At 43.6% G+C, this 115343-nt stretch carries 104 protein-coding genes (1 of these 104 running past the window's edge); 54 read left to right on the plus strand and 50 right to left on the minus strand.

Annotated elements, in window-relative coordinates; genetic code table 11:
• Window positions 1-198: 198 nt before the first annotated feature.
• From ACYPWY_RS05365 to ACYPWY_RS05380, 4 genes are read right to left on the minus strand one after another with little or no spacing between them, the layout of a single operon-like run.
• On the minus strand, window positions 199-942 hold the full coding sequence (locus ACYPWY_RS05365) for a shikimate dehydrogenase family protein (protein ID WP_459684405.1): 744 nt from the start codon (window positions 940-942) through the stop codon (window positions 199-201).
• Window positions 932-1603 (minus strand): DNA alkylation repair protein, encoded by a 672-nt coding sequence (locus tag ACYPWY_RS05370; protein WP_459684406.1) that lies wholly within the window; start codon window positions 1601-1603, stop codon window positions 932-934. The genes ACYPWY_RS05365 and ACYPWY_RS05370 overlap by 11 nt, the downstream gene beginning before the upstream one ends.
• Window positions 1600-4812, minus strand: a complete 3213-nt coding sequence (gene gcvP, locus ACYPWY_RS05375) for an aminomethyl-transferring glycine dehydrogenase (RefSeq protein ID WP_459684407.1) — start codon at window positions 4810-4812, stop codon at window positions 1600-1602. Before gcvP ends, ACYPWY_RS05370 begins: the two co-directional genes overlap by 4 nt.
• Before the next feature lie 25 nt (window positions 4813-4837).
• Window positions 4838-5473, minus strand: coding sequence for an MBL fold metallo-hydrolase (locus ACYPWY_RS05380; protein WP_459684408.1), 636 nt, complete (start codon window positions 5471-5473; stop codon window positions 4838-4840).
• 356 nt (window positions 5474-5829) lie between these two features.
• On the opposite strand from ACYPWY_RS05380, the gene ACYPWY_RS05385 reads away from it, so the two are divergent.
• Genes ACYPWY_RS05385 through ACYPWY_RS05405 form a run of 5 tightly spaced genes read left to right on the plus strand, consistent with a single transcriptional unit; the run spans window position 5830 to window position 9282 of the window.
• A complete protein-coding gene (locus ACYPWY_RS05385; RefSeq protein ID WP_459684409.1) occupies window positions 5830-6570 on the plus strand; it encodes a hypothetical protein in 741 nt (246 codons plus the stop codon).
• A 2-nt stretch (window positions 6571-6572) separates the two neighbouring features.
• Entirely contained in the window at window positions 6573-7040 is a 468-nt protein-coding gene (locus tag ACYPWY_RS05390) for a hypothetical protein (RefSeq protein ID WP_459684410.1), read from the plus strand.
• Window positions 7021-7878 (plus strand): polyphosphate polymerase domain-containing protein, encoded by an 858-nt coding sequence (locus tag ACYPWY_RS05395; protein ID WP_459684411.1) that lies wholly within the window; start codon window positions 7021-7023, stop codon window positions 7876-7878. Before ACYPWY_RS05390 ends, ACYPWY_RS05395 begins: the two co-directional genes overlap by 20 nt.
• A gap of 14 nt (window positions 7879-7892) precedes the next feature.
• On the plus strand, window positions 7893-8594 hold the full coding sequence (locus ACYPWY_RS05400) for a DUF4956 domain-containing protein (RefSeq protein WP_459684412.1): 702 nt from the start codon (window positions 7893-7895) through the stop codon (window positions 8592-8594).
• Window positions 8554-9282: a DUF2490 domain-containing protein gene (locus ACYPWY_RS05405; protein ID WP_459684413.1), complete on the plus strand. Its 729-nt coding sequence runs from the start codon at window positions 8554-8556 to the stop codon at window positions 9280-9282. Before ACYPWY_RS05400 ends, ACYPWY_RS05405 begins: the two co-directional genes overlap by 41 nt.
• A gap of 9 nt (window positions 9283-9291) precedes the next feature.
• On the opposite strand, the gene rsmG is transcribed toward ACYPWY_RS05405, so the two are convergent.
• The 5 genes from rsmG to purU form a co-directional block, all read right to left on the minus strand.
• Window positions 9292-9912 carry a 16S rRNA (guanine(527)-N(7))-methyltransferase RsmG gene (gene rsmG / locus ACYPWY_RS05410; protein ID WP_459684414.1) on the minus strand — a complete coding sequence of 207 codons (621 nt, stop codon included), beginning with the start codon at window positions 9910-9912 and terminating at the stop codon, window positions 9292-9294.
• Window positions 9913-9914: 2 nt separating this feature from the next.
• Window positions 9915-10772, minus strand: coding sequence for a DUF3298 domain-containing protein (locus ACYPWY_RS05415; protein WP_459684415.1), 858 nt, complete (start codon window positions 10770-10772; stop codon window positions 9915-9917).
• A gap of 153 nt (window positions 10773-10925) precedes the next feature.
• On the minus strand, window positions 10926-12194 hold the full coding sequence (locus tag ACYPWY_RS05420) for a replication-associated recombination protein A (RefSeq protein WP_459684416.1): 1269 nt from the start codon (window positions 12192-12194) through the stop codon (window positions 10926-10928).
• A gap of 53 nt (window positions 12195-12247) precedes the next feature.
• Window positions 12248-13183, minus strand: coding sequence for a putative 2-dehydropantoate 2-reductase (locus tag ACYPWY_RS05425; RefSeq protein ID WP_459684417.1), 936 nt, complete (start codon window positions 13181-13183; stop codon window positions 12248-12250).
• Window positions 13184-13191: 8 nt separating this feature from the next.
• Entirely contained in the window at window positions 13192-14052 is an 861-nt protein-coding gene (purU, locus tag ACYPWY_RS05430; protein WP_459684418.1) for a formyltetrahydrofolate deformylase, read from the minus strand.
• Window positions 14053-14475: 423 nt separating this feature from the next.
• On the opposite strand from purU, the gene ACYPWY_RS05435 reads away from it, so the two are divergent.
• Both ACYPWY_RS05435 and ACYPWY_RS05440 read left to right on the plus strand, forming a co-directional pair.
• Window positions 14476-14796 carry a type II toxin-antitoxin system RelE/ParE family toxin gene (locus ACYPWY_RS05435; protein ID WP_459684419.1) on the plus strand — a complete coding sequence of 107 codons (321 nt, stop codon included), beginning with the start codon at window positions 14476-14478 and terminating at the stop codon, window positions 14794-14796.
• 7 nt (window positions 14797-14803) lie between these two features.
• Window positions 14804-15124: a HigA family addiction module antitoxin gene (locus ACYPWY_RS05440; RefSeq protein ID WP_459684420.1), complete on the plus strand. Its 321-nt coding sequence runs from the start codon at window positions 14804-14806 to the stop codon at window positions 15122-15124.
• 26 nt (window positions 15125-15150) lie between these two features.
• Here the strand turns inward: ACYPWY_RS05440 and ACYPWY_RS05445 are convergent, their stop codons facing one another.
• Window positions 15151-16368 carry a DUF6051 family protein gene (locus ACYPWY_RS05445; RefSeq protein WP_459684421.1) on the minus strand — a complete coding sequence of 406 codons (1218 nt, stop codon included), beginning with the start codon at window positions 16366-16368 and terminating at the stop codon, window positions 15151-15153.
• 242 nt (window positions 16369-16610) lie between these two features.
• On the opposite strand from ACYPWY_RS05445, the gene ACYPWY_RS05450 reads away from it, so the two are divergent.
• Both ACYPWY_RS05450 and ACYPWY_RS05455 read left to right on the plus strand, forming a co-directional pair.
• A complete protein-coding gene (locus tag ACYPWY_RS05450; RefSeq protein WP_459684422.1) occupies window positions 16611-17318 on the plus strand; it encodes a Crp/Fnr family transcriptional regulator in 708 nt (235 codons plus the stop codon).
• Window positions 17315-18823 (plus strand): GH3 auxin-responsive promoter family protein, encoded by a 1509-nt coding sequence (locus ACYPWY_RS05455; protein WP_459684423.1) that lies wholly within the window; start codon window positions 17315-17317, stop codon window positions 18821-18823. Before ACYPWY_RS05450 ends, ACYPWY_RS05455 begins: the two co-directional genes overlap by 4 nt.
• A gap of 52 nt (window positions 18824-18875) precedes the next feature.
• Here ACYPWY_RS05455 and ACYPWY_RS05460 read toward each other — a convergent pair whose 3' ends face one another.
• Window positions 18876-19202: a DUF2752 domain-containing protein gene (locus tag ACYPWY_RS05460; RefSeq protein WP_459684424.1), complete on the minus strand. Its 327-nt coding sequence runs from the start codon at window positions 19200-19202 to the stop codon at window positions 18876-18878.
• Window positions 19171-19485, minus strand: coding sequence for a zinc-ribbon domain and TM2 domain-containing protein (locus tag ACYPWY_RS05465; protein WP_459684425.1), 315 nt, complete (start codon window positions 19483-19485; stop codon window positions 19171-19173). Before ACYPWY_RS05465 ends, ACYPWY_RS05460 begins: the two co-directional genes overlap by 32 nt.
• A gap of 289 nt (window positions 19486-19774) precedes the next feature.
• Here ACYPWY_RS05465 and ACYPWY_RS05470 point away from each other — a divergent pair, with 289 nt between their 5' ends.
• Complete coding sequence (locus ACYPWY_RS05470; RefSeq protein ID WP_459684426.1) at window positions 19775-19981, plus strand: hypothetical protein; 207 nt, start codon at window positions 19775-19777, stop codon at window positions 19979-19981.
• 71 nt (window positions 19982-20052) lie between these two features.
• Here ACYPWY_RS05470 and ACYPWY_RS05475 read toward each other — a convergent pair whose 3' ends face one another.
• The 3 genes from ACYPWY_RS05475 to ACYPWY_RS05485 all read right to left on the minus strand — a co-directional run bounded on the left by ACYPWY_RS05475 (window position 20053) and on the right by ACYPWY_RS05485 (window position 24566).
• Window positions 20053-21996, minus strand: coding sequence for a TonB-dependent receptor plug domain-containing protein (locus ACYPWY_RS05475; protein WP_459684510.1), 1944 nt, complete (start codon window positions 21994-21996; stop codon window positions 20053-20055).
• 49 nt (window positions 21997-22045) lie between these two features.
• Complete coding sequence (locus ACYPWY_RS05480; RefSeq protein ID WP_459684511.1) at window positions 22046-23452, minus strand: MATE family efflux transporter; 1407 nt, start codon at window positions 23450-23452, stop codon at window positions 22046-22048.
• Window positions 23453-23579: 127 nt separating this feature from the next.
• Complete coding sequence (locus tag ACYPWY_RS05485) at window positions 23580-24566, minus strand: polysaccharide deacetylase family protein (protein WP_459684427.1); 987 nt, start codon at window positions 24564-24566, stop codon at window positions 23580-23582.
• A 345-nt stretch (window positions 24567-24911) separates the two neighbouring features.
• Between ACYPWY_RS05485 and ACYPWY_RS05490 the strand changes: the two genes are divergently transcribed.
• Window positions 24912-25196, plus strand: coding sequence for a type II toxin-antitoxin system HigB family toxin (locus ACYPWY_RS05490; RefSeq protein ID WP_459684512.1), 285 nt, complete (start codon window positions 24912-24914; stop codon window positions 25194-25196).
• Between the two features lie 11 nt (window positions 25197-25207).
• Window positions 25208-25603 carry a helix-turn-helix domain-containing protein gene (locus ACYPWY_RS05495; protein ID WP_459684428.1) on the plus strand — a complete coding sequence of 132 codons (396 nt, stop codon included), beginning with the start codon at window positions 25208-25210 and terminating at the stop codon, window positions 25601-25603.
• A 12-nt stretch (window positions 25604-25615) separates the two neighbouring features.
• Here ACYPWY_RS05495 and uvrB read toward each other — a convergent pair whose 3' ends face one another.
• The gene (gene uvrB / locus ACYPWY_RS05500) at window positions 25616-27634 is read right to left on the minus strand and encodes an excinuclease ABC subunit UvrB (RefSeq protein WP_459684429.1); all 2019 of its coding nucleotides are present in this window, start codon (window positions 27632-27634) and stop codon (window positions 25616-25618) included.
• A 279-nt stretch (window positions 27635-27913) separates the two neighbouring features.
• Between uvrB and ACYPWY_RS05505 the strand changes: the two genes are divergently transcribed.
• The 3 genes from ACYPWY_RS05505 (at window position 27914) to ACYPWY_RS05515 (ending at window position 31060) form a co-directional block, all read left to right on the plus strand.
• Window positions 27914-28501, plus strand: a complete 588-nt coding sequence (locus ACYPWY_RS05505; protein WP_459684430.1) for a TetR/AcrR family transcriptional regulator — start codon at window positions 27914-27916, stop codon at window positions 28499-28501.
• Between the two features lie 42 nt (window positions 28502-28543).
• Entirely contained in the window at window positions 28544-29290 is a 747-nt protein-coding gene (fabG, locus tag ACYPWY_RS05510) for a 3-oxoacyl-[acyl-carrier-protein] reductase (protein ID WP_459684431.1), read from the plus strand.
• Window positions 29291-29620: 330 nt separating this feature from the next.
• Window positions 29621-31060, plus strand: coding sequence for a carbon starvation CstA family protein (locus ACYPWY_RS05515; protein WP_459684432.1), 1440 nt, complete (start codon window positions 29621-29623; stop codon window positions 31058-31060).
• A 430-nt stretch (window positions 31061-31490) separates the two neighbouring features.
• Here ACYPWY_RS05515 and ACYPWY_RS05520 read toward each other — a convergent pair whose 3' ends face one another.
• From ACYPWY_RS05520 to atpD, 9 genes are all read right to left on the minus strand, one after another.
• The gene (locus ACYPWY_RS05520) at window positions 31491-32378 is read right to left on the minus strand and encodes a F0F1 ATP synthase subunit gamma (RefSeq protein ID WP_459684433.1); all 888 of its coding nucleotides are present in this window, start codon (window positions 32376-32378) and stop codon (window positions 31491-31493) included.
• Window positions 32379-32393: 15 nt separating this feature from the next.
• Window positions 32394-33971, minus strand: a complete 1578-nt coding sequence (atpA, locus tag ACYPWY_RS05525) for a F0F1 ATP synthase subunit alpha (RefSeq protein ID WP_459684434.1) — start codon at window positions 33969-33971, stop codon at window positions 32394-32396.
• A 133-nt stretch (window positions 33972-34104) separates the two neighbouring features.
• Window positions 34105-34647: a F0F1 ATP synthase subunit delta gene (locus ACYPWY_RS05530; protein WP_459684435.1), complete on the minus strand. Its 543-nt coding sequence runs from the start codon at window positions 34645-34647 to the stop codon at window positions 34105-34107.
• Window positions 34648-34653: 6 nt separating this feature from the next.
• Complete coding sequence (gene atpF / locus ACYPWY_RS05535; protein WP_459684436.1) at window positions 34654-35154, minus strand: F0F1 ATP synthase subunit B; 501 nt, start codon at window positions 35152-35154, stop codon at window positions 34654-34656.
• A gap of 12 nt (window positions 35155-35166) precedes the next feature.
• Window positions 35167-35415, minus strand: a complete 249-nt coding sequence (atpE, locus tag ACYPWY_RS05540; RefSeq protein ID WP_459684437.1) for an ATP synthase F0 subunit C — start codon at window positions 35413-35415, stop codon at window positions 35167-35169.
• 54 nt (window positions 35416-35469) lie between these two features.
• The gene (gene atpB, locus ACYPWY_RS05545) at window positions 35470-36558 is read right to left on the minus strand and encodes a F0F1 ATP synthase subunit A (protein ID WP_459684438.1); all 1089 of its coding nucleotides are present in this window, start codon (window positions 36556-36558) and stop codon (window positions 35470-35472) included.
• A 1-nt stretch (window position 36559) separates the two neighbouring features.
• On the minus strand, window positions 36560-36967 hold the full coding sequence (locus ACYPWY_RS05550; protein ID WP_459684439.1) for a hypothetical protein: 408 nt from the start codon (window positions 36965-36967) through the stop codon (window positions 36560-36562).
• Window positions 36968-36976: 9 nt separating this feature from the next.
• Window positions 36977-37225 (minus strand): ATP synthase F1 subunit epsilon, encoded by a 249-nt coding sequence (gene atpC / locus ACYPWY_RS05555; protein WP_459684440.1) that lies wholly within the window; start codon window positions 37223-37225, stop codon window positions 36977-36979.
• 10 nt (window positions 37226-37235) lie between these two features.
• Complete coding sequence (gene atpD / locus ACYPWY_RS05560) at window positions 37236-38750, minus strand: F0F1 ATP synthase subunit beta (protein WP_459684441.1); 1515 nt, start codon at window positions 38748-38750, stop codon at window positions 37236-37238.
• A 483-nt stretch (window positions 38751-39233) separates the two neighbouring features.
• Between atpD and ACYPWY_RS05565 the strand changes: the two genes are divergently transcribed.
• The 4 genes from ACYPWY_RS05565 to ACYPWY_RS05580 all read left to right on the plus strand — a co-directional run bounded on the left by ACYPWY_RS05565 (window position 39234) and on the right by ACYPWY_RS05580 (window position 43568).
• On the plus strand, window positions 39234-40427 hold the full coding sequence (locus tag ACYPWY_RS05565) for a saccharopine dehydrogenase family protein (RefSeq protein ID WP_459684442.1): 1194 nt from the start codon (window positions 39234-39236) through the stop codon (window positions 40425-40427).
• A gap of 30 nt (window positions 40428-40457) precedes the next feature.
• Window positions 40458-41360, plus strand: a complete 903-nt coding sequence (locus ACYPWY_RS05570; RefSeq protein WP_459684443.1) for a DNA adenine methylase — start codon at window positions 40458-40460, stop codon at window positions 41358-41360.
• Between the two features lies 1 nt (window position 41361).
• Complete coding sequence (locus tag ACYPWY_RS05575) at window positions 41362-41691, plus strand: PDDEXK family nuclease (RefSeq protein ID WP_459684444.1); 330 nt, start codon at window positions 41362-41364, stop codon at window positions 41689-41691.
• 125 nt (window positions 41692-41816) lie between these two features.
• Window positions 41817-43568, plus strand: coding sequence for a phospho-sugar mutase (locus tag ACYPWY_RS05580; protein ID WP_459684445.1), 1752 nt, complete (start codon window positions 41817-41819; stop codon window positions 43566-43568).
• A gap of 178 nt (window positions 43569-43746) precedes the next feature.
• On the opposite strand, the gene ACYPWY_RS05585 is transcribed toward ACYPWY_RS05580, so the two are convergent.
• Window positions 43747-45024, minus strand: a complete 1278-nt coding sequence (locus ACYPWY_RS05585; protein WP_459684446.1) for a pectate lyase — start codon at window positions 45022-45024, stop codon at window positions 43747-43749.
• 176 nt (window positions 45025-45200) lie between these two features.
• On the opposite strand from ACYPWY_RS05585, the gene ACYPWY_RS05590 reads away from it, so the two are divergent.
• Window positions 45201-47426, plus strand: a complete 2226-nt coding sequence (locus ACYPWY_RS05590; protein ID WP_459684447.1) for a rhamnogalacturonan lyase — start codon at window positions 45201-45203, stop codon at window positions 47424-47426.
• Between the two features lie 153 nt (window positions 47427-47579).
• On the opposite strand, the gene ACYPWY_RS05595 is transcribed toward ACYPWY_RS05590, so the two are convergent.
• From ACYPWY_RS05595 to ACYPWY_RS05605, 3 genes are all read right to left on the minus strand, one after another.
• Window positions 47580-47840 (minus strand): type II toxin-antitoxin system HicB family antitoxin, encoded by a 261-nt coding sequence (locus ACYPWY_RS05595; RefSeq protein ID WP_459684448.1) that lies wholly within the window; start codon window positions 47838-47840, stop codon window positions 47580-47582.
• Between the two features lie 158 nt (window positions 47841-47998).
• A complete protein-coding gene (locus ACYPWY_RS05600) occupies window positions 47999-48370 on the minus strand; it encodes a hypothetical protein (RefSeq protein ID WP_459684449.1) in 372 nt (123 codons plus the stop codon).
• On the minus strand, window positions 48367-48921 hold the full coding sequence (locus tag ACYPWY_RS05605) for an RNA polymerase sigma factor (protein ID WP_459684450.1): 555 nt from the start codon (window positions 48919-48921) through the stop codon (window positions 48367-48369). Before ACYPWY_RS05605 ends, ACYPWY_RS05600 begins: the two co-directional genes overlap by 4 nt.
• Before the next feature lie 19 nt (window positions 48922-48940).
• On the opposite strand from ACYPWY_RS05605, the gene ACYPWY_RS05610 reads away from it, so the two are divergent.
• Window positions 48941-49522 carry a DUF6249 domain-containing protein gene (locus tag ACYPWY_RS05610; protein WP_459684451.1) on the plus strand — a complete coding sequence of 194 codons (582 nt, stop codon included), beginning with the start codon at window positions 48941-48943 and terminating at the stop codon, window positions 49520-49522.
• A 213-nt stretch (window positions 49523-49735) separates the two neighbouring features.
• On the opposite strand, the gene ACYPWY_RS05615 is transcribed toward ACYPWY_RS05610, so the two are convergent.
• Entirely contained in the window at window positions 49736-50743 is a 1008-nt protein-coding gene (locus ACYPWY_RS05615; RefSeq protein ID WP_459684452.1) for an aspartate-semialdehyde dehydrogenase, read from the minus strand.
• Between the two features lie 74 nt (window positions 50744-50817).
• Complete coding sequence (gene rlmD, locus ACYPWY_RS05620) at window positions 50818-52227, minus strand: 23S rRNA (uracil(1939)-C(5))-methyltransferase RlmD (RefSeq protein WP_459684453.1); 1410 nt, start codon at window positions 52225-52227, stop codon at window positions 50818-50820.
• 292 nt (window positions 52228-52519) lie between these two features.
• Here rlmD and ACYPWY_RS05625 point away from each other — a divergent pair, with 292 nt between their 5' ends.
• Genes ACYPWY_RS05625 through ACYPWY_RS05635 form a run of 3 tightly spaced genes read left to right on the plus strand, consistent with a single transcriptional unit; the run spans window position 52520 to window position 54539 of the window.
• Window positions 52520-52948, plus strand: coding sequence for an Ig-like domain-containing protein (locus tag ACYPWY_RS05625; RefSeq protein WP_459684454.1), 429 nt, complete (start codon window positions 52520-52522; stop codon window positions 52946-52948).
• A 30-nt stretch (window positions 52949-52978) separates the two neighbouring features.
• Complete coding sequence (locus tag ACYPWY_RS05630) at window positions 52979-53419, plus strand: hypothetical protein (RefSeq protein WP_459684455.1); 441 nt, start codon at window positions 52979-52981, stop codon at window positions 53417-53419.
• Window positions 53364-54539: a hypothetical protein gene (locus ACYPWY_RS05635; RefSeq protein WP_459684456.1), complete on the plus strand. Its 1176-nt coding sequence runs from the start codon at window positions 53364-53366 to the stop codon at window positions 54537-54539. Before ACYPWY_RS05630 ends, ACYPWY_RS05635 begins: the two co-directional genes overlap by 56 nt.
• Before the next feature lie 69 nt (window positions 54540-54608).
• Here ACYPWY_RS05635 and ACYPWY_RS05640 read toward each other — a convergent pair whose 3' ends face one another.
• The 6 genes from ACYPWY_RS05640 to ACYPWY_RS05665 form a co-directional block, all read right to left on the minus strand.
• The gene (locus ACYPWY_RS05640; RefSeq protein WP_459684457.1) at window positions 54609-56192 is read right to left on the minus strand and encodes an MFS transporter; all 1584 of its coding nucleotides are present in this window, start codon (window positions 56190-56192) and stop codon (window positions 54609-54611) included.
• A 1-nt stretch (window position 56193) separates the two neighbouring features.
• The gene (locus ACYPWY_RS05645; protein WP_459684458.1) at window positions 56194-57231 is read right to left on the minus strand and encodes an HlyD family secretion protein; all 1038 of its coding nucleotides are present in this window, start codon (window positions 57229-57231) and stop codon (window positions 56194-56196) included.
• 7 nt (window positions 57232-57238) lie between these two features.
• Entirely contained in the window at window positions 57239-58552 is a 1314-nt protein-coding gene (locus tag ACYPWY_RS05650) for a TolC family protein (RefSeq protein ID WP_459684459.1), read from the minus strand.
• Window positions 58553-58947: 395 nt separating this feature from the next.
• Window positions 58948-59466: a ribosome maturation factor RimM gene (gene rimM, locus ACYPWY_RS05655; RefSeq protein WP_459684460.1), complete on the minus strand. Its 519-nt coding sequence runs from the start codon at window positions 59464-59466 to the stop codon at window positions 58948-58950.
• A gap of 131 nt (window positions 59467-59597) precedes the next feature.
• Entirely contained in the window at window positions 59598-60197 is a 600-nt protein-coding gene (locus ACYPWY_RS05660) for a DUF4290 domain-containing protein (protein ID WP_459684461.1), read from the minus strand.
• A 34-nt stretch (window positions 60198-60231) separates the two neighbouring features.
• Window positions 60232-61962 (minus strand): S41 family peptidase, encoded by a 1731-nt coding sequence (locus ACYPWY_RS05665; protein ID WP_459684462.1) that lies wholly within the window; start codon window positions 61960-61962, stop codon window positions 60232-60234.
• Between the two features lie 480 nt (window positions 61963-62442).
• Here ACYPWY_RS05665 and ACYPWY_RS05670 point away from each other — a divergent pair, with 480 nt between their 5' ends.
• Window positions 62443-64467 (plus strand): transketolase family protein, encoded by a 2025-nt coding sequence (locus ACYPWY_RS05670; RefSeq protein ID WP_459684463.1) that lies wholly within the window; start codon window positions 62443-62445, stop codon window positions 64465-64467.
• 946 nt (window positions 64468-65413) lie between these two features.
• Here the strand turns inward: ACYPWY_RS05670 and ACYPWY_RS05675 are convergent.
• Window positions 65414-67639 carry a TlpA family protein disulfide reductase gene (locus tag ACYPWY_RS05675; RefSeq protein ID WP_459684464.1) on the minus strand — a complete coding sequence of 742 codons (2226 nt, stop codon included), beginning with the start codon at window positions 67637-67639 and terminating at the stop codon, window positions 65414-65416.
• A gap of 136 nt (window positions 67640-67775) precedes the next feature.
• Here ACYPWY_RS05675 and ACYPWY_RS05680 point away from each other — a divergent pair, with 136 nt between their 5' ends.
• Both ACYPWY_RS05680 and ACYPWY_RS05685 read left to right on the plus strand, forming a co-directional pair.
• Complete coding sequence (locus tag ACYPWY_RS05680) at window positions 67776-69614, plus strand: LTA synthase family protein (protein WP_459684465.1); 1839 nt, start codon at window positions 67776-67778, stop codon at window positions 69612-69614.
• A 180-nt stretch (window positions 69615-69794) separates the two neighbouring features.
• On the plus strand, window positions 69795-70262 hold the full coding sequence (locus ACYPWY_RS05685) for a copper resistance protein NlpE (protein WP_459684466.1): 468 nt from the start codon (window positions 69795-69797) through the stop codon (window positions 70260-70262).
• Between the two features lie 54 nt (window positions 70263-70316).
• Here ACYPWY_RS05685 and ACYPWY_RS05690 read toward each other — a convergent pair whose 3' ends face one another.
• The 7 genes from ACYPWY_RS05690 to ACYPWY_RS05720 form a co-directional block, all read right to left on the minus strand.
• Window positions 70317-71075 carry an MBL fold metallo-hydrolase gene (locus tag ACYPWY_RS05690; protein ID WP_459684467.1) on the minus strand — a complete coding sequence of 253 codons (759 nt, stop codon included), beginning with the start codon at window positions 71073-71075 and terminating at the stop codon, window positions 70317-70319.
• A 92-nt stretch (window positions 71076-71167) separates the two neighbouring features.
• Entirely contained in the window at window positions 71168-71695 is a 528-nt protein-coding gene (locus ACYPWY_RS05695) for an SPOR domain-containing protein (protein WP_459684468.1), read from the minus strand.
• A gap of 351 nt (window positions 71696-72046) precedes the next feature.
• Complete coding sequence (locus ACYPWY_RS05700) at window positions 72047-73279, minus strand: nucleoside recognition domain-containing protein (protein ID WP_459684469.1); 1233 nt, start codon at window positions 73277-73279, stop codon at window positions 72047-72049.
• Window positions 73280-73380: 101 nt separating this feature from the next.
• Window positions 73381-74613, minus strand: coding sequence for an exodeoxyribonuclease VII large subunit (xseA, locus tag ACYPWY_RS05705; RefSeq protein WP_459684470.1), 1233 nt, complete (start codon window positions 74611-74613; stop codon window positions 73381-73383).
• Between the two features lie 248 nt (window positions 74614-74861).
• Window positions 74862-75113 carry a hypothetical protein gene (locus ACYPWY_RS05710; RefSeq protein WP_459684471.1) on the minus strand — a complete coding sequence of 84 codons (252 nt, stop codon included), beginning with the start codon at window positions 75111-75113 and terminating at the stop codon, window positions 74862-74864.
• Window positions 75110-76294 carry an RHS repeat domain-containing protein gene (locus tag ACYPWY_RS05715; protein ID WP_459684472.1) on the minus strand — a complete coding sequence of 395 codons (1185 nt, stop codon included), beginning with the start codon at window positions 76292-76294 and terminating at the stop codon, window positions 75110-75112. Before ACYPWY_RS05715 ends, ACYPWY_RS05710 begins: the two co-directional genes overlap by 4 nt.
• Before the next feature lie 101 nt (window positions 76295-76395).
• The gene (locus ACYPWY_RS05720) at window positions 76396-76755 is read right to left on the minus strand and encodes a hypothetical protein (RefSeq protein ID WP_459684473.1); all 360 of its coding nucleotides are present in this window, start codon (window positions 76753-76755) and stop codon (window positions 76396-76398) included.
• A gap of 19 nt (window positions 76756-76774) precedes the next feature.
• Here ACYPWY_RS05720 and ACYPWY_RS05725 point away from each other — a divergent pair, with 19 nt between their 5' ends.
• From ACYPWY_RS05725 to ACYPWY_RS05775, 11 genes are all read left to right on the plus strand, one after another.
• Window positions 76775-77314: a hypothetical protein gene (locus ACYPWY_RS05725; RefSeq protein WP_459684474.1), complete on the plus strand. Its 540-nt coding sequence runs from the start codon at window positions 76775-76777 to the stop codon at window positions 77312-77314.
• 6 nt (window positions 77315-77320) lie between these two features.
• Window positions 77321-77896: a thioredoxin domain-containing protein gene (locus ACYPWY_RS05730; RefSeq protein WP_459684475.1), complete on the plus strand. Its 576-nt coding sequence runs from the start codon at window positions 77321-77323 to the stop codon at window positions 77894-77896.
• A gap of 59 nt (window positions 77897-77955) precedes the next feature.
• Entirely contained in the window at window positions 77956-78108 is a 153-nt protein-coding gene (locus ACYPWY_RS05735) for a DUF1573 domain-containing protein (protein WP_459684513.1), read from the plus strand.
• 121 nt (window positions 78109-78229) lie between these two features.
• Complete coding sequence (locus ACYPWY_RS05740; protein WP_459684476.1) at window positions 78230-78517, plus strand: NVEALA domain-containing protein; 288 nt, start codon at window positions 78230-78232, stop codon at window positions 78515-78517.
• Between the two features lie 74 nt (window positions 78518-78591).
• Window positions 78592-79731 (plus strand): 6-bladed beta-propeller, encoded by a 1140-nt coding sequence (locus ACYPWY_RS05745; RefSeq protein ID WP_459684477.1) that lies wholly within the window; start codon window positions 78592-78594, stop codon window positions 79729-79731.
• Between the two features lie 278 nt (window positions 79732-80009).
• Complete coding sequence (locus tag ACYPWY_RS05750) at window positions 80010-80318, plus strand: hypothetical protein (protein ID WP_459684478.1); 309 nt, start codon at window positions 80010-80012, stop codon at window positions 80316-80318.
• A gap of 415 nt (window positions 80319-80733) precedes the next feature.
• Window positions 80734-81006 carry an NVEALA domain-containing protein gene (locus tag ACYPWY_RS05755; RefSeq protein ID WP_459684479.1) on the plus strand — a complete coding sequence of 91 codons (273 nt, stop codon included), beginning with the start codon at window positions 80734-80736 and terminating at the stop codon, window positions 81004-81006.
• A 96-nt stretch (window positions 81007-81102) separates the two neighbouring features.
• Entirely contained in the window at window positions 81103-82266 is a 1164-nt protein-coding gene (locus tag ACYPWY_RS05760) for a 6-bladed beta-propeller (RefSeq protein ID WP_459684480.1), read from the plus strand.
• Window positions 82267-82276: 10 nt separating this feature from the next.
• Complete coding sequence (locus tag ACYPWY_RS05765; protein WP_459684481.1) at window positions 82277-82858, plus strand: hypothetical protein; 582 nt, start codon at window positions 82277-82279, stop codon at window positions 82856-82858.
• A gap of 528 nt (window positions 82859-83386) precedes the next feature.
• On the plus strand, window positions 83387-84604 hold the full coding sequence (locus tag ACYPWY_RS05770; protein ID WP_459684482.1) for a 6-bladed beta-propeller: 1218 nt from the start codon (window positions 83387-83389) through the stop codon (window positions 84602-84604).
• 15 nt (window positions 84605-84619) lie between these two features.
• Window positions 84620-84877 carry a hypothetical protein gene (locus tag ACYPWY_RS05775; RefSeq protein WP_459684483.1) on the plus strand — a complete coding sequence of 86 codons (258 nt, stop codon included), beginning with the start codon at window positions 84620-84622 and terminating at the stop codon, window positions 84875-84877.
• Window positions 84878-85009: 132 nt separating this feature from the next.
• Here ACYPWY_RS05775 and ACYPWY_RS05780 read toward each other — a convergent pair whose 3' ends face one another.
• On the minus strand, window positions 85010-85987 hold the full coding sequence (locus ACYPWY_RS05780) for a glycosyltransferase family 2 protein (RefSeq protein WP_459684484.1): 978 nt from the start codon (window positions 85985-85987) through the stop codon (window positions 85010-85012).
• A gap of 147 nt (window positions 85988-86134) precedes the next feature.
• Here ACYPWY_RS05780 and ACYPWY_RS05785 point away from each other — a divergent pair, with 147 nt between their 5' ends.
• On the plus strand, window positions 86135-91693 hold the full coding sequence (locus ACYPWY_RS05785; RefSeq protein WP_459684485.1) for an alpha-2-macroglobulin family protein: 5559 nt from the start codon (window positions 86135-86137) through the stop codon (window positions 91691-91693).
• 84 nt (window positions 91694-91777) lie between these two features.
• Window positions 91778-92599: an alpha/beta hydrolase gene (locus ACYPWY_RS05790; RefSeq protein ID WP_459684486.1), complete on the plus strand. Its 822-nt coding sequence runs from the start codon at window positions 91778-91780 to the stop codon at window positions 92597-92599.
• Window positions 92600-92921: 322 nt separating this feature from the next.
• Here ACYPWY_RS05790 and ribF read toward each other — a convergent pair whose 3' ends face one another.
• Window positions 92922-93854 carry a riboflavin biosynthesis protein RibF gene (gene ribF / locus ACYPWY_RS05795; protein WP_459684487.1) on the minus strand — a complete coding sequence of 311 codons (933 nt, stop codon included), beginning with the start codon at window positions 93852-93854 and terminating at the stop codon, window positions 92922-92924.
• Window positions 93855-94469, minus strand: coding sequence for an HAD family hydrolase (locus ACYPWY_RS05800; RefSeq protein WP_459684488.1), 615 nt, complete (start codon window positions 94467-94469; stop codon window positions 93855-93857).
• 248 nt (window positions 94470-94717) lie between these two features.
• Here ACYPWY_RS05800 and ACYPWY_RS05805 point away from each other — a divergent pair, with 248 nt between their 5' ends.
• From ACYPWY_RS05805 to ACYPWY_RS05835, 7 genes are all read left to right on the plus strand, one after another.
• Complete coding sequence (locus tag ACYPWY_RS05805) at window positions 94718-95482, plus strand: NigD-like protein (RefSeq protein WP_459684489.1); 765 nt, start codon at window positions 94718-94720, stop codon at window positions 95480-95482.
• A gap of 204 nt (window positions 95483-95686) precedes the next feature.
• Window positions 95687-97633, plus strand: coding sequence for an Ig-like domain-containing domain (locus ACYPWY_RS05810; RefSeq protein WP_459684490.1), 1947 nt, complete (start codon window positions 95687-95689; stop codon window positions 97631-97633).
• Window positions 97634-97670: 37 nt separating this feature from the next.
• On the plus strand, window positions 97671-98495 hold the full coding sequence (locus ACYPWY_RS05815; protein ID WP_459684491.1) for a DUF3108 domain-containing protein: 825 nt from the start codon (window positions 97671-97673) through the stop codon (window positions 98493-98495).
• A gap of 70 nt (window positions 98496-98565) precedes the next feature.
• The gene (gene ahcY / locus ACYPWY_RS05820; RefSeq protein WP_459684492.1) at window positions 98566-99984 is read left to right on the plus strand and encodes an adenosylhomocysteinase; all 1419 of its coding nucleotides are present in this window, start codon (window positions 98566-98568) and stop codon (window positions 99982-99984) included.
• A 225-nt stretch (window positions 99985-100209) separates the two neighbouring features.
• Complete coding sequence (locus tag ACYPWY_RS05825) at window positions 100210-103026, plus strand: putative LPS assembly protein LptD (RefSeq protein ID WP_459684493.1); 2817 nt, start codon at window positions 100210-100212, stop codon at window positions 103024-103026.
• A gap of 152 nt (window positions 103027-103178) precedes the next feature.
• Window positions 103179-105068 (plus strand): molecular chaperone HtpG, encoded by a 1890-nt coding sequence (gene htpG / locus ACYPWY_RS05830; RefSeq protein ID WP_459684494.1) that lies wholly within the window; start codon window positions 103179-103181, stop codon window positions 105066-105068.
• A 166-nt stretch (window positions 105069-105234) separates the two neighbouring features.
• A complete protein-coding gene (locus ACYPWY_RS05835) occupies window positions 105235-106023 on the plus strand; it encodes a glycerophosphodiester phosphodiesterase family protein (protein ID WP_459684495.1) in 789 nt (262 codons plus the stop codon).
• A gap of 9 nt (window positions 106024-106032) precedes the next feature.
• Here ACYPWY_RS05835 and ACYPWY_RS05840 read toward each other — a convergent pair whose 3' ends face one another.
• Complete coding sequence (locus ACYPWY_RS05840) at window positions 106033-108399, minus strand: transglycosylase domain-containing protein (RefSeq protein WP_459684496.1); 2367 nt, start codon at window positions 108397-108399, stop codon at window positions 106033-106035.
• Between the two features lie 309 nt (window positions 108400-108708).
• Between ACYPWY_RS05840 and ACYPWY_RS05845 the strand changes: the two genes are divergently transcribed.
• From ACYPWY_RS05845 to dnaA, 5 genes are all read left to right on the plus strand, one after another.
• Entirely contained in the window at window positions 108709-108852 is a 144-nt protein-coding gene (locus ACYPWY_RS05845) for a hypothetical protein (protein WP_459684497.1), read from the plus strand.
• 498 nt (window positions 108853-109350) lie between these two features.
• Window positions 109351-109563, plus strand: a complete 213-nt coding sequence (locus tag ACYPWY_RS05850; protein ID WP_459684498.1) for a hypothetical protein — start codon at window positions 109351-109353, stop codon at window positions 109561-109563.
• 121 nt (window positions 109564-109684) lie between these two features.
• Window positions 109685-111079, plus strand: a complete 1395-nt coding sequence (locus ACYPWY_RS05855; RefSeq protein ID WP_459684499.1) for an N-acetylmuramoyl-L-alanine amidase family protein — start codon at window positions 109685-109687, stop codon at window positions 111077-111079.
• 6 nt (window positions 111080-111085) lie between these two features.
• Window positions 111086-111979 (plus strand): MlaD family protein, encoded by an 894-nt coding sequence (locus ACYPWY_RS05860; RefSeq protein WP_459684500.1) that lies wholly within the window; start codon window positions 111086-111088, stop codon window positions 111977-111979.
• Window positions 111980-112304: 325 nt separating this feature from the next.
• Complete coding sequence (gene dnaA / locus ACYPWY_RS05865; RefSeq protein ID WP_459684501.1) at window positions 112305-113717, plus strand: chromosomal replication initiator protein DnaA; 1413 nt, start codon at window positions 112305-112307, stop codon at window positions 113715-113717.
• Window positions 113718-114025: 308 nt separating this feature from the next.
• Here dnaA and purN read toward each other — a convergent pair whose 3' ends face one another.
• The gene (purN, locus tag ACYPWY_RS05870) at window positions 114026-114592 is read right to left on the minus strand and encodes a phosphoribosylglycinamide formyltransferase (RefSeq protein WP_459684502.1); all 567 of its coding nucleotides are present in this window, start codon (window positions 114590-114592) and stop codon (window positions 114026-114028) included.
• Between the two features lie 158 nt (window positions 114593-114750).
• Between purN and ACYPWY_RS05875 the strand changes: the two genes are divergently transcribed.
• On the plus strand, window positions 114751-114987 hold the full coding sequence (locus tag ACYPWY_RS05875; protein ID WP_459684503.1) for an acyl carrier protein: 237 nt from the start codon (window positions 114751-114753) through the stop codon (window positions 114985-114987).
• Window positions 114988-115011: 24 nt separating this feature from the next.
• Window positions 115012-115343, plus strand: partial view of a beta-ketoacyl-ACP synthase II gene (gene fabF, locus ACYPWY_RS05880; RefSeq protein ID WP_459684504.1) — the start only. The gene runs 931 nt beyond the window's last position; the window shows 332 of its 1263 coding nt (coding positions 1-332); its start codon is at window positions 115012-115014; its stop codon lies off the right edge, out of view.

A 115343-nucleotide genomic window follows, 5' to 3' on the forward strand; every position in this document is an offset into this window, starting at 1 on the left:
TCCTGGCATGCAAGCGCCAAGAGAAAATCAGCCTAATTTAATTGTTTATTATATTAAATTGGATATTAAAATATGGAATATGTCAAGGGATTGCCTGGGAAGGTGGTCCCTTGATTGCGTTAAGCCCTACAGCCCCCCCGCCCCCCGTAGGGGGGATCAAAAGTCCCCCTACGGGGGATTTAGGGGGCTGGAGGGCTGTTACGAATTCCAGATTTCCCAGGCTTTTATGGCTTGGAGGGTTAGCATTTCTGCTCCGTTTTTTGTTTGGGCATTGTATTGTTTGCCTTTTTTCAGGAAAGTGGTTTCTGCCGGATTATAGACCAAATCGTACAGCAAATGTTTGCTTGTGAGGTAGTGGTAAGGGATTTGCGGGAATTGCTCAACATGGGGGAAAGTCCCTACCGGAGAGGCGTTTACGATGATTGTATATTCTTCCAAAGTCTTTTTATCCAAATCATTGTATGAAATAAAATTATCGCGCTTGCTCCGCGACACCAGTTGGGTTTCTATCCCCAGATTTTTCAGGCCTTGCACAACGGCTTTGGAGGCTCCGCCTGTTCCCAATACCAAGGCTTTTTTGTGGCGCTCCTGCAACAGGGGGGCTATCGAATTTTGAAATCCGTACATGTCGGAGTTGTAGCCTTTCAGCCTCGTTTTTCCACTCTCTTTCAGCACTTTGACAACATTCACCGCTCCTATTTCTTTTGTGTTCTCGTCCAGTTCGTCCAAAAAAGGGATGATTTGTTCCTTGTAGGGGATGGTAACGTTCAGGCCTTTCAGCTCGGGATTGGAGGCTATTATGGGGGGGAAATCCGAGATAGCGGGCAATTCGTATTTCAAATATTCGGCATCAATACCTTCACGCTCAAACTTTTCGGTGAAAAATCCTTGCGAAAACGAGTGTCCCAACGGGTTTCCTATTAATCCGTATTTATCTTTCATAATAATATTCAAATTCAAAATTAAGATTATCGTATAGTTCTTTTTTCAGCGAATCGGGCGAATTTTTGTATGCCTCTACTTTGCTCAAAATGGCTGTTGCGTTCTCTTTCGATGCTCTACCAATATGTTTTAAGGCAAGCTGAGCCGAATTTCGTAAAGAAAGGTTTTCCTGCCCCGCGTCATCAAACAGACAGGCAAATTGACCGGTATTTATCTCATTATCAAGATTTTTTGCTATCAACAGCCTGACCAGTAACCAATAGCCGGTTATTCTGACAGTTTCCTCCGCATTATTGCACCATTCGTATGCCAGCTCTTCGGCGAATGGCAGGTGTTGAAACAAATTGATACAAACCTGCTCCCGTATCTCCTGATTAGTAACACCTGACAACCAAGTATTTGCCTCATCTTTACTAAATTCGCTTACCGGAAAAAGCAAGCTTGCAAAAATCTTCAATTCGCGTACATCTTCTTTCCAAAGGGCTTCGGCAAGTTCCTTACCGGGCGTGTAACGACGGGCGATTTCCTTTATTTTTTGCAAGGATACGCCAAAATTAAGTTTGTAATTCAGCCCATGACTGCGCATATTTGCTGCCGTAGCGCCATCCATCGACAGGCGACAGCGTTTGCGCAGGTCTCTTATTGCATCTTCGGTGGTCATGCTTCGTAATCAACAGCCTTACGGTCCTCAACGGCTTCCCTGACAAAGGGCAGAATAGCCTGATGCAACGGGTGGTTTTGGTAAGTATCCAAGGCCTCTTTGCTAACCAGTTCGGCATAAAGAGCAATATCGTAATTTGCTCCGCCCAAAACATCGCGACCGACTTCTATCTTCAGCAAGCCATCTATTTTTCCGCTCAAAGCTTCCAGCTTTTCTTTAATTAATGCAGCATTTGTCGCTTTACTGTTGCCCTGAGCTTCTTCTTTCAGTTTCCAGAATACAATGTGTTTGAAGCCCCCCCACTCCCTGATGGGGGATTCAATGATCCCCCCTACGGGGGGCGGGGGGGCTCCTGCGGGGAGGTTGGAGGGACTGGTAGCCACCAGATTTCTGTCGCCATAAGCATTATCAATGCGGGCAACATTTATCCAAAACTTGTTATCTTTTACAAAATCAATGGGGTAAGCGGCCTTGGAGCGGGGATAGCTATGTTTCCATTCATCGCCGCAGACCTCATACTCGGGATGAGGGGCATTGACCAGCACATTGTCTTCTGCCGGATAAGCGCCGGTTTCCACTTCTTTTATTTCATCCCAAATCAGGTTCATTACGGCTACAAACCGGTTCAATTCGGTCAGGCTTTCGCTTTCGGTCGGTTCTACCATCAAGGTTCCATGCACGGGAAACGAAAGCGTTGGCGCATGATAGCCATAATCCATCAAGCGTTTGGCGATGTCGGTTTCGGTAATGCCCGACGATTTGGCAATATGGCGGCATTCGAGTATGAGCTCGTGCCCCACACGTCCCTGTTCGCCCGTATAAACAACGCCATAGGTATCTTTAAAGCAACTGGCCAGATAGTTGGCGTTCAGTATGGCGATTTTGGTTGCATCCGTTAGACCTTCTGCCCCCATCATGCGGATGTATCCGTAGGTTATGGGCAAAATCCCTGCGCTGCCGTAGGGAGCAGCTGCAACGGTATTTAATGTACTGCCGTCGTGTTGCGGATGATGTGGCAAAAACGGCGTCAGGTGTTTGGCTGTGCAGATAGGGCCTTCGCCCGGGCCGCCGCCGCCGTGAGGAATGGCAAATGTCTTGTGCAGGTTCAGATGGCATATATCCGCGCCGATAGTCCCCGGATTGGTGATGCCAACCTGCGCATTCATGTTGGCGCCATCCATATATACCTGTCCGCCTCTTTCGTGGATTATTTCGCACATGGCTTTTATTCCCTGCTCAAATATTCCATGGGTGGAGGGGTAGGTAATCATATAAGCGGCCAGAGAATCTTTGTGTTCATCGGCTTTTGCGATGAGGTCGTCCATGATGACATTTCCTTTGTCGTCGCAATCTATTGTTAGGGTTTTGTATCCTGCCTGAATGGCCGATGCCGGATTGGTACCGTGTGCCGATGCCGGAATAAGAACGATATTCCGGTGTCCTTCGCCAATACTTTTTTGGTACTCGCGGATGGTCATAAGCCCTGCGTATTCGCCTGCAGCGCCCGAATTGGGTTGAAAACTAATGCCGTCGAAACCTGTAATTTCGGTCAGGAAGGCGCTAAGTTCCTCAATCATTTCGGCATACCCTTGCGTTTGCGATTGGGGTGCAAAAGGATGGATATTCTGAAAGCCTGCCAATGAAAGCGGCAGCAATTCCGAAGCAGCATTCAACTTCATGGTACAGGAGCCCAAGGAAATCATGGAATGCGCCAGCGAAATATCCTTTCGTTCCAACCGCTTGATATAACGCATCAATTCGGTTTCGGTATGATAAGTATTGAAAACTTCGTGCTCCAAAAAGCTGGTTTTCCGCCGGAATTTGGGATGGAGAATGCTTTTTTCGGGCAGTTCGTCTATCAGATACACTTTTGTGGCGCCGACAGCCAGAGAAAATACGGCCAAGAGTTCGTGCGCCTTGTATGGCGTAATTGTTTCGTCGATGCTAATGCCTATTTCTCCCGTTTCAAAATAGCGGAAATTGATGTCCCGCATTTCGGCAAAATCACGAATAACATCGGAGCTTATACCGGCAGGCAAGCCTATTTTTAGCGTGTCGAAATACTGGCTGTACAGCGCTTTGTAGCCTAAAGCGGTTATTTCATCGGCAATTAGGGCGGTGGCGGAATGAATGCGCCTGGCAATGTTTTTCAAGCCTTCCGGCCCATGATAAACGGCATAAAATCCCGACATGGTAGCCAGCAAAGCCTGTGCCGTACAGATGTTCGATGTCGCTTTTTCGCGTTTGATGTGCTGCTCCCGTGTCTGAAGCGCCATGCGGTAAGCCGGTTTTCCGTATCTATCTTTGGATAGGCCGATTATACGCCCCGGCATGTTTCGTTTATAGTCGTCCTTCGTGGCAAAAAATCCGGCAGATGGGCCTCCGTAAAACAGGGGAATGCCGAAACGCTGACTGCTTCCAAAAGCAACATCTGCGCCCCATTCTCCCGGCGGAATTAGTAAAGTTAAGGCCATTAAATCGGTGGCCACGGCAACTTTGCAACCGACAGCCTTTGCCTTTTCGCCGAAATCTTTATAATCCTCAATGCTTCCATCGGCATTGGGGTACTGGATAATCGTCCCGAAAAAAGAACCGTCCAGCGAGATGCTTTTATAATCGCCAACAACCACCTCAATGCCTTGTGGAAGCGCCCGTGTTTTTATCACCGCCAAGGTTTGCGGGAATATATACCTATCGACAAACAGCTTATTCGCGCCATTCTTTATTTGCTCCCTTGAACGCAGGCCGAAGAACATGGAAGCGGCTTCGGCAGCGGCAGTAGCCTCGTCCAGTAGCGAACAGTTGGAAAGCGCTAAGCCTGTCAGGTCGCTCACCACTGTCTGAAAATTCATCAACGCCTCCAGGCGGCCTTGCGATATTTCGGCCTGATAGGGTGTGTAGGAGGTGTACCATACGGGATTCTCGAAAACGTTTCGATAGACGGCAGCAGGCGCCACCGTGTCGTACCATCCCATACCTATATAAGAAGACGTAATTCTGTTTTTGGAAGCTATCAAGGCTATTTCTTCGGCATATTCGCGTTCGCTCAATGCTTCGGGAAGTCGCAGGGCGGTTTTTAGCCGAATATCTTGAGGAATCGTTTGGTCTATTAGTTCATCCAAAGACCTTGTCCCGATTTTCTTCAGCATGATTTGCCGGTCGTTTTCGCTAATGCCAATATGACGGTATTGAAATTTTTCGGGTTCCATAAATGTATAATTTAAAGGTTGAGATTTAAAGATAGGGGTTGTTTCTGGCTTCTTCGCCGATGCTTGTCGCCGGTCCGTGTCCGGTATATATGATAGTCCCGGGTGGCAGCGTCAATAGTTTTTGGCGGATACCGGTAATCAGTTCCTGGTAATTTCCGCCTGCCAAATCGGTTCGCCCGATACTGGAACGGAACAGTACGTCGCCCACAAAGGCACATCCGGCATCTTTGCTGTAAAACACAATACTTCCGGGGGAATGACCCGGTATGTGGAGAACCGACAATTCCTGATTGCCGAAACGGAGTGTGTCGCCCTCGTTCAGGTAAGCGCCTATTTCGGGGATTTCTTCCGATGCCTTGAATCCAAACAGACGCATTTGCCCCGCCATGTTGTCGAGCAAAAACTGATCGGCTTTATGTGCACAGGCTTTTAAGTCGAATTGTTCTTGCACAAACACATTGCCGAATACATGGTCGAAATGAAGGTGCGTATTCAGCAAGCGCTTTACAACAAGATCGTTATCGAGAATAAAATTCAATAAATCACTCTTCTCATCGGGGTAAAAACATCCGGCGTCAATAATAACGCACTCGTTAGTTTCGTCATACACAACGTAGGTATTGACGGATACAGGATTGAATTCAAAAGTTTTTATTTTCATACCTCACTTTAATGTTACAAAGATAGATTTTTAAGTTTTAAGTTCAAAGTAGAGACGCCCAAATTGGGTGTCCGTACACAAAAAGTAGGGTCGTGGCGTACCGCGACCATTGGGGACACATTGGACGCCCCATCTGTCATTGCGGGTCAAGCCCGCAATGACAGGTATATTATCGGCGAAAAAACACTCCTACCAATCAAAAAAACTCAGTTCAGGTAATTAATTGTTTATTTTTTAAAAGTAATTATGTATATTTGCCTCGCGCATTTATGTGCGCTGCATAGCTAATACAATCGGGGCTCCGGTAGGGAATAGTTATTAAACTATTTTTGTTTATATTTTAAGTTAATATCAGTGTGAAAATACATTATCCAGTTTTCTCTCTATTTGTTTTGCTGTCCTTTTCGTGCAATAACGACGAAGGACCTGGCGGTTCCGCTTCCATCGAAGGGTATGTTTATAATGTTGTACATCAGGACGATAATTTTTCGTTCCGTACCGATACATTTCCGGCAGGCGGCAAAAAAGTTTACATCAAGTTCGGTAACGAAGATTATGTAGGCGACGATGTGGATGCGAATGAAAAAGGGCTTTACCGCTTCGACTATCTGCGCGAAGGCAGCTACACGGTTTACGCTTTTTCGGAAGCGAAGAATGGGCGGAAGAATGCCGAAATGCAATCGGTCAGCGTAAAATCGCATACTGTTGCTCCGGCTATTTATATCCATAGCGGAGATGTTTACAACACAGTTATGATTAAAGGCAAGGTGTGGGTGAAGTACTACAATAAGGGATCCCTTGTTCGGATAAATGGTCAAGACTCAATTCCGGCGGTCGAAACGCGGGTTTTCATTAAAAATACCGGCGAAGAAATGTTTTTCGACGATGTGCGCGTGGGCGATGCCGGTCTGTTCGTTTTCAAAGAACTGCAACCTCAAAAGCAATACGAAGTGTATGTGAGTACGGAGAGAATTGGAGACAGTTACAAAAATATCTTATTTCCCCTGACTGCCACCGTTCGCGTTGGAGAGCCTTACAAGGTGTATCCGTTGGATGATGAGACAAAACTTGAATTTACTATCATACTCAATAATTAAAGATGAAAGCAAAATACATTGTAGCAAGTCTCGTAATTGTGATAGGTAGCGTCTCCGTTTTCAGCGCCTTAGCGCAAACGCCCGCTGCTCCGCCCGCTGCCACGCAAGGACAAACGCCCTACCTGACGCCCGAAGAGAAACGCGCGCTACGCAAAAACTTGGTTGTGAGGGAAATGAATGCCGATGCCAAAGGCAAACGCCAATGGGTGGATCATTACACCGTGTGGGACGAAAATGGCTACAAGCTGGAAGAAATTGAATACGCCGTTTACGGGCAACGCGAACGGGTTACCTACGAATACGATGCCAATGGCGTATGCATCCGCGAAAACGTGTATAACGACAAAAACAAATTGTACCGCATTCGCAAATATGACTACCTGCCCAACGGACGCAAGAAAACACAATACAATTACAACCCCGACGGGAAATTGTATTCAACCAAAGTGTATGAATACTCGTATAAATAAACCGGCGGATGACAAATCCGGGATATTTTCGATAGTGGATGGCGATAGTTTTGGTCATTCTCCATTTTCCATTCTCCATTCTCAATTGAGTGAGATGCCTGCTATTACATTGGACGAAATGAAAGACATTCGCCTGATGGACAGGGTCGATTCCAAGTTTGTGGCGCCGGTAAGTTTTCTGCCCCGCTTGTTGGAGGAGATGAAGCCCTATTTCATGGTGCAAACAATTGCCGGAAAAACAATTGCCTCCTACACTACGCAATACCTGGACACGCCCGATTTGGATATGTTCACCATGCACCAGAACGGCAAACTCAACCGGCAGAAAATCAGGATTCGCTCCTACATTGATTCGCATCTTTCGTTTCTTGAGATTAAAAATAAAAACAACAAGGGACGGACAAAAAAAATACGCACCCCGATGGGCTTGACGCATGTCAGAACAGTTGACGAACTGGCCGGGGACAAAGCTTTTTTGGAAAGTCATTCCCTGTTTGGCTGTCATCTGCTGTCGCCTGCGCTTGATAATAGCTTCAGCCGCATCACGTTTGTGAACAACCGGAAAACCGAACGTGTTACCATTGACCTGGGTCTGTCGTTTCGGAATTATAAAACCGGCGAAGAAAAGGCGCTGGATAATTTAGCCGTCTTGGAATTGAAGCAAGACGGGAGGCTCTATTCCGACTTTCGGGCTATTTTGGCCAGGTCGGGTATCAAACAAATGTCGTTTAGCAAATATTGCATGGGGACGGTACTGACCAACTCCGATGTCAAATACAATCGTTTCAAAAAGAAATGGAATTTAATAATTAACAAAATTACAGACCACCTGTATTAATAACTATAAAAAATATGATTCAACCGGATTATGACCCTCAAATTGTGCAAGAACATGTAGAGGCTTTGGCCGAAAACGGACTTTCATTTATGGGTGTTGATGTGTTCGACTCCACAATGTTGCTTACACTACTGCTGCGTTTCGGCGCCAATCTTTTGGTTTGCTGGATTATCACCCGCTTTTTCTACTATAAAAAAAGTGTGCGGAAAGATTATTATTTCACTTTCATGTTGTTCAGCGTATCCATCTTCCTGATGCTCTACGTTTTGCAAAACATTTCGATGAGCGCCGGTTTTGCCTTGGGGCTGTTTTGTATTTTCGGCATGATACGCTACCGGACAGAAAGCATACAAATACGCGAAATGACCTATTTGTTTGTAATAATCAGCGTTTCGGCGGTCAACGGCTTGTCGATTGATGTGGACTACACCACGCTCCTGGTCGCTAACCTGCTGTTTATCGCTGTTATCTGGATATTGGAAAGCAGTATCAAGCACAATCCGACCAAGATAATATTGTACGAAAAAATAGCGCTTATCACACCGGATAAATACGACGAAATGCTGGAAGACCTGAGAACGCGCACCGGCCTGAATATCATCAAGGCAGAAGTAGGACATATTGATTTCTTGCGCGATGTGGTTTACCTGAAAGTCTATTACAAATCAAGTTCGGATGAAATTAATACCATTGACAACATTACCAAGTTTGGTTAAAGCCCGAAAGTTGAGCCGTTTTCAACTCCTCGCTATCCTGCTGCTTAGCTTTTGTTGGCCATTGTCGGCACAGCAACAAGAAACCAGCTATGGCTTGTCGCTGTCCGTTGCATTGGAAAAAAAGTTGAGCCGTGTCTTCGATTTGAAGGTGGAGGAAGAGCTTCGCTTGCTCAACAATGAGGTCAACTTCGACCGCAACATGGCAACGGTTGGGCTTGATTATGCCCTTTTTGAGCGGAAACTGAAATTGGGAGCATACTATTCATTCATTTATCTATACAACGACGACCACTATTACGAACCGCGGCGCCGTTATTATTTCAATGTTTCGTACAAAGAATCGCTGAGCCAGTTTACGCTTTCGTGGCGGGGAAGAGCGCAGGGAACCTATCGGGACGAGTCAACCGGCGAGTATAAAATCAATCCGAAGTATGTGATGAAGAACAAGTTTCAGGTGGACTATGCCATCTGGGGAAAGCCTTGGGATCCTTACCTATCCTGCGATTTATACAACGATTTGAACAATCCCAAGGGCAACAAACTGACCCGCTTCCGTTACCAGCTGGGCGCTTCGTGGCGACTGAATCGCACCGACTACCTTGATTTCTTTACCCGCTACGACCACTACCTCGACCACCGCGACCCACTGGTGTTTTCGCTTGGCGTAGGGTATAAGATGAAGTACTAAGAAACGGGATTATATGGGCAGATAGACCACTTTTTTTGTCTCGAAAAAATCTTCTTCAAAAAAGCTCACCAGCTCATCAATGACCACCAGCTTTCTGAAAGGCTGGGTTTCGTCTTGCAAGTCTCCACCTTTCAGGCAGATAATTCCGTTTGGAAGAGAGTTCTTTTGTTCGGACGAAATGTTTTTCCTGACGATTCTCACCAAATCATCCAATGGCATAACTGCCCGGCTGACAACAAAATCGAATTTTCCTTTTTCTTCTTCGGCGCGGCAATGCCTGAACGCTACGTTTTCCAAGCCAATGGACTTGGCGACTTCGGTGGCTACGGTGATTTTTTTGCCGATACTGTCGATTAAAAGAAATTGGCTGTCGGGGAAAAATATGGCCAGCGGTATGCCGGGGAATCCGCCGCCGGTTCCTACATCCAGCACAGATGTGCCTTTGGTGAAACGGATGATTTTGGCAATGCTCAGCGAATGCAGCACGTGGTGCACATAAAGATTCTGAATATCCTTGCGGGATATAACGTTTATTTTATTGTTCCAATCTTCATAAAGATTATACAGAGCAGCGAATTGTTCTTTCTGCCTGGCGCTGAGATCGGGGAAATATTTTAACAGGATGTCCATAGTTATAAATCGGGGGAAAGGGATATGGCGGAGTCTTCTTTCAGTATTAAACTTACTTCCTCGTACGATAAGAAAATATTTATCTCATCCCGTTGAAGAGCCGAATATTCTCCTTTGTTGAAGGTATAGGTAATACCTTTTTCATCAATCAAAAAGTTGTTGTTGGGCATAATTTCTTCGATGCCGAAGTAGCCGATATTTTCCAGTTGAGCTACCTTTTCGGCCTTGTTTGCTTCCAACAATTTATCTTTGAAAAGAATATTCAAAACCTTTTCATAGCCTTCGTTGAAAAGGCTCTCCTCCGTCAGTATGTTATTGTTATTCAAGTCATATACATAATTTGTGTATTGCAGAAACGAACTGCTTCCACCCTTGTAGTTTGTCCGGGTAATGCGACAAGAGACCAAGCCCGCCTTGTTGAAAGTGATGTCGTTTGAAAGTGTTTCGTAGTACGAAAAATAATTGTCAGCCGGGCTGTCTTCCGAAGTATCATCCTCTTTTTGCTTGAAAAAAATCCTGACGTCTTCCTTGTAATTGTTGATATAATTTTCGGCGTATTTTTCCACTACCTCTTGCGGTTGCATTCCCACATACGATTCATCAAAGAAGTTTTGTACAAAACTATTCGTGATTGATTCCAGCACTTGGCTATCGCTGTAAGAAGACGGGTAAACAAACTTGATTCGCAGGTTGCACGACGGCTGGGTGGAGTCGTTCTCCAGATGATATATCTTTGTTATGCTGATAGTATCAAACTGCATCTTGTTCTCCCCTATTTCCTCCTGCTTGGGACTGCACGAAAACATAAACAGAAAAACGGATAGTATAGTCAATCCTGAAACAAAAAATTTACTACTCATAATAGTCGTTCTCTTTTTATCTTGCTACAAAGATATTAAAATTTAGCCAATGAAGCATTTTAATTCTAAAAACAAAACGCAAAGACAGAAAAGCCCCTCCGACCTCCCCACGGGGAGGCTTTTGAACTCCCCCCACGGGGGATTTAGGGGGCTTCAAAACCTCTTCCCCCACAACCGGCGGAGGTGTTCCACAATCTTAGCCTCAGCTGGATTGGGTTGTGGTTCCCAGAAGCGGTGGTTCAGGACTTCTTTGGGGAGGTATTCCTGCTCTACGAAATTATTTTCAAAGTCGTGGGCGTATTTGTAGTTTTTGCCATAGTCCAGTTCTTTCATCAGGGAGGTGGGGGCATTGCGCAAATGCAGGGGCACAGGCAGGTTGCCCGTCTCTGCAACCAGGGACAAGGCTTTTTCTATCGACAAATAGGCCGAGTTGCTTTTGGGCGATGTGGCGAGGTAAACCGTTGTTTCGGCCAACAGAATCCGTCCTTCGGGCCAACCTATTTTCTGCAAGGCATCGAAGCAGGCATTGGCCAGCAAAAGCGCATTGGGATTGGCCAAACCAATGTCTTCTGAGGCGGAAATAACCAACCGGCGGGCAATGAATTTGGGGTCTTCGCCACCGGCCACCATGCGCGCCAACCAATAAACCGCCGCGTCGGGGTCGCTTCCCCGGATGGATTTGATAAATGCCGAGATAATATCGTAGTGCATTTCGCCGCCTTTGTCGTAGGCCGCCGGATTTTCCTGCAAGCGCTCGGTAACCAATTGATCGGTAATCACTATTTTATCGCTCAAATCGGACGAAACCACCAAGTCGATAATGTTGAGCAATTTGCGGGCATCTCCTCCCGAAAAGCGGAGCAGTGCATCGGTTTCTTGCAAATCTATATTTTTCTCTTTCAGCACGGTATCTTCCCTCAACACACGGTTGGCCAGTTCGAGCAAATCGGCTTTGTCGAGCGGATTCAGCACATATACCTGACAGCGCGAGAGCAAGGGGCGAATAACTTCAAAAGACGGGTTTTCGGTGGTGGCGCCAATCAGCGTGATAACGCCGGTTTCGACAGCCCCCAACAACGAATCCTGCTGCGATTTGCTGAAACGGTGTATTTCGTCGATAAACAGAATCGGACTTTTTGCGGCAAAGAAGTTATTCTTTTTGGCGGTTTCAATCACTTCACGCACCTCCTTCACCCCCGAATTAATGGCGCTCAGAGTATAAAAAGTAGTATCGAGCGTATTGGCGACAATGGAGGCCAGCGTTGTTTTTCCCACCCCCGGAGGTCCCCACAACAAAAACGAAGGGACACGTCCCGACTCAATCATTTTACGCAAAATGGCTCCCTCTCCAACAAGGTGCTTTTGTCCGATATATTCGTCCAGTGTACGTGGGCGCATCCGTTCTGCAAGGGGTTGATTCATTTTTATTAAAAAAGTTGTAGGGGCGCGATTAATCGCGCCCGTACGGAGGTTATTTAAAGTTCAAAGTTTCTCCAACTCTGAATAAACTGCAACTGCTTTTCAAGCATGGACACGCGAGGCATCTCGCATCCGGCTTCTTTGGTAATTTCTACCGGCCTTGAGTATATATATTCTATTTCCAAAGGGCGGTGCAAATCAAAATCGAGTTTCATGCTGGGCGAATAGGGCGCCATGTTATCGGTCATGTACATCATTTCATCGGCAAAACTCTCGGAAATAGAAAACGCTCCGCTTCCCACTTTGTTTCCTGCACGAATCACTTCCAGCATCAGGTCGTAGATCAGTTGCCGGGTATGTTTGTTGCTCATCAGTTTGTCGGTAGTTGTGTTCAACACCACAGTCATCCCATTGTACGGAATGTTCCACACCAGCTTTTTCCAGCGGGCTACCGGCAAATCGACCAGTTCGGTTTCCACACCGGCTTTCACAAAATCGGCGATCACCTTCTCCAACATCTCCTTTCCGGCGAGAGTGTGAATGCCCAAACTCAGCTTGCCATAAGCCATGTGCGCCACATGTCCCGCCCCTGTTTTACCCGAACAAATAAAGGCCATTCCTCCGGCAATAGCCAGATTGGGAAATTCCTGTTGCAGGTCGGCTTCGATGCCCAGACCGTTTTGTATCAGTATCACCAGCGAGCCCGGGTGGATAATAGGCGGCAACAATGTTTTCAGCAGCTTGTTGTTGGTCGATTTCAGGCACACCAATACCACATCGCAAGCGGGCATATCGCTTGTCTTTTCGTAAGCTAAAACCGGATTCAGGCTAAAATTGCCGTTTACCGAGTCGATGCTAAAGCCGTTCGCCTTGACATACTCGTAATCGGAGTGGAACAGGAAATGAACTTCTTCTCCCGCCTTGACCAGCATTCCACCGTAAAAACCGCCGATGGCTCCCGAACCTATTACTGCATAACGTAATGATGACATGCTATATATTATGAAAACAAGATCGTTTTATTTTTATAAACCAGCGCTCGTCTATTGATATGATAATCAATGGCATGAGACAGCACTATCTTCTCCAAATCCTGCCCTTTGCGCACCAGATCCTGCACGCTGTCGCGATGGGTTATGCGGGTAATATCCTGCTCAATAATGGGGCCTGCATCCAGTTCGGTTGTAACATAATGACTGGTTGCCCCTATAATTTTCACACCCCGCTCGTAGGCCGCATGGTAGGGCTTGGCGCCAATAAAAGCAGGCAAAAACGAGTGGTGAATATTAATAATCTTGTTCGGATAAGCCGTGATAAAATTATCGGTCAGGATTTGCATATAGCGCGCCAGAACGATAAAGTCTATCTTCTTTTCCTTGAGCAGCGCCATTTGCTGCGCTTCCATCTCATCCTTGTTATCCTTGTTGATTTTCAGGATATGATACTCGATGCCGAACTTTTCGGCTACCCAGCGCAAGTCTTCGTGGTTGCTGATAATTACCGGTATCTCCACATTCCATTCGCCGGCTGTATAGCGCGCCAGTATATCGAACAAGCAATGCGACATTTTCGAGACAAAAACCGCCATCCGCGGACGATAATCGTTGAAGTACAAGCGGAATGTCATCGTATATTTGTTGGCATACATGGTCTGAAAATACTCCCCTATTTTATCTTTGGGAATCAGGAAATTTTCCAAATCCCATTCAATGCGCATGAAGAATACGTTGGCATTTCTATCCACATGTTGCTCGAGATTGACAATATTACCACCGTTGACATGCACAAAATCGGTGATAGCTGCTACCAATCCCGGTTGATCGGGACAGTGTACCAACAGTATAGCGTGAGAATCGTTCATATTTTTATATAGTTATTGTTTTTATTGCTGCTTTTCCGGCAAATTGTTTACAAAAGTAATAAAAATCGCCATGTTATGGATAAGAGAGGCGTGATTTTACAGGGTAAACGCATGAAAATTTTTACTGCTTATACCTTTCGGTAAAATTGCTGAGATGAGCAGGGATTTCTCGCTACGCTCGAAATGACAGTCTCCTTTTTGGGAGAGGGGATGAGGAAGCGGCGGCTTCGCCGCCGCTTCCTCATCCCTTAAACCACTAACAGGCGAGTCATTCCGACCAAAGGGAGGAATCTCATCCGTAACAGTAGTACTAGATTTTCATGTTTGCCCTGATTATTTTATCTTTTCGTTAATAAGATAAATTCGATTTATTGCGAATTTAAAGACAAAAGTAGTATCTTTGCACCGAGCAAATAAAGTGATATGGTCGTTACGTTTGAAGAAGGATACTTGCATGAGTTATACGAAACAGAAAAGGTAACGGATAAAAAGCGCCGTTTCCAACCACAAGTAATAACCAGGTATGTACGTTGTATTGATGCGCTTATGGCTGCGCCAAACCCCGAAGCGTTATATACAATCGGTTCTTTGCACTACGAAAAGTTAAAAGGCAACAAGAAAGGCATTTCATCTGTAAGGGTAAATGACCAATACCGAGTCGAATTTACGGAAACACAAATGCAGGAAACAGAAACAATTATCACAATTTGTAATATACTCGACTTATCAAACCATTATAAATAAAAGAATTATGGCAACGATTGCAAATAAATTAATACCACTTCACCCTACGCATCCGGGAACTCTCATCAAAGATGAAATCGAATATCGCGGTATTACGCAAAAAAATCTTGCCGCTCAAATGGGTGTTTCATATACTGTTCTGAACGAAATACTGAACGCCAAACGTCCGGTAAGCGCCGAATATGCCTTGCTTGTTGAAGCTGCATTGGGTGTTGATGCCGAAACGCTGACAAATATGCAGACACGATACAATCTGCAAATGGCTCGCCAAAACAAAAAAATACTGGAACGTTTTGCCGAAATTCGTAAAGTAGCGGCAATGCTTTAATTGGTTGGTCTGCCCCTACCTGTCCCTCACTTTATAAAATCCACAACAAGGTCAAATGTCCGTCTGAACTGCTTATCTACTTCGTCTTGAATGGCTGTCAGGGCAGGGAATGGGTCTTCGTGCTTGTACTTGTAGGGATAATCGAGGATGTCCACCCTGATTGGTATGTCGCGTTTTATGCCTTGCAGGGTGTTTATTATTTCGTAGGCGGGGACGACCGTATCTTCGGTCAGGGCAATGGCATATACTCTGTCGCTCATGCTTTTGAAAATGTCCTCCCTGCATTTTGTCAGCGCCGCATAGTTGAGCATACTTCTGAAGTTGACGCCTTCGGGGTGTGTTTCGCCCAGATAATGACGCAAAACTTCGTCTCTTTTCATGTGGCTTTCGAGGTGTTCCACCACAAACGAGTAGAGGCTGACATTCGCTTCGCTGTCCAGTATAAATTTTGAAACGGGGGAAAGCCTGTTGAATACCGCGCCACCACAAAACGACACGAATCTGGATGCCGAAAAATACCCGTTCTGGTTTGTCATCATCAATATCTCGGCCAAAAAGCTGCCGATAGAATACGACATCAGGTCGATGCTTGCATCCGGGGCTATTGCCGGGTGTTTTCCCGCTTTAACATCTTCCACAAAATTTATTATGTCGTAATATGTTTGCAGACCCGACCAGATAAATCGCTGGGGCTTGTTGTGCAAGCGCGTGCTGATGGCCACATTCGACAAACTGGAGTGAATAACATCCTTGTGCCGCTGTTTCCGTTGCTGGCTTATCTCGTACATTTCGTGGATGTTGCTCCAGGCGGCAGGCGCCCTGTTCATGTGGAATGCAATGGGGAACAGCACAATTGATTTGCCGGTTTTATCGGCCAGATATTTTGCCCAAGGAAAGTATTTTATCCAGTACTTTTCGTTGAAGCCATGAAACATCAAAATAATACCTTTTGCTGTATCCACATTCTTGGGCGAGATTACATGGTACCTGAACTTGATATTTTCCATAATTTCCGCATCCTTCTTATTCAGCATTTCCTGAATAATATCGGGTTCGTACTCGTGCTGGTGAAGCCCGGGCAGATACTCGTAATCGTCGTTATTGCCCGAACCGCCGGGTAGAATAAACCGATATTGCGATTCAAAGCTAAAGTTTCGCATTACTGTATTTTCGTCAACAACTATTTCGTTATCGTCATAATTCTCTATTGCCTTAAAATGGTTGAAAACATCAATGTACTTCATCGTTGTATGTATTATGTACCTGGAATCTATATCGCCCAACAAATCTAATAAATTATATTGAATAACCGGTTAAAATATTTCCCCTACTTCAACTTTTAGCTACCGGAACAATCGGCTACATCGCCGGTTTTTCGTTTAAACTATTTTAAAACATAGTTAAAGAACACATTTATTAGTAATTATCTGAAATAAATAATAACTTTGTACCCGCTATACAATACTAGTTGTTTTTGTAATACAATATGGTAAGAGAAAGTAATTTGGTTGATATATCTTTTTTATCATCAAGCATCCCCGAGATGTGGGAACTTTTGGATAATAAGGGGCGGGCTGAAATATCTTCAACCGCCAAGATTCTTGAGTTTAAGAAAAACGAAGTAATCTATTACGAAGAAGAGACGCCAAAAGATTTGATGTGCCTGCTGAAAGGGAAAGTCAAGATATACAAAAATGGCGTAGGCGGAAGAAGTCAGATTATACGGATGATCAGGCCGGTGCAGCATTTTGGGTACAGAGCCTATTTTGCCAACGAACCATACGTTACTGCCGCCGCCGCTTTCGAGGCTTCAACTATCTGCTTCATCCCCATGAAGGTTATCGAAAAGCTGGTTACAACAAACTCTAAACTGGCGCTGTTTTTTATAAAGGAACTGGCTACCGACCTGGGCATTGCCGACGAACGGGTGGTCAACCTCACGCAAAAACACATCCGGGGACGGTTGGCCGAATCGCTTATATTTTTGATGGACAACTACGGGCTGGAAGAAGACGGCGCCACAATCAGCATATACCTCTCGCGCGAAGACCTCGCCAATTTATCGAATATGACAACCTCAAACGCTATCCGAACGTTATCCAATTTTGTTGATGAGCACATCATTACATTAGACGGGCGAAAAATAAAAATTATAGACGACGACCAGTTGCGTAAAATCAGCAAAATCGGATGATAGCCCGGATTTTCCACAAATACCTCGACTTTAAATACCGGGAAGTTGACGCTTTTATCAGGCGACCGGTAGAGGTTCAATCAAAAATACTACAGCAGTTGCTCGGAAGAGCTAAAAATACCTTGATAGGGACCGAACACAACTTTGCTTCGATAAAGAACAAAGACGATTTCAGAAACAAACTTCCCCTGTTTCGCTATGAAGACCTGAGGCCCTACCTCGACAAAATAATCATCGACAAACAACAGAATATATTGTGGGACAAGCCTGTGAAGTGGTTTGCCATGTCGTCGGGAACAACCGGGGATAAAAGCAAATACATTCCCGTAACGGATGAATCCCTCAGCAAAGGCCACTACAAATGCGGCGAACAGATGCTTGCCATTTACGGAAAGGAAAATCCCGGCGCCCGCTTTTTTCTGGGGAAGACGCTGGTGTTGGGAGGCAGTCAGCAGATAAATAACATTGGCGAGGGCATATTCACCGGCGATATTTCGGCTATCCTTACCAAAAACCTGTTGCCATGGGCCAGGATCGGACGCACCCCCGAAAACATATCGCTCCTGCCCGACTGGGAAGAAAAACTGAAAGCCCTTACCGATTATTCCATCAGGCACGATATTCGGGCTTTTATGGGCGTACCTTCGTGGCTGCTGATTCTGTTGAAGAAAATAAAAGCCGGGTCGGAAAAAGAACTGACCGAATTGTGGCCAAACCTCGAAGTGTTTTTCCATGGCGGAGTGAGCTTTACCCCATTCGAGGAGCAGTACAAGAAGCTCATCAACAAGCCCGGCATGAATTACTGGGAGACTTACAATGCTTCGGAAGGATTTTTTGGCGTGCAATATTCGCATCAATCAAAGGACATGCTCCTGATGCTCAACCACAGCACTTACTACGAATTTATCCCCATGAGCGAATGGGAGGCCGAACATCCCCGAACCTTAACCCTCGATGAGGTGCAAACCGGTCAGAATTATGCCATCGTGATAACTACCAACGGCGGCCTGTGGCGGTATATGATTGGCGATACCATTGAGTTTACATCAACCAATCCCTACCTGATAAAGATTACCGGACGCACAAAGAGCTTTATCAACGCTTTTGGCGAAGAACTGATTATCGACAATGCCGAAAAAGCCTTGAGGGAAACCTGCCAACAAACCTCGGCACAAATAACCGAATACACCGCCGCCCCCATTTATTTCGGCGACAACAACACCGGAGCGCACGAATGGCTGATTGAGTTTGAAACAGCCCCCTCAAACTTGGAAGACTTTGCCCGGATACTGGACGAATGTCTCAAAAAAACAAATTCCGACTACGAAGCAAAACGCTCGTATAACCTGTCGTTGCAAGCGCCCGTTGTAAGAAGCCTGCCCAAAGGCTCGTTCCTTCGCTGGCAAGAGTCGATAAACAAAATCGGCGGGCAAAACAAAGTGCCACGCCTTTCCAATAATCGCGATTATATTGATAGATTGAGGGAGTTTCTTCGTCTTCCCTAAAACAACTATCCGGCACAGAGGACACGAAATATGGGAACGCAAATGACGCAGATTACGCATCCGACCGGACAAGATTATTCCATGATTTTATTAATGCCTTTGCCCAAATGTAAACGAGTAATGGGAATACAATTACGATTAATTTATTGTAGTTAAAGGCGCCGTAAAAATCGAAATGTAATACGGATAATACAGCTCGAGTAATACCACAACCATAACAATCCCGACCAAAGATATTCTTAATCAAACAAATTGTATGTTCTCCATTCAGCCAATGAACGGGGATGAAATGAAAGATAAATGGTGTTGAAAGGAGAGCAACACCATTTATTTGTTGGTTCAATCGTTTACTTCTTAACCAGGTAATTGCCATCGCCATCTTTGTAGCTTCCAGTCAGAATCATGATAAAATCAATAAGCGCCCAGATGCCACAACCACCCAATGTGAGTAATTGAACTACCCCAATAGCTGTACTTTTTGTGTAAAAACGGTGAATCCCCAAATATCCAAGAAAAATACATAACAACAATGTTGTCAGCCAATCTTTCCCCTCAGCATCGGATGAATTTCCGGCGAAGTTACCTCCCTTCAGGCTTACGCCACATTTTACACAAATAACCGCTTTCTCAGAAACTTCTGCTCCACAATTTGGACAATACATAATAATAAGTTGTTTATGTGCCTCCCTGTTCCTCTCCGTTTGGCATTATCAAAAATAAGAAAAGCGCAGGAACTGTCATTAACATTTATTGCCCATCGGTTCTAGCCAAGTTTGCAAGTACACCAACAGAAATAATATCTTAAACGCTTTCGTCAATCAGATTAAGGACTTCTCCAATCAAATTATTGATTGTTGAATTGCGGTAAAGATAACAAAAGTTATAGCTTTAAACAATATCTATAACAAATTTATCTTTTAAGAAGGTGGATTCTCTATCATTTCAGGGCAAATGCATGAAAAATTTAGTACTACTGTTACGGATGAGATTCCTCCCTTTGGTCGGAATGACTCGCCTGTTAGTGGTTTAAGGGATGGGGAAGTGGCGGCTTCGCCGCCGCTTCCCCATCCCCTCTCCCAAAAAGGAGACAGTCATTCCGACCAAAGGGAGGAATCTCCTGCTCATATCAGCCACTTTACCGAAAGGCATAAGTACTAAAATTTTTCATGCATTTGCCCTGTCTATCATTTTTGGATATAAACGAGTTTTCGACTAAACTATTCTACCCGCTAAAGTTTTATTTTCAATCCCATGTTTACTACAAAACCATCCAAGGGGGCGTAAATATCTCTGAACACCGGATTTGTAACTGTCCCTGTATAAATGCTGTCGAAGCGTGTTTGTCGCGTATCCGTAAAATTCTCGAAATTGGCATAGACCGAGAAGCGTTCCCAGATTTTTTCTATCATTGCTCCGCAAATCCAATAGGCTTTTCCGTTTGCACCGTCATTCAGCTTTTGAGGGCTGTAATAATAGGCCTCCAATCCGATTTTCCAACTATCCTCTATTTCGTACATAAGAATGTTGTTCAGGCGATGTTTAGATGTTAAGGGATTTTGATAGCGGGCGCCGTTTTCACTCACTCGCGTATCGGTATAGGTATAACCAATAAAAAGCATGAAGTCCTCGTAGCGGATTTTAATATTGGTTTCGGCTCCTTTTGTACCGGTGTGCCCGTTGATATTCTGAAATTGAAAATTACCGTCCTGCAACGGATTTAGCATCAAGGGATTATTCAAGTAAGTATAAAAAAAGAGTTGATTGAGCGATAAAGACACCTCTCCGATAGCTGTGCGGTAATTCACATCGGCATTTACGCCGTAACTGCGTTCCAATTTGTTAAACTCGCTGTTTACCGGTAAAACGTGTTGATACTGTATCCGCTCGCTTTCTTCGGTGAAAATAGTTGGCGTTTTGTATCCCAATCCGCCACCAATACGGGATGTGAGTTTGTTATTGATTTTGAACAAGCCCGAAACGCGAGGCAGCAAAGCAAATCCGTAGTCTATAATATAATCGCCACGCAAACCGCTTTCAACACTAAACCAATCACTCACTTGCGTAGTGTTTTGTACAAATAATCCGCTGGTGATTTGATTGTAATTTCGTGCAGGTAAATCCGTTAATTTATTTTCCGAGAAATTATCCGTCCACAGATTACCGCCTGCTACCCATTCGGTAGTTTCGCCTGTCCGGAGGTAATTAATTTCGGAAAATGTTCCATTCTGGCGACCGTCAAAGGTATAACCGGGGACAGAAATAGTTCTGTCAAAATAGCTGTAACTAGTGCGAAAAGCCAACTTCGATTGATTATTGAGTTGATGTTCGAGAGAAAGTTGCGTGCTGACACGTTTTGTATCGTTGTCCTCAAAATAACTGTGTTCATCATTCCGTTCGCCTTTAACATAGTGCATATCGCCTCCTAAGCGGTTTTCAAATGCGGTGTTTAGCCCAAAATCCAAGGTGGTTTTTTCGTCGAAATAAACAAATAAGCGCGGATTGACGACATATCGCTCCACTTTGGGAATGGCGGACAGGTCAATATCCGCAGGGTCGTATGCCCGGGTACTGTTGCGCGAAGCGAACAACGTTACACCCACTTTCTCGAAGCGTTGGGAATAAAAACCGTTGAGGTCAAGCCCCAGGGCTGAAGTTCCATTCAACTGAAAGCTCAACTCTCGTTCTTCTGCCGGCGTTTTGGAAATCAGGTTTACCAATCCCGCAATCGCCCCGCCACCGTAGAGCGTGGATGACGAACCTTTGATAATTTCAACTTGTTTCAGGTCGAGCGGTGGAATCTGCAACAGTCCCAGTCCGCTTGCCGCACCCGAATAGATGGGGAAGCCGTCTTTGAGGATTTGTGTATATCGTCCGTCCAGTCCCTGTATCCGTATGGAGGCATTGGCCGAAATGGGCGAGGTTTGTTGCGTTTGAATACCGGTACTTTCGTTCAATAGCATACGAATATCGCCGGGTTTCATATTTCCTTTTTCTTCTAATTCTTCGCCACCGATAAATTCCATTCGTGTAGGAATATTTTCGATTGTACGGGTACTGCGGGTGGAGGAAATTACAATCTCTTCGAGTTCCGAAGTGATAATCTGCGTTGTATCGGCAGCCTCCCTGGTTGCCGGAAATTTGTCCTGAGCTTGTGCAAGGCCACATACAGCCATTGCCACAAACAAAATGATAGCTATTTTCACTGAATCTTTTGTTTAATATTTACCTTTCGTCCGATTTAACCATTAACCCCTCTTTTTCCATCCGCTTAAAGGCGCGTATTTGAAATGCCAACAGTACTGCCGTTGTTATTGTTGCCAGCAAATCGGATGCCGGCATCGAGAGCCAGACGCCATTTAGTCCGAAAATTTGTGGGAGGAAAAACAAAAACGGTATCAGGAACAGGAACTGACGGGTAAGGCTTAAAAATATTGATTTTCCGGCCATCCCGATGGATTGAAAAAAGTTTGTTACCACTATCTGGAATCCGGCCAATGGAAATGCCAGAATAATATAACGCAGGGCATTGGCCGATTCTTCTGCCAAAAGCTCTCCGGGCCCGAATATGCTGACAAACACATTGGGGAAGAAAAAGCCCAGCGCAAAGCCGAAAGTGGTGATACACACACCCACTTTTATGGTATAGATGAGTGTATCCTTCACCCGCGAATAATTTTTTGCCCCGTAATTGTATCCTACAATGGGTTGCATACCTTGTGTTAAACCAATCACAACCATTACAATAAGCATTATCAGCGTATTGGCAATCGTGTAAGCGCCTATGGCTACATCGCCTGCATGAGTGTCGCCACCGGCAAATCGTCTCAATTGGGCTATAATAAGGAACACAATAGCCGAAGCGGCAATCTGCATCAAAAACGGAGACATCCCAATAGAGGCAATCGCCCAGATAATTTTACCTTCGACATGTCCGAAAATATATTTTAAACGCAGGCGGATAAAGCTGTTGGCATTGATGAAATGGTGCATCACAAAAGCAAAACCGATAACCATCGCCAAAAAAGTAGCAACGGCAGCGCCCTGTATTCCCCAGCCCAGCCATTTGATGAAAATAGGGGCTAATATAATGTTGGCAATTACGCTGATAAGCATCGTCATCATGGCTTTGAACGGATAGCCCGATGCCCGCATCATATTGTTGAAGTTAAAACACAGCGCCAGGAAAAGATTCCCCGGCAAAAATATAATCAGGAAATCGTAGGCGTATGGCAACGTGGCATCGCTTGCACCGGCAAATAGCAAGACCGGCTTCAAAAACAGAAGCAACAGAGCGATGACAAATCCGCTCAAGGCCAAGGTCATTAAGAAGGAGGTTCCGGCTATTTTCTCGGCGGTTTCCTTGTCCTTTTCGCCCAAGCTGATGGATATGCGGCTGGCCGAACCGGCTCCTACCAGCATACCTACTGCCGCAGTCAGGTTCATAATCGGCAACACAATACCCAATGCCGACAGGGCGTCATCGCCTACCCAATGCCCGATAAAAATACGGTCGATAATATTATACAATGAATTTACCATGGTGCCTACAATGGCAGGCAAGGCATATTTCCATAAAAGCGTACTCGTTTTTCCGTTCCCAAGCTCAATAACATTCACCGAATTTCCCATTGCAATTCTATCCTTTTCTTCCTTTTTTATGACCATGCAAAGATACTTTTTCTTTTTATGAAAATAATAGTTTTTGGGGAATTAATAGCATTTATACGGGCGCAAATTGTAGGTGAAAAATAAGAACTTATTTCCATTTAACCGTAACAGGTTTACCGTCCGGCAAACAATTGAGCCAAATTTCACCGTCCTTTACAAGCGTTGGAATGGATTTTATTTTGCCGCTACCGGCAACGGCTTTAGTGGCTCCCGGCGCCCGAATAATAATGGTTAACGGCGCTTTGAACAATTCGCTGTCCAAACCGGTGTCCAAAGAAAAGATCAGGCTATTTTTCGATTGTTTAATCAGGCGGATTTGAGTATTCTCCCGTTCTTGTATGTAGCATCCGATGTTGCCAAAAGTATCAATCCACAAATCCTGCTCTTTGCTTTTTGTATATTTCAAATGCTCTTCAAAAATTTCGGGATTGAGCGGGTCGAAGCCATCGACCAGGCCATGTATCATAGCTACGCCCCAATCCTTTTTAGTGATTAGGCCATCAATCCACAAGTTGACTGCGACTGTCGTTGTGTCGCGCTTCCCAATTCCCCGTTCAAAATTTCGAGCTACGGCATGGCGTTTCAGCACGAGTTTTTCAACCTCCTCGTTGCGACTGTTGTACGGATAACAAAACGAAACAGGGAAAACACCCACTTCTTTCTTTATCCTGTCGGCGCCTTCCTCAATTTCCGCCTCCGCCTCCGCCAAATCTTTTACGCTAATAACCAGATTCTTGTGTCGGAGCGTATGATTCGCAATTTCAAAACCCTTAGCTGCCAATGAGCGAATTTCGTCCCAAGTGGCGCAGTTCCAAACGCCGGGCTTTCGGCTTTCGGCATCCTCAATGCTTGTCGCTACTTCGCCCGCAACAATAAAGAATGTTGCCGTTATCCGCTGCCGTTCCAAAATGGGAGCCGCTATCAGGTACTGGTTACGCGAACCATCGTCAAAAGTATAACTTACCGCTCCGGCCTTATCATCTTTGTATTTTGCAATCCGTATAAGCTCTGTTTGTGCAGCGGCCTGCGAAACAAAGCAACAGGCAACAAGAATATATAAATACCACTGTTTCATCTTTCCATTGTTATTTTCGATTGAGCAAAGATAGTTTTTCTTTTTTTGAAAAAGACAGTTTTTGTAACTATATGCAGACTATTTTCAATAGACCAGAGATCCCTAACCAGAGAATTATAATAACGAGCCTTATCCGTGTTTTCATCACTAATATAATTTTCTGCCCGTAAATAGAGCATTTACGTGTTTCAATACGCCCGTGTCCACAATCCAGTTCTTGGTAATAATCATAACCTTTGTGGGTTTTAAAGGGTTGCCCTGCCCTATTATTTTTGTGATTTTATTTTGTTTATCGGAAATAAAGAGGTATATTTGTATAAATAGTTAAAAGGACATGAGGATTTCATATATAAAACGTTAGTTGAATATTATAATGAACATCCAGATTCTGAGAGCGCCTTGGAAGACTGGTTTACAAAAACCGAAGAATCGCAATGGGCAAATTTTACAGATATGAAGAACACCTTTAACAGTGTGGATGCAGTTGGAAACAAGCGATATATCTTTAATATAAAAGGGAACACTTATCGGTTAGTAGCTATCGTTTTATTTGTTCCGAAGTTTGTATATATTCGATTTATAGGAACTCATGCCGAATATGATAAGATAAAAGATTGTTCAACAGTTTAATTATTAAACTTATGAAATCAATTAGCAACAATAAAGAATATCGTGCTATCACAAAAAGGATAGACGAATTATTGGAAGTAGTAAGCGACGAAAATTTCGACACTATTCCTGAAGCTATTGAATTGGAATTTTTATCTACTCTGATAGAAGAATACGAACAGCAAAACTACCCAATAAACACACCTTCGTTATCTGATATTATAAGGCTCAGAATGTACGAACTTAATCTGAATCAGAATCAGCTAGCTAAACTTATAGGCGTTACTCCTTCAAGAATTAGTGAATATATGACCGGAAAGGAACCAACATTAAGAATAGCCCGAATTATCTGCGAGAAACTTGGTATAAGCGCGAATATTGCTTTGGGGGTATCCGAAGCTAAAATAAAAAAACAGTTAATTTGCTAATCAACCGTTCTTCTATTTCTTACTCCCCAGCAAATCCTCCAAGCGAATGATTTCGTCCCGGTATTGTGCTGCCTCAAAAAATTCCATTTTTTTGGCGGCCTCTTTCATTAGTTTTTTGCTTTTTTCTATTGCTTTCTTTATTTCATCTACACTCATATACTGAGCTTTAGGCGTAGATGCGATAGACATAAATTCGGGTTCGCTATAGGCTTGTGCACCGGATTTATCCAGCCGGTTACCCAAATTCAGTACCGAATTCCTGCCTTTCTGTATTTGCTGCGGAACAATGCCATTTGCTTCGTTATAAGCCAATTGCTTCTCGCGCCGCCGATTGGTTTCATTAATTGTCAACCGCATACTTTCGGTAATTCTGTCGGCATAAAAAATCACTTTCCCGTTTATATTGCGGGCAGCGCGTCCTACGGTTTGCGTTAACGAGCGATGCGAACGGAGAAATCCTTCCTTATCGGCATCCAGAATGGCGACCAATGATACTTCCGGCAAATCGAGGCCCTCGCGCAACAAGTTAACGCCAATCAATACATCGAAGAGCCCGTTGCGCAAATCATCCATTATCTGCACCCTGTCGAGCGTATCTACGTCCGAGTGTATGTAGTTGCAACGTATATCACTATTTGCCAAATATCTAGTTAGTTCTTCCGCCATCCGTTTGGTGAGGGTTGTTACCAATACACGTTCATCTTTTTCAATTCGCAGCTGAATTTCTTCCATCAAATCGTCAATCTGGTTCAGACTTGGCCTTACATCAATCGGAGGGTCGAGCAAACCGGTCGGGCGGATAAGCTGCTCAACCACTATTCCTTCCGATTTTATCAATTCGTAATCGGCAGGTGTAGCGCTGACATAAATTGATTGGGATACAATCGCCTCAAATTCTTCAAATTTCAGCGGACGGTTATCTATTGCCGCCGGTAAACGAAACCCGTATTCCACCAGATTTTCTTTCCGCGAGTGGTCGCCACCGTACATGGCTCTGATTTGTGGTACCGTAACATGGCTTTCATCCACAACAAGCAAGAAGTCGCGGGGAAAGAAATCGAGCAAGCAGAACGGACGCGTACCCGGAGCGCGGTTGTCGAAGTAGCGCGAATAATTCTCGATGCCCGAACAATAGCCCACCTCGCGTATCATTTCCAAATCGTAAGTAACCCTTTCGTACAGTCGTTTAGCTTCCAAGGCTTTACCTATCGACTGGAGAAACTCTACCTGCTTGCCCAAATCAATTTCTATTTCGCCAATAGCGCGTACCGTACGTTCTTTGGTGGTTACAAACAAATTGGCCGGATAAATGCAGTATTCCTGAAAGCGCTCGATGGTTATACCGCTGGCAGGGTCTATACTTTCAATGCTTTCTATTTCATCACCCCAGAAAACGATTCTTATAATAACATCGCCATAAGCCAGAAAAACGTCTATTGTGTCGCCCTTTACTCTGAAATTTCCGCTATTCAGCTCCACCTCATTTCTCGAGTACAAACAATCGACCAACGATCGGAGGAAAACATCACGCACCAACTTCTGCCCAATCTTTATCGAAATTGTAGTACTATTAAAATCTTCGGGATTACCCATTCCGTACAGACACGAAACCGACGATACAGCAATAATATCCCTTCGTCCCGAAAGCAGGGAAGAAGTGGTGGCCAAACGCAATTTTTCAATCTCATCGTTTATCGACAGGTCTTTTTCGATGTAGGTGTTTGTGGATGGAATATAGGCTTCCGGCTGGTAATAATCGTAATACGAAACAAAATATTCGACGGCATTGCTGGGGAAAAAGCCTTTAAACTCGCTGTAAAGTTGGGCGGCCAAGGTTTTATTGTGGCTAAGAACAAGAGTCGGCTTTTTCACCTGCTGAATAACATTCGCAATGGTAAAGGTTTTACCCGAGCCGGTTACACCCAACAAAGTCTGGAAAGGAATATTATCATTTATTCCTTCCACCAAAGCCTTTATAGCAGCGGGCTGATCGCCTGTGGGTTTATATGACGAAGTCAGTTCAAAATCCATAACTTTACAAATATACTAATTTTTATGGAACATAACGGAAATGTGTGTGGGATAAATATCCGAACACGGAGAACACGAGGTATAGGAACGCAAATTGCGCAGATTACGCGAATTACACAAATTTACGCAAATAAGCTACTCCTGCTCATATCAGCAACTTTACCGAAAGGCATAAGCCGTAAAATTTTTCATGCGTTTGCCCTATCGTTTTTCGTTTTTCGCTTAATTATTGTTATTTTTGCACAGTCATTATAAACCTTGTGCAATTTTTTAAAAATTATGGCAATCTCGAAGACACGGAATATGCTTGTTGAAGTTGCACGGCAGCTTTTTGCGAAGCTGGGTGTGGATAACACAACCATGAACGACATTGCCATCTCATCCCACAAAGGACGGCGCACGTTATACACCTATTTCAATAATAAAAACGAGGTTTATCAGGCTGTAGTCGAGTCGGAAATTGAGGCCATGTATAAGGAGTTGCAGGTTGTTGCATCCCGTCGCTTGCCTGCCGACGAAAAACTGCTGCTGTTTTTCTATACCCGTTTGGATGCGGTGAAAAAAGTCGTATTCCGGAACGGCACCCTTCGCGCCGATTTCTTTCGGGATATTTGGCGCGTGCAAAATGTGCGTAAAGCATTCGATAAAAAAGAAGTACTGGTGCTGAAACAAATTCTTCAAGATGGCGTAAACGAAGGTACGCTGGAAATGCCGGATGTGAGCCTGACGGCAGAAATATTGCACCATGCCCTTCGAGGCTTGGAACTGCCCTATATCAGGGGATTGTTTAACCCCATCAATTCGGATAGTAAACGCTACGAAAATATTTCGTTTTTGATTTTTCATGGAATCAAAGTCAAAAAGTAAGTGTGTAACCTATATAAAGAAATTAACCAATTAAAATAAATTATGAAATTATTAGAAGGAAAGACAGCTATCGTAACCGGCGCAGCCCGTGGTATTGGAAAGGCTATTGCTCTTAAATTTGCTCAGGAAGGAGCCAATATTGCATTCACCGATTTAGCTATCGACGACAATGCCAAACAAACAGAAACCGAATTGGCCGCTTTAGGCGTAAAAGTAAAAGCATACGCATCGAATGCTGCCAATTTTGATGATACCCACAAAGTGGTGGAAGAAATAGTGAAAGATTTTGGCCGGGTAGATGTTCTTGTGAATAACGCAGGGATAACACGCGACGGCCTGATGATGCGCATGACCGAACAACAATGGGATATGGTCATCAACGTCAACCTGAAATCGGCGTTCAATTTTATTCATGCATTGACACCGGTTATGATGAAACAAAAATCGGGTAGCATTATCAACATGAGTTCGGTGGTGGGTCTTTCGGGAAATGCCGGACAAGCTAACTATTCGGCATCGAAAGCCGGGATGATAGGCTTGGCCAAATCCATCGCTAAAGAACTTGGTTCGAGAGGAATACGCGCAAACTGCATTTGTCCGGGATTCATTATCACCGAAATGACCGGCGCCCTGTCGGAAGAAGTAAGACAAAAATGGGCCGAACAAATTCCGCTTCGCCGTGGAGGTACTCCCGAAGATGTGGCCAATGTAGCTACTTTCCTTGCATCCGACCTGTCGTCTTATGTCTCGGGTCAGGCCATCCCTGTTTGTGGCGGGATGAATATGTGATTTAGTATCAGATATATAGAATAAAGAGGCTGTCTTATAAGTCTGTCTCATAAGCCTTATTCCCGAGCTTGTCATTGGCTCAGGCCGATTTATGCTTCGCTCCAATTGCGGGGTCCGACCCGCAATCTCCTGACAATCATTGCACGTTTGCTCAGGGGATCCCGTGTCAAGCACGGGATGACAGACTTTTTAGACAGCCCCATGGAACAGCCCCTTACATTTTTCCATTTTCAATTTGTATGTTTGGCGTTATTTAACCAAATTGTATGAATACGCATTTATTATTTGCAGACTATATTCGTAATTTTGTAGTTGACTAATAGTTTAACCATGTACACATTTACCATTTGCTTGCTGCTGCTTATTGGCGGATATTTTATTTATGGTTCATTTGTTGAGCGGATATTTAAACCGGACAATCGCCAGACGCCTGCCATAGCGCATCCCGATGGGGTGGACTACATTCCTTTACCCGGATGGAAGATTTTTATGATTCAATTCCTGAACATTGCCGGTTTAGGGCCTATTTTTGGCGCTATTATGGGAGCGCAGTTCGGAATATCCTCCTATATCTGGATTGTTGCCGGTACTATTGTTGCCGGAGCAACCCACGACTATTTGTCCGGTATGTTGTCGTTGCGGCACGACGGAGGCAGTCTGTCCGAAATCATCGGCGCCTATTTGGGGACAAATGCCAAGCGCATCATGATTGTATTCACGATGGTTTTATTGGTGCTGGTAGGCGCTGTGTTTGTATCGGGGCCTGCCGAATTGCTTGCCGGATTAACGCCCAAATCGTTGGACTTTACATTTTGGGTTATTGTCATTTTTGCATATTATGTACTTGCTACTCTGTTGCCGATAGACAAGATTATCGGTAAGATATACCCCTTGTTTGCCTTTGCGCTCTTGTTTATGGCTGCCGGAATTTTGTTTATGCTTTATTGGCATCATCCGCCGCTTCCCGAACTGACCGATGGACTAACCGCCGGAAAACACTTGGATTTGCCCATTTTTCCCATGATGTTTGTATCCATCGCCTGCGGCGCCATATCGGGATTTCATGCTACACAATCTCCATTGATGGCCAGATGCATGACCCACGAAAAGCAAGGCCGCCGCATTTTCTACGGCGCCATGGTGGCCGAAGGCATTGTTGCCTTGATATGGGCGGCTGCGGCAACCAGCTTCTTCGGCGAAAACGGCATCATGTACATCGAAGAAGGTAAAGAAATGGCCTATTCCGGCGCAAAAGTGGCGACAATTATTTCCTCAGATTGGCTGGGAGTATTCGGTGGTATTTTAGCTATTCTGGGAATTATTGCCGCTCCTATTTCTACCGGCGATACGGCTTTGCGCTCGGCGCGGCTGATGATAGCCGATTTTTTCCAGATAGGGCAAAAAACCATTTCAAAAAGGCTGCTTATCAGTGTGCCGATTTTTTTGGTAACGATTGGTATTCTGCTTTATAGTTTTCAGGATAAAGCCGGATTCAATATTATCTGGCGGTATTTTGCATGGTGCAACCAAGCCTTGTCGGTGTTTACGCTGTGGGCTATTACCGTTTACTTGGTGCGGCGCGCTAAAAAATACTTCTGGCTTACGTTCATCCCTGTCTTGTTTATGACGGACGTATGTGTTACATATTTGTGCATTGCTCCCGAAGGATTCGGTTTATCTCCGGTCGTTTCATACACAGTTGGAGGCATTGCTGTGATTGTCAGTATTATTTGGTTTTTTCTCTGGAAAAGAAAACAGCGGGAAAAGTAATGGCAAATTGTATAAAATAGATGAGGTAATGAGGTATATCTTGTCGTTATCTGTTTGCTACTGAAGTAGTTTTGTAAGATAAATGAGGTGAGAATTAGGTGAGATTGCTATATGATTTGGGTAAGTACAATTTGCGTTCCGTCCCGCAGGGGACGACACTTATTTTTACGACAATTGTCCGTAGGACATCCATATCAATAGAAAATAGCATTAGGATTTACCAATTTTCCCCGTAGGGGATACACGGATAAATCGGTGAATGTCCTACGGACAATTTATGAAGGGGATAAAACTGTTTTCTATTGATATGGATGTCCTACGGACAATCGGCGCAGCCTTTCCGCCTTTCTAAACAAAAAAACGCAGATTATCAATCATTTAATAATCTGCGTTTATCCATTAAATATGCCTTATCTGCGTGCTTATGAGGTTATTCCAGCGCAGCGGCCCCGGCAATAATATCCAGCAACTCGTTGGTGATTGATTGCTGACGGGTTTTGTTGTACTGTATGTTCAGTTGTTGGAGCAGGTCGTCGGCATTGTCTGTTGCGGTTTGCATGGCTATTGTTCGTGCGGCATGTTCCGAGGCTACCGAGTCGAGCAAGGCGGCATACAAAACCGAAACCAATACTTTGGGTATCAAGCTGCTCAGAATTTCGTCGTGCGAAGGCTCCAGGATATAATCGGACTGGTATCCGGCGCTTTTTTTCTGAGCATCTTCTTTTACGCTTTCGAGGTCGAACGGGAGCAGGGTTTTTCGCACAATCACCTGACTAGCTGTCGATTTAAAATGGTGATAAATCAATACAATCCTGTCAATTTCCTTGTTCAGAAACTTGTTGATAAGCATGTATGCCAAATCGGCAACCGGCTGGTAAGCAGGTTTTTCCAGCATCTCCTGATAATTGCCTTCTATTTTCAGGCCTGTTTTTTTCAGCGCTTCGGCTATTTTTTTCCCTACCGGATACACTTCAATATCTCCGGCGGCGGTTTGCTTTTTATATTCGGCATAAACAGCCTGCGTTTCCTTTATTATATTGGCATTGAACGCCCCGCACAAACTCGAATTGGAAGAGAAACTGATAATGGCAATTTTCTTTGCATCCCGTTGTTGCGCAAAAGGAGATTCGTATCCCGTATCAGACGATAACAGATTGGAGAGAATCGCATTTAATTTTTCGGAATAGGGCAGAAAGCTCGTTATCGCCGCCTGAGCCTTGTGCAATTTCGACGATGCTATCATCTTCATTGCCGAAGTAATCTTCCGCGTATTGTTAACGGAGCCTATCCTGTCTTTAACTTCCCTGAGAGATGCCATAACTTGCTTGTTTTTTTATTGCAAAACAATGTTTGCAGCCACTTTTTTGATTATATCGGTTACATCGTCATTGATAACGCCTTTCTTCAATACGTCCAATACTTCGGATTGGTATTGCATTTCCAGCGTTCTCAAAAATTCGGTTTCAAATTCGTGCACTTTTTCGAGCGGGGTGTTCCGCAGCAATCCGTTGGTTCCGCAATACAATATGGCCACCTGTTTTTCCATGGCCATGGGCGAATATTGCGGTTGTATCAGCAGTTCGGCATTTTTACGTCCCTTATCAATGGTCAAGGCCGTTACGGGGTCAAGGTCGCCGCCGAATTTGGTAAACGCTTCCAGTTCGCGGAACTGTGCCTGATCTATTTTCAGGGTTCCGGCCACTTTTTTCATGGCTTTGGTCTGGGCGCTACCACCCACACGCGAAACCGAAATACCCACATCAATAGCCGGACGGTTACCGGCATTAAACAGGTTCACATCGAGGAATATCTGTCCGTCTGTAATCGAAATCACATTGGTTGGGATGTATGCCGATACGTCTCCTGCCTGTGTTTCGATGATAGGCAGGGCAGTGAGCGAACCTCCTCCAACAACTTTGCCTTTTAAACTTTCGGGCAAGTCGTTCATTTGTTCGGCCACTTCCTGTTGCGTGATGATTCTTGCGGCGCGTTCGAGCAAGCGCGAATGCAGGTAGAAAATATCACCCGGATAGGCTTCCCGTCCCGGCGGGCGGCGCAGAATCAACGACACCTCGCGGTATGCAACGGCCTGTTTCGACAAATCGTCGTACACCACCAAGGCATGGCGACCGGTATCGCGGAAATATTCACCGATGGCGGCGCCTGCAAAAGCGGCAAAATATTGTAGTGCGGCAGGTTCGGCGGCAGTGGCCGATACCACAACCGTGTAATCCAGCGCGCCTCTTTTCTTCAGTGTTTCTATAATATTGGCTACGGTAGAGGCTTTTTGCCCAATGGCCACGTAGATACAATACACAGGATTACCCGATTCGTAATTGGCTCGTTGATTGATAATTGTATCTATGGCAATGGCTGTTTTTCCCGTCTGGCGGTCGCCGATAATCAACTCGCGTTGCCCGCGTCCAATCGGAATCATGGCGTCAATGGCTTTCAAACCGGTTTGCAGGGGTTGGGTAACCGGCTGGCGGAAAATAACCCCCGGGGCTTTACGTTCCAGCGGCATCTCCAGCAATTCGCCCGTAATTTCTCCCTTGCCGTCGATGGGTTCGCCCAGTGGCGTGATAACACGTCCCAGCAAGCCTTCGCCGACATTGATGGAGGCAATACGTCCGGTGCGCTTTACCGTATAGCCTTCTTTTATCTGGCTGCTTGGTCCAAGCAATACAGCGCCCACGTTGTCTTCTTCGAGGTTCATTACCACGGCTTTAATGCCATTGTCGAACTCAAGCAGTTCGTTTGATTCGGCATTTCTCAAGCCATATATCCGGGCTACGCCGTCTCCTACCGTAAGAACCGTACCAACTTCGTCAAACTGAACGCGGTTCTCAATTTCTTCAAGTTGCATCTTCAGTACGTCGGAGACTTCACTGGCTTTAATATTTTCAGACATAATCTTTTTAAGTTATGAGTTACAAGTAGAGACGCGGAGCGCCACGTCTGTACATAAAAGTTCAAAGTTTTAAGTTAGGAGATTGCGGGTCGAGCCCGCAATGACAAAACTTTTGTTGTCGCTTCGCGTCAATTTAACCATTACTGGTAAGTTGTTGCTTTATCTGCCTCAGCTGGGTGGCAACACTTGCATCCAAACGGTATGTATCGAAGAAGAGGATAAAGCCTCCTCCGATAGTTGGGTCTATGCTTGTTTCAAACTCCAAGCTTCCTTTTTGCTGTTTTTGCAGTAAGCTCTTCATCTTTTGGATGGTGGCATCGTTGACCGGCGTGGCTGTTATCAGCTTGCCCACATTGATGTTCTTGTGCTTACGATACAAATCGAGGTAAACGAGAGCGATGGTTTGCAGGTGATTTTCTCTTCTCCGGCGCAACAATAAGCGGGCAAAACTGTCGAAGGTATCGCTTGCCTTGCCGCCTGCCGCCGCCTGAATAAGTCGTAATTTATCCTTACTGTTCAACACAGGATTATCCAAGGCCGAACGTATTTTCGGATTCCCGGAGTAGGCGGCAACCACGTTCTTCATTTCCACGAAGAATGTTTCTTCCACTTTCTTTTCCAGCGCGTACTCAAACAAGGCCCGGGCGTAACGCATTGATATAATTCCTGTATTCATACTGTTTTAAGATTTAGATACGATAGTTTCATCCAGCAAACGTTCAATCAGCGCCATTTGGTTCGATTGGCTATCCAACTCGTGGCGAAGCACTTTTTCGGCAATATCAACCGACAGCGCCGCTACCTGGCGGCGAATGTCGCGGATAGCGTCTTCTTTTTCCGCTTGTATTTGCTTTCTTACTTCTTCCAACTCTTTCAAACCTTCGGCACGGGCTTGCTCGCGGGCTTCATTCACTATTCTGTCGCGGATGCTTGCCGCCTCGGCTAAGATTTTCACCTGTTCTTTTTTGGCGTCGGTCAATAAGGCTTCGCTTTTTGTTTTTATTTCGGCCAGTTGTTGATTGGCATCCCTGGCTGCATCCAACGATTTTTCGATGTAGGTTTTCCGTTCATCTACCATCTTGGTGATAACAGGGAAGCCGAACTTGGCGAGTACGAAAAATACAGCGCCAAACGACAACAGCATCCAAAATAACAACCCGGTATCAGGCGTTAATAGTTCCATTGCTTAGTTTTTTTAATATTTTACGATAAATCCGCAAACAACAACAGCAAACAAGGCTACCCCTTCTACAAGGGCGGCGGCGATAATCATCGACATACGGATGTCTCCGGCAGCTTCGGGTTGACGGGCGATGCCTTCCATGGCCGATCCGCCGATTTTACCAATGCCGATACCTGCGCCTATGGCAGCCAAACCTGCGCCTAATGCCGCGCCTAAACCTGTAAAACTTGCTGTAGCTTGTAATAAAATTGCTAGTAACATAATCTTTTATTTTTAGTGATTTAATTTATTTATTTCGATAATAATTTATACTTCTTACTGCTTTTCGGCGTGATGATGAGGTTCCACCCTGGCCAAGCCTATAAATACCGCCGAAAGCATGGTAAACACGTAGGCCTGAATGTAGGCGACTAAAATTTCTACCATATCAATAAACACCGTCAGGATGACCGAAACCACTGTCATCGAGACGTTTATAGCGGCTCCTAAACTCACCGTAACGAATATCAGGCAGGTCAAGCCCAGCACAATGGAGTGTCCGGCCAGAATGTTGGCAAAAAGACGAATCATCAAGGCGAAGGGTTTGGTAAACATCCCAACTATCTCAATGGCAGGCATAATGGGTGGTATTTTCAACCACATCGGCACATCCGGCCAAAAAATCTCCCGCCAATACTCCTTCGTTCCCGATACGTTGACAATAACAAAGGTAAACAAGGCCAGAACAAAAGTAACGGCAATATTTCCGGTCAGATTGGCCCCGCCGGGGAATATCGGAATCAATCCCAGAATATTGTTGATAAAAATAAAGAAGAACGCTGTCAGGAGGTAGGGGGCAAACCGCGCATGGTCTTTGCCCACGCATGGTCGGATAATGTCGTCATAAACGCTCATGATAAACATTTCCATAAATCCCATAAATCCTTTTGGCGCTTGTCTTTCGCCTTTTTTTGCCTTTTTCTTGTACCAGTTTGCCACACTCAGAATAAGCGCGACAAGCAGAATAGACGACAGCAGCAGCGAAGCCACATTTTTAGTTATCGAAAAATCCCAGGGGCGAACTTCTTCATCGCCAATTTTCTCAACTATTTTGCCTTTGTATTCCTCGCTACTCGACAGGTAAAAACCCTTGTACGCCTCGTGTCCGTGATGGAACTTGGATGACAGGAACACCTGCCAACCGCTTTCCTGTCCTTTGACGATAACAGGCAAGGGAATGGAGATGTGTTCCTTGCCGAAAGTAGTGATGTGCCATTCGTAGGCATCTCCCACGTGTTCGAGAATCAACTCTTTCATATCCAGTTCCTCGGTCTTGCCCGCATCGCCGTGTTCCGCTCTCAACGAGAGAACGCCGACATAAACGAACAGACAGATGAATACGGTTATATTTTTCAAGTAATTCATATCAATTTTCATTTTTCTCTTTTAAATGCCGCTCCAGTTTTGAAAACAAAAGCGTTTCGATAAACAGGTACTGCGCATAAAAAATCACAAATACAAGAATAAAGTTCCTTACATTCTCTTTTACGGCAAAAACATATACGGCTACAAAAATCAGCGACAACAGCATTTTAACCACCTTAGCCAGCATATATATATTCACCATTTTTTTGGACGAAACCTTTTCGCTTTTTGAAGCGACAAAACCAAACAAACAGATTTCTATTACCAGAAAAAAGACCGCTGTATTAACCACACCCAGACCCGGATAAAACTGTGGAAACACGTAGTACAGCAGCAATCCAACTCCTGCTCCGGCAATCAGGCCGAAAGCTATCAGAAAAATCAGCAGTCTGGTCTTGAATAAATCCATCGTTTCTGTTTATTCAATACAAATTGTTACTACATTCTTGTTCACTTCCACAAAACCGCCTTTTATTTCGACGCTGTTTGTCGATGCACCGGCGTTATATTCAATAATACCTGCCGTCAGAGACGATACCAGCGGGGCATGATCGGGCAATATGCTGAAACTGCCCAGCGCGCCAGGTAGTGTAACCAAACCCACTTTGCCGCTGAACAATACTTTTTCAGCCGATATTATTTTAAGTTCAAAATCCGTCCCTTTCATTTATTCAGTCTTAGTTGGAATCGGCCTGAGCGAGAAGTTTCTTCCCTTTCTCAATGGCATCTTCAATTGTTCCGACATTCAGGAATGCTTGTTCGGGCAGGTAATCTACTTCTCCGTCCAAAATCATCTTAAAGCCGCGAATAGTGTCTTCTATCGGGACAATAACCCCCGGTACTCCCGTAAACTGCACCGCTACATTAAACGGCTGCGACAAAAAGCGCTGTATGCGTCGCGCCCGGTTCACTGTTTGACGATCCTCGGCGGAAAGTTCTTCCATACCAAGTATCGAAATAATATCCTGAAGTTCTTTGTTGCGTTGCAGAATTTGTTTTACCCGTTGCGCCACATCGTAATGTTCCTGACCGACCACATTCGGGTCGAGGCTTCGCGAGGTAGAATCGAGCGGATCGACCGCCGGATAAATACCCAACTCGGTGATTTTACGGCTCAACACCGTTGTGGCATCCAAGTGGGCAAATGTGGTTGCCGGAGCCGGGTCGGTTAAGTCGTCAGCCGGCACATACACCGCCTGTACGGAGGTGATAGAACCGCTCTTGGTGGAGGTGATACGCTCCTGCATAGCCCCCATTTCGGTGGCTAACGTAGGTTGGTAACCCACCGCCGAAGGCATACGACCCAACAAGGCCGATACCTCGGAACCCGCTTGTGTAAAACGGAATATGTTGTCAATAAAGAACAGTATGTCTTTGGCGCCATCGTCGGCATCGCGGAACGATTCCGCTACCGTCAGCCCCGAAAGGGCAACCGACGAACGCGCGCCCGGAGGCTCGTTCATTTGTCCGAAGACCAGCGATATTTGTGATTTCTGAAGCTCGTCGTAATCCACTTTCGACAAGTCCCAAAGCCCCTCTTCCATGCTTTTCTTAAACTCGTCGCCATAACGGATAACATTCGATTCTATCATTTCGCGCAATAAATCGTTCCCCTCGCGTGTACGTTCACCCACGCCCGCAAACACCGAAAATCCGTTGTGCTTTTTGGCAATGTTGTTGATGAGTTCCATAATCAGCACAGTCTTTCCAACACCCGCACCGCCGAAAAGCCCGACCTTACCGCCCTTTGCATAAGGGGCAAGCAAATCTATCACTTTTATACCGGTGAACAATACTTCGCGGTTGGTAACCAGGTCTTCGAATTTAGGTGGTTCGCGGTGGATGGGCAGTGTGTTTTTCTGCTCCAAAGCCACCATTCCGTCAATCGATTCCCCCACCACATTCATCAAGCGGCCTTTCACCTGAGCGCCCGAAGGAATAGAAATAGGAGCGCCGATTGCCGTAACATCCAATCCGCGCCGAAGCCCATCGGTACTGTCCATAGCCACCGCCCTGACGGTGTCTTCCCCAATGTGCTGCTGAACTTCGACAATCAGAATTTTGCCATCGGCTTTTTTAACTTCCAATGCATCGTATATTTTGGGAAGCTGCGATGCATCGTTTTGCGTGTCGAAATAAACGTCCACCACAGGGCCGATTATTTGCGATATATGTCCAACAATCTGTGGCATAATATTTTATATTTGTTATTTATTTTTGCAAAATACTTGTTGCTGACGTGTGTTTCCAAACTTCAAAGTTACCTTATTTCCGAATTTTCAGACAAATAGTGTGTTACTCTTGATATTTTCCTGATAAGGCCTTATAAACGCCGAACAAATATAGAGAATATTTCATTTTTCAGTTGCAGTTTCACAAGAAAAAATAGAAATGCTTATCCTTTTTAATCATTAGTTAACTATTCATTACGAAATTCGGGCATAGCTGTCAGTTCCTAAGGCTGAAAGCCTTTAAGCAATAGTTGTGTAACAAGGCTAAAGCATACGTTAATAAAGTATCGTCCCATGCAGAACTAAATATAGAAGGGTTTTACTGGGGAGCCATTTTTCATGCATTCACCTCTAATTAACCCTATCTTATTTTTCACATTTCATTCTTTATTCGTACTTTTGCTACATGTAACGAACAACTGTATTTAATAAGACAACTATAATATGGGTAGAGTGTTAATAATAGGAGCGGGCGGTGTTGGAACTGTTGTGGCTCACAAAGTGGCTCAAAACGCTGAGGTGTTTACCGGAATAATGCTGGCGAGCCGTACAAAATCGAAGTGCGACGCCATAGCAAAAGCCATTGGCGGAAACAAAATACAAACAGCGCAGGTGGATGCCGATAACGTGGACGATTTGAAAAGATTATTTATGGCTTTCAAACCCGAACTGGTTATCAATGTCGCGCTGCCTTATCAGGACCTGACCATCATGGATGCCTGCCTGGCCTGTGGCGTTAACTACCTCGATACGGCGAACTACGAACCGAAAGAAGAAGCCAAGTTTGAATACAAATGGCAATGGGCTTATCAGGATAAATTCCGTCAGGCCGGACTGACAGCCATCCTTGGTTGCGGATTCGACCCGGGTGTAACCGGCGTATTTACGGCTTATGCCGCCAAACACTATTTCGATGAACTCCGCACGCTTGATATTGTGGATTGCAATGCCGGAGACCATGGAAAAGCGTTTGCCACCAACTTCAACCCCGAAATAAACATTCGCGAGGTTACCCAAAAAGGGAAGTACTGGGAAAACGGCCAGTGGGTGGAAACCGAACCGCACGCAATACACAAAGCCCTGAACTATCCCGCTATCGGCCCCAAAGAATCGTATGTGATTTACCACGAGGAACTGGAGTCGCTGGTGAAAAACTACCCCACATTGCAGCGCGCACGCTTCTGGATGACATTCGGACAGGAATACCTGACCCACCTGCGGGTGATACAGAATATAGGTATGGCGCGTATCGACCCCATTATATACAATGGCGTAGAAATCGTCCCTATCCAATTCCTGAAAGCCGTATTGCCCGACCCTGGAACACTCGGCGAGAATTACAAGGGTCAAACCTCTATCGGTTGCCGCATCCGGGGGCTGAAGGATGGAAAAGAACGCACGTATTACATCTATAACAACGCCTCGCACGAAGAAGCCTACAAAGAAACCGGAACCCAGGCCGTAAGCTATACAACCGGCGTACCGGCCATGATTGGAGCGATGATGTTCTTCAAGGGAGCCTGGCGCAAACCGGGCGTATTCAACGTAGAAGAGTTCGACCCCGATCCGTTTATGGAACAATTGAACAAACAAGGCTTGCCCTGGCACGAGTTGTTTGATGGGGATTTGGAGGTGTGAGAAAGAAGGGTTGTAGAAAATGCTGAAAAAATGAAGCCATTAGTAAAATACAGAGGCGGAAAATCAAATGAAATTCCGAATATCGAAAAACATATACCTAGATACAAGGGACGATATATTGAACCGTTCTTTGGTGGTGGAGCTTTATATTTTCATTTAGAACCTAAAAAGGCAATTATTAATGATATTAACTCAAAGTTAATGGCTTTTTATACGGGTGTCAGAAATGATTATGCCGTATTACGCACAGAATTGGATGAAATAGAAAGTATTTACGAAATAAATCGCAAACAGTTTGATGCGTTGAAGCAACAGACTCCTAACGAAAGGGTGGAAGATAAAAACGAAGCGTTGTATTATCTAATTCGTGATATGTTTAATGGCCTTTCCGATAAAAAATATTCCGATGCCTTGCTTTACTTTTTTATCAATAAAACTGCTTATTCAGGTATGATACGTTACAACTCTAAAGGAGAGTTTAATGTGCCATTCGGAAGATATACGCACCTGAATACTTTATTGGTAAAAAAAAAGCATAGTGATTTATTAGCAAATGCTGAAATATACAATGCTGATTACAAAGCAATTTTTGAAATGGCAGAACCCGAAGACTTTATGTTTTTAGACCCGCCTTATGATTGTGTTTTTTCCGATTATGGAAATGAAGAGTACAAGGACGGATTCAACGACGATTGCCATATTGCCCTTGCAGATGATTTCAAAAATCTAAATTGCAAGGCATTACTTGTGATAGGTAGAACACTATTAACGGAAAGATTATATAAGGGTATGATAATTGACGAATATGCAAAAACATATTCCGTCAATATAAGAAATCGTTTTAAATCGGCTACAAATCACATCTTGATTTCAAACTATGCCGCAAATTATAGAACAATCTTTTCCCAACAATTAGAGTACGCGACTTATTGATATGGCAAGAATAGATAGTAAAGTATTGTTTATCACGACTTCTCCGAGAACCCCTTTCAGGATGATACCCGAAATTGAATTGCTGCATACTCATTTTTATATGCTGCACAAAACGAATATTCGTTATTATGGGGGAACCTCAATCATTGTCCCATTGCCCTTGAATATTTTTCAAAAAATGGTTGATGATTCGTATAAAGCCTCATATATACCCAATCCACAGCATGTAAAACGATTCTTTGAACGTTCCAACGAAATTGCAAATGCTTGCGACAACGAAAAGATGTGGTATGAAGAAATTACAAATGAAGCATTAAATTGGTTGGGATAGAAAAAAGATTGACTAATAAATAGAAATAGAAAATTATAACTCAAAAAAAATACAACAAATCAAGAACAAAATCGCTCGGAATCTGTTTAAATTTTTCAGCAAATAAAACGAAAAGTATATAAATTATGGAAAATAGAGAATTATTAGCTTTAGTAGAATCAAAAGCAAACGTGTGGTTGTCGGGAGATTACGACAAAGAGGTGAAAGCCGAAGTCAAAAAAATGCTCGACAACGAGGATAAAACCGAATTGATAGAAGCTTTTTACAAAGACTTGGAATTTGGGACAGGGGGCCTCCGCGGCATCATGGGCGTTGGAACCAACCGTATGAACAAATATACAGTGGGAGCGGCCACTCAGGGATTATCCAATTACCTGTTGCAGGAGTTTTCGTCGCTGAAACAAATAAAAGTTGTGATTGGCCACGATTGCCGCAACAACAGCCGGAAATATGCCGAAATAGCCGCCGATATATTCACCGCCAACGGCATTAAAGTCTATCTTTTCGAGGATTTGAGACCTACGCCCGAAATATCTTATGCCATTCGCAAACTCGATTGCCAGAGTGGTATTGTGCTTACCGCCTCTCACAACCCGAAAGAATACAACGGATACAAGGCCTATTGGAACGACGGGGCGCAGGTTACGCCACCGCACGACAAAAACATTATCGGCGAAGTAAACCGGATAGGCAATGTTTCCGATATAAAATTCAAGGGAAACAAATCCCTGATTGAGATAATAGGCAAAAAAATCGACAAAATGTTTATCGAAGACCTAAGGTCGGTGCTGCTTTCGCCGGATAGCATCAAACGTCATGGCGACATAAAAATAGTTTATACCCCCATTCACGGAACCGGCGGAACGCTTATTCCCGATGCACTTAAAGCATACGGTTTTACCAATATCATCCATGTTCCCGAACAGGATGTTGTGGATGGCAATTTCCCAACGGTTGTTTCGCCCAATCCCGAAAACCCCGAAGCGCTGACGCTGGCTTTAAAGAAGGCGATTGAAACCGATGCCGAACTGGTATTCGCTACCGACCCCGATGCCGACCGCTTTGGCGCCGGAATCAGAAACGACAAGGGCGAATTTATCCTGCTCAATGGTAATCAGACAATGATAATGCTTGTTTATTACATCATCACAAGATGGAAGGAACTGGGCAAGCTGACCGGAAAAGAATATGCCGTAAGTACCATCGTAACCAGTTCGTTGATACACGCTATCGGTAAAAAGAACAATGTAGAAACCTTTGAATGCTACACCGGCTTCAAATGGATTGCCTCCGTTATGCGCGAACTCGAAAATACACGGAAATACATTGGTGGCGGCGAAGAAAGCTACGGATTTTTAGCCGAGGATTTTGTTCGCGACAAAGATTCTGTTTCGGCCGCAGCCTTGTTTGCCGAAATAGCTGCATGGGCAAAGGACAATGGCAAAACCTTGTACGAGCTGTTGCAGGATATATACATCGAATACGGTTTCTCGAAAGAAAAAGGGATTTCGGTTGTTAAAACAGGCCGGTCGGGAGCTGAAGAAATTGAAGCCATGATGAAGGAATTCCGCAACAATCCACTCAAGGAAATTGCCGGCTCGAAAGTAACGCTAATCAAAGACTTTGCCACATTGAAGGCGCAGGACCTGAATATCAACGAAACCTTCACGCTCGAAATGCCGACAACATCGAACGTATTGCAATATTTGGCCGAAGACGGGACAAAAATATCCATACGTCCCTCAGGTACCGAGCCCAAGATTAAGTTTTACATCGAAGTTCACTCAAAACTCAATGCAAGAGCCGATTACGATAAAGTAAATCAGGAAACAGAGGACAAGATAGAGCAGATTTGTAAAGAGTTGAAAATAAAGTAAACAGCCCCTCCAAACCTGCCCGTAGGGGCAGGCTTAAAAAAGATTGTAGGGGCAGACCTGCGTGTCTGCCCTTATTTTTTTGTCTGTGTGTCATTGCGGACTTGAACCGCAATGACAACCTCAGAAAAAGACTTATGAGACAGCCCGAACCAAAAAGGGGGAGGTTGGAGGAGGTGGATTACGGTTCCAAAATACTATTCAAATAAACCTCTATATTGGTGTATTGCAGGCTTAAACCAAACGGACGCGAGTCTTTCGGGTCATTTGGGTCGAGGCCATGGCTTATTTCCCAATCATCGGGTATTCCGTCCCTGTCGGTATCCAATTTAGGGGTTCCCGATTTGATTGTGCCAGGGCCTTTTGTCGGCAGTTCCATTTCCGATGAAATAAGTTTTCCTTTTTTGCCGACGCTTTTCAGTTCGTCTATCATATAGGCATCCACTTCGTCTCGTGCCGGAAAATTACAGCCTGCCTGTTCTATAATCCAATGGTAGGCATCCACAGCTCTCATTTTAACAATCGGCGGAAAATCGTAAGGCACATCGCTCCAATTAACTACATCGTATTCGTTTTGCGCCATCAGATGTCCGTCGAGCACCCCATTCAGGTTGTCATCCCAGTAGTTGTCTTTGGCATAGAGCGAAAAGGTGTGTCCACCGCGCGTAAATGCTTTTGAACGCGTGTCGGGGCCTGTTATAAAGTAGTTGTCCGTAATATTGCAAAAAGACGCGAATTGCGAATTTCCACCAAGTATGTAAGCGCCTACCGCCCAGTTGTAAACCACATTGTTCACAAATTGATTAACTCCTTTAGCTTTCACGTTGCGCGAACGGTTGTCGATGTACAGGTTGCGGTAGAGCGTAATCCCTCCGTCCGATTGAATTAGCCCGCCCATCGAGTGGTTGGCAAGGCCTTGTCCGATAATCGAATTTTGCAAGGTGATATAAGATGGTCCGCCGACTACAGCCATCGAACTAATCGAGAAGTTTTCGTCCTTGCCCCACGACACCGATACATGGTCGAAAATCATGTTGAAGCCCGAGCCTATGGATGCAGCATCGCCGCCTTTGGGACCTATATCGCCCATGCGGATGCGGATGTAGCGGCAGATGAGGTTATTGGCTTTGGAAAAAGAAACGCTGTGCCCGTAAAGCGTAATCCCGTCGCCCGGAGCAGTTTGTCCGGCAATGGTCAGATTTTCGGAAAAAGTCAGAGGCGATTCGAGCTTAATGACCCCTCCTACATCAAAAACGACTATTCGGCGTGGTTTGCTGACTGCATCGCGAAAAGAGCCTTCGCCCGAATCGTTCAGGTTAGTTACATGGTAAACATCACCAAATCGTCCGCCGGAAGCATACTTGCCAAAACCTTCCGCGCCGGGGAAAGCTTGCTGACGCTGAGCCGATAAGGAGAAAGAACTTAATAAAATCAGAGAGAAAATAATGTATCCTTTCATTACTTTTTAAATTTAATGTTATTAATGAAATCCAAATGTAGGGTGTATCGCAAACAATGAGGGTTGAATTATTGACTTAATTAGAGGGACAAATTAACTTTTATGTTTTTCGCCCTTTTGGTTAAATACATTATTGTATATTTTTGATGAAATAACCATTATTTATATATAATCACATGAAAAAAACTTTACTCACAGTAGTCGCATTGGCTATTTGTACGATGGGCGTTAACCTGCAAGTTAATGCCGCCAACAATGAGGGCGAACTTCCTGCCCGTCAGATGGAGTACCTCAATCGTGGATTGGTAGCCGTGAAAGTAACCAATGGCGTATTTTTAAGCTGGCGTTCGCTGGGAACAGACGCCTCGGCAACCTACTTCAAACTATACAGGGGCGCAACACTCATAAAAACCGGAACAACCACCGATGCTACCAATTACCTTGATGCCAGCGGAACAGCAAGCAGCCAGTACAAAGTGGAAGCCTACGTCGGCGATGAACTGAAAGATGCTTCGGCCGCCGTTACACCCTGGGCGCAGCAGTCGCAACCATATCTTACCATTCAGCTTAACCGCCCTGCCGGAGGAACAACACCGCCCAATGTGCAGTACGATGGTAAATCGGATGCCAGCATCGTAGAACAGCCTGATGGAGAAGCCTATACTTATGCGCCAAACGATTGCAGCGTAGGCGATTTGGATGGAGACGGAGAATATGAAATTGTGGTGAAATGGGATCCCAGCAATTCAAAAGATAATTCACAAACCGGAATCACCGGCAATGTAATTATGGATGCCTACAAATTGGACGGAACGCAACTTTGGCGCATCGACCTAGGCCGGAATATCCGTGCAGGAGCGCACTACACACAGTTTATGGTCTATGATTTTGATGGAGACGGTATTGCCGAAATGGTTTGCAAAACAGCCCCCGGAACCGTTGACGGAAAAGGAAACAACGTGATTATGGGCAGTGATGACCCAGCCGCTGACTACCGCAATTTAAGCATCTCAGCCAAAGGAAACAGCCGGACAGGTTTTGTACAAAAGGGCACGGAATACCTAACGCTATTCGATGGTAAAACAGGCGCCGAATTAAGTACCGTAGCCTACAATCCTCCCAGAGGAACAATCAGTACTTGGGGCGACAGTTACAGCAACCGCGTTGACCGCTTTTTGGCTTGTGTAGCTTATTTGGATGGTGTTCATCCGAGTGTGGTGATGTGCCGTGGCTATTATGCAAGATCAACGATGGCCGCTTACGATATAAAAGATAAGAAACTGGTTCAGCGTTGGTTATACGATTCGGGTTCCAGTTCAAGCTCGACCAATATCTACGGACAGGGCAACCACAATTTGAGCGTTGCCGATGTGGATGGCGACGGCAAAGACGAAATTATTTACGGCGCATCGGCTATCAACGATGACGGTAAATTTATGTACCGCACAGGCTTAGGCCACGGCGATGCCATGCACCTTTCCGACCTCGACCCCGACCGTCCCGGATTGGAAGTGTGGGAAGTACACGAAGAAACAGGTGCGGGCAAATACAACCACGAGCTGCACGATGCGGCCACAGGAGCCATTATTTGGCATAGCGAAGGTTATAATAGCGACAACGGACGCGGAATGTCCGGCGATATAGATAAAAACCACCGCGGTTTCGAAATGTGGAGTTCTTCTGAAGCCGGAACATACAATTGCAAAGGGGTACAAATTTCGACTAAAAAACCAAGCACGAACTTCCGTATCTACTGGGATGACGACTTGCAGGATGAATTGATGGACGGAAATGCCATAACAAAATGGAACGGCAACGGAACCACCAGCCTTATCTCTTTCAGCGGCGTATCGAGTGTGAACGGCACCAAGAAAAATCCGTGTGTGAGCGCCGATATACTGGGCGACTGGCGCGAGGAAGTGGTATTATATAACACCTCCAATCCTTCGCAACTCCGGCTATTTACAACCACCACAGCCTCTACCTACCGCCTTTACACTTTAATGCACGATCCGGTCTATCGCTTGGGTATAGCCTGGCAAAATGCGGCCTATAACCAACCGCCTCATTTGGGTTTCTATATGGGCGATGGCTTAGACGATGTTCCTGTTCCCAATATTTATACGCCGATCTATTCGCCGGAAACCGGAATTGTGGCAGGAACAACTGCTTCTCAAACGCCAACAGTTTATGTTGATGCTGAAGGAACCATTCGTGTTGTTTCGCCAACAGCAACTATTCAGTCCCTGAGCATCTATTCGATTGACGGAGCATTGTTGCATCAAGCCAGCAATGTAAACGGGAATGAATATGCTTACTCCGCAGCAAAAACCAGCAAAGTATTGATTTTGAAAGTAGTAACTACTCAAGGAGTTAAGTCGCTGAAAGCGGTTATAAAGTGAAAAGTTAAGAATTAAGAATGAAAAATATAGGGGCGAACCATCGGTTCGCTCCTACATTTTTTGCTTTCATCAACAGATAGCGCATTGCTGACCCAACTAACATAATACTACTTTTGTCTAAGAATGAGGTAAAAATGAGATTGCTTTTTCTTTCTATACAAGCTCTAGTTGATGTTCAATAGCTTCTTTGACAAAAGCATTCAGCGTAGTGCCTTTTAGCTTTGCCATGATGGCAGCCTTTCGGTGCAAATCGGAATTTATACGCACATTAAAACTTCCTTTATAACTTTTTTCGATCTGTAAACATTCTCTTTCGCAGTCTTTGATGTGTTCGTCAATAATATAGTGGAACGAATCAGTAAGTTCCTGAACCGTTTTTCCCTCAAAAGTAATCAAATCATTGATCCCCTCCACCTTTCCAAAAAACACATTATCATCGGCAGAAAAATGAACCTATCCAATAAATCCTCTGTAAGTCAATATGTTATTCATCGTCTTTATTATTTGAGATTAAACCTTTTGCAGTCAATTCTGTAATTATCAACTCCAATTGATAATTCTTTAATATATTTCTATTTTCGTTTCTCCCAAATATGCTTCCTGATAAGTAAATCGCCGATTAGAAGAAAGAGTGTGGATGCCGAAATTAAAACAAATAGAGGAGATATATTCATTTCCCAACGGGGGAGTTTCAATTCCGAAAGCCAATTTATTTCCCATCCCCACAAGTGCAGAATGGTTGCCGGTATGACAATCATTGCAAGAATGCCCAACGCCGCCGCAAACCACATCAGGACAGCAGTTCTTGCTTCTTTTCTTTTATGTTGTTCCGATGCAAGCTGTTGTATTTGCCGCATCAACCGGTCTTCAAGTCCGGCAGAAGGTTCGTCTAATTTTATGTCATTAAATAAACCCCTTAGTTTATCCTCCTCTTGCTCTTTCATTTCGATATGAGTTTATTTATTTCAAAGTTCATAAATTTTCGGATACGATACAACTTTATTTTCACATTCGATTGACTCAGATTCGATATAGCGCTTATTTCTTCAATCGAACAATTATTCATATAATACAGCGAAATTAACATTGCATCACCGGGACTGAGCTGTTTCAGCACCCTGTCCAGGTATTGCAAACGTTCTTCCATGGCGGTCTCGTCAATATCGTCCGAAATATCTTCGTAGCGGAAGTTCTCCGCCGTATTATCAATAGAAACAAACTTTCCCCTCGCCTTTCTTACTTCCGAAATAGCGGTATTGTAGGCTATCCGGTAAAGCCAGGTCGAAAACACCGATTCTTCCCTGAATTTATCAAGCGATTTGAATACTTTTATAAAAATCTCCTGGGTAATATCCTCCGCATCCACCGGATTAAAGACAATTTTATTGACGATAGCATATATCATTCGTTGATAACGGCGTACAATATGCACAAATGCATCGGTGTTTCCATCCCTGATCAAACGAAGATAATATATATCATCAAATTCTGTCATGCTTGTATGACGCATTGCAATGGCATCGGTTACAAAAATAGGAAGAAAAATAAACCGAAAACTTTTTTCAATCAATATTGTAACCAATACTTATTACTTGCGTCAAAATAAGCAGACAACAGCATGTTTAATTAAAAATAACAACAAAATGAATGATTTAGCTCCTCTTCTGGCTTTCGGAATTGTAACTTACGGTGTATATAGTGTGTCTGAACTATTTGTCAGGCGCAAAGAACGCATGTCTATTATTGAAAAAATCGAAAAATTGCAAACCAACATCGATCCGAGTATTTTAACCAACCAGCTCCGTTTGCCTTTATTCGGAAAAATTCGACCATCCTCTTCAATGGCGTTCAAGGCCAGTTTGTTGCTTATAGGCATTGGTATTGGCCTAATTGTAGCCATCTTTCTCGAAATGAACCTGACAAGTTTCTTATTTCAGGAGTTTTCGATATATAACGCCAAGTATGGTAGTCTTAAAATTGTTCGCGACACAATTGCTCTTATCTATGTATCTTGTAGTTTAATATTTGGAGGCTTAGGTTTATTAATCGCCTATCTTGTAGAGCAGAAAAAATGTGCTAATATGCCAATGTGCTAATGTTTTTTTGAAAAAAATGAACTTGTGAGTGGGGGTGCCAAGAAACGTTTGCTGGCGCGGGCTTGCAGCCCGTGCCGACTACAAATATATCTATTGATGTACAACAAACTCAAAGAAAGGCACGGACTGCAAGTCCGCGCCAACGAAGTGGGTTATCTGCGTGCTTATTCGTCCCTCAATAATTGGGTGGGCGAACCCCGCCCCTCGTTTTTCTTACAATGCCTTTTCTTTAATGAGGTATTCGGCAATTTGAACGGCATTCAGTGCGGCTCCTTTTTTTATCTGGTCGCTGACAGACCAAAACGATAAGCCATTCGGATTGCTTAAATCTTTGCGGATACGCCCTACATACACCGGTTCTTTTCCCGATACAAAAAGAGGCATCGGATAATCTTTGTTTGCCGGATCGTCTTGCAACACTACACCTTCGCCGTTAAGATAGGCTTCCCGCGCTTCATCCACCGATATGGGACGCTCGGTCTCAATCCATGTGGCTTCGGAATGGGCGCGGAGGACGGGAACACGCACACAGGTCGCGCTCACTTCTATATCGGAGTGCATAATTTTGCGTGTTTCGTTATACATCTTCAATTCTTCTTTGGTATAACCGTTATCGGTAAACACGTCCACCTGCGGAATCAGGTTGTATGCCAGTTGATAGACAAATTTTTCGACATGAACGGGTTCCTCGTTGGCAATTTCCTTAAACTGGTTCACCAATTCGGTCATGGCTGTTGCGCCTGCACCCGAAGCTGCCTGATAGGTTGCTACATGCACCCGTTTGATATGGCTTAGCTTTTCGAGCGGGTTTAGGGCTACCACCAGCTGAATTGTTGTGCAGTTGGGGTTGGCAATAATGCCCCTTGGCCTTAGTTTGGCGTCTTCGCCGTTCACTTCCGGCACCACCAGCGGCACATCCTTATCCATGCGGAATGCGCTCGAATTGTCAATCATTACGGTTCCGTGCTTGGTTATGGTGGAAGCAAACTCAATGGATGCGCTGCCCCCTGCCGAAACAAAAGCTATATCAATTCCCTTAAAATCATCGTTATGTTGAAGTTCTTTTACCGTGTATTCTTTTCCTTTGAAATCATATTTCCGACCGGCGCTTCTGGCTGACCCAAACAATACTAACTCGTCAAAAGGAAAGTTGCGTTCTTCTATCACACGAAGAAATTCCTGCCCAACGGCTCCACTGATACCAACAATAGCAATTCTCATTTTCAGTATAAATAATAGATGATTAATTTTTTTGCAAAAGTATATATAAATGGATAAAAAAAGTCCTAAAAAGCTTATTTCTTTCTCAATAACACCACATTTTCCACATGATGCGTATGGGGGAACATATCAACAGGCTGCACTTTCTCCACTTTGTACCGAACATCGAGGAGGCTTAAATCGCGCGCTTGTGTAGCCGGATTACAGCTCACATAAACTATTTTTTCGGGATTGGCGAAGAGTATGGCCTCAATCACATCGTCGTGCATACCGGCGCGTGGCGGGTCGGTGATGATAACATCCGGTTTTCCGTGCTGGTTGATAAACTCCTGTGTCAGAACATCTTTCATATCGCCTGCATAGAACAAGGTGTTTTGGATGCCGTTGTTTTCCGAATTGAATTTGGCATCGACAATGGCGTCTTCAACGTACTCAATTCCGACTACTTGCCTTGCTTGTTTTGCTACAAAATTGGCTATTGTGCCTGTGCCCGTGTAGAGGTCGTACACCAGTTCGTTGCCTGTGAGGCCGGCAAAATTGCGGGCTATTTTGTACAAATTGTAGGCCTGTTCGCTGTTTGTCTGGTAAAAAGATTTGGGGCCGATTTTGAATTTGAGGCCTTCCATCTCTTCGTAAATAAAGTCATTGCCTTTCCATGTCAGCGCTTCCTGATCGGTAATGGTATCGTTGGCCTTTTGATTGACGATATAAAGCAGGGAGGTTATTTGCGGAAAATCGCCTGCAATGGCATCTAACAGCTTTTCAATCTGCTCCTTGTCGTTGTCATAAAACACCACAATAACCATCAGTTCGCCAGTTGACGAAGTGCGGACGACAAGGGTACGCATCAGTCCGCCCCTGTTTCTCAAATCGAAAAACGACAGCCCTTCTTTTTCGCAATAATCGCGAATATAGTTGCGTATTTGGTTCGAAATATCGTCCTGTAGCCAGCATTTCTGAATATCCAGCACCTTGTCGAACATCCCCGGAATGTGGAAGCCTACCGCATTCATGTTGTCGAAAGTCTCGCCGGATGTTATTTGCTCCAAGGTCAACCATTTTTTGTTGGAAAACGTAAATTCCAACTTGTTCCGGTAAAACTCTGTTCGTTCCGAACCCATAATCGGCGCTATTTCGGGCAATGCTATTTTTCCTATGCGGGTCAGGTTGTCAACAACCTGTTTTTGCTTGTACTTCAGTTGTTCGGAGTAAGGGAGTATCTGCCACTTGCATCCTCCGCAAATGCCAAAATGCTCGCAAAAGGCCTCGGCTCTCAACTCCGAGTATTTGATGAAACGGATGGGTTTTCCTTCTGCATAGTGGTTCTTTTTGCGGGTAATCTGTAAATCAACCACATCGCCGGGTACAACGAAAGGTATGAATACCACCAGGTTGTCAACTTTGGCAATCGCTTTGCCCTCGGCAGCAATGTCAATTATCTCAACGGCTTCCAATACAGGAAGTTCTTTTTTCTTTCTAGCCATTTTTTTGTTGTCAGAATCAGTTGGGAAAGTCAATCAAGTTTTAAATCACGCACTATTTATTAAACCTGATACAAAATTACATGAAAATTCAAGTATTACCAAGCGAATGGGATAAAAATCAAGAGGGTGTCTCAAAAGTCTGTCATTGCGGGTCGGAGCCTGCAATGACAAATTCAGAAAAGAGACTTATGACACAGCCCCTGCTAAATGTCCGATAAAATTTGCTCATTTCTTAAGAATAAATGGTGGTAGGTTTTCGGTTTTTCGTAAAATTATTTTTATGTATTTTTAGTTGCTTAGTAGTGAATTTAATTCATACTTTTGCACGCCCAACACATCAATAAATACAAAATTTTACCTGTACGGCGTCAATACCTCTTTTACGGTAACGACACAGAACGCTCCGTTTGTACCGGTTGAATCCATTGCTTTCACTGTTCCCAAAGACGGCATGGTCGGTCTCAAAACCAAGAATGTGGCATTGCTCGCAAAGGTAAATCCGACTTCCGCCACCTATAAGACCGGAACATGGACAAGCAGCGACCTGACGGTTGCCGAAATATCGGCTAACGGCGTACTCACGCCCAAAGCCTATGGCAAAACCACCATCACATTCACGAGCGGCGAAGTGGCTTACCGGCAGGCAAACGAAATGCCCGCCAACAACGAAACGCTTGTCAAGTCGTTTGACATCTATGTGGTGGGCGATTCTCTCGAATAGGGTATTTCCGGCGGCTACCAATACTATAAGATGTACTATGAGCCGGACGACTGTCATCTCCTTATCAGCCATAATCTGGAAAATAATGCTTGGACGGTGGACGGCGAGGTGGCAGTAGAGGTCATTCATTCCGATTCCGCCCTGTATCATTCCATAACCGACGCCTTTGAGGTAACGCACGATATGATAAATAACAGCGGATACGGGAACTGGATACGTTATTCCATTCCGTTTGACGAAAATACATTCCCGAAAAATGTTACCGTGTATGAAGCGTCTTTTTTGGCAGACAGTATTCTGGCAAAGCCCTACCTTGTTGTCATGTCCTTTCCCCTGAAGCAGACCATGCGTATATGCACAGCAAGGCGGGAAAGTCAATCAAAAAATCTATTCGCCGGATGTATGGGGCGAATTGGTGGCAGGCATTACCCGCACCGGTTCCAACAACACCATCTATACCATGGTGGATAAGGATAAGCATGGAGAAAAAGGATTCGATGTGCTGTATCCGTTCAACGGCGGCGAATACGACTTGGCGCTGCGCTACCCCAAGCAGGGCGAATCGAAAAGCTATCATTACAGTACCGACAGCATTACCTCACAACTCTACAGCTTGTCTTTCGGTTACACAGAAATGAGTATTATAAACGGCAGAGTAGCTTCTCCCACTAAAATCAGTTCCGATTATCCGATTGAACTGTCGTATATGAACGGCGACAGCGTACAGGTGGATATTGTGAAACCGGCGAACACCGGACTCCAATACATTATCCACGAGCCGAAAGGTTTTATCGGCGCTGTGTCGTACAAGCAGTACAAGCAGAATGAATTCAAGTGGCTTACGGGCGCTATTACGCCCGTAAGCACAGGCGAAGGCGCGGCATCCGCGGCAACCCTGTCGCCAATCGGCGGACTGTCTTCTCATGTTTATTCCAAACCCCGGCATGGCAACCCCTGCTACAACAGCGAACAGGTTTTTATACCGCTGACGCTGTTGGACGAAGACACCGGCGAGCGCATCTCGGCGAATGTCCGCATCCACTATGCAGGCGAAAAGGAAGGGAAATCACAATTCTTTGAAAATGACGAATTGGTCAATTTGGTCAGTGTTGACGAATTTAAGCAATTTATGGCAGACCAATATTTCAGGATAGTGCAGGATGCGGGCTACTGGCCTCCCGCCCTATATGATATAGTAGAAGAACATTTTGGCGGTACTTCTTATGAAAATCCCGACTTTATTACCTACTATGCGAACAATCAGGAAACGCTGGATAAGGTCAATCGGTTTTACCAATCCAAATTGAACGAGTATTTGGCAAAGCACATTTCGGCTTCGGCAGACGGCTACCTGACAGGCAGCGAAACAGGCAGCGTTACTGCTGCTACCGGCGGCTACTATCTGATACCGTTCATCAAAGTTACCGACATCGCCTTTACGGACAAATTGAAATTCGTCAAAACGCAGGTCCTTAATAAATCCTTGTACGCGGCTGCTGACAGCAACAATGTTTTGCTGCACCTGCGCGTTGTTGGTGTATTCGCCACCAGTATGGATAAAAAGCGTGGCAATCCACGTCAAGCCGACTAAAATAAGCGCAATGATAATTAGGCTACAATTTTTTTCTGTTTCTTGTTCATAATAATTACTTGTTTTTTCTTACTTACTAAAACGATTATAGGTACTCATCACCATTTTGCGCAGCGCTCTGGCTGACGGCTCAATCATATTTCTCGGACGGAAACTGCTTTCATTGACCAGAATTATCAATAAACAGAAAATGCCGAGAATAGCTAACCATCCATAGAGTTCTTTCATCGAAATCATGAGGGCTTGCTGCTGCACCATTCCGTAGAGTTCGCTCATCGGATGTTGACGGGCAAGCGGATTCATATTGTCTAAGTTACTGATAAGGGACAGGGAGTTCCATTTTATTCCGATTTTCAACACATGCCCGACTACTGCATTGCCTATTGCACCGGCAAGGCTTGCGCTGAAAAATGCCTGTACGGTTAGCGATTGTGGAAAATTCGGAATAAAGGGTACTCTTGTCAGGATGGTCAAAAAACATATTGCGATGACCACATAACCGAAACCACGCAGAAAAATCGGCAACATCAAGGCCGTTTTCGGCAAATTGTAATCAATTCCGAAATACATGATTGTCAGGTACGCAATGATACACGACAAGCCGATAAGGTTTATTGTCCGGTAGCGCCATTTCCGCAATGCAAATGTACGCCAGGTAAAAAAACAGCCTGCCGCAATGCCTGCGAGCATTATCCAGTTGAGTGAAATAAGATTCAATGAATCGTAGCCAAGCGCCGATTCCATATAAATGTGTTCAAAAACGTGGGCAGGCGCAAGCAAAATATCCAGGATGACATAGGCTATCAATGTCATATAAACCACCCGGAAAGTCCATGTATTCAAATTAATATAGGGATGACGAATAAACGATGATCGCCAAAGATTTACACCCAGCAGCACAACTGCAAATAGTGTTGCCATACGAATTTGCGTGGATGCCCACCAATCGTAATACTCGCCATAGACACAAATAAAGAGGATGGATAAAATGGTCAATCCCCACATCAAACCGCCGAGCCAATCAATGCCGTAAAGGGGTAACTTGCGCGTTTCACGATGAGTACGAAACAAAAACACGACAGCCAGCATTACCAAACCGAGCAATCCGATAATGACCCAGTGCATATATTCCCACACCGAGAAAAATGCTGTGTAAATGGTCATCAATCCCGAAACTTGCATGCAGCCCTGCACCAATACGTTGACAAAACAAAAGAATATGGAAAGGTCGCGCACCGGAGTCAGCCACAACTGAATTTGTGTGTTGCAGGCAAAAGTCGCCCACATCCGAAAGATACCCAGCACAAAACATGTTGCTATCAATACCGGAACGCTCTGCGTGTGCATACATATCAGGTTGCCAATAATAATGGCAGCGCAACAAATGAGCAAAATCCATTTCGAGGTATATCGGAATTTCAGCCGGAACATGACGGTAAATGTCAGCGCCAGCCCCACCAAAGAAGCGTACCCTGCCATCATAATATCTTCGGGCATCAACGTCAACGCGCCAACCATCTCACCGACGGCAGCCAGATAAACACCGCCCGAAAGCTGGAAAACAATTGCAAATGCGAGAATTATCCACGGTCGCAGTTTTGCGGGAACAAAATGACGGAACGAAGGAATAGAAAAAGGTGGTATCTCGTGCATATCAATATTTTACCGTACATTCCACATTCATTCCACTTCCCAAACACTTCATATCTTCGGGCTTGTTTTCTTTGGAAAACTCTATTCGCACCGGAATACGTTGCTGTATTTTTACAAAATTCCCTGCGGAATTATCCTGTGGAAGCAACGAAAAACTTGCACCGGTGGCACGTGAAACAGATTTTACAACCCCTTTGAACGTGATACCCGGAACAGCATCAGCCTCTATTTCCACTTCCTGACCGTCTTTGATATTTGCCGTTTGTGTTTCCTTGTAATTGGCAACTATCCATTTATCGTTGTCGTTCACCACATCTACAATGGTTTGTCCGGGTTGGATAAGTTGCCCCGCCTGAATGTTTTTGCGTCCGGTCGTCCCATTGCAAGGCGCAAGGATAACCGTATAAGACAAATTTAGTTTGGCTAAATCCAAAGCTGCTTCCGCCAATTTGATACCGGATTCGGTTTGCTCTAAACGTTGCGTTTGCTCGGTTTTGACAAGATTGGTGGATTGTTTTTGACGTACCAGCATTTCGTATTTGGCTTTCATTGCATCATAATTCGTTTTTACGCCATCATATTGTTGTTGAGTAACTGCATTTTCGGCTAACAATTTCTTGTAACGAAAATAATCTTTTTCGGCATTTTGAAGTAAGATTTTCATTTCTTCAATACCTGCATCGGACACTGAAAGATTGTTTTGCGTGGTGGAGATAGTCGTGTTCATCGCCGATTTGCCCGACAGCGCATTTTGATAATCGGCTTCGGCTTGCGCCACACGCAAACGAAATTCCGTATCTTCAATGACCGCCAATGTATCGCCTTGGCGGACAGTTGAATATTCATCGAAATAGATTTTGGAAATAAATCCTTGTACGCGGGAATTCACCGGCACAATCAACTGTTTGACTTGTGCATTGTCGGTAAATTCCACCCTGCCCAAATGGATAAATCGAGAGCATACCCATGCTAATCCTATGATTATTAATACTCCAACGAATATGTTGAATACTGTTTTTTTGACTTTTCTTTTGTTCATGATAATATTAAAGTGTTCCTGAAATATATTTGAGTTTATAATAATTATATATGATATTTATTTTTGCGTTAATTGTCTGCAATTCAGTATCTAACTTTTGCGAAGCGGCATCAAGCAAATCGGTAATCAATGCCAAATCATTTTCGTAACGATAAGAAATGACATGGTAGTTTTGTACGGCAAGTTCTACGCTTTTTTCTTTCGTTTCGAGCAACACAAACGCCTCTTTGTAATGCACAAACGCTTCGTTCAATGCAAGCGAAATTTGTTCTTCGAAGGCGGCTTTTTCTTCATTCGCCTGCCTTGCAGCCAACTGACCGGCTCGGATTTTCGCTCCCGATTTGTATAGGTTGCCCAAACTGTATTTCACACCGACACCCACCGCCCAATAGTTGAAATTTTTGTTGAGCGCGGGAATTTCGATCAAAACAGGGCTGTTGAAATAATCGCCTGCAAACAGGGCAATTTGTGGCAGCCGTTCCGCTCGAGTTATTTTCTCGGAGTGTTCAGCAATTTTTTTCGCATTTTCTGCCATTTGTACCGGCAATGTTGTTGCAGGGTTGGGTATATGGTCGGTTGTTGAAATTGTCTTTGTAATGTTGCTGTCGGGTACAATAACAACAGATTGCGGTAATCCTGCCGCGACCGTTAATTGATTATTCAGCAACGACATTGAATTTTGCAACTGGATTTTCGCGTAATTCAGGTTTTGCAGTTGCAGTTCGTAGCGCGTAATATCATTTTGTAAAGCAACTCCTTGATTTACTTTTGCTTGCATATTTTCCAAAACCTGTTGCGTTTGCTCGATATTGCTTTCAAACACCTGCAACTGATTTTGCAATTTACACAGTTCCAAATAATTACCCGCAATCAAAAAACGCACTTCCTGACGTTTCTGTTCGGCGTTCAGGGTGGTAATTTGTTGCTGCAATTCGGCGATTTTCACACCGTTGCGGATTGCTCCACCCGCAAAAACCACCTGTGAAACTTCCAGTGAAAAATTGGCGCCGAAATGTGGGATTGGTGCAACAAACGAATGTGAAAAGTCCCTGTCTGTAATTGTGCCGTTGCCGTTATAACTTAACTGTAGTGAAGCGTCAATAGTGGGTAAATAAGCGGTCTTCGCTGTTTTTACGCCCTCTTTTGCTACTTCGACGGCGGAAGAAACCACCCGGATGTTGCGGTTGTTTTCGTCAGCCAGCCGAAACATTTCTTCTATGGAAAGCACACGGCTTTGGCTTGCGTCGACTTTCAATTCCGTTTGTGCATACGCACTTGATACACATAGCAATAACGCTATGAGGAAATATAACTTACTCATATAAAATTGAATTATTAAAAAAATAAATTGATTGAGGTGAGGGCAAAAAAACTAAGCCCTTACATTTTGGCGGTATTGCCGAAAGAAAGAATTAAATTCTTGGTGCGAAAGGGTGAACGTCGCCCCAAAGAAAAGTTGTTGGAGCGGAACTGATAGATACAATACGGAAAATCAATGTGTTATGTTCTAGCGCTTTCATAAATTGCCACATTTTCTGGCTTTGCAAATGTACGAAAATTTTGATAACTTATAGCCCCCATTGAGAAAAAATTGTCTAACACCCAAATGGCAGGCTCAGTTTAGGCTCACCAGCAAAACCCTGATGGCACAAAAAAGAGCGTTTAACAATAATTTATAGAACTTAACAGCCCTGCCCTGCGGGGAGGTTGGAGGGGCTACAAAAGCCCTTCAGGCAAATCCATTCTCAGGATTTTATTTTTATCGTCTATGCCGGTGATGAGGGCTTCGGATGCGGGGATTATAATATCTTCGTCATCATTTTTTACTAGGAACAAGGTGTTGATAGTCAGTTCGTCAATGTCTTCTATGACGCCAATATCACCTTGCTTTTCGTCCACGATTTGGAAGCCTATAAAATAATTCCAACTATAATCAACATCCTCTTCTTCTCTGTCCTCGAGGTAAGTTCTGGGGAAATAAACTTCTACGCCATTCAGCTGGCGCACCTTATCAGCCGAATCAATATCTTCTAACTTTATTAAAGCGGTTTCTTTTCCCTTAAAGCGGTATTCTTCGATAAAAAACGGAACTAAAATACCATCAATAAGGCAAATCAGGTAGGGGCAGTCCACCCTGTCGAAAATATCGTTATCGAAAGCGAAGGATATTTCGCCTTTGATACCGTGCGGTTTAATTAATTTGCCTATTTTAAATACTTCGTTTTGGGTAATCATATACAATAAAAAGAGCCCCTCCAACCTCCCCGGCCTCTATCCCTCTACGGGTACTTTCTCCAAAAGGAGAAAGGAAAAGGTAAAAGCTTTAGGAGGCTTTAGAACTCCCCCTACGGGGGATTTAGGAGGCTTTATTTTTTCTTCTGCGAATTGCTTCGTTGTTGCTGTTGTTGTTTTCTTGGAGTGAAATCTTTCATTTCGGGAAGTTTCATGCCCGAGCCTCTCAGATCTATTTTTTTGTTCGATAATTCGTACAAATCCAGGAAGATTTTGGGATCTTCCACCTCTTTATTCCATTGAGTGTAGGATTTTTTCATGTGGTTGAGAACGAGCCATATCAATTGCTCTTTTTCTTTTCCCTCGGGATAGTCGGCGGCTAGTTTGATTAATTTTTCCAGTGTTTTTCCGTAATGCCTGTAATACATTTCGGGTTGGCTGTATTCAATTTTTCCGGGTTTGGAAAACAAATCTTCTTTTCTGATAATCTCGTACGGGTAATCAATATCGAGCTGGAAATCGGCCATGATGGCCAGGTGATCCCAAAGAATATGTTTAAAATCGTTCACATCACGCAAATGCGGAAACATGTTCCCCATAATGTTGATAATTGTATCGGCGCATTGTTTGCGGTCTTCACGGTTTTCTATCGTCAGGCAGTAGTCCACCATGTTCTGAATATTCCTTCCGTATTCGGGAAGCGCCAGCCTTTTTAGTTGAGTGTTATATTCCATTCTATGTTTTTCTTCTTCTTTATTCTATTTGTTTTTAGTTAGTCAGGGTAGCTTGCTGCTTTGCCAAAGGCGACAGTATTTCTTTGTATCGAACAGGATTGCTCAATAGCTCAATGGTCTCTTTCAGCTGTTGGTCGGTTTTCAGTCCGCCCTGTATTTCGCCTTTTCTGTAATAATAGCGTTTCACAATCTCCTGATTTATCAGTTGTTTTATTTCGTCCCTGAACGATTCCATGTCGCGGTCAATATCCGGGGAGAGTTTGGCTTCCAGGGCTTTATATTCTTCGCTGGCCGTATTCAGGTAGCCTTCATATTCCATGACTTCTTTCAGGGCAGCCAGCGATTTTTCGCTCAGCATATCGTATTTAAAGTCTTTTTTCGATTTAAGATAGGCTTTAAACTCATCGTAATCCTGATCGCTAATGCCGAATATTCCGGCGGGCGCTATCTGAGGATGCTTGTTCGCCCAGTCGGTTACAAAATCGAAAATAATATACTGTGTTACAAGATAATAGGCTATGCTTGGCGATTTTTCTTCTTTTACGGCCACATCCGGCACAATACCGCCGCCATCCCTCACTTCGCGTCCGGCAACGGTTCTGAAAACAGTCGTCAGGCTGTCGGGTATGCGGCCTACGCTGCCGTCTTCGTTGCGGTGCGTATAGTCAATAGCCTGTATGCATCGTCCGCTCGGTATGTAATATTTCGAGGTGGTTACTTTCAGGTTTCCACCATAGGGCAGTTCGCGCGTTAATTGCACAAGCCCTTTGCCATAGGTGCGTTCACCGATAATAACAGCCCTGTCCATGTCCTGCAACGCGCCCGACACTATTTCGGAAGCCGAAGCCGATCCTCTGTCAACCAGCACGGCCAAAGGTATTTCGGTATCTATCGGGGCTAAAGTTGTGCGGTATATCCTGTCGGCTTGTTTCAGTTTTCCTTTTGTCGATAGCACTACTTCGCCTCGTGGCACAAAGAAATTCACAACCTGAACGGCTTCTTCCAAAATACCGCCGCCATTGCCTCTCAGGTCGAGGATAAGCGATGTTATTCCTTGCTTTTTTAAGTCGAGAATCGCTTTCTTCACCTCCTGGGCGCTCTTGTCGGTGAATCCCGTGTAAGAGATATAGCCCACATTATTTTCCAGCACCCCGTAATAAGGAACCGAACTCACTTGTATATTCTCGCGGGTTATTTTAAACTCCAGCGGCTTTTTTTCGCCGGTGCGCTCTATTTTTACTTTGACTACCGTACCGGCTTTCCCTTTCAGCAGGTTACTGACTTTGGACGTTAACTTGCTCCCGTAGCTTGGGTCCGAAACGGGTACTTCTTCCAGCGTGGTCATGTCATCGTCATCAATAGCCAGAATTATATCGCCATCCCTGAGCCCTGCTTTTGCCGCCGGCATACCCTCATACGGCCCGCTAATTATCACTCTGTATGCACCGTTTATTTTTCGAGCGGCGATGTATGAGCCTATCCCTGCATATTCGCCGGTGGTCATGAACTTAAAGTCGTCCATCTCCTTTTCGGTGATATAGTTGGTATAGGGGTCTAAACTTGCGAGCATATTTACTATTCCGGTTTGGATGGTTTTCTCGGTATTGATAGAATCCACATAAAACAAATCAAGTTCCTTAACAACCGAATTAAATACCTCTATATTTTTGTTTATATCAAAATAACGCCTCTCATTTCCCTGTGAGTGGATGGTTTGGATGAAAGAAAATGAAATTAACAGAAGAACACCAAGCTTGCTTTTCATCAATAATTCAATTAATTAAGTATAGGTAATGTAAAATATGATTGTTGTTATATTTTTTCAAACAACAAAGAAACAACTTTTTTTATTCACAGGAAAGCAGATACAAGTTATATCTTTATAAAAAACGCAGAATAATGTGCTGATATGCTGATGTGAATAATATGCCAATTGGCGCGAAGCGACGATAAACTGATTGTCATTGCGGGCTCCGACCCGCAATCTCCTATATTAATTCACATCAGCACATTGGCACATCAACACATCAACACATCAGCACATTATTAAAATTCTGCAAAATAAAAAAATAACACAAACTATTTGAGCGCCATAGCTGTTTATTAATTGACATATAGGCTATTAGAAGCGGCGTGCAAGGATTGTTGTATCACAATAACTTGTCGTTGAGGTGTTTCTGGATTTTGGTGGGCTGCTTTTAATTAATTATCTTTGCCAAAGAAAAAGAAAAAATATATAATAGTTATGAATGATATTCAAGTACTGGAAAAAGCGGCAGACAATATACGCATATTGGCTGCATCAATGGTGGAGAAAGCTAAATCGGGGCATCCCGGAGGCGCGATGGGTGGTTCCGATTTTGTCAATGTGCTCTTCTCGGAGTTTTTGGTCTATGATCCCGAAAATCCTGCTTGGGAATGTCGCGACCGTTTCTTCCTCGACCCGGGACACATGTCGCCGATGTTGTATGCAGTTCTGGCGCTTACCGGCAAATATTCGATGGACGATTTGCAACAATTCCGTCAATGGGGCAGTTGTACGCCGGGTCATCCCGAAGTGGATGTGAACAGGGGGGTGGAAAATACATCAGGCCCATTGGGTCAGGGACATACCTACGCTGTGGGAGCTGCTATTGCGGCCAAGTTTCTGAAAGCCCGATTCGGCGACCAGATGAATCAAACCATCTATACTTTTATATCGGACGGCGGTGTGCAGGAAGAAATTTCGCAAGGAGCCGGACGTATGGCCGGTCATCTTGGCCTCGATAACTTGGTGATGTTTTACGATTCAAACGGCATCCAATTGTCAACCGAAACAAAAGATGTTACGGACGAAGATGTGGCTGCAAAATACATAGCCTGGGGATGGCGGGTGATTTCCATCAAGGGAAATGACGCCACCGAAATCAGGGCGGCGCTGACAGAAGCCAAGCTGGAAAAAAGCAAGCCGACCATTATTATCGGGCACACCGTTATGGGAAAAGGCGCGGTAAAAGAAGACGGCTCGAGCTACGAAAACAAATGCGCTACGCACGGAATGCCTTTGGGCGAATCGGGAGCGAGTTTCCAGAAATCTGTCCTGAATTTGGGTGGAAATCCCGAAAATCCTTTCGTTATCTTCCCCGAAGTGAAGGAGTTGTATGCCAAACGTGCGGCAGAATTAAAAGAAATTGTATCGAAAAAATACGCTGATAAAGCGAGCTGGGCAAAAGCAAATCCGGCTTTGGCCGAAAAAATGAACAAATGGTTTGCCAATGAAGTTCCTGTGGTTGATTGGTCGGCTATCCAGCAAAAATCAAATGCGGCTACAAGGGCGGCATCGTCAACCGTATTGGCTGAATTGGCCAAGCAGGTAGAAAACTTGATTGTAACTTCTGCCGATTTGTCGAACTCGGATAAAACCGACGGCTTCCTGAAAAATACAACCATCTTCCGCAAAGAAGATTTTTCGGGCGCATTTTTGCAATCGGGCGTTTCGGAGCTGACAATGGCTTGCTTGTGTAATGGTATGGCCTTGCACGGCGGGGTGATTGCTGCCTGCGGAACGTTCTTTGTTTTCTCCGACTACATGAAACCGGCTGTTCGTATGGCTGCCTTGATGGAATTGCCCGTTAAATACATCTGGACGCACGATGCATTCAGAGTAGGAGAGGATGGTCCCACTCACGAACCGGTGGAACAGGAAGCGCAAATCCGCTTGATGGAAAAATTGAAAAATCATCACGGACACAATTCGGCCTTGGTTCTTCGTCCGGCAGACGTACACGAAACAACTGTCGCCTGGAAGATGGCCATCGAAAACACTTCTACGCCAACAGCCCTGATACTTTCGCGTCAGAATATCAACGATTTGCCTGCGAAAGGATATGCCGATGCCTTGCAAGCTGCCCAAGGCGCTTACATTGTGCAGGAAGATGCCAATTACGATGTAATTCTGCTGGCGTCGGGTTCGGAAGTAGCTACCTTGGTGGACGGCGCTAAGCTTTTGCACGAAGATGGTATTAAAACCCGTATCGTTTCGGTTCCTTCCGAAGGCTTGTTCCGCTCACAATCGAAAGAATACCAAAATTCGGTTATTCCGGCAGGTAAAAAAATATTCGGACTGACAGCCGGATTGCCGGTTAACTTGCTCGGATTGGCAGGAGACAACGGGCGTATCTGGGGATTGGAATCCTTTGGTTTCTCGGCTCCCTACAAGGTGCTGGACGAAAAACTCGGATTTACAGCTCAGAATGTGTATAATCAGGTGAAGGATTATTTGAAAAAATAATCTGCTACATCCTGATTCTCAAAATAGTAGGAGGATAGTATGTTACAGGAAATAATTGTTGCAATCATAGGTATTCTGTCCGTAGCTTGGATAGGGTACAGAGCGGTTATGTTCTTTTTAAATAAGGACGAGCAGCGAGGAAATTGCGGATGTTCGAGTTGCAAATGCAACGAAAGCAAAAAAAGATAGATTATTTTGCGTAATATTTGGTCTTTTCGGAATATTTGTTTACATTTGAATCAGGAAACGTTCTTTAAAGATAGATATAAGTCGTGCTGGTCGATTGGGAAACTCATCAACTAATACAAATTACCGAGACAAGCTTATCGATTCCAATGGCGGGTTACACCTTCGGGTTTGCCTTACGGGGCAACAGTAAATTACAAAGGGGTCGGGCACTCAAATCCTGTTTATAGGAGTTTCGGCTTATTCCATCAGTGCGACTTTTTTTATAGAAAGGCTATTCGATTTTTTCGGGTAGCCTTTTTTCGGCTCACTCTGGGGGTTGTGTCAAAAGTCTTTTTTTTAGATTGTCATTGGCTCAGGCCGATTTCCGCTCCGCTCCAATTGCGGGCTCCGACCCGCAATCTCCTGACAGCTAGATGATATTCGTTAGGAGATCCCGTGTCAAGCACGGGATGACAGACTTTTGAGACACCCTCTTTTAAGTTCTATTGGATTATTGTTAACGCTCATCGCTGGCGCGGGCTTGCAGCCTGTGTCCAACAGCAAAATGGCCGTCCATTTGTTGGCATACAAGGCACAGTTTGGCGCAAGTTTTTAACTTGTGCCCGATATTCAGGTAGTTTTCAACTACCGAAAGTTATAAACTTTCTAAATTATAGGCACAAGTTGCAAACTTGCACCAAAGACGTGGCATACAAGGCACGGACAACATGTCTGCGCCAGCTAAAGTTTGGCGTAGCTAAAAGTCCCACTAGGGGGATTAGGGGGCTTTCTCCCCTTCCAAAATCTCTTTCAAATCCCGCTCAAATAAATAAGAATTGGCATCTTCATCCAATATTTTGCCTTCCCTGTCCACTATGATGTATTTGGGGATGCCATTGAATTTGAAGAGTTGACGGAGGTATTTATACTCATCCATGTTCACGCGGTAGGTGTTTGTCAGTTCTTGTTCTTCTACAAACTTGTTGTAGCGGTCAATGGGGGAGGTTTCGTCTGTAATGAAAACAAAATCAACATCTTTGCTGCCTTTGTTCTTTTGCCTGAATTCTTTGTGCCTTTCAATGGCGCCGATACAAGGAGCGCACGATGTCGCCCAAAAATCCACCAACAGTATTTTGCCTTTGTAGGGCGCAATTATTTCTTTAAAAAGTTTTGTTTCGGCGGTATTTGGCAGTTCATAAGCTGTTCTTTTTTCCAGCGGGAAATTTTTTCGGAACAACCGTTCTGATTCCTCTATCAGAAATGGTTCGGCTATACCGGCTTCAAGCCCTTTCAGGAAAATACCGGCATCTTCTCTCTTCTGGTCTTTAAACGAATGTTTTAATTGATTATCCAATGCCCTGACTTTTGTAATGTCATATACAATACCCGGCTTCAGCTTTAGCACATTTGCATAAACCGAATCTTTTAGCCGCTGGGTCTCAGTCATAAGTTCACCTACCGTCTGTGAAAGCAAACCTGCAGCGTATTTCTCTCTGTAAGCGTCAAATTTGTCTTCGCCATGTCTTTTTACTAATTCCGTCCATCCTTTTTTGCTTACCTCTGCCAGTTCTTTTATTTTTTCTTGCGTTATTGTTTTCGTTATGTTTGCCTGTTCAAAATAGCTCTTGATAGAATCTACCTGTTCGATATAGCGAATATCTTCCGGCGTTTTTTTTATCCCCAATTCTTCAAAAAGGTATTGAGTAAAGTTTTTTTCAGGTTGTTTAGATTGACTCGTACTCATTATATTGTTGAAAGGCGCTGCATATTCGAAGCGATTGATAAAATTGCTAAAATAGGATGTTGATAACAATTCTTTATCATTCATCGGCATATCCTGCAAGAAGGAGTAAAACTCAACAGGCAAATTTTTGTTTGGTTCTCTGGTATAGCCGGAGGCGTAATCCATTAGAAAATAAGCATATTCTATTTGATAATTATCCTGCAATATTTTTTTTGTTTGTTCCGAGAGCTTTTCTGTTTCCAATAAATGCTTGAACTGCTTGGTATAACCTGCCGTAACAGATGCCAGATAGGTTTTGTATTCATCCGGTTCTTTTTTACCCGTGTTATCATGAATCTTCTGGTATGGCAATTCGGGCAATTGTTCCCCGAATGCACTCAGCTCTTTGTTTATCTGTGCCGAAGCGCCCCGAAACAGAGTTGGATACATGTACCGGCTGTTTCTCGTTCTACCGGCTATCAGAAATTTCTCCCAATCTAACAGTATCGACAAGGTTTCGCCCGGCTGCATGTAGAACTTGACACGAAGACCATTAAATATAAGCATTAAATTTTCAGGAAAACGCATCGGAATGTCTCCTTCAAAACGTCCGTCTTCGTGAATTTTGATAACAACGGGAAAATCTTCTCTGGTAGCAACGTTATTGGCATAGACTATTCCGGCAGAAAATCCGATGCGCGGGTCATAACCTTTGAAGTACCCCACCAGCCGGGCGGTATCTTTCGAGAAAAACTCGTCGGCTTTGAAATCCATCAACGATTTTCGTTTGCTTTTTGCTACCTCGCCGTCTAACCAAGTCTGCACTTCGGCAGGAACGGCAGCTTTCGGTTTTTGTATGGCTTTTGGGTCGAGCGAAATACCGTAGATTTCCCATCCGCCGGCCTTTTCTATCTCTTTGAAATTAATCTTCGTAACTTTTTTATCCAATTTCGGAAATATCAGCACAAAACTGGAATCGCCGGAAGCAGGCATGTAAATCTCTTTGTCAAATTCGCCGTTCAGGATGCCTGTGGCCTGCCATTTTTCGCCGGTTGCATTATCTTCGATGTAGCTTGTACTGGGGAACCTCACCCACATGCGGGGGACATAAGTACAGTGCATATACATTCGTGTTTCATTTTTACCCAATTCAATTTTGGTGAAATGGATAACACCATTATTAGTAAAATCCACCTCGGGATTTACAATAACTTTGTCTTTTGCCGAAACAGTAAAGGTGGCAGATATGCCGAGAATCAATGCTAGAATAATTTTTTTCATGGACTGAGTATTTTTATAGATACGGTGTCAAATATAGTGAAAATAATGCAGTTTGAATAGGATTAGTTCGTTATTTTTAAATACCCGTTTTTCATTTATCCTTCGTATATTTGTACTCTCAAAAATTACTGTATCCATGATTATGCAAAATCTCCGCAAAACAAGGCTTTATTTATTTCTATCAGCCTATATCACACTCGTTTTACTGTTTGTTATACAAAAACCGCTGTTCTTGTTGTACCATCTCGACCAGTCCGGTGCATTGAGTTGGGGCGATTGGTTCAGGGTGGCGCTCTCGGGCTTGCCGATGGATTTGTCGATGTCCGGTTACCTGATGATTATCCCCGGCATACTTATTCTTCTATCTGTTTGGTTTACAAAGTGTTTGAAGCCAATACTCAAGGTCTATTTTATATTTATAAGTATTGCCATCTCCATTATATTCGTCCCCGATTTGCATTTGTATTCTTTTTGGGGCTTCCGCATCGATTCTACTATTTTTGCTTATCTCGGTTCGCCCAAAGAAGTTTTTGCCAGTATGCCCTGGTATGTGGGCATCGCTTCTTTTGTTGTTATGGCAATCTGGAGCTTCTTGCAGTTTTTTGTTCTGAAAAAGATTGTAATCGACAGATTCCCAATCGAATCGGCCAAGAGTAAAATAAAACCGGCAATTGCGCTACTTGTTTTGCTGGGCTTGATGTTTATTCCCATTCGCGGTGGAGTAACTACCTCTACGATGAACCCGGGATACGTTTATTTCAGCGAAAATATGTTTTTGAATCATGCCGCCCTGAATCCTGTGTTCAACATGTTTTACTCCTTGAAGCAGCAGAAGGATTTCAACAAGCAATTCCGTTTCATGGACGATAAAGTTGCTCACGAAATAATGGACGACTTAATGCGCCACAACGAGCAGGATTCGATACCTCGATTGCTGACTACCGATCGCCCGAATATTATTTTTATTATTATGGAAAGTTTTGGGGCTAAGATAGTGGAACCTCTCGGCGGGGTAGAGGGCGTGGCGCCCAACCTGAATAAATTGACGGAAGAGGGAGTTTTCTTTCGCAAAATGTACGCGAACAGTTTTCGCACCGACAGGGGGATTGTCTCTGTATTAGGAGGTTATCCGGCACAGCCAAACATGTCGATACTGAAATACACCAAAAAGGTGCAAACACTGAGTTCGATACCTAAATCGTTGATACAAAACGGCTACAAGGGCTCTTTCCTCTACGGTGGCGACCTCGATTTTGCCCAGATGAAACTGTTTGCCGTAACCCAAAATATCACCGACTTAACCGAGGATACCGACTTTCCGATGAATATGCGGTTGACAAAATGGGGCGTTCCAGATGCCTTTACTTTCGAGCGGTTTGCCAAAGATGTTGTCGAAGAAAAGCAAGAACCTTTTGTTAAAATATTCCTGACGCTGAGCAGCCACGAGCCATTTGATGTTCCCACAAACAAATTTGAGGAGCCCTACCTCAATTCGGTAGCCTACACCGACAGTTGTCTGGGACTGTTCATCGACAAGCTGAAACAAAGTCCGCAATGGAACAACTCCTTAGTTGTACTCGTTCCCGACCACGATATGCGCTTCCCAAAAACCCTGGAACACTTTAGCCCCGACCGGCACGACATATTTATGCTCTGGCTAGGCGGATCCCTGAAAGAACCGGCGGTAATAGATAAGCTGTGTTCGCAAGCCGACATAGCCTCCATCCTGTTGCACCAGTTGAATATTGCCTCCGATGAATTCACGTTCAGCAAAAATATACTGAACCCATCGGTCAACAGTTTTGCCTTTTACACCTTCCCCAACGGCTTCGGCATGATTTCGGAAACAGGAAAAGTCGCCTACGACAGCGACAGCAAAAAAGCCATCCTGCTGGAAGGCGCCGGAACCGACAGCCTGTTGTTGCAAGGAAAAGCGTTGCTGCAATGCTTGTATGATGATATACAGGGGCGGTAAAAGGTTAATGATAAGTCATTTATTATTATACTGATAATCAGATAAATATAAATATTTACTGTTTTAAATTATGATTATCGGCAATTATTCACCGTAAAATATTGCTATTTTTAGACAGTTTTTTAAACAATTTCTTTGTAAGGTTTGTTTTATATTAACTACTCTTTAAAACTATTGAATATGATGAAAAAAATGATTTTTCTGGCAATTGTGGTTGCCTTGTTGGCAGGGTTTCAATCATGCAAACAGAAGCAAAGTGATAACGTTGATGCCGGGCAGAGTAATGCCATTGACAGCGCTCACAACTCGCAAAACAGTTTGGATTGGCCAGGTACTTACACCGGTGTTATTCCCTGCGCCGATTGCGAAGGTATTGACGTTCATATTACCTTGAACGAAGATGGCGCCTATCAAATGAGTTACCGGTACATTGGTAAAAAAGGAGACAGCGAACAGTTTACGGGAACATTTGAGTGGACTGAAGACGGAGGATCCGTTATTCTTAGCGACAAAACCAGGCCATACTACTACAAGGTGGGCGAAAACAGGCTATTTCAGTTTGATATGGAAGGCAAGCCCATTACCGGCGAACTGGCCGACATGTATGTTTTGACGAAAAACATAGAAGAGTGCACCGTACCAAACTAAGCGGAAAAATGCCTTTGCCTTGTTCTCAGGCAGGGGTATTTTTTCATTTATCAATTATTCCGACTCTATCTCCAGCCCATCGTAAGCCAAAAAAACGTTCTTGGGCAACAGTTTTTCTACTTCGGCTTGTAGTCCTATGTGGTGGCTGGGATGTATCAGGTAGGCTTTTTGGGGGGCAATGCGGCGTATATTGGCCAGGGCATCGTCCAAATTCTGGTGCGAATGATGGGGCGCAATTCTTAATGCATTGATTATAAGGGTGTCGAGGTGTTGAAGTTTTACGAATTCTTCTTCGGGGATGTACTTTAAATCGGTGAGGTAGGCCGTGTTGCCTATGCGGTAGCCTAATATGGGTAGCTGGCCGTGCATCAGCCGTATGGGCAAAACAGGGATGTCTTCGATTTGGAAGGGAGTATTGTCAATTATTCTTAGCGAAAGATTGGGTACGCCCGGGTATTTCACGTCCTGAAAACAATATGAAAAGCGGGTTCTCAATGCCTCGCACACACGTTCTTCGCCGTATATATCAATGCCTCCGAAGCGGCAAAAAGGGCGCAGGTCGTCCAATCCGCCAACATGGTCGTAATGGTCGTGGGTAATAAGAACCCCCTGCAGTTTTTCAAATGCCACATTCAGCATTTGCTGCCTGAAATCGGGGCCGCAGTCAATCAAAATATTCTTGCCGTCAATTTTAATCAAAACCGACGATCTGAGGCGGTGGTCTCTTCTGTCGTTAGAAGTACACACCTCACAAGTGCAGCCAATTTCGGGGTTTCCGGTGGATGTGCCGGTTCCTGTAAATTTTATATTCAAGTTACGGGTTACAAATTACGAGTTACGAGAAGAAAGAAAAGTGAAAAACAACAAAATTATTTTTCACTTTTCACTTTTAGTTTTTCACTCAATTAATATTGCCTTTGCAGAATCCAAAGATCGTCGAAAGGAATACCATATGTTCTGCGCAAAAAGTCGTTTCCTTTTGGCAGGTATTTATCTCTTATTTCATTTCTTTTTTCCACCGCCGCTGCTTTGTCGTCGAAGCTGGCGATAATAACGCGGTACATGCCTTGTTCGTTTTGAGCAAGAATAACGCGGTAGCCATCATTTTCCATTTTTGTTTTCAATGCTTCAGCGCCCGGTTTCACAGCCAGCGAAGCGATAACTACGCTGTATGCTCTCAAGCCCGAAGCGTCGGCTGCATACACCGGAGTGATTTTTTCTTGTCGAACTTTTTCGTTATCGTAATTATTCGACGGAGAAGTATAAACCGGATAAGCCGGTTTATTAACTGCAGTTGTAGTTTGAGTATTTTCCCCCACTTCACGTTCTTTAGCAGCTTCATAAACAGACTTGTAAGCGCTTTGTTTTGGTTTGCAAGCTCCAAAACCAACCAACAGAGTCAGAAGAAGACCTAATCCAAATAATTTATTCATAATTTACAGGTTTTTATTATTTCACAAAGATAATATTTTCTTTATTATTACTACAAAATGGGGCAATAGTTTATATATTTAAAACACAATACTTGCTCAATTATTGTTTGGCGCCGATTATTTATCCGGCTGATTCTCTTTTATTTTCAACCTCCATAATGGAGGAATCCTTTAGTTTGACCGGTTTAGAATTTTTACGCATTTTCATATTGAAAAATTCCACGAGCAAGGAAAAAGCAATGAAAAAATAGATATACCCGTTAGGTTCATGAGCTTTTTTGTGTACAAAAAAAATTTCAAAGAACTTAGCAAAATAATCTAACAGCCCTGCCCCTACGGGGAGTGGGGGATTTACCCAAAAAACAAATACGCTACAAATATGGCCGAAACAACTCCTGCCAAATCGGCCAACAGAGCATACGGAACGGTATATCGGCTATTGCGGATATACACGCTGCCATAGTAAACTGCTACGAGATAGAACGTTGTATCAGTCGATCCTTGAAAAATACAGGCCAATCGTCCGGCAAAAGAATCTGCCCCGTTGGTTGCCATTGCGTCCACCATCATGCCTCTTGCGCCGCTTCCGCTAAGGGGTTTCATCAATGCGGTAGGCAGCGCATCCACCCAGCGGTTGTCGAATCCGCAAAGGTTGATACTGTATTTTACGCCGTCGATGATAAAGTCCATGGCTCCCGATGCGCGGAACATCCCCACTGCGACCAATATGGCTATCAGGAAAGGGATAATCCTCACCGCGGTCGAAAATCCGTCTTTCGCCCCCTCGATAAAGGATTCGTAAACATTTACTTTCTTCCGGAGGCCGCTTATAATAAACAAAATAATGATTCCAAACAGGATGATATTGGCAACAAGACCCGAGGCCAGTTCGACCTGCCTTTCCGTCATCGACCGGAATACCCATACCGTTCCGGCAATAAGTAGCATCATTCCGCCGAATGTGCCCAGAATAACCTTGTCGAATATATTGATCCCTTGCTTTATACAAACAGCCAGTGCGCCAACCATTGTAGCCATAAAGGTGGCTATCATTATCGGGATAAAAACGTCCGAGGGATTACCGGCGCCCATCTGTGCGCGAATCGTCATCACCGATACAGGAATCAAGGTCAGCCCCGATGCATTGAGCGCCAGAAACATAATCATCGGATTGGAAGCTTTATCTTTCGAGGGATTTATTTCCTGCAATTCCTGCATGGCTTTCAGTCCCGCAGGCGTAGCCGCATTATCCAGTCCCAGCATATTGGCCGAGATGTTCAACAATATAGAGCCCGCCGCCGGATGGTCTTTGGGTATATCGGGAAATAAGCGGCGAAACAGCGGGCTTACCAATCGCGAAAAGACCCGTACCATGCCCCCGTTTTCTCCAATCTTCATAATGCCCATCCACAAGGACAAAACACCTGTCAGTCCGAGTGAAATAGTGAATCCCTGTTCGGCTGTGGAGAAAGTCGATTTCATGATAATGGTAAAAATTTCCACATCACCAAAAACGAGCAACTTCACCAAAGCTACAACAAAGGCAATCAGAATAAACGCAATCCAGATATAATTCAGAGCCACTATAATTACTAGTTACGAGTTACAAGTTACGAGTTAATTTGCTAATTACCACATTTGCCAATTTGCTAATTCTTTTAGCCTCCAAAGATACAATTTTCATTTTATTCAACAACAGATGTTGCTCTGCCATCTTTAAACAAGGTAATAATTTGCTCGCCCGAATTGATTTCCGATACAGATTTCAGTATTTTATTGTCCTTCAAGGTCAAGGTATATCCTTTCTTCAAGATAGCTTCGGGAGATGCCAAAGCAAGATGCTGTTCTTTCGATTCCAGCTGGTGCTTTTTTCGCTGCATAAACACGTAAGCGCTATTTTTTAGCTGCAAACTCATGCGGTTGAGTTCGGCCAGCTGGTCTTTGGTTTTTCCCTTAATCAAATACGAAAAATGGGTCGTCAGCGTATTGATTCGCAGAAATTCGCCGGATAAAATGCCGTTTACACTTTCAATCATCCGGTTTTGACTAAAGAGCAGATTTTCTTCCGTTTCGCTCATTCTTTCGATAAGGAACCCGGCGGCGGCAGTAGGCGTTTTCAGCCGTGTATGAGCAATCATATCCAATACCGTATCATCGCGTTCGTGCCCTATTCCCGTTATCACAGGCAGCGGAAACTGTGCGCAACTTGCCGCCAGCAGATACGAATCGAAGGCGCTTAAATCGGATGCCGCTCCTCCACCCCTGATAATGACAACCGCATCAAAGCAATCGGTATGCGCATTTATTCTGTCGAGAGCAGCCAACACCGATTGCTCGGTCTTGTCGCCTTGCATGATTGCCGGAAAAAGTTTGGCGTAAAAAACAAAGCCCTGTTTATTGTTGTTCAACTGGTTGCAAAAGTCCTCATAACCGGCAGCCGTAGGTGAAGAAATCACAGCAATCCGATTCGTTACATCCGGCAGTTCGAGCTCCTTGTTCAGCCCCAAAACGCCCTCCTCTTCCAATTGTTTGATTATCAGCGCACGGTTTCGTGCCTGGTCGCCCAAGGTATAGCTAGGGTCGATATTGTGGACATTCAAGCTGAATCCATACAACTCGTGAAACTCAACGCTGACCAGCGCCAATACCTTCAAACCGGAGACGAACGCTTGTCCCGTCTCGTGCTGAAAATACGGGTTCAGCATTTGGAACACATTCGCCCAGATTGAGCCGCGCGCCTTTGCCACAACGGTTTTGTTCCGGCTGTCTTTTTCTATAAATTCCAAGTAACAATGTCCGTTCTGATTCTCGCGCACATCGCTAGTCTCGGCCCTAATCCAAAAAAGATCGGGCAATCTGTCCGAAACAACATTCCGAATTTTGTGGTTTAGTTCTAGGAGTGATAGTATGGGGGTCATGGGTGGGGAAGATAATGTTGTTTTAGGCTTAGTTTTACAATTTGAGAGGATCTACTTTTTATAGATCTGTCCTCCCTGGCGCAAGTTTGCAACTTCGTGGCAGTTGAAAATTGCCTGTATTTTAGGCACAAGTTACAAACTTGCGCCAAATCTCTGTTTTAATAAATCAATCAGAACCAAATTCTGTCCATATTGATTAATTAATATTTCATTTTCAATATTCATAAGACAGTTTATTTAGTTCGCAGTTATCCCTGAAAAAACGCATCTATTATTCCTTCTAATATTTTACCTTCTATGGTCAACTCATAATTAATATCAAATCCTATTCGTAATTGCTCATCCATTGCCCAATCTCTTATTTTATCTGCCCTATCATTGTCAACTTCAATAAAGACGAAGCTACCCTCTTCCTTTAATGGAAATTCTAAGATTTCTCTTTGTTCAGAGAGACTACAGTTCAAGTAATCAAACTGATCTTTAGTTAGTTTAACTATCATTTTCCTAATTGTTTTGTAAGCTTATCTACTTTATTTGTTGATGTGGGATTTACAGATATAATTTGTCCAGTTTGTGGATTAATCACTACTTCCCCGGATTTTCCTACAAATCGTTGACTTGAGCGCCCAAACTGATCAATTACTACATTTCCTGTTTTTAATGGATTCCTTACAGCATCTATAATTCCTGAAGGTTTTACACCTCTCTCAATAGCTCTATTTAAACCATGTTTCGTAAAGCCTGTAATTTGAATTCCATTTACTGCTTTTGTCCCTCCTTTCGCTGCATCACCTGCTTTGTCAGCAAATTTAGCAATTTCTCCAACCTTAGCAATTTTCCCAACCGGTACTATTTCTGCAATTGCAAAAGCAGCATCAACAGCTGTTATTTCCTGGCCTGTTGCAGCTTTAGCTATCATTTCTATGGCCGAGCCAAAAGGATGGATAGCTGTCATTCCGTCAGTTAGCGCTTCTATATAATTGGCCGCTGATTCTGCCCTTGCTCCTCCTTGCTCTAATTCTTCCAGTTGGAATTGGGCTAAATCGGCTCCTTGCAGGTCGGGTGGTGGATTATCCATATCCCCGAACAAGAAACTTTTGAAGCCATTACTTAGAATTGTGAGAAAACCTTCTTTTTGCGCCTCCTGAGTACTAATCTCATCCACATTTACTTCCCTCTGAGGATTTGGTAGAGTTCCAGGTACTGGATCGATCTTCCTCATCCCTGTCGGGTCCACAAACCTCACCGGATTATTGGCACAATAGGCATACGGACTAATCGAATAATACTTCTCAGCCAGCGGATCCATAGTTGTAAACCTCGGTACTACCTTGTCCAGCTGCCTGGCTTCAAAATCATACAGGCCCAATCCAAACATCGGCTCATCCTCCTTGCCCCCAAACTTGTAAGGCTGAAACGACTGTCCGCCGCTTTCATACTCGTTTACCTTACCGAACGGGTAGTAGTGCGAGCTTTGCTGTATCTCGCCGTTGGCATTTGCCACCACGCAATTGTTCCCCAAATGATCGCGCAGGTAAAAGTAGTAATTTCCATTCTCAAAATAGCCGTTTGGCAGCAAAATTTTCTTCAGAACGCTGTTTTCGTAAACTTTGTTGCCTGCATATTGCCGTTTCAGGCTGGAGTTGGGCTGTGTATATGGCGGCTTGCCTGTGTTTTCCACCGGATCGACCCCCCTTTGGCGCAAGTTTGCAACTTGTGTCGATAATTTACGAAGTTTACAACTTCGTGGCAATTGAAAACTGCCTGTATTTTAGGCACAAGTTACAAACTTGCGCCAAAAGGAGAACCATGGTCTATTTCAGACAAAAATTCATTTAATCGTTCTTTCGTTATTTTGCCATTTATTTCCGGATTAGCCAATTCAAATATCATCTCTTTCATTTCTTCATTTGAAAAATCCAAATCATCTCTACATTCTATTGCATTAGCCCAATTTGTCAATGTTTCAAAATCAATCTCGTTCTCAAGACTTCTTTTTAAAACATTAACAAAATCTTTTATGCTAATGTTGAACAGAGGCTTATCAGTATCCCAGGGATATTGAGAGAGTTCTTTTTCTAATGCTTTAATATTGTCCTGAAGTAAAACTAGCTCCTTTAATATTTCAGTCCTATTTCTCATGTCAATATTTTGGTTTTATGTGAATAATACTTCCGTCAGGTATAATGGCAGTGTATTTTTCTCACTTTCACCTATCAATGAAATAATAAATTTATCCGACAATACCATTTTTTCATGGAATTTCGGAGAAAAAAATAATACTCAAAAAGAAATTGATGATTTAAGAAAATACATTCAATCCGAAAAAGTAACACAGGCAAAAGATTTTGTGGGGGAAAAAAGATTGAACCAAAAAATAATCTACAATCACGAATCTTCAAAATATAGAATCTGCGCCATTGATTATGGGGAATTAAAATTTCGTTATGTATTTTTTGATAAGGAAACTCAAAAAGCCGTTGTCTTTGACAAAACGAAAGAAAATATACAATTTCTTTTCCCTGATTTTTATGGAGAATCCATTATCATGTATGACCGAGGAATTAAAAGTAATCCATTTATCGATTTAACATATTACTATATGGATAATCTTTCAGAAGAACAAAAGCTCATCATTGATTCCAATAATCCCGAAATAGATAATCCGTTCTTGGTGAAATATAATTTAAAACACGAATGAAATACCATGCTGAAGTTTGTATATATTGCCTGTATAATTTCTTTTTCTCTTGTTTCATGCCAAGATAAATCGAAACAAAGTTCGGAAGAGGAAAATAGTATATCAGATTATGAGCGTTTGGTTGAAAATAAAATAGATCAATTGACAGTCGAAAATTTGAATAAGCAGGTAGAAAATCAAGCAGTATATTTTGGGTATGATTCTTTAACAAAAATAGATTTGAAACAACTAGCCTCACACCATAAATTATTCTTGTACTTTTCATACCAAACCTGTCCTCCTTGTATAGAACAAACCATAGAGTACATTGAAAACGCTTTCCCTGAATATAAAGAGGATAATGAAATCATTTTTATTGCTCCTGATTATCCGGGAAGGATGAAAAATAATTGTTATGGGAAAAGGGTACTTATACTGAATAACAATTCTTTGGGTATCCCTGTCGAAAGAGAAAATGTTCCATTCATTTTTACATTGAATGAGAATTTAGAGATAAACAATCTTCACATCGTCAATAAAAATAATTTTGATAAAACTTCTGATTTTATCAAAAAGATTAAACTACATATTGCCGCGAAATAAATTACTATATAGGTTAAATACATTGGTAACCAACCATATGGGCACATCCTGCAACTGCACTGAAGCAACCCGTAAAACCAAGCGAAACCACCGAAATAAAAGTAGAAATAACGCCCGCCACTACCGGCTATTTCCAGAAAACAATCACCGTCTATTGCAACATTGAAAATAATTTTGTACACTTGTCAATCAAAGGAACGGTAAGCAATTAAAATTTCATATATTTAACATTATGAGATTAAATATTTAACTAAATATGTTTGGAAATTACCCCCCCCTATTTAGATTTGCAGAGCAATAAACAGTAGTTCTTAACCATTTAATTAAATAATCATGAAGAAAAAGATTTTTGGCAGTTTGGCGATATTGGCTATTGCCGCAGTTACGGTGTTGAATGTGAATTTGAGTTCGCAAAAAGAGTTATTGTCTGATATTTCGCTGGCTAATGTGGAAGCGTTGGCGCAGGATGAGGATAATCGACCAACAGGAACGGCGGCTACCTTAGAAGAGACCACCTATACATACAATGAGGCAGGACAACTTATCAATGTTAAAACTATCACAAGGCCGTGTTGTGCACAAGACTATCCATGGTTTTATTGTGATGTTCCACCATGTTGATTATTTACTAAATAATTGATATTGCTATAAATCGAACTATCACCTTACCTTAATAACTTAACGAATTTTAGATAATGAAAATATTATGTACTGGTTGTTTCGTCTCTGTGTTTTTGTTTTTACAATCTGCTTGTACGAATAAGAGTACGCTAAGTGTTGATAATGATCTTGACTCTTACAGTATTGATGTGAGTATTGGAGATGTCGAATCATTGAACATGCGAGATATAGCAGAATCTTATTCTGTAATTTGTTTAGAGTCTTCTGAGCAGGCGTTGGTTGGACAAATTAATCAAGTCTTTTTAGATGACTCCAACATAATAGTATGGGATTCAAAACAAGGGAATGTGTTGAGTTTTGGGATTGATGGTAAATACAAAAATCAGATAGGGAAAAAAGGTGGTTCACCATCTGATTATGTACATATCAGCGATGTAAAATATGATAAACAGAAAAAAATAATATCCATATTGGACACTTCTACAAAAAGAATATTGCAGTATGATATTTATGGGAATTATCTAAATTCCATAAAATTACCTTGTGTGTTCTTCTCATTTTTGTCCACTAAAAATGGCTATTGGGGCTTCAGTGGTTTTACAAATAAGTATGGCGTAACATTTATTGACAAAAATTTGAATGTTAAACAAAATTATTTTTATGCTGATAAGCCTATCCGTTTAATGCCAACAAATTATTTTACTGAAAATGAAAAAGGAGAATATTTTTTTCATGCACGGTATGAGGATGTTATTTACAAAATAGATGGAGATACCTTGAAATCTTTTATAACGTTAAATTTTGGACAAAATAAGAATCCGTATAACGACATAAATAGCGCTGAATTCCGTTCCTTTGTCGAAAAATCGAATTATTTAGGGCGAATCAGAGATGTGTACATGTATGAAAATAAGTTGTTTTTCTCCTTTTCGGATTTTCATGGTTTGAATGAACAAGAAACAATATACCATGCTTTTATTGACTTAAATCAGCCTCAGATCACACCTTTGATATATAGGGATGTTCGACATTTTGAAGATATTCCGGTTTCTCCGCTTCCTGAAATAATTAATATATCTGAGGGGAAATTGATCTATCAAATAATACCAGGTATTCTTCCCGAAAAGGCAATCTCAAGTTTAACAAAGTATAGTAATGATATATCTTCCGAATCAAATCCGATTTTGGTTATATACAATTTAGGTAAAAATTAATGACTATCATGTGAAGCGCCAACTTGTACTAAATATTCTGTCGGCATTCATTATTATCTCCTCTTCCTGTACCAACAGCAAGAAATCGGAAGTTGAAGAGTTCGTTACAGAATGGACAAATAAAACGATTCATTTCCCAAACAGTATTCCTTGTTCTTTCATGAACAAGGATACTGTTTGTCTAGATTTGGCTACAACAACCCTACAAGATATTGATTTATACCGATTCCACAGGTTGCACTGGCTGCAAACTAAAATTGTATCAATGGAAGGAATTTATGCAGGAAACCGATTCGTTATTGCCCAACAAGTTAAATTTCCTATTCTACTTCCATCCAAAAGACACAAAAGAACTTAAATTTTTATTGAGGCGGGACAGATTGGAATATCCGGTATTTATTGACGAGCGCAACCAAATAGACAGCCTCAACCATTTTCCCAAGCAACAAGAATACCAGTGTTTTCTACTAAATAAAGAAAACAAGGTAGTCGCCATGGGCAATCCCACCATGAATCCAAAAATATGGGAGTTGTACAAAAACATTATACGGGGAGATACCACAGCGACAATTCAGGGCAAACCATGAAAAAATTAGTACTACTGTTACGAATGAGATTCCTCCCTTTGGTCGGAATGACTCGTCTATTGGCGGTTAAAGGATGAGGAAGCGGCGGCTTCGCCGCCGCTTCCTCATCCCCTCTCTCAAAAAGGAGACTGTCATTCCGACCAAAGGGAGGAATCTCCTGCTCATATCAGCAACTTTACCGAAAGGCATAAGCCGTAAAATTTTTCATACGTTTGCCCTGAAAAACAATCACCGTCTATTGCAACATTGAAAATAATTTTGTACACTTGTCAATCAAAGGAACGGTAAATAATTGATATTCCATATATTTAACATTATAAAATTGAATATTTAACTAAATATGTTTGGAAGTTACCCCCTGCCTTATCTTTGTAGAGCAATAAACAGTAGTTTTTAACCATTTAATTAAATAATCATGAAGAAAAAGATTTTTGGCAGTTTGGCGATATTGGCTATTGCCGCAGTTACGGTGTTGAATGTGAATTTGAGTTCGCAAAAGGAGTTATTGTCTGATATTTCGCTGGCTAATGTGGAAGCGTTGGCGCAGGATGAGAGTGATTCACCGAAAGTGGATCAGGACTGCGAGTCTTGTCTGACAGACCAAGGTCATAATGGTGTTCGTTTTTCGTGTAAACTGGGAACCTTAGGATGCTATGATTCAAATTGTGTTATGGGTGGCTGTCTCTAAAAGTGAAATCCGAATTTAAGGCTGTATTAAAATTTTATCTCTTTGGACTTTGAATGCGGCCTCTATTTTTTTATTTATCTGTAATTTAAACAGGTCATGAAAGTATATATTGTATTAATTGTATTGCTTTTAGCAATAGCGGGGTGTGCAGACAAAAAGCCTTCATCAAACATAATCTCAAAAGAAAAAGTTATTAAAATTCCGGATAGCATGGATACTCTTACGCCTCAGGATTCGTTATTCAGTTCAATAGATATTGTTCCGTTAGAAACAAATGATAATTGTTTGATAAAAGAAGTAACTTCCTTTAAAATACGGGATAGCCTGATTTATATTAAATCCCGAGATGAAAACTTATACGTTTTTGACCTGACCGGTAATTTCAGGTATAAAATTTCATCCAAAGGGCAAGGGCCGGGAGAATATATTGAAATACGAGATTTTCTTTTCACAAAAGACGGAAACCTTGAAATTCTGGATTTTAAGAAAATAGAAACCTATACGCTTGACGGGCGGCATATCGGTACAAAGCATTTCGATTTTCTAGGGAAAGATTTGTACTGTAATGCGGTTAATTTTGCACAGGCTCCGGCATCGGGATACTATTTATGGGGAGGCGCCGTTGGAATAAGGTCTGATGAAAAATTGCGGGCAAAAAGCTATATGATGCACCATGTAAGCAACGATATGCATATTCTGAACAGCTACTTTCCTGTTGGAAATGGAGATGGCGGAACGAAAAACCGGTTTAATTACTATAATGATACTATTTTGCTTGCGCCTTATACTTCGGCTTATGATATATACCAAATTGATAACAAAGGCGACATATCTGTTCGTTACAGTATTGATTTTGGCAAATATAGCATATTGAACAATCTTGATTCTCCTGACGAACGAATAGATCCCTCCGTAATCAGCATAGATAAATATGTGCTGAATTTATCCGATTATGTTGAATCGGATAACTGGGTGCATGTTCGATTTTCATATGGAAATTTAGCGTATCAGTTATTGTATTCCAAGACGAAACATCTGTCATATTTACTGTCGATGGCTAAGCCGACAGACAATGAGTTGCGGTTCTATCCCGTTTCGCAGGTGTACGAAGATAAATTTGTAACTGCAATTGACGCTTACTGGCTTCTTGGCGAACTGGACAGAGTTACGCCTGAAGGACAAAAAAAGTGGAATATTGCGAAATACAAATCACTATCCGAAACAGACAATCCTGTTCTTATTTTTTACACATTAAAGTAATTTGATGAACATGAAATTCTTTTTTCGACAGCCGGTTTTGCTCGTAATGGTTTGTATATTTCCATTATCTTGTACACAAAATCAGAAGTTGAATGAATCCGAGGCGATTGTTAATGAATGGGTCGGCAAAATCATCCTGTTTCCGGCAAAAGTTTCTTGTTCTTTTGTACTTAAGGATACCGTTTGTCCCAATTTGGCGGCCACAACTTATAAAATCTTGTTATATACCGATTCGACCGGCTGTACGAGTTGCAAACTCAAATCCCCTTATTGGAAAGATTTCATACAAGAGGTGGAAGATTTTGAACAAGGTAAGATATCTTTCCTGTTTTACTTTCATCCACAAGAGAAAAAACAACTTAAACATCTGTTAAAACATGAAGGGTTCTCTTATCCCGTCTTCATTGACGAGCGCAACCAAATAGACAGCCTCAACCATTTTCCCAAGCAACAAGAATACCAGTGTTTTCTACTAAATAAAGAAAACAAGGTAGTCGCCATGGGCAATCCCACCATGAATCCAAAAATATGGGAGTTGTACAAAAACATTATATGGGGAGATACCACAGCGACAATTCAGGGCAAACCATGAAAAAATTAGTACTACTGTTACGAATGAGATTCCTCCCTTTGGTCGGAATGACTCGTCTATTGGCGGTTAAAGGATGAGGAAGCGGCGGCTTCGCCGCCGCTTCCTCATCCCCTCTCTCAAAAAGGAGACAGTCATTCCGACCAAAGGGAGGAATCTCCTGCTCATATCAGCAACTTTACCGAAAGGCATAAGCCGTAAAATTTTTCATACGTTTGCCCTGAAAAACAATCACCGTCTATTGCAACATTGAAAATAATTTTGTACACTTGTCAATCAAAGGAACGGTAAATAATTGAATGTACGTCGTATGCTTACCCTTATTATAGACAGACTTCGGTATATTATGGGCCAGGGGATGGAGATGTTGCTCACGCATGGAATTGTCAAGGGTGTGATTAGTTTTAAGTAAGGGGCTGCCCCATAAGGAGAATTAAGTTTCTGAAAGTTGATTATTTCGAATCCCTATCCAAAATTTTTACTTATGGGACCGCCATTTTTTTTCAATTAAATAACACAAACAATTGATGTATGAGAACTAAAGTCATCGCTATTCCTGAACTCCTTTTTTTTCTGTTGCTGGCAATATGTAGCTGTACACAGGAAAAGGGAAATTCTTCCAATATGCAATATGTTTATACCAAGCCTTCATTAGAAGTACAAAAGAACAGTAACATTATTGATTTGAATGTAACAGATACAATCTCTAATGATTTATATGACTCTATTGATTCAATAAATATTATAAGACTGGAATCGACTAATGAATCCATAATTGGTGTTATAAATAAAGTATATATTGCACAAGATAAAATTTTTGTGATAGATTACTTTAAATCGAAAGCCATTTTTGCTTTTGATTTAAACGGGAATTTCCTGTATAAAATAGATAAAACAGGGCAAGGGCCGGGAGAATATATAAGTATAAATATGGCTCATATCGTCAATAATACCATAAATATTTTAGACTATATGTCGTGGAAATTAATTAGTTATGATTTAACCGGCAACCTGCTTTATGAAAAACGACTAAATAAACCCAGGCCTTTGGATTTTATAGTGGATGGTGGTATGATATTCTGCGGATTTAATGCATATAATGAAAACTCAACGCCTTTCCGTGTTGTTATTGTTGATACCTTGCTGGCACAAAAAGAAACGATGTTACCATTCACTAATACCAGGGAGGATGCTGTGAATCTAATGTCAAGATTTCAAAAGGCCGTAAATGGCGATATATTGTATTATTATCCCCCGTGTGATACAATTTTCCAAATAGAAAAGGATAAAATAATACCTAAATATCATTTCTCGTTAAACGATTCGGAATTAATAACATCGTTTTATGATAAAACGAAAGAGTTGTCGGATAATGATTTTAGAAATATGCACGCAAATTCGGGCATCAATTTTAGTTATTCTTTTTTTGATTTGAAAGATTACCTTTATGTAAGCTATTATAGAGGCGATTTTCGCTATACTTCTTTGGTCTCAAAAAACGGGTATAAGTGTAGAAATTATGCTACAACTGACATGAAAAATAAAATTACATATATTCCATTTGTAATCAGCGGGTATCATCAAAACACCCTGTTGGGCTATATTGACGAATCATTCTTCACCCTTAGTGCAGAAAATATGGAAATGTTTTATACCCATTTAAAGGATGAAGATATTCAAAAAATAAAGGAATTGGAAGATACTGATAACAATCCGGTGGTCTGCTTACTGTATGTGAAGAAATCTTGAGATGATGAAAAACGGATGAGCAGGGCAATAGCAGAAAAAGTAGAAATAGAGAAGAATATAGAGTATATGAAAAATCTGTGTTCATCATTCACATCAAGTATTAACGATTTAGTTTTGTATGATGATCTGGATATTGCTGATTGTAGGATTACAGACAGTGAGGGGAAACAACAAAATATATTGCAATGGAGCTTGATTGTCATTGTATCCCTTATGGAAGATACCGAAACAGGAGAAATCCGGTGGAACAGAATTTTTAAACTGATAGAATGAAGTCGTCAAATTAATTATGGTTGATCATCTAATTATTCATTGTGCCGTCCGGCGCTTGGTACATTATTATTTCTCCTGTCTTCATCATCTGTTTTTCATTTATAATTTCCCATTTCTTCTCAATCACCCTCTTCACCAAGCAATGCCCTGCTTAAAATACCTGGCCAGTTTCACAAAAACCGGATAATAAAGGAGCGCTCGAAATAGCTTATACTTTGTCGAATAGGGCGCTTTTTTCAGGGGATAATAGCCCATCTGTTTCAGTTCCTGCAATACGGCGTCTATCCTTTGTGAGGGTTGATTTTTTCGTATCAGTAGGCGGAGAATGTCAACGGCCAGAAAATCCAGTTTCCGGTCGAGCCCTTGCCTTAACTTACCGCTGAATTGTTTTACATAACCGGTATTGTCTTTCAGTATGATTAATTTATCGGCGATCACTTTTTCATCAAATTCCTTGCCATTACTGATTGAATCGGAGCGTTGATAATAGTAATATATCAGGCGGTCGTTGCATACAATCTCTTTCGCTACCGAAAAAATACGGACAACAAAATCATCATCTTCCGCCAAAAATCCCTCTTTCATCGTTATGCGGTTTTCGTCAAGCAAACGTTTTGAAAAGAGGCTTATCCATGCCGAACTCCTTAGCGTGTAGTTCAGCAAATAATCTTCGACAGACATGACCTTGTTGTTGGGCGAAAAGTTTGTTGCCAGCGATACTTGCTTTCCGCTATCATAAATTTCGCACGCGCCGAACAAAAGAATATCAACCGGATATTCCTCCACCCAATTTAATAAAAAGCTCAGGGAACCGGCTGAAATCCAGTCATCCGAATCGAGAAAGAAAAGATATTCTCCCGTGGCTTGTTGTATGGCTGCATTCCGCGCCGAACTCAACCCGCCATTTTCCTTATCTATTATCCGAATAACGGGATATTCGCTTTTCAAACGCACAAGTATTTCCCTGCTACTGTCAGTCGAGCCGTCGTTTACCACAATAAGTTCGTAGCGCTCGTCCGAAACTCCCTGATTTACAACGCTTAGAATGCAACGTTCGAGGTATTTCTCCACATTATAAACCGGTATGATGATGCTTAATCTTATACTCATTTTTCATGAAGAATAGTCAATTCTGCAAATGTATAACAATCCCGCCAAAAATATCCTCATCTATGATGCGAAGATGAATATTTTTTCGCTAAGTTTGCAAGAAGATAACTTTACAACAGATTCTTAACCCAAATAATTGAGGTGTGTATGAAAAAGATCAGATTTTCCCTAACTATTAACTTTGTGTTAATCGTCTTTGTGTTGCTTGGCAACTCATGTTCAAAAGACAAGCCCCGCACCATTGATCCCGAATTTTCGAGATACATTGCTGCTTTTACTTATGGCGCCATATCGTCTGATTCCGAGATACAGATAGAACTTACGCAAGATTTACCGGCCGTGGAACTGGATAAGGAAATTGAAGAAGAATTGTTTGAATTTTCGCCGTCCATAAAAGGAAAAGCATTCTGGACAAGCAGCCGGAAGATAAAATTTATACCCGAACCCGGAGAATTAAAATCGGGACAGGAATACCATGTCTGGTTCAAACTCGATGAAATAATGAAAGTGGAAGGCAAATTCAAGGAGTTTTACTTTTTCTTCAACGTGCCTAAACAAAATTTCAGTATCGACGTCTTGCCCTATTCCCCAACAAAGGATAACGACCTGACATGGAACAGCGTTCAAGGCGCCCTGCTGTTGGCCGACAATGCTCCTATTGATAAGGTTCAGCAAATGCTTTCAGTTTCGGGTGAGACCACCGCCAAAATAAAAGTTACCCAAACCGAACAAACCGGGCGTTACACATTCACCATCGACAGCCTGAAACGCTATGAAAACAGACCAACCGATTATGTACTGAGAGTGAACGGAAGTCCCATTGATGTGGAAAAAGAAGAAAAATCTGTCATAACGCTGCCCAAACTCAACCTGAATCCCTTCCTTGTTGTCGATGCCCGTGTGGTTTACGACCCGCAGGAATGTATCCGCGTTACTTTCAGCGACCCCTTATCGAGCAATCAGAATATACAAGGCTTGATTACGCCGAACGGCATTGAGAATTTTTCGTACGATATTCAGAAAAATGTGTTGAAGCTTTATCTTGACCCCGATAACAAGGCGACCAGTGTTGACCTGGTTATTCAAAAAGAGTTGAGGAATTTTGATAATAAACTCCTTGATAGAAGATACACATACGAATTATCCCTCGAAAAAAATAAGCCTCAGTTCGAATTGATTAATTCGGGAAACATACTTCCCAATTCCGAAAATCTGGTTCTCCCCTTCAAGGCGGTGAATTTGTGGGCGGTGGATGTAAAAATCGTCAAGATATTCGAGAACAATGTACTGGGCTATCTGCAATCGAACGAATTTGGGGGCGATAGCGATCTTCGCCGTTTCGGACGACTTATTCTGAAAAAAAGGATACGCCTTGATTCGGATCATACCCTGCGCCTCGACCAGTGGAATATTTTTTCCATCGATTTGGCAACGCTTATCAAGCAAGACCCCGGATCGATATACCGTGTCGAACTTTCGATGAAACAGGCCTATTCGCTCTATCCTTGCAATGGCGTTGTGCCGCAAGTTCCGCAGGATGCCAGTCTGGAACGCTTCGATGATGCCTTGACGGAAGAAGAGGAAGCCAAATGGGATGTCCCCTCCTCCTATTATTACGAGTGGGACGATTACGATTGGGAAGACAGAGACAACCCTTGTACCCCCAGCTATTATGCGAATAAAAAATCGGGATGTATTGTTTTTGCCTCCAATATGGGAATTATCGCCAAATTGGGTTCGGATAAAAAGATATTGGTCTCCGTCAACGATATTCAGACTACCGAGCCTGTCTCGGGTGCAGAAGTGGATGTTTACAATTACCAGATGCAGCGCATCGGCTCGAGCAAAACCGATGGAGACGGATTTGTCAGCATCGACTACAAGGGCGGCGTTCCTTTTGCCATCATCACAGGCAAAGACAAGGAAAAAGGATACCTGAAAGTTACCTCTAACCTGTCGTTGTCGTTAAGCAACTTCGATGTTAGCGGAAAAGAGATACAGAAAGGCCTGAAAGGTTATCTGTATGGCGAAAGAGGCGTTTGGCGACCGGGCGATACCCTGTTCCTGACATTTATCCTCGAAGACAAGGACAAGAGCCTGCCGAAAGACCACCCCGTGTCGCTGGAAATGTTTACGCCTATGGGGCAACTCTATCAAAAATATGTAACAACAAACGGACAGGACGGATTCTACACCTTTAAGGTGGTAACAGACCCCAATGCCCAAACCGGAAACTGGCAAGCGGTGGTCAAAGTGGGCGGCGTTTCGTTCAGTCAGCGAATAAAAATTGAGACCGTGAAACCCAATCGCTTAAAAATAAGGCTCGATGCAGGGACAACAATTGACGCCAGCCGGGGCTTATTCACCGGCAGCCTTTCCTCGCAATGGCTGCATGGCGCTCCCGCATCCAACCTGAAAGCTAAGGTGGAGATGACTTTATCTGCCACATCCAAACCCTTTAAGGGCTACGAGCAATACTCATTCAGCAATCCGGCAACAAACTTCTATTCCGACACCTACACGCTGTTTGATGGACGGCTGGACGGAAACGGGAATGCAACAGTTACCGGCAAGCTTCCGCAGGCGTCCACCGCACCCGGAATGCTCAAGGCGAATTTTGTTTCGCGGGTGTTTGAATCGGGTGGCGATGCCAGCATTTATTCGCAAACGGCGCCCTATTCTCCTTTCTCGAGCTATGTAGGTATAAAAACGCCCAATACGAGCGATTATGAAATGCTGGAAACAGATGTGGATAACGTCATTGATATTGTTACGCTTACTGCCGATGGAAAATTGACAAACCGCAGCCAAGTAAACGTAAAAGTATATAAAATCAGGTGGTCGTGGTGGTGGAGCAGTAGCTACGACGATTTGGCATCGTATGTCAATAGCACCTACGCCGATATTATCCTCAACCAAGATGTTTCCACAACCGGCGGAAAAACCAAAGTGAAACTTAAAGTCAATTACCCCGATTGGGGACGGTACTTGGTATTGGCCGAAGACGAACAAAGCGGGCACATTGCCGGGAAAGTAATATACATCGACTGGCCTTCGTGGCGGGGACGCTCCAACAAGCAAGATGCTGACGGATTGACCATGCTCTCGTTCTCGACCGAAAAGCAAAGCTACAAAGTGGGCGAAAAAGCAAGGGTTATTCTGCCCAAGAGTTCTGCCGGACGCGCATTAATCAGCATCGAAAACGGATCGAAAGTTATATCGCGCGAATGGGTGGAAACCAGCGCTACGGAGGACACCAAGCACAGTTTCACCGTAACAGAGGAGATGACGCCCAACTTCTACATCTTCGCTACCTTGTTGCAACCGCACGGACAAACCGATAACGATTTGCCGATACGCATGTATGGCGTAGTGAATGTGAGCGTAACAAACGACAACAGCGTTCTGAATCCGGTGATAACAATGCCCGATGAACTCCGTCCCGAAAAAGAATTTACCGTTTCTGTTTCGGAAAAGAACAGGAAAAAAATGACCTATACTTTGGCTATCGTGGACGAAGGATTGCTCGACCTCACCGCATTCAAAACACCGGATGCCTGGGCTGATTTTTATGCAAAACAAGCATTGGGCGTTCGCTCATGGGATATGTACGATATGGTGGTAGGAGCCAGCGCAGGTAAGATAGGCCCCTTGTTGAGCATTGGAGGAGACGGAGAATTGAAGTCGGCGAGCAACCAAATGAACCGCTTTAAACCGGTAGTGGAATTTTTAGGCCCCTTCTCGCTGAAAGGCGGTGATACCAGGAAACACAATATCAAACTGCCGTCTTACATAGGTTCTGTTCGGGTGATGGTGGTTGCCGGTTCGAGCGAAGGAGCTTATGGGAACACCGAAAAAACGGTTCCTGTTAAAAACCCCTTGATGATATTATCTACTCTTCCGCGCGTAGCAGGCCCCGGCGAAGATATTCTGTTGCCTGTGAATGTGTTTGCCATGGATAAAAAACTGAAGAATGTTACGGTTACGGTAAAAACCTCCTCTGGCTTATTGCAGCTGACGGATGGCGCAACCAAATCGGTTACATTCACCGAAACGGGCGATAAGATGGTCTATTTCAGATTGAAAGCCGCCACACGTACCGGAGCCGAAGAAATCGAAATTAGAGCTACCGGAAATGGCGAAGTTTCGACCGAGGCAATTGATATTGAGGTCAGGAATCCCAATCCAGCTGTGTTGATGACCTCGCAGGCCCTCATTTCCAGCGGTCAATCGCAGGAGTTAGCTATTTCGATGGATGCTCCGCAAGCAGGCGACTGGGTAAAACTGGAAATTTCGCGTATGCCGGGAGTTGATTTAAGTAAAAACCTGGCTTATTTGCTCGAATACCCTCACGGATGTTCCGAACAGGTTACTTCGAGAGCTTTCCCTGCGCTTTACGTCGGCACATTCACCAAGTTCAGCGATCAGCAAACCGAGAAAATGAAATGGAACATAAACGAGGCCATCAAGATTATTTCTGCCCGTCAATTGGGTGATGGAGGTATTGCTTACTGGCCGGGAAACCGTTATCCGACCGAATGGGTAACGACCTATGCAGGACATTTCCTTCTCGAAGCCCAAAAACACGGATACAAGGTTCCCGAACCGGTGATTTCCAAATGGAAGAAATTCCAGAAGAAAACGGCGCAAAGCTGGAACAAAGGCGATATATACAATTCGTATTACAGCTACTCGATGAGCGATTTGCAACAGGCTTACCGGTTATATACGCTGGCGCTGGCCGGAGATGCGGAACTGGGAGCCATGAACCGGTTGAAAGAAATGAGAGATATTTCGGTTCAGGCGCGGTGGCGACTTGCTGCGGCTTATGCGGTGGCCGGTAAAAAAGACGCGGCCAGCCAGCTCATATCCGGCGCCAGCGATAATGTTGACACGTATGCCGTTAGCAATAATACCTACGGTGATTCCGACCGCGACCTGGCCATGATAATGGAAACATACCTGCTGCTTGGAAAAACGGATAAGGCATTGCAGTTGGCGCGAAAAGTATCGAAGGCGCTGAATTCCGATTATATTTCAACGCAATCGGCTTCGTTCGGACTGATTGCCATGTCGAAACTGGCCGACAAAATAGGCTCGGGCGTGGTGGCATACGAATGGGAACTGAACGGGGTGAAACAGGCGAATGGAAACTCGGGAAAAGCGCTGGAGGAAATAGCCATCAAACCGCAGGAAAACATTCGGATAAACTTCACCAATAACGGACAGGGCGAACTGTACGTCCGGTTGGTGGGACGCAGCAAACCATTGGTGGATACAACGCCTGAGGTCAACAACGGGCTGAATCTTTTCGTCAAATATACCGACCCCGATGACAAAGAGATTGATGTAACATCGCTTCGTCAGGGGACAGAATTTTATGCCAGCGTAATCGTTCAGAATATTTCGGGCGAATACCTCACCGATGTGGCGCTGAGCCAGCTATTTGCATCGGGATGGGAGATATTCAACAACCGCCTGTTCGGTAACGAAAGCGCCACGTTGCCTTACACCTATCAGGACATCCGAGACGACCGGGTTCTTAGCTACTTTAATTTGCAGAATGGTTATTCCACCGCATTTAAAGTGAGGTTGCAGGCAGCCTATTGCGGACGGTTCTATCTGCCTGCCGTTGTATGCGAAACAATGTACCGGCCCGAAGAACAATCGAAAACCAAAGGCCAATGGGTGGAGGTGATTCAATAAACAAAGCCCCTCCAACCTCCCCGTAGGGGAGGCTTTTGAAATCCCCCCTACGGGGGGTGGGGGGACTATTAACTAATAAATATCATGAGAAAATTTCAATTATTACTGCTTTCTACCTTTCTTTGCCTGAATGCATGGGCACAGACAACGGAGTATCAAACGCTTACAAACGTGCCCTATTATGCCGAAGATGTTCGTAGTCAGGATACCTATCTGGCCGAGAGATGTGTTCTGGACATCTATTATCCCAAAGACACCAAAGGCTTTGCTACGGTGATCTGGTTTCATGGCGGAGGATTGACCGGTGGAGAAAAATCCATCCCCGGCGAACTCCGAAACAAAGGATTTTGTGTGGTTGCCGTCAATTACCGCCTGCATCCCAAGGTTACCTGTCCCAAATATTTTGAGGATGCCGCCGCTTCGGTTGCCTGGGTATTCAAACACATTGAAGAATATGGCGGAAACCCCGACCAGATTATTGTATCGGGACATTCGGCAGGCGCCTACCTCACGGGGCTTATCGGATTGGATAAGCATTGGCTGAAAGCATACGATATTGACGCCAACCGCATAGCCGGATTGTTTATGCTCAGTTCGCCCTCCATCACCCACATGACTCCCCGCAAAGAAAGAGGAATACCCGACACCCAACCCATTATTGACGAATATGCGCCGGTATATCATGTGCGCCCCGATACCCCACCCTTGTTCCTGATGACGGGCGACCGGGAACTGGAACTGCTGGGCAGGTACGAAGAAAACGCCTATCTGTGGCGGATGATGAAACTGGTGGGCAATAAAAAAACCACCTTATACGAATTTGATGGTTATGGGCACGGTATGACAGCTCCGGCTTTTCCGTTAATGCTCAAGCATATAGAGGAGATAATTAAAGCGGCTAAGTAAAATAGTGTTTGTCATTGCGGGCAAACACATGAAAAAATTTAGTACTACTGTTACGGATAAGATTCCTCCCTTTGGTCGGAATGACTCGGAAGCATACCGGAAAAGTGAGGGTAAATAGCCCGAACACCGGAAGAATGCAAAATCATGTGTTTAGTCCCGCACGGGACGACACTTGGACACGTTATCAAGTGTCGCCCCATGCGGGGCTTAGGCTACTGTATTGTCTGTCAATCCGTAAGCTGAAGCATACGATTAATAAAGTGTCGTCCTCTGCAGGACTAAACACAGCGTATAATTCGCGTAATCTGCGTAATTAGCGTTCCTATATCCTTCTATTATCGAACACGTTCTTCACATCTTCTTTGTCTTTTGCAATCTGGTATTTCAGGGCATCAATGTCGGGAAATTTTTTGTCGGCGCGGACAAATCCTATAAATTCTACCGTCAGGTATTTATTGTAGAGGTCATCGTCAAAATCAAAGATGTTGACTTCGAGGCTTATGTCTTCGCTGTTTTGGATGGTTGGCCGTTTGCCTATGTACAGCATCCCCTGGTATTTTTTGTTCTCGATATGCACATATACGGCATAGACCCCGAAAGCGGGAATAGCTTTAAAATCTTCCCACACTTTTATGTTGGCAGTAGGGAAACCGATGGTGCGCCCTACTTTAAATCCTTCGACAATTTGCCCCGAGATGGTGTAGTTGTAACCCAAAAGCTTTGCCGCCCTGTCAATATGCCCGCTCCCCAAAATCCGGCGGATACGCGATGAGCTGACATGCTCGTTCTGGCTCATTTCGGAGGCTTGCAACACCTGCATACCCATCTCTTTGCCATATTCAACATAGTCGGAGAATCCTTCGGCGCGGTTGTATCCAAAACGGTGATCGTAGCCAATCAGCAGGGTATCGACTCCTAATTGCTTTTTCAGCATATCATGCATAAAATCCTTCGCTGCCAACTGTGATATTTCGATGGAAAAATCTAAAACAATGCAATAATCGACTCCTGTGTCGGCGAGCCTTTTCAGTTTTTCCTCGTAGCCGCACAACAACGCCGGTTGATAGGCCTTGTTCAGTACCTTGCGCGGATGTATGGGAAAGGTAATGACCGCTGAGGGCAAAGACCGCCTCAGCGCCTCCGCTTTGACTTGTTCAATCAAATAACGATGCCCCGTATGAACGCCATCGAAAAAGCCGATGGTTGCCACCAAGGCTTTGTGTTCATCCCTATGATTTGAGTCTAAAATTATCATTTACAAATTAAATATTTTTCTCAGGTCTTCGTCCTGGTTTGCCAGGTAGGTTTTAAAGCCCAATGCGCCGGCAGCATCCAGATTTGCCTGACCATCGTCAAGGAACAATGTTTCTTCGGGTTTAATTCCCGAATCTTTTATAACAGCTTCAAAAGCCTCCTTATCGGGTTTGGCCGCTTTTATCTTGAATGAATAATAGCATTTGTCGAAAAATGCGGTGATCGGTTCTTTGGTCGGAGAAAAGGCTTCCGATTCGGCCCATTCCATGATGGCCGGATTGGTGTTGCTCAGCAAATAAACCTTGTATTTTTTTCGCAATTCCTTCAGCATCGCGAATTTATATTCGGGAATGAATGTCAGAAATGCCAACCAGCCCGAATCAATGTCCTTGTGCGAAACTTCTTTTCCTGCCAGTTTTTGGAACTCGACATAAAATTCTTCTTTCGTCAGCGTCCCTTCCTCAAGGCCGAGAAATATCCCGCTTTGACGAAACTCGTTCAAATAATTTTCTATATCCGCCAATCCTATTTCCTTAAAGCGATTAAGGGCGTTCTGTTTATCCAGTCCGACAATAACTCCTCCAAAATCGAAAAGGATATTCTTAATATTTTCCATTTAAAACTTGCCTTATCATTGATAATATCTGGCGAAGTTAAGTATTTATTTTTATTATTTGTGCGAAATGAAGAAAAGCCCCTCCAACCTCCCCGTAGGGGAGGCTCAAAAGGCCCCCTACGGGGGATAAGGGGACTTACATTTGCGAATTTTCAAATTTGCCAATCAATATTTAATATTAATTAAACATTCTCAGGCGCAACGTATCGTGTAAAGATGCGTCTTAGGTATAAAGACAAAATTATAAAGTGAAAAACTTTAGTATAAAAATAGCATTATTGACGCTGATTTCTTTCGGACTTTTGAGTTCGTGTAGCGATGACGAAAGTTATTCGTTGGGCAACCAATGGGAATCGCTGGCTACGGTGCATCCGATTGACGGCCACGCCTACTATTTGACGCTTGACGATGGAACAAAATTGGGCGTAGCCGCAGCCGCCGTAAATTACACGCCAAGAGAAAACCAGCGGGTTTATGTCAACTATACGCTTCTATCCGATGCAACTGATAGTTACGACCATTACATAAAGGTGAATGGAATAAGCGAAATATTGACCAAAGGGGTGATTAATCTGACAACCGTAAATCAGGATTCGATAGGCAACGACCCGATAAAAATACATAGCTTGTGGATTGGGGACGATTACCTGAACATCTATTTCGAGTACAATAGCGGAGACCAAAAGGTACATTATGTCAATCTGGTTAACAATACAATTCCCGATCCCATCTATGACGGCAAAATCCGTCTTGAGTTCCGCCACAATGCCAACGAGGATCCGGCATGGTTTGCCAGAGATGGATTTGTAGCTTTCGATTTAAGACCATACAGATACATGAATGAGCCTGCTATGGGGAAGCCACGGGATTCTGTTGATTTTATCATTGGAGTACAGGACTTTAAGGATGAATATAAATATTACGGGATAACATACAAGTTTAATAATAATACACCCGATATTCGCACATCATTGACCTATGATTCGAATAACGATGCTACTCTATTTAGATAATATTTGATTATTACTTTTTGATTTTCTGAGAGAGGGAAGCTACTGTGAAGTATTTTCCCTCTTGTGTTTTGAGAATCGAAAATCATCGGATTTTAATGGGCTATTTTACTTATAACAAAATATAAAAATCCACTACTAATTCGCATTAGTTACAATTATAGCTAAAAACGTTGTACTTTTGCAGTTGATTGAATTTACATAAACATGATAAGCTGGTTGATACCTTACATAAAGAGATTCAGAATACTAATTTATTTAGCTTTTATTTCCGGTTTTGTGCTGTCGTGCGCAAATATGGCGTCGCCTTCGGGTGGCGATTACGATTTTGATCCGCCTGTGGTAGTAAGAAGCACGCCGGCGTTTAATGCGACAAACGTAAAAACCGACAAAATACAGATTGTATTCGACGAACTTGTCCAGATTGAAAATCCCAACGAAAAGGTAATCGTAACTCCGCCCCAAACAAGGATACCCAAGATACAGGCCATCAGCAATAGAGTGATAGTAGAACTGAAAGACACCTTGTTGCCCCATACTACCTACACCATTGATTTTACCGACGCCATAGCCGATAACAATGAGAAAAATCCGCTGAACAATTTTTCCATGTCTTTTTCCACCGGAGATGTAGTTGACTCGCTGTCGATTTCGGGGAAAGTATTGACGGCCAATAACCTGGAACCCGTTAAAGGAATTTATGTAGGGCTGCATTCCGATTTGAGCGATAGCGCCTTTATAAAAAAAATCTTCGACAGAATATCCCGGACGAATGACAGAGGGGAATTTACCATCAAAGGGGTTGCAGAAGGAAAGTACCGGTTGTATGCCTTGAATGACCCCAACAGGAACTTCAAGTACGAGAATCCGGCCAACGAGATTGCTTTTCTCGATTCGCTTATTGTACCCAGCCATACAAGGGCCTTTCGCTCCGATACGCTATTCAGGCCGGATATGAGCATTGATACCATCAAGACGGTTGCTTATACCCGCTTCTTGCCCGACAACATTCTGCTGAGGTCGTTTGTTTCCGATTTTCAAAGGCAGTTTTTGCAGAAACACGAACGCTCGCAGGAGAACGAACTGCGGATTTATTTTGGAGGAGTTACCCCTTTGGCCGATATAAAACCGCTTAATTTTGACGGAGATAAGCCATGGAACCTGTTGGAGCACACGCTGAGAAACGATACGCTGAAATACTGGATTACCGATTCGGTGGTTATGAAGATGGACACCATTGTGTTGCAGGTTTCTTACCAGATAACCGACTCGCTGAACAATTTGCAGCCGAAAACCGACACGCTTAGCTTTATCAACCGGAAGATAAGACCGCAACCCAAAGCGGCAAGAAAGAAAGACGAGAAAGAACCGGTGATTTTTTTAGAGTTAAGAAACAACTTGAGACCGGTGATAAACGTCTATGATGATATTCTTATCAAATTCGGGCAGCCGGTGCGTGATTTTGATGAATCGAAGTTCGTTTTGCAACACTTGGTTGATACTCTATACGTTGACGAAAAAATAAACCTTATTAAAGATTCGCTCAATCCGACACAATACACGATAAAGTACAAATGGAAGCCGGGTGATTCTTACCGCTTCGCAATAGATTCGGCAGCTTTTCGCAGCTATACCGGTTTAGAAAACGACAAGCTGAACACTTCTTTTAAGGTGAAGAGCCTTGAAGAATATGGGAAATTGTACATTAATATAGATGGGCTATATCCCGATGAACAAGCCTTTGTAGAATTGCTGGGCACATCGGATTTTCCTGTCCGCAGGGCTAATGTTAAAAATGGCGGAGTGTTGTTCCTGAATCTTGACCCAAGCAAGTATTTTGCACGTATTGTAATCGACGCCAATAATAACGGCAAGTGGGATACCGGAGATTATTATAAAAAACTTCAACCCGAGGAAGTCTATTATTACAACAGCTCGTGGGAAGTGAAAGCATTTTGGGAGGTGGAAGAAAGCTGGAATATCCGGTCGATAGAACCCGATAAGCAAAAGCCTTTGGAGATAACCCGAAACAAACCTCAGGAAAAAGAGTCGAAAAGAAAACAGCTGGAGCAAAACGAAGCAAAGAGCAGGCAGCAAAAGCAAAATACCAATCCGAACGGGATGACATCTCCCGCAAATATGCCGAGGAGATAATAACCGACTCATTAATAAGCTCATAAATATAGATATTATGAATTTGAATTGTATAAAATTTTTGTCTCTGTGCTGTTTTATTTTCGGAACAGCCTGGCAAGTATATGCTCAGTGTGAAATAGAAAATGAGTATTTTCAGTCGGGAGAAGTAACCGAATATGACTTGTACATGAAGTTGGGAGTTTTATCCACCAAAGGCGGTTATGCCACCATGAGAACCAAAACCGTTACTTACGACGGGAAAGAAGCATACAAAATGTCCCTGACCTCCAGTTCGCAAGGGATGGCCCGGAAAATATTCAAACTGGACGATACCTTGTCGTGCTACATGAGCAAAGAGCTGGTTCCTCTGGCCTATACAAAAGACGCCCACGAAGGCGGAGACTACACACGGGAACGGTTGACCTACTCCTATCCGGGAGGCGGCGCCGTGAATGTAAAGGCTATCCGTCATAAAAACGGCACGTTCAAATTCAACGAATCCCTGGATTTCAAAGGCTGTACCTACGATTTAATGAGCATCGTGTTTTATGCCCGTACGCTCGATTATGCCAAAATGAAAAACGGTATGAAGGTAACATTGGATTTTGTTTCGGGCAAGAAAAAATTGAATATGCAAGTGCTGTATGGCGGCGCCGAAAAAATAAAAGCCAACAACAATGTAAAATACAATTGCATCAGGTTAGCATTAAAAATTGCCGATGATGCATTCGAGGACGAGAAGGATGCCATGACGGTTTATATAACCGACGATGCCAACCGGATGATCGTCCGAATGGATTCAAAACTTAATTTCGGGTCAACGAAAGCCATATTAAAGAGTTACAAAGGGAACCGGTATCCTGTTGGCACAAAAAAATAATTCGCTACCTTTGCCCGCTGAATTTTTTACGAATAGATAATTATATACATTAAAATACTTAATCAAGTTTATGTCAAAAGAATTATTACCGAATCTTCCGTATTTAGTGGCCGATATTAATCTGGCCGGTTTTGGAAGAAAAGAAATTGAAATTGCGGAGCATGAGATGCCCGGATTGATGGCTCTCAGAACAAAATATGGCGCGTCTAAACCCTTGAAGGGCGCACGCATTATGGGCTCGCTCCACATGACTGTGCAAACAGCCGTCCTGATAGAAACATTGGCCGAGCTGGGAGCCGATATTCGCTGGGTGAGCTGCAATATTTTTTCTACACAGGATCATGCGGCGGCAGCAATTGCAGCAGCAGGCATCCCTGTGTTTGCCTGGAAAGGCGAAAGCCTCGAAGAATATTGGTGGTGTACCGAGCAAGCCTTACGTTTCCCCGGCGGAAAAGGACCCAACCTGATTGTTGACGATGGCGGAGATGCCACATTGCTGATACATTGGGGATATAAAGCCGAAAAGGACGCTGGATTTATCAACCGGAAAGGTTCCAGCCACGAAGAGCAGGTCATCCTCGACACCTTGTCGCGCATCCTTAAAGAAGATAATCAACGCTGGCATCGCACGGTTGCCGAATGGAAAGGCGTTTCGGAAGAAACAACCACAGGCGTGCACCGGCTTTATCAGATGATGGAACGCGGCGAATTATTGATTCCGGCTATCAATGTCAACGATTCGGTAACGAAATCGAAATTTGATAACCTGTACGGCTGCCGCGAGTCGTTGGCAGACGGTATTAAGCGCGCCACCGATGTGATGATTGCCGGAAAGGTTGTGGTAGTTGCCGGATACGGAGATGTAGGAAAAGGCTGCGCCAAGTCGATGCGCTCGTACGGCGCCCGGGTTATTGTTACCGAAATAGACCCGATATGCGCTTTGCAGGCGGCAATGGAAGGCTTTGAAGTTACAACAATGGAAGAAGCCGTGAAAGAAGGCAATATTTTTGTAACAACCACCGGAAACAGGGATATTATTACAATTGACCACTTGGCGGCCATGAACGATCAGGCAATAGTGTGCAACATTGGCCATTTCGATAACGAGATACAGGTGGATAATCTGGTGAATTATAAAGAAATAAAGCATGTGAACATCAAGCCGCAGGTCGATAAATATACTTTCCCTACGGGCAATTCTATATTTTTGCTGGCCGAAGGGCGTTTGGTGAATCTGGGTTGTGCAACAGGCCACCCCTCGTTTGTGATGAGCAATTCGTTTACCAACCAAACCCTGGCGCAATTAGACCTCTGGCAGAACGATTATGCGGTAGATGTATATCGTTTACCCAAATACCTGGACGAGGAAGTTGCCCGCTTACACCTCGAAAGAATCGGCGTGAAACTGACCACATTGACAAAAGACCAGGCCGACTACATCGGAGTGGCTGTCGATGGCCCGTATAAGCCCGAGCATTACAGGTATTGATAATCAGACAGGGCTGTGTTGAACCTGCTAATTCCCTGTATTTGTCAGGAGATTGCGGGTCGGATCCCGCAATGACAATCCTTGTTCGACACAGCCCCATTCTTTTGCCGTAGCGGAATATTAGCGATTATCAGCAGTCGTTTGTGGATATTTTTATATTTTTAGTGTTCCGTTTTTTATTTAATGATTAGATTTGCAACCTGAAACCAAGACTGAACTTCATTAATGAAAAAGTTCCGTTTGTTTATATACATCATATTAATTGTTACATTTTCATCACCTCTTATTGGGTCGCAGTTATCCACCAGGGTTGAGGAGAATGTTTCGGTTTTGCAAAACGATACGGCAATTATAAATAAGGATATTCTTGGTATGCCCCTACCGGAGGCTGTGCTCCTGCCCGATACAACCCTGATTCCCGATTCTATTCTGCCGCCCCAAGATACCATTACGGCCAAGACCGATACCGTGGCCAAAAAAGCGGGGCTGGATGCCGAAGTGGATTATACGGCTACCGACTCTATTGTATTTACAACAGGCAACTGGGGATACCTCTACGGGCAAGCCGAGGTCTATTACAAGGATATTACCCTGAAATCGGAAAATATTTCGATGAACATGGACAGCAGCATCGTTCATGCTACATACGGTTTGGATTCGATAGGCGCTGAATTTGGCTATCCTGTATTCAGTGATGGTGGAGACGAGTACGAAGCCAAGTCGATAAGTTACAATTTCAAGACAAAAAAAGGCTATGTTTCGCATGTAATCACCGAACAGGGAGAGGGTTACGTGGTAGGAGATATTGCCAAGAAGAATGAAGACGGCTCGTTTTTTATGAGCGGTGGTAAATATACTACTTGCGAAGACCACGAACATCCGCACTTCTTTTTATACCTGACAAAGGCGAAGGTTCGCCCCAAGAAAAATATTGTGGTTGGCCCTGCCTATCTGGTCATCGAGGACTTTCCTCTGTACCCGATTGGGCTGCCTTTCGGGTTTTTCCCGTTTTCCGACAAATATTCGTCCGGCGTTATTATGCCAACCTATGCCGACGAACTTGACCGCGGATTTGGGATTCGTGATGGAGGATACTATTTTGCCTTTAACGATTATGTTGACTTAGCCCTTAGGGGCGAAATCTATACAAAAGGCTCCTGGGGCTTATCCGGTCAATCGACCTACCGGAAACGCTACCGTTATAGCGGGAACTTCAACGTGAGCTATTTATATACCAAAATGGGCGACAAAGAAGACCCCGACTACAGTGTGGCAAAAGACCTCCAGTTAACTTGGTCGCATTCGCAGGATAGCAAAGCCGATATGTACCGCACCTTGTCGGCCAACGTAAACTTTTCGACCACCTCCTACAACCGCAACCAGCTGAACGAGATATATAATGGCGATTACACCAACAACACGAAGAGTTCGACTGTTACAATGACCCAGCGGTTTCCTAATTCGCCCTTCACGCTGTCGGCCAACATGAGTGCATCGCAAATTTCGCGCGATACTACCGTTGCCCTGACCCTTCCGAATCTGACCGTATCCATGAGCCGCATATATCCGTTCAAAAGAAAGGAAATGGTGGGCGCCGAGCGTTGGTACGAAAAAATACAGATGAGCTATTCGGGCGATTTCAGAAACAGCATAACCACCAAGGAAGACAAATTATTGAAGTCGAACCTGGTCAAGGACTGGAAAAATGCGATGAAGCACAGCATCCCCGTCAGCGCAACGTTCAGTGTATTTAATTACTTGAACATCACCCCCAACTTCAGTTATACCGAACGCTGGTACACGCAAAAAATACATAGAGGCTGGGATGCCGAACGCCGGCAGCATGTCAACACCGACACCACCTATTCGTTCAACCGTGTAGCCGATTTCAACTACTCGCTCAGTTTTCAGACCAAACTGTACGGTTTTTACGAACCGCTGTTTAAAATTGGGAAGTTTCAAAAAATCAGGCATGTTTTCACACCCTCGATAAGTTATAGCGGAAGGCCCGATTTCAGCGAGCCTTTCTGGGACTACTACGAAAAGTACTCCTACCTCGATGCCAACGGGAATAAGCAAACAACCATCTATTCGCCCTATTCGCAGGGTATTTTTGGCGTGCCCGGAGCAGGAAAACAGGGAAACATCAATTTCGGTTTTGAGAACAATGTGGAAATGAAAGTAGGCGCCGAAAACGACTCGACAAAGATAATCAGCCTCATCGACAACCTGGGAGTGAGGGTTAGCTACAACATGATGGCCGATTCGCTCAAATGGAGCGACATAAGCGCCAGCCTCCGGTTGAAGCTGAGCAAGAACCTGATGATTAACCTGAATGGGACATTCGACCCCTACCTGTACGACCCGGTGTATTCTACCAACCCCAACACGGGCGAAAGAACCATTACCCGGCTGAACAGAGTTGACCGCCTGCGCATAGACAACGGCAAAGGACTGGGACGCTTGCGGAGTATCGGTTATTCGTTCAGCCCGTCCATCAATCAGGAGACGGTGAAAAAGTGGTTCGGAAAAAGCGGTAAGACCGAAATGAGCGACGAAGAGCTGGAAAAAGCCAACGAATTGGCAGAAAACGAAGCCAGCGGCGATGAAAGAAAAAGCAGGCTGTCGAAACAAAAAGAAACAGGCGAATACGATGAAGACGGCTACCTGAAAAACGAAGTAAAATGGAATATTTCGGCCAGCTATTCGTTCAACTATGCCTATTCCAGCGACATCGACATTAAAAATATGGAGTACAAACGGCGGTTGACACACAACCTCGGATTCAGCGGCTCGATACAGCCGACCAAAAACTGGAGCTTCAATTTCACCTCAAGCTACGATTTCGACAACAAAAAATTTGCTTACCTGAATTGTTCGCTAAGCCGCAATCTTCACTGCTTTAGCCTTACGGCCAGCTTTATACCGGTAGGGCCTTATCAATCGTACTTCGTGTCGTTAAGCGCCAACTCCTCCATGCTCCACGATTTGAAATACGACCAACGCGGACGAACTTCCAGCTTTGACCCTGAGTGGTATTAAAAAAGGGGGGAATCTCATCCGTAACAGTACTTCTAAAATTTTTCATGCGTTTACCCTGTGGCATATTGACACATTAGCCATATTGGCATATTTTTTGCTGCTGCTATTGCTGATAAAATATATATAACAAATCTAAAATATACGATACAGCTATGCAACAAAAAGGTCAGATTGGCGTAACTACGGACAACATTTTTCCGATTATCAAAAAATTCTTGTACAGCGACCATGAGATTTTTCTTCGCGAAATAGTCTCTAATGCCGTTGATGCAACACAAAAAATAAAAACGCTTGCTTCCTTGGGCGAGTTTAAAGGCGAACTGGGTGCGCTGAACGTAAAGGTGAGCGTTGACAAGGACAAAGGAACGGTTACTGTTTCGGACAAGGGAATAGGGATGACCGGCGAGGAAATCGAAAAGTACATCAATCAGATTGCGCTTTCTTCGGCAAACGAATTTCTTGATAAGTACAAAAACGATGCAAATGCCATCATCGGCCATTTCGGACTGGGATTCTACTCGTCGTTCATGGTCTCGAAACGGGTGGAGATTGTAACAAAATCATACAAAGATGGCGCCGAAGCCGTGAAGTGGAGCTGTGATGGCTCGCCGGAATACACCCTCGAACCGGTGGAAAAGGAAGACCGCGGAACCGACATTATCCTCTACATAGACGCCGAAAACCAAAACTTCCTCGAAAAAGCCGAACTGGAAAAACTGTTGAAGAAATATTGCCGTTTCCTGCCCGTTCCCATCGTTTCGGGGAAAAAGACCGAGTGGAAAGACGGCAAATCGGAAGAAACGGACGAGGACAACGTGATTAACGAAACCAATCCGGCCTGGACGCGTAAACCATCGGAACTGACGGACGAGGATTATAAGAAATTCTATCAGGACTTGTATCCCTTTACCGACGAACCGATGTTCTGGATTCACCTCAATGTCGATTATCCCTTCAAGTTGACAGGTATTTTGTACTTCCCGAAGATAAAGAGCAATGTTGATTTGCATAAAAACAAAATACAACTCTATAGCAATCAGGTATATGTAACCGATTCGGTTGAAGGCATCGTGCCCGAATTCCTGACGCTGATGCATGGTGTGATTGACTCGCCGGATATTCCGCTGAATGTTTCGAGGTCGTACCTGCAAAGCGATCAGAATGTGAAGAAAATATCGAATCATATCACAAAAAAGGTTTCGGACAGGCTCGAGGAAATATTCAGAAACGACCGTCCGCAATTTGAAGAAAAGTGGGACAGCCTGAAACTGTTTATCGAATACGGCATGTTGTCCGATGACAAATTCTACGACAAGGCGCAGAAATTCTGCCTGTTGAAGAATGTGGACGATAAATATTTCACCTTTGAGGAATACAAAAGCCTGATTTCGTCCAATCAGACCGACAAAGACGATACCCTGGTTTACCTCTACGCCAGCAGCAAAGAAGAACAGTACAGCTACATAAACGCGGCGAAAGAAAAAGGGTACGACGTCATTCTGTTCGATGGACAATTGGATGTACACATGGCCGGTTTGTTGGAACAAAAATTCGAGAAAAGCCATTTTGTCCGTGTCGATAGCGACATAGTGAATAACCTGATTAAAAAAGACGACGACACCGAAGTAAAACTCAGCGACAAACAAAAAGAAGATCTGAACGAAGCCTTCAAATCGCAGTTGCCCAAAATAGAGAAAATTGAGTTCACAATTGATTACAAGGCGCTTGGCGAACAAGTGAAACCCATACAAATAACGCAGAACGAGTTTATGCGCCGGATGAAAGAAATGTCGGCCATGCAAACCGGCTTCGCATTCTACGGCGAAATGCCCGACAACTACAACCTCGTGCTCAACGTAGAACATCCGCTGGTGAAACAAGTACTGACAGACGTAGAAGGCAAAAGCGCCGAAGAAATAGACAGCTACGCCGCTCAAAACCCGGTAGTACGCCAACTGATAGACCTGGCCCTGCTCTCGAACGGAATGCTAAAAGGAGAAGCGTTGAATAATTTTATCAACAGGAGCATTGGGTTGATTTGATGATTTATCGTAGGGGCGAATCATTTTTCGCCCGCTGCCGCGAATGGGTTTCGTAGGGGCGTACCATTTTCAAAAATGCCCATTCGCGGCACTACAGCTATTTCGCCCCTACGATAATACGGATGCGAAATAATTTACTATCTTTGGGATATTATCAGAAAGGACAATGAGAAAATTAACCAAAGGCATATATACCGGAATAGGGCTGTTTATTGTGATTCTTACAATAGTATGGCTCGCCATTCCAAGTCCCGAAAGTTTCCGGTGCGAGCGGTTCCCCATCCTTATTGCCCATGGCGGAGGCGGTATAAACGGCCAAATACGCTCAAACTCCAGGGAAGCAGTAGAGCTGTCGGTAAAAAACGGTTATTGTTTTATCGAATTGGATATGCAGATTACCAAAGACGGGCACATTGCCGCCGTGCATTTTTGGAGCGACCTTTATGAGCAAACCGGCCTCGAAGGCGACACCATCCCTTTGTCGTCCGCCGACTTTAAATTACGAAAAATACAGGGTTATCAGCATACGCTTCTTGGCAATGACATCAAGGAGCTTTTCCCCGATACTGTCCGCTATCTGGTTACGGACAAAATAAAGGACTATGACTTAATCATCAAAGAAATTGAAGTGGATAAAAATAAGCTGCTGGTAGAAGTATTTTCGTACCCGCAGTATCTCGACGCTTTGCAAAAGGGCATAAAATACCCGATGCTAAACACCATAAATTTCCAAAAATTGAGAAAATATTCGCCCTTACTTATAGCGAAGAAAATCAAGATGATAACTGTCCCTGTTGAGATGATAAGCTCGTGCGAAAAAGAACTCAGATTTTTACACAAATACGGAGTAACCATATTCGCTTATACATCAAACGATAAGGATTTCATTCTGAAGCACGGCGGAAAAACAGTTTCGGGTTTTTATACCGATTATGTAAAAATATCCGATTTGTAAAGGGTGTAATCAATTAAACATATCATCAATACCCACAGGCTGGTTATCTATTACATCGTCCAGCATTTCGCTCTTGGCACAGGGATTGGGGTTGCCTTTCACTTTCTCGAATTGGGTTTCGGGGCTATAGCCAAGTTTCGGGTTGGCATACACCTTTTGCATGAACAAGCCGAATATGGGTAATGCCTCAGCGGCTCCTTGTCCCTCGGCTGTGCGGTCGAAGTGGATCGAACGGTCTTCGCCCCCCACCCAGCAACCGGCGACCAGTTCGGGTGTAAAGCCCATAAACCAGCCATCGGAGTTGTTTTGCGTTGTTCCGGTTTTTCCGCCCATCGGCCCTTTTATCGCAAATTTATAGCGGATGCGGCTACCGGTTCCTCCGTCTATCACCGAGCGAAGCATGTCCAGCATCTTGACCGATGTGTTTTCGTCGAAAACTTCTTTCATCTGTGGGGTAAATGTTGCCAGAATATTGCCCGACAAATCTTCGATGCGGGTTACATAAATAGGCGTGCTTCGTATTCCCTTGTTGACAAAAGCGGTGTAAGCCCCGGCCATTTCGGCTATTGATATGTCGCAAGTTCCCAAGGCCATGGATACAACGGGGTCGATATGTCCGGTGATTCCGAAAGAATGTAACATCCGCACAAAGTTGTAAGGCGTGGTTGTTTTCATCAGGTAGGCCGTTACCCAGTTGTCGGAGTTCTGCAATCCCCATTTGATGGAAACCATCTCGCCCACTCTTTTTGAATTGGCATTTCTGGGTATCCATTCTTTGCCTGTTTCGGTCATCAGCACTTGTTGTTCGTGCAACATTTCGTCGCAAGGCGTCATACCGTCCTGCATGGCCAAGGTATAGAGGAATGGTTTTATGGTTGAGCCGATTTGCCTGCGCCCCACGTTCACCATATCGTACTGAAAGAACTTGTAATTTATTCCGCCCACGTAGGCTTTTACCTGTCCGCTGGGGCTCATCGCCGCAAATCCCGAACGCAGAAAACCTTTGTGGTAGCGGATAGAATCCCAAGGGGTCATGGTGGTATCAATCTCTCCTTTCCACGAAAATACTTTCATTTCGGCAGGAGTTTTGAATATCTTGTAAATCTCATTATCGCTAAGCCCTTCTTTTTTAAGCGCATGATAGCGGTCGGTTATTTTCATCGCCTTGTAGATGAGCGAATCGGCTTTATTAGCGACAGAGGACGAAAAAGGAGCATACGACCGGCCTTTCTTTTCTTTCTCGAAAAGTGGTTGCAGCGCCCCTCCGATGTGTTCTTCTACGGCTTCCTCGGCATATTGTTGCATACGCGAGTCGATGGTGGCGTAAATTTTCAGGCCATCGGTGTATAAATCGTAATTGCTGCCATCTGCCTTGGTGTTTTTGTGGCACCAACCATAAAGCGGATTGGTTTCCCACTGTATCGAATCGCTTTTATATTGTTCGGTTTGCCAGGATGCATACTTCGAGCGAGTAGGCTTTCGGGCTGTCATAGTCATCCTCAGGTATTCCCTGAAGTAAGGCGCCAAGCCATCTTTGTGATCCACTCTTTTGTAGTCCAGAACCAAAGGAAGCTGGCAGAGCGAATCAAATTCGGCTTTGTCTATTACATCGGCCTTCAGCATCTGTTCCAGCACCACGTTCCGCCGTCCTCTTGTGGCATCCAACCTTTTCAGCGGATTGTACAGCGAAGAATTTTTACACATTCCGATGAGTGTTGCCGCTTCTTCTATTTTCAGGTCTTTGGGCGATTTATTGAAATAAACCCGCGATGCCGTGTTGATACCAACGGCATTGTTTAAGAAATCGTACTTGTTGAGGTAGAGGTTGATGATGTCTTCCTTGGTATAATAGCGTTCCAGCTGAACGGCAATAACCCATTCGACAGGCTTTTGAAGGGCACGTTCCCAAATGTCGCCGGCCAGCTTGTCGTACTTACTGGTATAAAGCAATTTGGCCAACTGTTGCGAAATAGTACTCCCCCCACCGGCATTTTTTTGTTGCAGAATTACGCGTTTTACAGCAGAGCGGGTAAGCGCATAGGCATCAATACCCGAATGCGAATGAAAGCGGGCATCTTCGGTTGCAATCAAAGCCTGAATGAGGTATGGCGACAGGTTATCGTAATTGGAGTAAATCCGGTTTTCCTTCTGAAGCGAATAAGTTCCCAGCAATTCGTTATCGGAGCTGTAAACCTGAGAAGCATACTTGTCAATCGGGTTTTCCAAATCTTCGATAGGCGGCATATAACCGATTGCGCCGTATGCAATGAGAGCAAATACAAGCGCAAAAGCGATAATACCCGTAAGGAACACGCTCCAAATGATTTTGACCATTTTTTTATTGAATGTAGTTTTTGGCTCTTTCTTCTTCATCATTGTGTTATACTTCTCAATATTTCCACAAAAATAATAAATTATTTGTTGACTTCTAATATATTGACCGGCAAGAGTTATTTTATGCGTGGAATTATTTTTTATTTTTTTTGGCGTGGGAGGAATTTGAATTTTCAATTGACGGCATTTACAGTAAAGTAATGTCCTCAAAAGATATTCAGGATTGACATCGAAGTCGGCTTCAAGGTAGGGGTACATGCCGGCCAGTTCGTTCAACTGATTGCCAATAAGCTGGGAAAAGACGGATTAGTTGATTTGACTTCGCGTTATCCATCAATGGAGAAAAAGCGCATGGGAACATCGGACACCGAGATGTACGACCTCAACCCGGCATCTGCTGTTGTCGAAATCGTGCCGATGACGGCTCCGCAATATCCGGATCAGGATTTACAAAAATTATTGGAAATGAAAGAGAAAGAAGCGTCAGCAAGTTAATCCATCCAGCAACTTGACATACAATGCGATGGCTTCGCGTATTTCGGCTCAGCAGCAAATCCCTGTGTTCAGGCATAATCTAAACAGAAAGAATTTTATTCGCCTCCTGCGCTCCGCACAATGACGGAACATCAGAAACATGACTTACGGATTGACAGTCAAATTTCCCTGCCAAGCCCCGCAGCTGGCGATACTTATTTTCACGACAATTGTCCGTAGGGCATTCATCTCAATAGAAAATAGCATCAGAATTTGCCATTTTTCCCGTAGGGGATACACAGATGAACAGGTGAATGTACTACGGACAATTTATGAGGGGGATTTAGCCTGTTTTCTATTGACATGTAAGCCCGATGGGCTATGATTTTGAGGGTTTAAACACAGGGTTTTGCGGTGCAATACTGTCAAATAACTCGGCTGCAAGGATAATAATTTCTTGGGGATTCCATGCGTATTTTTTCCTTTTTTTATCTGCCTCAATTTTGTACAGGGCAAACCATGAAAAAATTTAGTACTACTGTTACGAATGAGATTCCTCCCTTTGGCGCAAGTTTGCAACTTGCGCCTAAAATACAGGCAGTTTTCAACTGCCACGAAGTTACAAACTTCGTAAATTATCGGCACAAGTTGCAAACTTGCGCCAAAGGGGGCCTACCTGACGGCACGCTACGATGGCTGGGTATCGGTTCTCTGCCAACATTATGTTCCTGACGGAACAGGAGAAACATATTTAATTCTCAATTCTCAATTCAAAAACTATTTGCTTGCATTTCTCTTTTTATTCTTCTTTTTTTCGTACTTTTGTACCGCGTACCGTATAGATTACAAAGACATGAACTCAATCAGGAACAGTAAGAAGTATCTCACCGTGATGAAACAGGTACTATTTTTCGCTTTTTTAATGGCGCTGATCTGTGTCAACGAGCTGTCGGCAGCTACTTATTTTACGGTGGTCATCGATCCGGGACACGGCGGGAAAGATGGCGGCGCCGTGAGGGGCGACAGCAAAGAAAAAGAGATTAATCTGGCTGTGGCTCTTAACTTAGGCAAACTGATAGAAGACAACTTTTCGGACGTAAAAGTTGTATATACCCGTAAAACAAATGTTTTTGTCGATTTGTACAGGCGGGCGGAAATAGCCAACAAGGAGAAAGCCAATTTGTTTATATCCATCCACACCAACTCCACAGCAGCCAAAACCACTACTGCCACAGGCGTAGATACCTATATACTGGGGCTCGCCCGAAGCGAAGAGAACAAAGAAGTGCAGCAGCGCGAAAACGCCGTTATCCTGCTCGAAGATAACTATAAACAACGCTATCAGGGCTTCGACCCCAATTCGCCCGAATCGTACATTATCTTCGAGTTTATGACCAACAAATACATGGAACAAAGCCTTGAATTTGCTGCCTCGTTGCAACAGAATTTCAAGTCGGTGTCCAAACGCAGCGACCGTGGCGTGAAGCAGGCGGGATTTTTGGTGTTGCGGGAAACGGCCATGCCAAGCGTATTGATTGAATTGGGCTTCATCAATAATCCGGCCGAAGCAAAATACCTGACATCGGCCATTGGCCAGCGAACATTGGCCAGCGCTATTTTTGCCGGATTTAAAAACTACAAAAAAGAATTTGATAAAAAGCAAGGCTCTAAAAGCATCACATCCGCCGAAGACGAATCCGTTCAAAATCCGGTAGTAGAAACTAAAAAAGATAACGACCGCAAGTATGTAAATAAACCTGCCAAGCCTGTTGTTTCGCAGCCTGTTCAGCCACAGGTAAATGTACCGGATTCTCAGGTTCCGCCGAAACAGACGGCGAGCAATCCTTTGGGTTTTGTATCGAAACCAAAGCACGAGCCGGTGATAGTTTCTCAACCCAAAGCAAACCTTCCTACCGAACAACCGAAGGTGGAACAGCCAACAAAACCGGCGACCGAACCGGCGACTGCAAAACCGGTAACTGAAACATCCAGCGCAAAACCGGCAACAAGCTCCAACGAAACAGAGTATCGTGTGCAAATACTCACCAGCGGCGCCGAAATCAGTGCCGGATCACCAAAACTGAAAGGCCTGTCGCCGGTCGGTTTCTATATTGACAAAGGAACTTATAAATACACTTATGGCTCGACCACCGACTATAACGAAGCCCTCATGTTACAGCGTGAGGCTAGAGCTAAGTTTAGCGACGCCTTTATTGTTGAGTTCAAAAACGGAAAACGCATTAAATAAAGAGAAATGAAGAGAAAAATAGCGAAAGAAGTAAAAATAGGAATATCATTCATTGTTTGTGTATTTATTTTATACTTCGGAATCAGCTTCCTCAAAGGAGTGAACCTGTTTAAACCAACCAACTCTTACTTGGTGGTCTTTGAAGATGTAACCGACCTCACACTGTCGAGCCCTGTTATACTGAACGGCTACAAAGTGGGAACGGTTTACGACATGAATATTGATGAAGCCAATCCTCGCTGGATTCTGACCGTAATTAATCTGGACAGAGGGGTAAGAATACCAAAAGGAAGCCGGTTCGAGATACAAGCATCGGTATTGGGGAGCGCGACGGTTGTAATCAGACCGAATTATGAAACAAGCGAGTTTTATTCTGCGACAGATACCATCAGAGGCAAGCGTCCCCTCGGGATGCTTGAAACAGTATCGAACGACCTTATGCCGCAAATAGCCGTGTTGATTCCACACATCGACTCCATTCTTATCGGCTTGGAAAGAACGGTCAATCATCCGGCCTTAAACCAATCGCTTGATAATATTGGCTCGGCTACCACCGAACTCAAGACCTCCATGAAGCAGTTGAATGCTTTGCTGGCAACGCTCAACCACGATGTGCCGGCCATAACAAAAAACCTAACTGCCATATCCAACGACCTTTCAGCCGTAACATCTCAGGCTAAATCCATAGATTTGGCATCGGCCTACAATTCCCTCGATTCTACTTTAAATAATATTCAGGCGTTGAGCGAAAAAATCAATTCCAAGGATAACTCGATGGGGCTGCTGCTGAACGATACGCAGTTGCACGATAGTTTGACCTCGACTTTGAATAATGCTTCGCTGTTGTTGAAGGACATAAAAGAGAATCCTTCGAGGTATATAAAAATAAAAGTGTTTTAGTTTCCGTTATTTAGATTGATTTTAAATAAAAAAAGTTACTCATTTTTTTTAATTCCGCAATTTTAGCGGTTCTAAGAATAATGGCATTTTATATTCAAGGGGGTAATTGTCGGAGAAATTATTTTATCTATTTGTTTTACAGTTGCTTACGGTGTCGAAAAGTAGGCTGATGATATGTTGTTTCAGGAGCGAGGCTTAATAATTTTGGAATGAATTAGTTATATCATTTTCATAAAATCCAAATTTTAGAGCGTTTTTTTTTAATAAATTAAATTTCGATTTTTGTAAAGGCTAAGAGTTTTAGTAGCTGAAGAAAAGATAATCAATGAAAAGTGATAGCAATACAAATGTCCAGTATTTATGGAATAATTGTTTGAGGGTTATCCGGGATAATGTACCCGAGACAACTTTCGAAACATGGTTTTCGCCTATCGTACCGTTGAGTTATGATGGGAAGGTATTTATGATACAAGTGCCAAGCCAATTTTTCTATGAATATCTTGAAGAAAAATTTATTGATCTTCTCCGCGCTTCCTTGTACAAGGAGGTGGGAAGCGAGACCATTTTGAGCTACCGCATATTGATGGAGAATACCACAAATACTCAGGTAGAGTATAGAGGTGAGGCCAAACCATTGAGCTTTGAAAAGATAACCCCCAAGCAGGCCAATAAAGCGCCCAATCCCTTCCATAAAACGGTGGCGGAAGAATTCGATTCCCAACTGAATTCCAAATACAGGTTCGACAACTTTTTTAAGGGCGAAAGCAATATCGTTGCCCGTACGGCAGGCGAAACCGTAGCCGGTAATCCGGGTAAAACGGCTTTCAACCCCTTGTTTTTACATGGCGGATCGGGTGTAGGTAAAACCCACTTGTGCCATGCGATAGGTACGCGCATCAAAGAATTGTCGCCCGAAACAAGAGTATTGTACGTTTCGGCTCACCTGTTTAAGGTACAATATACCGATGCAACACGTTTCAATACCGTAAACGATTTCATTAATTTCTATCAGGGGATTGACGTGCTTATTATTGACGATGTGCATGAACTGACCGGATTGGAAAAAACCCAGAATACCTTCTTCCATATTTTCAACCATTTACACCAGAACAATAAGCAATTGATACTTACCTGCGATAAAGCTCCCGTGGAGTTGCAGGGCTTGGAAGAAAGGTTGCTGACCCGTTTCAGATGGGGATTGACCGCCAAATTGGAAAGTCCCGACAAGGAACTGAGGCTGAAGATATTGAAAAATAAAATATTGATTGACGGATTAACGATTCCCGATGATGTTTTGGACTTCATAGCCGAAAATGTAACCGAAAACGTGCGGGATTTGGAAGGTGTAATCGTCTCGTTAATGGCGCACTCGGTCATTTACAACAAAGAGGTGGACTTGACGCTTGCAAAAAGGGTGATTGGTCAGGCCATAAAGAAAATCGAAAAGAAAAAACTGACCATTGACAACATCACCGAAGTTGTTTGTAAGCACTTCAATATAAAGAGCGAACTGATACATACCGCCTCACGCAAGCGGGAAATTGTTCAGGCCCGTCAGGTAACCATGTACCTCTCGAAACGATACACCGAGATGTCGTTGTCGCAAATAGGAACCATTATCGGCAAAAAGAACCACGCAACAGTGCTCCACTCGTGCCGCATGGTAAAAGACCAGATAGAAGTTGACAAAGGCTTCCGCAACGATATTGCAGAAATAGAGAAGAAGCTTAAGATATAAGTTAAGTTTCAAGTTCAAAGTTATTGTAGAGACGTGGCGTGCCACGTCTTTTTTATTAACATACCGGAAATGTGTGGGTAAATATCCGAACACCGGAAGAACGCAAATTGCGCAAATTACACAAATTCACGCAAATAATTTTATGAATTGATTATTTTAAACCATATATAAATGGCGATAATTTGCGTAATTTGCGTTCCAATATTCCGTATCCCCTGTGATATAAATTCGCATCCAATGGTCGCGGCACGCCACAACCCTACAACCCGAAACCTTGAACTTTGAACTTTGAACCTGAAACTTTAAGCCTAAGATAAAACCACCTTTTCAATTACCTGCGGAAAATGTGCGTATTCCAATTGATGAACCTTACTTGCTACATCTTCGCAGGTATCTGCCGGTAAAACCTTGCATTTGGCCTGAAACAGGATATTTCCCTCGTCGTAATTTTCGTTTACATAATGGATGGTTATGCCCGATTCTGTTTCGCCCGCTTCCACAACCGCTTTATGAACACGGTCGCCATACATTCCTTTCCCGCCATATTTTGGTAACAGGGCCGGATGGATATTTATTATTTTATTGGGATAGGCATTGATGAGTTTTTGGGGAATTTTTAATAGAAATCCGGCAAGAACGATAAAATCGACCCGCCGTTTTGCCAAAAAATCCACAATTTTGTCTGCTTCGGCAAAATCTTCCTTCGAAAAACTGAAAGATTCGATACCCAAGCGTTTTGCCCGTTCATGCACGTAAGCATCGGGCTTATTCGATACAAAGCTGTCGATGCAAATCAGCTTATTATCAGCTAAATACCTTGTGATATTCTCGGCGTTTGAACCCGACCCGGAGGCGAAAATGGCAACTCTAATCATCTGCTTATTTTTTTTGATATTATGCACACAACTGCTAAAAATGTGCAACTTTAACTTTTTTCTAGGCAAAATATTTGTCTTATATGGATAAAAAACCTTTCCTTTGCACCGACAAAATTAAAAATAAAAAACTAATTATTAATTAAAATCAAAAAGTTATGTCTGAAGTAGCATCAAAAGTAAGAGCTATTATTGTTGATAAATTAGGCGTTGAAGAAACAGAAGTTACTGACACTGCTAGCTTTACAAACGATTTAGGAGCTGATTCACTCGACACTGTTGAACTGATCATGGAATTTGAAAAAGAATTTGGTATCTCTATTCCTGATGATCAAGCAGAAAAAATTGGAACAGTAGGAGACGCCGTTACCTACATCGAAGCTAATGCAAAATAATCTAATTCCTTGCAACAACAATCTATGGAATTAAAAAGAGTAGTAGTAACAGGTCTGGGGGCAGTAACACCTATTGGCAACGATGTTGAAACAACATGGAAAAATGCCTTAAACGGGGTTAGTGGCGCCGGGCCTATTACTCAATTCGATGCATCAAAATTTAAAACCCGGTTTGCTTGCGAAGTAAAAGACTTCGACCCATCCAAGTATTTGGACAGGAAAGAGGCCCGCAAGTGCGACAGATATACCCAATTGGCTATTGCCGCTGCCGAGGAAAGCCTCGAAGATGCAGCTCTGGATTATGAAAAAATTGATCTGGACAGGGTGGGTGTAATTATGTCGGCGGGCATCGGAGG

Source organism: Viscerimonas tarda, from assembly GCF_054601255.1.

What these genes read in the sequence shown, in the direction of transcription:
- ACYPWY_RS05365 (WP_459684405.1), bottom strand. Translation starts at nt 942, where the DNA reads ATGAAAGATAAATACGGATTAATAGGAAACCCGTTGGGACACTCGTTT.
- ACYPWY_RS05370 (WP_459684406.1), bottom strand. Translation starts at nt 1,603, where the DNA reads ATGACCACCGAAGATGCAATAAGAGACCTGCGCAAACGCTGTCGCCTG.
- gcvP (WP_459684407.1), bottom strand. Translation starts at nt 4,812, where the DNA reads ATGGAACCCGAAAAATTTCAATACCGTCATATTGGCATTAGCGAAAAC.
- ACYPWY_RS05380 (WP_459684408.1), bottom strand. Translation starts at nt 5,473, where the DNA reads ATGAAAATAAAAACTTTTGAATTCAATCCTGTATCCGTCAATACCTAC.
- ACYPWY_RS05390 (WP_459684410.1), top strand. Translation starts at nt 6,573, where the DNA reads ATGAAAGCAAAATACATTGTAGCAAGTCTCGTAATTGTGATAGGTAGC.
- ACYPWY_RS05395 (WP_459684411.1), top strand. Translation starts at nt 7,021, where the DNA reads ATGAATACTCGTATAAATAAACCGGCGGATGACAAATCCGGGATATTT.
- ACYPWY_RS05400 (WP_459684412.1), top strand. Translation starts at nt 7,893, where the DNA reads ATGATTCAACCGGATTATGACCCTCAAATTGTGCAAGAACATGTAGAG.
- ACYPWY_RS05405 (WP_459684413.1), top strand. Translation starts at nt 8,554, where the DNA reads ATGAAATTAATACCATTGACAACATTACCAAGTTTGGTTAAAGCCCGA.
- rsmG (WP_459684414.1), bottom strand. Translation starts at nt 9,912, where the DNA reads ATGGACATCCTGTTAAAATATTTCCCCGATCTCAGCGCCAGGCAGAAA.
- ACYPWY_RS05415 (WP_459684415.1), bottom strand. Translation starts at nt 10,772, where the DNA reads ATGAGTAGTAAATTTTTTGTTTCAGGATTGACTATACTATCCGTTTTT.
- ACYPWY_RS05420 (WP_459684416.1), bottom strand. Translation starts at nt 12,194, where the DNA reads ATGAATCAACCCCTTGCAGAACGGATGCGCCCACGTACACTGGACGAA.
- ACYPWY_RS05425 (WP_459684417.1), bottom strand. Translation starts at nt 13,183, where the DNA reads ATGTCATCATTACGTTATGCAGTAATAGGTTCGGGAGCCATCGGCGGT.
- purU (WP_459684418.1), bottom strand. Translation starts at nt 14,052, where the DNA reads ATGAACGATTCTCACGCTATACTGTTGGTACACTGTCCCGATCAACCG.
- ACYPWY_RS05435 (WP_459684419.1), top strand. Translation starts at nt 14,476, where the DNA reads ATGGTCGTTACGTTTGAAGAAGGATACTTGCATGAGTTATACGAAACA.
- ACYPWY_RS05440 (WP_459684420.1), top strand. Translation starts at nt 14,804, where the DNA reads ATGGCAACGATTGCAAATAAATTAATACCACTTCACCCTACGCATCCG.
- ACYPWY_RS05445 (WP_459684421.1), bottom strand. Translation starts at nt 16,368, where the DNA reads ATGAAGTACATTGATGTTTTCAACCATTTTAAGGCAATAGAGAATTAT.
- ACYPWY_RS05450 (WP_459684422.1), top strand. Translation starts at nt 16,611, where the DNA reads ATGGTAAGAGAAAGTAATTTGGTTGATATATCTTTTTTATCATCAAGC.
- ACYPWY_RS05455 (WP_459684423.1), top strand. Translation starts at nt 17,315, where the DNA reads ATGATAGCCCGGATTTTCCACAAATACCTCGACTTTAAATACCGGGAA.
- ACYPWY_RS05460 (WP_459684424.1), bottom strand. Translation starts at nt 19,202, where the DNA reads ATGGCGATGGCAATTACCTGGTTAAGAAGTAAACGATTGAACCAACAA.
- ACYPWY_RS05465 (WP_459684425.1), bottom strand. Translation starts at nt 19,485, where the DNA reads ATGTATTGTCCAAATTGTGGAGCAGAAGTTTCTGAGAAAGCGGTTATT.
- ACYPWY_RS05470 (WP_459684426.1), top strand. Translation starts at nt 19,775, where the DNA reads ATGCATGAAAAATTTAGTACTACTGTTACGGATGAGATTCCTCCCTTT.
- ACYPWY_RS05475 (WP_459684510.1), bottom strand. Translation starts at nt 21,996, where the DNA reads ATGGCTGTATGTGGCCTTGCACAAGCTCAGGACAAATTTCCGGCAACC.
- ACYPWY_RS05480 (WP_459684511.1), bottom strand. Translation starts at nt 23,452, where the DNA reads ATGGGAAATTCGGTGAATGTTATTGAGCTTGGGAACGGAAAAACGAGT.
- ACYPWY_RS05485 (WP_459684427.1), bottom strand. Translation starts at nt 24,566, where the DNA reads ATGAAACAGTGGTATTTATATATTCTTGTTGCCTGTTGCTTTGTTTCG.
- ACYPWY_RS05495 (WP_459684428.1), top strand. Translation starts at nt 25,208, where the DNA reads ATGAAATCAATTAGCAACAATAAAGAATATCGTGCTATCACAAAAAGG.
- uvrB (WP_459684429.1), bottom strand. Translation starts at nt 27,634, where the DNA reads ATGGATTTTGAACTGACTTCGTCATATAAACCCACAGGCGATCAGCCC.
- ACYPWY_RS05505 (WP_459684430.1), top strand. Translation starts at nt 27,914, where the DNA reads ATGGCAATCTCGAAGACACGGAATATGCTTGTTGAAGTTGCACGGCAG.
- fabG (WP_459684431.1), top strand. Translation starts at nt 28,544, where the DNA reads ATGAAATTATTAGAAGGAAAGACAGCTATCGTAACCGGCGCAGCCCGT.
- ACYPWY_RS05515 (WP_459684432.1), top strand. Translation starts at nt 29,621, where the DNA reads ATGTACACATTTACCATTTGCTTGCTGCTGCTTATTGGCGGATATTTT.
- ACYPWY_RS05520 (WP_459684433.1), bottom strand. Translation starts at nt 32,378, where the DNA reads ATGGCATCTCTCAGGGAAGTTAAAGACAGGATAGGCTCCGTTAACAAT.
- atpA (WP_459684434.1), bottom strand. Translation starts at nt 33,971, where the DNA reads ATGTCTGAAAATATTAAAGCCAGTGAAGTCTCCGACGTACTGAAGATG.
- ACYPWY_RS05530 (WP_459684435.1), bottom strand. Translation starts at nt 34,647, where the DNA reads ATGAATACAGGAATTATATCAATGCGTTACGCCCGGGCCTTGTTTGAG.
- atpF (WP_459684436.1), bottom strand. Translation starts at nt 35,154, where the DNA reads ATGGAACTATTAACGCCTGATACCGGGTTGTTATTTTGGATGCTGTTG.
- atpE (WP_459684437.1), bottom strand. Translation starts at nt 35,415, where the DNA reads ATGTTACTAGCAATTTTATTACAAGCTACAGCAAGTTTTACAGGTTTA.
- atpB (WP_459684438.1), bottom strand. Translation starts at nt 36,558, where the DNA reads ATGAATTACTTGAAAAATATAACCGTATTCATCTGTCTGTTCGTTTAT.
- ACYPWY_RS05550 (WP_459684439.1), bottom strand. Translation starts at nt 36,967, where the DNA reads ATGGATTTATTCAAGACCAGACTGCTGATTTTTCTGATAGCTTTCGGC.
- atpC (WP_459684440.1), bottom strand. Translation starts at nt 37,225, where the DNA reads ATGAAAGGGACGGATTTTGAACTTAAAATAATATCGGCTGAAAAAGTA.
- atpD (WP_459684441.1), bottom strand. Translation starts at nt 38,750, where the DNA reads ATGCCACAGATTGTTGGACATATATCGCAAATAATCGGCCCTGTGGTG.
- ACYPWY_RS05565 (WP_459684442.1), top strand. Translation starts at nt 39,234, where the DNA reads ATGGGTAGAGTGTTAATAATAGGAGCGGGCGGTGTTGGAACTGTTGTG.
- ACYPWY_RS05570 (WP_459684443.1), top strand. Translation starts at nt 40,458, where the DNA reads ATGAAGCCATTAGTAAAATACAGAGGCGGAAAATCAAATGAAATTCCG.
- ACYPWY_RS05575 (WP_459684444.1), top strand. Translation starts at nt 41,362, where the DNA reads ATGGCAAGAATAGATAGTAAAGTATTGTTTATCACGACTTCTCCGAGA.
- ACYPWY_RS05580 (WP_459684445.1), top strand. Translation starts at nt 41,817, where the DNA reads ATGGAAAATAGAGAATTATTAGCTTTAGTAGAATCAAAAGCAAACGTG.
- ACYPWY_RS05585 (WP_459684446.1), bottom strand. Translation starts at nt 45,024, where the DNA reads ATGAAAGGATACATTATTTTCTCTCTGATTTTATTAAGTTCTTTCTCC.
- ACYPWY_RS05590 (WP_459684447.1), top strand. Translation starts at nt 45,201, where the DNA reads ATGAAAAAAACTTTACTCACAGTAGTCGCATTGGCTATTTGTACGATG.
- ACYPWY_RS05600 (WP_459684449.1), bottom strand. Translation starts at nt 48,370, where the DNA reads ATGAAAGAGCAAGAGGAGGATAAACTAAGGGGTTTATTTAATGACATA.
- ACYPWY_RS05605 (WP_459684450.1), bottom strand. Translation starts at nt 48,921, where the DNA reads ATGACAGAATTTGATGATATATATTATCTTCGTTTGATCAGGGATGGA.
- ACYPWY_RS05610 (WP_459684451.1), top strand. Translation starts at nt 48,941, where the DNA reads ATGGCATCGGTTACAAAAATAGGAAGAAAAATAAACCGAAAACTTTTT.
- ACYPWY_RS05615 (WP_459684452.1), bottom strand. Translation starts at nt 50,743, where the DNA reads ATGAGAATTGCTATTGTTGGTATCAGTGGAGCCGTTGGGCAGGAATTT.
- rlmD (WP_459684453.1), bottom strand. Translation starts at nt 52,227, where the DNA reads ATGGCTAGAAAGAAAAAAGAACTTCCTGTATTGGAAGCCGTTGAGATA.
- ACYPWY_RS05630 (WP_459684455.1), top strand. Translation starts at nt 52,979, where the DNA reads ATGTACTATGAGCCGGACGACTGTCATCTCCTTATCAGCCATAATCTG.
- ACYPWY_RS05640 (WP_459684457.1), bottom strand. Translation starts at nt 56,192, where the DNA reads ATGCACGAGATACCACCTTTTTCTATTCCTTCGTTCCGTCATTTTGTT.
- ACYPWY_RS05645 (WP_459684458.1), bottom strand. Translation starts at nt 57,231, where the DNA reads ATGAACAAAAGAAAAGTCAAAAAAACAGTATTCAACATATTCGTTGGA.
- ACYPWY_RS05650 (WP_459684459.1), bottom strand. Translation starts at nt 58,552, where the DNA reads ATGAGTAAGTTATATTTCCTCATAGCGTTATTGCTATGTGTATCAAGT.
- rimM (WP_459684460.1), bottom strand. Translation starts at nt 59,466, where the DNA reads ATGATTACCCAAAACGAAGTATTTAAAATAGGCAAATTAATTAAACCG.
- ACYPWY_RS05660 (WP_459684461.1), bottom strand. Translation starts at nt 60,197, where the DNA reads ATGGAATATAACACTCAACTAAAAAGGCTGGCGCTTCCCGAATACGGA.
- ACYPWY_RS05665 (WP_459684462.1), bottom strand. Translation starts at nt 61,962, where the DNA reads ATGAAAAGCAAGCTTGGTGTTCTTCTGTTAATTTCATTTTCTTTCATC.
- ACYPWY_RS05670 (WP_459684463.1), top strand. Translation starts at nt 62,443, where the DNA reads ATGAATGATATTCAAGTACTGGAAAAAGCGGCAGACAATATACGCATA.
- ACYPWY_RS05675 (WP_459684464.1), bottom strand. Translation starts at nt 67,639, where the DNA reads ATGAAAAAAATTATTCTAGCATTGATTCTCGGCATATCTGCCACCTTT.
- ACYPWY_RS05680 (WP_459684465.1), top strand. Translation starts at nt 67,776, where the DNA reads ATGATTATGCAAAATCTCCGCAAAACAAGGCTTTATTTATTTCTATCA.
- ACYPWY_RS05685 (WP_459684466.1), top strand. Translation starts at nt 69,795, where the DNA reads ATGATGAAAAAAATGATTTTTCTGGCAATTGTGGTTGCCTTGTTGGCA.
- ACYPWY_RS05695 (WP_459684468.1), bottom strand. Translation starts at nt 71,695, where the DNA reads ATGAATAAATTATTTGGATTAGGTCTTCTTCTGACTCTGTTGGTTGGT.
- xseA (WP_459684470.1), bottom strand. Translation starts at nt 74,613, where the DNA reads ATGACCCCCATACTATCACTCCTAGAACTAAACCACAAAATTCGGAAT.
- ACYPWY_RS05710 (WP_459684471.1), bottom strand. Translation starts at nt 75,113, where the DNA reads ATGATAGTTAAACTAACTAAAGATCAGTTTGATTACTTGAACTGTAGT.
- ACYPWY_RS05720 (WP_459684473.1), bottom strand. Translation starts at nt 76,755, where the DNA reads ATGAGAAATAGGACTGAAATATTAAAGGAGCTAGTTTTACTTCAGGAC.
- ACYPWY_RS05730 (WP_459684475.1), top strand. Translation starts at nt 77,321, where the DNA reads ATGCTGAAGTTTGTATATATTGCCTGTATAATTTCTTTTTCTCTTGTT.
- ACYPWY_RS05740 (WP_459684476.1), top strand. Translation starts at nt 78,230, where the DNA reads ATGAAGAAAAAGATTTTTGGCAGTTTGGCGATATTGGCTATTGCCGCA.
- ACYPWY_RS05745 (WP_459684477.1), top strand. Translation starts at nt 78,592, where the DNA reads ATGAAAATATTATGTACTGGTTGTTTCGTCTCTGTGTTTTTGTTTTTA.
- ACYPWY_RS05750 (WP_459684478.1), top strand. Translation starts at nt 80,010, where the DNA reads ATGCAGGAAACCGATTCGTTATTGCCCAACAAGTTAAATTTCCTATTC.
- ACYPWY_RS05755 (WP_459684479.1), top strand. Translation starts at nt 80,734, where the DNA reads ATGAAGAAAAAGATTTTTGGCAGTTTGGCGATATTGGCTATTGCCGCA.
- ACYPWY_RS05760 (WP_459684480.1), top strand. Translation starts at nt 81,103, where the DNA reads ATGAAAGTATATATTGTATTAATTGTATTGCTTTTAGCAATAGCGGGG.
- ACYPWY_RS05765 (WP_459684481.1), top strand. Translation starts at nt 82,277, where the DNA reads ATGAAATTCTTTTTTCGACAGCCGGTTTTGCTCGTAATGGTTTGTATA.
- ACYPWY_RS05770 (WP_459684482.1), top strand. Translation starts at nt 83,387, where the DNA reads ATGAGAACTAAAGTCATCGCTATTCCTGAACTCCTTTTTTTTCTGTTG.
- ACYPWY_RS05775 (WP_459684483.1), top strand. Translation starts at nt 84,620, where the DNA reads ATGAGCAGGGCAATAGCAGAAAAAGTAGAAATAGAGAAGAATATAGAG.
- ACYPWY_RS05780 (WP_459684484.1), bottom strand. Translation starts at nt 85,987, where the DNA reads ATGAGTATAAGATTAAGCATCATCATACCGGTTTATAATGTGGAGAAA.
- ACYPWY_RS05785 (WP_459684485.1), top strand. Translation starts at nt 86,135, where the DNA reads ATGAAAAAGATCAGATTTTCCCTAACTATTAACTTTGTGTTAATCGTC.
- ACYPWY_RS05790 (WP_459684486.1), top strand. Translation starts at nt 91,778, where the DNA reads ATGAGAAAATTTCAATTATTACTGCTTTCTACCTTTCTTTGCCTGAAT.
- ribF (WP_459684487.1), bottom strand. Translation starts at nt 93,854, where the DNA reads ATGATAATTTTAGACTCAAATCATAGGGATGAACACAAAGCCTTGGTG.
- ACYPWY_RS05800 (WP_459684488.1), bottom strand. Translation starts at nt 94,469, where the DNA reads ATGGAAAATATTAAGAATATCCTTTTCGATTTTGGAGGAGTTATTGTC.
- ACYPWY_RS05810 (WP_459684490.1), top strand. Translation starts at nt 95,687, where the DNA reads ATGATAAGCTGGTTGATACCTTACATAAAGAGATTCAGAATACTAATT.
- ACYPWY_RS05815 (WP_459684491.1), top strand. Translation starts at nt 97,671, where the DNA reads ATGAATTTGAATTGTATAAAATTTTTGTCTCTGTGCTGTTTTATTTTC.
- ahcY (WP_459684492.1), top strand. Translation starts at nt 98,566, where the DNA reads ATGTCAAAAGAATTATTACCGAATCTTCCGTATTTAGTGGCCGATATT.
- ACYPWY_RS05825 (WP_459684493.1), top strand. Translation starts at nt 100,210, where the DNA reads ATGAAAAAGTTCCGTTTGTTTATATACATCATATTAATTGTTACATTT.
- htpG (WP_459684494.1), top strand. Translation starts at nt 103,179, where the DNA reads ATGCAACAAAAAGGTCAGATTGGCGTAACTACGGACAACATTTTTCCG.
- ACYPWY_RS05835 (WP_459684495.1), top strand. Translation starts at nt 105,235, where the DNA reads ATGAGAAAATTAACCAAAGGCATATATACCGGAATAGGGCTGTTTATT.
- ACYPWY_RS05840 (WP_459684496.1), bottom strand. Translation starts at nt 108,399, where the DNA reads ATGATGAAGAAGAAAGAGCCAAAAACTACATTCAATAAAAAAATGGTC.
- ACYPWY_RS05845 (WP_459684497.1), top strand. Translation starts at nt 108,709, where the DNA reads ATGGGAACATCGGACACCGAGATGTACGACCTCAACCCGGCATCTGCT.
- ACYPWY_RS05850 (WP_459684498.1), top strand. Translation starts at nt 109,351, where the DNA reads ATGAAAAAATTTAGTACTACTGTTACGAATGAGATTCCTCCCTTTGGC.
- ACYPWY_RS05855 (WP_459684499.1), top strand. Translation starts at nt 109,685, where the DNA reads ATGAACTCAATCAGGAACAGTAAGAAGTATCTCACCGTGATGAAACAG.
- ACYPWY_RS05860 (WP_459684500.1), top strand. Translation starts at nt 111,086, where the DNA reads ATGAAGAGAAAAATAGCGAAAGAAGTAAAAATAGGAATATCATTCATT.
- dnaA (WP_459684501.1), top strand. Translation starts at nt 112,305, where the DNA reads ATGAAAAGTGATAGCAATACAAATGTCCAGTATTTATGGAATAATTGT.
- purN (WP_459684502.1), bottom strand. Translation starts at nt 114,592, where the DNA reads ATGATTAGAGTTGCCATTTTCGCCTCCGGGTCGGGTTCAAACGCCGAG.
- ACYPWY_RS05875 (WP_459684503.1), top strand. Translation starts at nt 114,751, where the DNA reads ATGTCTGAAGTAGCATCAAAAGTAAGAGCTATTATTGTTGATAAATTA.